The sequence below is a fragment of the Pseudomonas sp. WPR_5_2 genome, from assembly GCF_003634475.1.
Lineage (GTDB): Bacteria > Pseudomonadota > Gammaproteobacteria > Pseudomonadales > Pseudomonadaceae > Aquipseudomonas > Aquipseudomonas izuensis.
The window spans coordinates 452908-565897 of the sequence record NZ_RBLA01000003.1; the positions used below are offsets into that span (position 1 = coordinate 452908).

113 protein-coding genes (2 of these 113 running past the window's edge) are annotated in these 112990 nt (G+C 60.2%); 73 read left to right on the forward strand and 40 right to left on the reverse strand.

Annotated elements, in window-relative coordinates; all coding sequences use genetic code 11:
• From BJ917_RS14720 to BJ917_RS14770, 11 genes are all read left to right on the forward strand, one after another.
• Positions 1-484: the 3' portion of a MotA/TolQ/ExbB proton channel family protein gene (locus BJ917_RS14720; RefSeq protein ID WP_172901686.1), read on the forward strand. Its footprint begins 152 nt before the window's first position; only the last 484 of its 636 coding nucleotides appear in the window; its start codon lies beyond the left edge, outside the window; it ends in the stop codon at positions 482-484.
• The gene (locus tag BJ917_RS14725) at positions 481-909 is read left to right on the forward strand and encodes a biopolymer transporter ExbD (protein WP_096512932.1); all 429 of its coding nucleotides are present in this window, start codon (positions 481-483) and stop codon (positions 907-909) included. Before BJ917_RS14720 ends, BJ917_RS14725 begins: the two co-directional genes overlap by 4 nt.
• Positions 909-1919: a tetraacyldisaccharide 4'-kinase gene (gene lpxK / locus BJ917_RS14730; RefSeq protein ID WP_096512931.1), complete on the forward strand. Its 1011-nt coding sequence runs from the start codon at positions 909-911 to the stop codon at positions 1917-1919. Before BJ917_RS14725 ends, lpxK begins: the two co-directional genes overlap by 1 nt.
• A gap of 25 nt (positions 1920-1944) precedes the next feature.
• Positions 1945-2130, forward strand: a complete 186-nt coding sequence (locus tag BJ917_RS14735; protein ID WP_007945752.1) for a Trm112 family protein — start codon at positions 1945-1947, stop codon at positions 2128-2130.
• Positions 2127-2891 (forward strand): 3-deoxy-manno-octulosonate cytidylyltransferase, encoded by a 765-nt coding sequence (gene kdsB, locus BJ917_RS14740; protein WP_096512930.1) that lies wholly within the window; start codon positions 2127-2129, stop codon positions 2889-2891. The genes BJ917_RS14735 and kdsB overlap by 4 nt, the downstream gene beginning before the upstream one ends.
• A complete protein-coding gene (locus BJ917_RS14745) occupies positions 2891-3355 on the forward strand; it encodes a low molecular weight protein-tyrosine-phosphatase (protein ID WP_121103712.1) in 465 nt (154 codons plus the stop codon). The genes kdsB and BJ917_RS14745 overlap by 1 nt, the downstream gene beginning before the upstream one ends.
• Entirely contained in the window at positions 3352-4371 is a 1020-nt protein-coding gene (gene murB, locus BJ917_RS14750) for a UDP-N-acetylmuramate dehydrogenase (RefSeq protein WP_121103713.1), read from the forward strand. Before BJ917_RS14745 ends, murB begins: the two co-directional genes overlap by 4 nt.
• 243 nt (positions 4372-4614) lie before the next feature.
• Positions 4615-5085 carry a (2Fe-2S)-binding protein gene (locus tag BJ917_RS14755; RefSeq protein WP_121103714.1) on the forward strand — a complete coding sequence of 157 codons (471 nt, stop codon included), beginning with the start codon at positions 4615-4617 and terminating at the stop codon, positions 5083-5085.
• Positions 5082-7403 carry a xanthine dehydrogenase family protein molybdopterin-binding subunit gene (locus BJ917_RS14760; protein WP_121103715.1) on the forward strand — a complete coding sequence of 774 codons (2322 nt, stop codon included), beginning with the start codon at positions 5082-5084 and terminating at the stop codon, positions 7401-7403. The genes BJ917_RS14755 and BJ917_RS14760 overlap by 4 nt, the downstream gene beginning before the upstream one ends.
• Positions 7403-8386: an XdhC family protein gene (locus tag BJ917_RS14765; RefSeq protein ID WP_096512925.1), complete on the forward strand. Its 984-nt coding sequence runs from the start codon at positions 7403-7405 to the stop codon at positions 8384-8386. Before BJ917_RS14760 ends, BJ917_RS14765 begins: the two co-directional genes overlap by 1 nt.
• The gene (locus tag BJ917_RS14770; RefSeq protein ID WP_121103716.1) at positions 8383-8973 is read left to right on the forward strand and encodes an NTP transferase domain-containing protein; all 591 of its coding nucleotides are present in this window, start codon (positions 8383-8385) and stop codon (positions 8971-8973) included. Before BJ917_RS14765 ends, BJ917_RS14770 begins: the two co-directional genes overlap by 4 nt.
• Before the next feature lie 177 nt (positions 8974-9150).
• On the opposite strand, the gene rne is transcribed toward BJ917_RS14770, so the two are convergent.
• Positions 9151-12372 carry a ribonuclease E gene (gene rne, locus BJ917_RS14775; protein WP_121103717.1) on the reverse strand — a complete coding sequence of 1074 codons (3222 nt, stop codon included), beginning with the start codon at positions 12370-12372 and terminating at the stop codon, positions 9151-9153.
• A 701-nt stretch (positions 12373-13073) separates the two neighbouring features.
• Here rne and rluC point away from each other — a divergent pair.
• From rluC to BJ917_RS14795, 3 genes are read left to right on the forward strand one after another with little or no spacing between them, the layout of a single operon-like run.
• The gene (rluC, locus tag BJ917_RS14785; RefSeq protein ID WP_096512922.1) at positions 13074-14036 is read left to right on the forward strand and encodes a 23S rRNA pseudouridine(955/2504/2580) synthase RluC; all 963 of its coding nucleotides are present in this window, start codon (positions 13074-13076) and stop codon (positions 14034-14036) included.
• Positions 14023-14685, forward strand: a complete 663-nt coding sequence (locus BJ917_RS14790) for an HAD-IA family hydrolase (protein WP_096512921.1) — start codon at positions 14023-14025, stop codon at positions 14683-14685. Before rluC ends, BJ917_RS14790 begins: the two co-directional genes overlap by 14 nt.
• Positions 14686-14709: 24 nt before the next feature.
• Complete coding sequence (locus BJ917_RS14795; protein WP_096512920.1) at positions 14710-15699, forward strand: S49 family peptidase; 990 nt, start codon at positions 14710-14712, stop codon at positions 15697-15699.
• A gap of 94 nt (positions 15700-15793) precedes the next feature.
• Here the strand turns inward: BJ917_RS14795 and BJ917_RS14800 are convergent, their stop codons facing one another.
• Positions 15794-16372: a nucleoside triphosphate pyrophosphatase gene (locus BJ917_RS14800; protein ID WP_121103718.1), complete on the reverse strand. Its 579-nt coding sequence runs from the start codon at positions 16370-16372 to the stop codon at positions 15794-15796.
• A 106-nt stretch (positions 16373-16478) separates the two neighbouring features.
• Here BJ917_RS14800 and BJ917_RS14805 point away from each other — a divergent pair, with 106 nt between their 5' ends.
• The 21 genes from BJ917_RS14805 to BJ917_RS14905 all read left to right on the forward strand — a co-directional run bounded on the left by BJ917_RS14805 (position 16479) and on the right by BJ917_RS14905 (position 34691).
• The gene (locus tag BJ917_RS14805; RefSeq protein ID WP_007942001.1) at positions 16479-17006 is read left to right on the forward strand and encodes a YceD family protein; all 528 of its coding nucleotides are present in this window, start codon (positions 16479-16481) and stop codon (positions 17004-17006) included.
• 13 nt (positions 17007-17019) lie between these two features.
• Complete coding sequence (gene rpmF, locus BJ917_RS14810; protein ID WP_003179396.1) at positions 17020-17202, forward strand: 50S ribosomal protein L32; 183 nt, start codon at positions 17020-17022, stop codon at positions 17200-17202.
• Positions 17203-17206: 4 nt separating this feature from the next.
• The gene (gene plsX, locus BJ917_RS14815) at positions 17207-18217 is read left to right on the forward strand and encodes a phosphate acyltransferase PlsX (protein WP_121103719.1); all 1011 of its coding nucleotides are present in this window, start codon (positions 17207-17209) and stop codon (positions 18215-18217) included.
• Positions 18218-18343: 126 nt separating this feature from the next.
• Positions 18344-19282, forward strand: coding sequence for an ACP S-malonyltransferase (gene fabD / locus BJ917_RS14820; RefSeq protein ID WP_096512917.1), 939 nt, complete (start codon positions 18344-18346; stop codon positions 19280-19282).
• 16 nt (positions 19283-19298) lie between these two features.
• Positions 19299-20039, forward strand: a complete 741-nt coding sequence (gene fabG / locus BJ917_RS14825; protein ID WP_096512916.1) for a 3-oxoacyl-ACP reductase FabG — start codon at positions 19299-19301, stop codon at positions 20037-20039.
• A 196-nt stretch (positions 20040-20235) separates the two neighbouring features.
• A complete protein-coding gene (gene acpP / locus BJ917_RS14830; RefSeq protein ID WP_003175607.1) occupies positions 20236-20472 on the forward strand; it encodes an acyl carrier protein in 237 nt (78 codons plus the stop codon).
• A gap of 109 nt (positions 20473-20581) precedes the next feature.
• The gene (gene fabF / locus BJ917_RS14835) at positions 20582-21826 is read left to right on the forward strand and encodes a beta-ketoacyl-ACP synthase II (protein WP_096512915.1); all 1245 of its coding nucleotides are present in this window, start codon (positions 20582-20584) and stop codon (positions 21824-21826) included.
• Positions 21826-22641, forward strand: coding sequence for an aminodeoxychorismate lyase (gene pabC, locus BJ917_RS14840; RefSeq protein ID WP_121103720.1), 816 nt, complete (start codon positions 21826-21828; stop codon positions 22639-22641). Before fabF ends, pabC begins: the two co-directional genes overlap by 1 nt.
• Positions 22642-22644: 3 nt before the next feature.
• Positions 22645-23913, forward strand: coding sequence for an endolytic transglycosylase MltG (gene mltG, locus BJ917_RS14845; RefSeq protein ID WP_121103721.1), 1269 nt, complete (start codon positions 22645-22647; stop codon positions 23911-23913).
• Positions 23914-23932: 19 nt separating this feature from the next.
• On the forward strand, positions 23933-24565 hold the full coding sequence (gene tmk, locus BJ917_RS14850; protein WP_096512912.1) for a dTMP kinase: 633 nt from the start codon (positions 23933-23935) through the stop codon (positions 24563-24565).
• A complete protein-coding gene (locus BJ917_RS14855) occupies positions 24558-25544 on the forward strand; it encodes a DNA polymerase III subunit delta' (RefSeq protein WP_096512911.1) in 987 nt (328 codons plus the stop codon). Before tmk ends, BJ917_RS14855 begins: the two co-directional genes overlap by 8 nt.
• A 42-nt stretch (positions 25545-25586) precedes the next feature.
• On the forward strand, positions 25587-25943 hold the full coding sequence (locus BJ917_RS14860; protein WP_121103722.1) for a PilZ domain-containing protein: 357 nt from the start codon (positions 25587-25589) through the stop codon (positions 25941-25943).
• A gap of 14 nt (positions 25944-25957) precedes the next feature.
• A complete protein-coding gene (locus BJ917_RS14865) occupies positions 25958-26743 on the forward strand; it encodes a TatD family hydrolase (RefSeq protein WP_096512909.1) in 786 nt (261 codons plus the stop codon).
• 342 nt (positions 26744-27085) lie between these two features.
• Entirely contained in the window at positions 27086-27724 is a 639-nt protein-coding gene (locus tag BJ917_RS14870) for a TetR/AcrR family transcriptional regulator (protein ID WP_034149949.1), read from the forward strand.
• A gap of 138 nt (positions 27725-27862) precedes the next feature.
• Positions 27863-28831, forward strand: coding sequence for a GTP 3',8-cyclase MoaA (locus BJ917_RS14875; RefSeq protein WP_096512908.1), 969 nt, complete (start codon positions 27863-27865; stop codon positions 28829-28831).
• A 195-nt stretch (positions 28832-29026) separates the two neighbouring features.
• Complete coding sequence (locus BJ917_RS14880; RefSeq protein ID WP_096512907.1) at positions 29027-29635, forward strand: DUF4823 domain-containing protein; 609 nt, start codon at positions 29027-29029, stop codon at positions 29633-29635.
• A gap of 15 nt (positions 29636-29650) precedes the next feature.
• On the forward strand, positions 29651-30211 hold the full coding sequence (locus BJ917_RS14885; RefSeq protein ID WP_121103723.1) for a DUF1285 domain-containing protein: 561 nt from the start codon (positions 29651-29653) through the stop codon (positions 30209-30211).
• A gap of 177 nt (positions 30212-30388) precedes the next feature.
• Positions 30389-31102 carry a GntR family transcriptional regulator gene (locus tag BJ917_RS14890; RefSeq protein WP_096512905.1) on the forward strand — a complete coding sequence of 238 codons (714 nt, stop codon included), beginning with the start codon at positions 30389-30391 and terminating at the stop codon, positions 31100-31102.
• The gene (locus BJ917_RS14895; RefSeq protein WP_121103724.1) at positions 31099-32097 is read left to right on the forward strand and encodes an ADP-ribosylglycohydrolase family protein; all 999 of its coding nucleotides are present in this window, start codon (positions 31099-31101) and stop codon (positions 32095-32097) included. Before BJ917_RS14890 ends, BJ917_RS14895 begins: the two co-directional genes overlap by 4 nt.
• Before the next feature lie 205 nt (positions 32098-32302).
• A complete protein-coding gene (locus BJ917_RS14900) occupies positions 32303-33769 on the forward strand; it encodes a cytosine permease (protein WP_121103725.1) in 1467 nt (488 codons plus the stop codon).
• Positions 33762-34691, forward strand: coding sequence for a PfkB family carbohydrate kinase (locus BJ917_RS14905; RefSeq protein ID WP_121103794.1), 930 nt, complete (start codon positions 33762-33764; stop codon positions 34689-34691). Before BJ917_RS14900 ends, BJ917_RS14905 begins: the two co-directional genes overlap by 8 nt.
• 116 nt (positions 34692-34807) lie before the next feature.
• Here the strand turns inward: BJ917_RS14905 and BJ917_RS14910 are convergent, their stop codons facing one another.
• The 3 genes from BJ917_RS14910 to BJ917_RS14920 all read right to left on the reverse strand — a co-directional run bounded on the left by BJ917_RS14910 (position 34808) and on the right by BJ917_RS14920 (position 36850).
• Positions 34808-35188 (reverse strand): Rho termination factor N-terminal domain-containing protein, encoded by a 381-nt coding sequence (locus BJ917_RS14910; protein WP_121103726.1) that lies wholly within the window; start codon positions 35186-35188, stop codon positions 34808-34810.
• Between the two features lie 33 nt (positions 35189-35221).
• Entirely contained in the window at positions 35222-35560 is a 339-nt protein-coding gene (locus tag BJ917_RS14915; protein ID WP_121103727.1) for a hypothetical protein, read from the reverse strand.
• 84 nt (positions 35561-35644) lie between these two features.
• Positions 35645-36850: an MFS transporter gene (locus BJ917_RS14920; RefSeq protein WP_121103728.1), complete on the reverse strand. Its 1206-nt coding sequence runs from the start codon at positions 36848-36850 to the stop codon at positions 35645-35647.
• A gap of 287 nt (positions 36851-37137) precedes the next feature.
• Here BJ917_RS14920 and BJ917_RS14925 point away from each other — a divergent pair, with 287 nt between their 5' ends.
• The 4 genes from BJ917_RS14925 to BJ917_RS14940 all read left to right on the forward strand — a co-directional run bounded on the left by BJ917_RS14925 (position 37138) and on the right by BJ917_RS14940 (position 40407).
• Positions 37138-37620, forward strand: coding sequence for a GNAT family N-acetyltransferase (locus BJ917_RS14925; protein ID WP_096512899.1), 483 nt, complete (start codon positions 37138-37140; stop codon positions 37618-37620).
• 193 nt (positions 37621-37813) lie between these two features.
• Positions 37814-38806, forward strand: a complete 993-nt coding sequence (locus BJ917_RS14930) for a 2-dehydro-3-deoxygalactonokinase (RefSeq protein ID WP_121103729.1) — start codon at positions 37814-37816, stop codon at positions 38804-38806.
• 19 nt (positions 38807-38825) lie between these two features.
• The gene (locus BJ917_RS14935; protein WP_121103730.1) at positions 38826-39446 is read left to right on the forward strand and encodes a 2-dehydro-3-deoxy-6-phosphogalactonate aldolase; all 621 of its coding nucleotides are present in this window, start codon (positions 38826-38828) and stop codon (positions 39444-39446) included.
• Positions 39447-39603: 157 nt separating this feature from the next.
• Positions 39604-40407 (forward strand): IclR family transcriptional regulator, encoded by an 804-nt coding sequence (locus tag BJ917_RS14940; protein ID WP_121103731.1) that lies wholly within the window; start codon positions 39604-39606, stop codon positions 40405-40407.
• A 6-nt stretch (positions 40408-40413) separates the two neighbouring features.
• Here the strand turns inward: BJ917_RS14940 and BJ917_RS14945 are convergent, their stop codons facing one another.
• Together BJ917_RS14945 and BJ917_RS14950 are read right to left on the reverse strand one after the other, a co-directional pair.
• Positions 40414-40689 carry a hypothetical protein gene (locus tag BJ917_RS14945; protein WP_096512895.1) on the reverse strand — a complete coding sequence of 92 codons (276 nt, stop codon included), beginning with the start codon at positions 40687-40689 and terminating at the stop codon, positions 40414-40416.
• Between the two features lie 183 nt (positions 40690-40872).
• Positions 40873-41607 (reverse strand): thioredoxin family protein, encoded by a 735-nt coding sequence (locus tag BJ917_RS14950; RefSeq protein WP_121103732.1) that lies wholly within the window; start codon positions 41605-41607, stop codon positions 40873-40875.
• Between the two features lie 178 nt (positions 41608-41785).
• Here BJ917_RS14950 and BJ917_RS14955 point away from each other — a divergent pair, with 178 nt between their 5' ends.
• Positions 41786-42175: a transcriptional regulator gene (locus BJ917_RS14955; RefSeq protein ID WP_096512893.1), complete on the forward strand. Its 390-nt coding sequence runs from the start codon at positions 41786-41788 to the stop codon at positions 42173-42175.
• A gap of 113 nt (positions 42176-42288) precedes the next feature.
• Here the strand turns inward: BJ917_RS14955 and BJ917_RS14960 are convergent, their stop codons facing one another.
• The 3 genes from BJ917_RS14960 to BJ917_RS31790 all read right to left on the reverse strand — a co-directional run bounded on the left by BJ917_RS14960 (position 42289) and on the right by BJ917_RS31790 (position 43932).
• The gene (locus BJ917_RS14960) at positions 42289-43158 is read right to left on the reverse strand and encodes a DUF6279 family lipoprotein (protein WP_096512892.1); all 870 of its coding nucleotides are present in this window, start codon (positions 43156-43158) and stop codon (positions 42289-42291) included.
• Positions 43159-43390: 232 nt separating this feature from the next.
• On the reverse strand, positions 43391-43579 hold the full coding sequence (locus tag BJ917_RS14965) for a hypothetical protein (protein WP_028621608.1): 189 nt from the start codon (positions 43577-43579) through the stop codon (positions 43391-43393).
• Between the two features lie 140 nt (positions 43580-43719).
• Positions 43720-43932: a hypothetical protein gene (locus BJ917_RS31790; protein ID WP_147432573.1), complete on the reverse strand. Its 213-nt coding sequence runs from the start codon at positions 43930-43932 to the stop codon at positions 43720-43722.
• Here BJ917_RS31790 and BJ917_RS14970 point away from each other — a divergent pair.
• From BJ917_RS14970 to BJ917_RS32325, 4 genes are all read left to right on the forward strand, one after another.
• Complete coding sequence (locus BJ917_RS14970) at positions 43931-44767, forward strand: S1 RNA-binding domain-containing protein (RefSeq protein ID WP_096512891.1); 837 nt, start codon at positions 43931-43933, stop codon at positions 44765-44767. The genes BJ917_RS31790 and BJ917_RS14970 overlap by 2 nt on opposite strands.
• A gap of 133 nt (positions 44768-44900) precedes the next feature.
• On the forward strand, positions 44901-45833 hold the full coding sequence (locus BJ917_RS14975) for a DMT family transporter (protein ID WP_121103733.1): 933 nt from the start codon (positions 44901-44903) through the stop codon (positions 45831-45833).
• Between the two features lie 78 nt (positions 45834-45911).
• Positions 45912-46805 (forward strand): LysR family transcriptional regulator, encoded by an 894-nt coding sequence (locus tag BJ917_RS14980; RefSeq protein ID WP_096512889.1) that lies wholly within the window; start codon positions 45912-45914, stop codon positions 46803-46805.
• Positions 46806-46944: 139 nt separating this feature from the next.
• Positions 46945-47073 carry a PA1414 family protein gene (locus BJ917_RS32325; RefSeq protein ID WP_007914492.1) on the forward strand — a complete coding sequence of 43 codons (129 nt, stop codon included), beginning with the start codon at positions 46945-46947 and terminating at the stop codon, positions 47071-47073.
• Positions 47074-47261: 188 nt separating this feature from the next.
• Here BJ917_RS32325 and BJ917_RS14985 read toward each other — a convergent pair whose 3' ends face one another.
• The 6 genes from BJ917_RS14985 to speB form a co-directional block, all read right to left on the reverse strand.
• Complete coding sequence (locus tag BJ917_RS14985) at positions 47262-47513, reverse strand: acyl carrier protein (RefSeq protein ID WP_096512888.1); 252 nt, start codon at positions 47511-47513, stop codon at positions 47262-47264.
• Positions 47514-47569: 56 nt separating this feature from the next.
• Positions 47570-48295 carry an MBL fold metallo-hydrolase gene (locus tag BJ917_RS14990; RefSeq protein WP_121103734.1) on the reverse strand — a complete coding sequence of 242 codons (726 nt, stop codon included), beginning with the start codon at positions 48293-48295 and terminating at the stop codon, positions 47570-47572.
• An 86-nt stretch (positions 48296-48381) separates the two neighbouring features.
• A complete protein-coding gene (locus tag BJ917_RS14995; RefSeq protein ID WP_121103735.1) occupies positions 48382-49761 on the reverse strand; it encodes a sodium:solute symporter in 1380 nt (459 codons plus the stop codon).
• A 189-nt stretch (positions 49762-49950) separates the two neighbouring features.
• Positions 49951-51462, reverse strand: a complete 1512-nt coding sequence (locus BJ917_RS15000; RefSeq protein WP_121103736.1) for a cytosine permease — start codon at positions 51460-51462, stop codon at positions 49951-49953.
• 55 nt (positions 51463-51517) lie between these two features.
• Positions 51518-51940, reverse strand: coding sequence for a nuclear transport factor 2 family protein (locus BJ917_RS15005; protein ID WP_121103737.1), 423 nt, complete (start codon positions 51938-51940; stop codon positions 51518-51520).
• A 9-nt stretch (positions 51941-51949) separates the two neighbouring features.
• Positions 51950-52900, reverse strand: a complete 951-nt coding sequence (speB, locus tag BJ917_RS15010) for an agmatinase (protein ID WP_096512883.1) — start codon at positions 52898-52900, stop codon at positions 51950-51952.
• Between the two features lie 334 nt (positions 52901-53234).
• Here speB and BJ917_RS15015 point away from each other — a divergent pair, with 334 nt between their 5' ends.
• Entirely contained in the window at positions 53235-54131 is an 897-nt protein-coding gene (locus BJ917_RS15015; protein ID WP_096515527.1) for a LysR family transcriptional regulator, read from the forward strand.
• Between the two features lie 13 nt (positions 54132-54144).
• Entirely contained in the window at positions 54145-54741 is a 597-nt protein-coding gene (locus tag BJ917_RS15020) for a tRNA-uridine aminocarboxypropyltransferase (RefSeq protein WP_121103738.1), read from the forward strand.
• A 139-nt stretch (positions 54742-54880) separates the two neighbouring features.
• On the opposite strand, the gene BJ917_RS15025 is transcribed toward BJ917_RS15020, so the two are convergent.
• From BJ917_RS15025 to BJ917_RS15035, 3 genes are all read right to left on the reverse strand, one after another.
• A complete protein-coding gene (locus BJ917_RS15025) occupies positions 54881-56248 on the reverse strand; it encodes an HlyD family type I secretion periplasmic adaptor subunit (protein WP_121103739.1) in 1368 nt (455 codons plus the stop codon).
• Positions 56249-56257: 9 nt separating this feature from the next.
• Complete coding sequence (locus BJ917_RS15030) at positions 56258-58417, reverse strand: type I secretion system permease/ATPase (RefSeq protein ID WP_121103740.1); 2160 nt, start codon at positions 58415-58417, stop codon at positions 56258-56260.
• 151 nt (positions 58418-58568) lie between these two features.
• The gene (locus BJ917_RS15035; protein ID WP_096512879.1) at positions 58569-59927 is read right to left on the reverse strand and encodes a TolC family outer membrane protein; all 1359 of its coding nucleotides are present in this window, start codon (positions 59925-59927) and stop codon (positions 58569-58571) included.
• A gap of 594 nt (positions 59928-60521) precedes the next feature.
• On the opposite strand from BJ917_RS15035, the gene BJ917_RS15040 reads away from it, so the two are divergent.
• Positions 60522-66176: a retention module-containing protein gene (locus BJ917_RS15040; protein WP_121103741.1), complete on the forward strand. Its 5655-nt coding sequence runs from the start codon at positions 60522-60524 to the stop codon at positions 66174-66176.
• 134 nt (positions 66177-66310) lie between these two features.
• Here BJ917_RS15040 and lapD read toward each other — a convergent pair whose 3' ends face one another.
• From lapD to BJ917_RS15060, 4 genes are all read right to left on the reverse strand, one after another.
• A complete protein-coding gene (gene lapD, locus BJ917_RS15045; protein WP_121103742.1) occupies positions 66311-68251 on the reverse strand; it encodes a cyclic di-GMP receptor LapD in 1941 nt (646 codons plus the stop codon).
• Between the two features lie 21 nt (positions 68252-68272).
• Entirely contained in the window at positions 68273-68980 is a 708-nt protein-coding gene (lapG, locus tag BJ917_RS15050) for a cysteine protease LapG (RefSeq protein WP_121103743.1), read from the reverse strand.
• Between the two features lie 249 nt (positions 68981-69229).
• The gene (locus tag BJ917_RS15055) at positions 69230-69625 is read right to left on the reverse strand and encodes a YbaN family protein (protein WP_096512876.1); all 396 of its coding nucleotides are present in this window, start codon (positions 69623-69625) and stop codon (positions 69230-69232) included.
• Between the two features lie 10 nt (positions 69626-69635).
• Positions 69636-70223 (reverse strand): YecA family protein, encoded by a 588-nt coding sequence (locus tag BJ917_RS15060; RefSeq protein WP_007975277.1) that lies wholly within the window; start codon positions 70221-70223, stop codon positions 69636-69638.
• 413 nt (positions 70224-70636) lie between these two features.
• Here BJ917_RS15060 and recQ point away from each other — a divergent pair, with 413 nt between their 5' ends.
• The 4 genes from recQ (at position 70637) to BJ917_RS15080 (ending at position 75497) form a co-directional block, all read left to right on the forward strand.
• A complete protein-coding gene (gene recQ, locus BJ917_RS15065; protein ID WP_121103744.1) occupies positions 70637-72763 on the forward strand; it encodes a DNA helicase RecQ in 2127 nt (708 codons plus the stop codon).
• A 119-nt stretch (positions 72764-72882) separates the two neighbouring features.
• A complete protein-coding gene (locus BJ917_RS15070; protein ID WP_096512873.1) occupies positions 72883-73317 on the forward strand; it encodes a MarR family transcriptional regulator in 435 nt (144 codons plus the stop codon).
• A gap of 127 nt (positions 73318-73444) precedes the next feature.
• Positions 73445-75121: a FimV/HubP family polar landmark protein gene (locus tag BJ917_RS15075; RefSeq protein WP_121103795.1), complete on the forward strand. Its 1677-nt coding sequence runs from the start codon at positions 73445-73447 to the stop codon at positions 75119-75121.
• A gap of 88 nt (positions 75122-75209) precedes the next feature.
• A complete protein-coding gene (locus BJ917_RS15080; RefSeq protein ID WP_096512872.1) occupies positions 75210-75497 on the forward strand; it encodes a SelT/SelW/SelH family protein in 288 nt (95 codons plus the stop codon).
• Here BJ917_RS15080 and BJ917_RS15085 read toward each other — a convergent pair.
• Together BJ917_RS15085 and BJ917_RS15090 are read right to left on the reverse strand one after the other, a co-directional pair.
• Positions 75491-76384, reverse strand: coding sequence for a DMT family transporter (locus tag BJ917_RS15085; protein ID WP_096512871.1), 894 nt, complete (start codon positions 76382-76384; stop codon positions 75491-75493). The genes BJ917_RS15080 and BJ917_RS15085 overlap by 7 nt on opposite strands.
• A gap of 76 nt (positions 76385-76460) precedes the next feature.
• Positions 76461-77219, reverse strand: coding sequence for an AraC family transcriptional regulator (locus BJ917_RS15090; RefSeq protein WP_096512870.1), 759 nt, complete (start codon positions 77217-77219; stop codon positions 76461-76463).
• 146 nt (positions 77220-77365) lie between these two features.
• On the opposite strand from BJ917_RS15090, the gene BJ917_RS15095 reads away from it, so the two are divergent.
• On the forward strand, positions 77366-78181 hold the full coding sequence (locus tag BJ917_RS15095) for a UDP-2,3-diacylglucosamine diphosphatase (RefSeq protein ID WP_096512869.1): 816 nt from the start codon (positions 77366-77368) through the stop codon (positions 78179-78181).
• Positions 78182-78309: 128 nt separating this feature from the next.
• Here the strand turns inward: BJ917_RS15095 and BJ917_RS15100 are convergent, their stop codons facing one another.
• Entirely contained in the window at positions 78310-78900 is a 591-nt protein-coding gene (locus BJ917_RS15100) for an HD domain-containing protein (protein ID WP_121103745.1), read from the reverse strand.
• Positions 78901-78915: 15 nt separating this feature from the next.
• Positions 78916-79227 carry a DUF962 domain-containing protein gene (locus tag BJ917_RS15105; protein WP_096512867.1) on the reverse strand — a complete coding sequence of 104 codons (312 nt, stop codon included), beginning with the start codon at positions 79225-79227 and terminating at the stop codon, positions 78916-78918.
• Positions 79228-79387: 160 nt separating this feature from the next.
• On the opposite strand from BJ917_RS15105, the gene BJ917_RS15110 reads away from it, so the two are divergent.
• Complete coding sequence (locus BJ917_RS15110) at positions 79388-80449, forward strand: AraC family transcriptional regulator (RefSeq protein ID WP_217910642.1); 1062 nt, start codon at positions 79388-79390, stop codon at positions 80447-80449.
• Here BJ917_RS15110 and BJ917_RS15115 read toward each other — a convergent pair.
• Positions 80406-81860: a TrkH family potassium uptake protein gene (locus tag BJ917_RS15115; protein WP_096512865.1), complete on the reverse strand. Its 1455-nt coding sequence runs from the start codon at positions 81858-81860 to the stop codon at positions 80406-80408. The two genes, BJ917_RS15110 and BJ917_RS15115, sit on opposite strands and share 44 nt — an antisense overlap.
• 120 nt (positions 81861-81980) lie before the next feature.
• Between BJ917_RS15115 and BJ917_RS15120 the strand changes: the two genes are divergently transcribed.
• A complete protein-coding gene (locus tag BJ917_RS15120) occupies positions 81981-82547 on the forward strand; it encodes an NAD(P)H nitroreductase (RefSeq protein WP_121103746.1) in 567 nt (188 codons plus the stop codon).
• A 107-nt stretch (positions 82548-82654) separates the two neighbouring features.
• Here BJ917_RS15120 and BJ917_RS15125 read toward each other — a convergent pair whose 3' ends face one another.
• The 6 genes from BJ917_RS15125 to BJ917_RS15150 all read right to left on the reverse strand — a co-directional run bounded on the left by BJ917_RS15125 (position 82655) and on the right by BJ917_RS15150 (position 86965).
• On the reverse strand, positions 82655-83998 hold the full coding sequence (locus BJ917_RS15125; RefSeq protein ID WP_096512863.1) for a HAMP domain-containing sensor histidine kinase: 1344 nt from the start codon (positions 83996-83998) through the stop codon (positions 82655-82657).
• Positions 83999-84174: 176 nt separating this feature from the next.
• Positions 84175-84624 carry a Spy/CpxP family protein refolding chaperone gene (locus tag BJ917_RS15130; RefSeq protein WP_096512862.1) on the reverse strand — a complete coding sequence of 150 codons (450 nt, stop codon included), beginning with the start codon at positions 84622-84624 and terminating at the stop codon, positions 84175-84177.
• 222 nt (positions 84625-84846) lie between these two features.
• Complete coding sequence (locus BJ917_RS15135) at positions 84847-85524, reverse strand: response regulator transcription factor (protein WP_096512861.1); 678 nt, start codon at positions 85522-85524, stop codon at positions 84847-84849.
• A 7-nt stretch (positions 85525-85531) separates the two neighbouring features.
• On the reverse strand, positions 85532-85945 hold the full coding sequence (locus tag BJ917_RS15140) for a translation initiation factor 2 (protein ID WP_096512860.1): 414 nt from the start codon (positions 85943-85945) through the stop codon (positions 85532-85534).
• Between the two features lie 122 nt (positions 85946-86067).
• The gene (locus BJ917_RS15145) at positions 86068-86367 is read right to left on the reverse strand and encodes a YciI family protein (RefSeq protein WP_121103747.1); all 300 of its coding nucleotides are present in this window, start codon (positions 86365-86367) and stop codon (positions 86068-86070) included.
• A gap of 1 nt (position 86368) precedes the next feature.
• Positions 86369-86965: a septation protein A gene (locus tag BJ917_RS15150; RefSeq protein ID WP_121103748.1), complete on the reverse strand. Its 597-nt coding sequence runs from the start codon at positions 86963-86965 to the stop codon at positions 86369-86371.
• 87 nt (positions 86966-87052) lie between these two features.
• On the opposite strand from BJ917_RS15150, the gene BJ917_RS15155 reads away from it, so the two are divergent.
• From BJ917_RS15155 to BJ917_RS15180, 6 genes are all read left to right on the forward strand, one after another.
• A complete protein-coding gene (locus tag BJ917_RS15155; RefSeq protein WP_121103749.1) occupies positions 87053-87916 on the forward strand; it encodes a PHP domain-containing protein in 864 nt (287 codons plus the stop codon).
• 13 nt (positions 87917-87929) lie between these two features.
• Positions 87930-88559 carry an L-threonylcarbamoyladenylate synthase gene (locus BJ917_RS15160; RefSeq protein WP_096512856.1) on the forward strand — a complete coding sequence of 210 codons (630 nt, stop codon included), beginning with the start codon at positions 87930-87932 and terminating at the stop codon, positions 88557-88559.
• A 120-nt stretch (positions 88560-88679) separates the two neighbouring features.
• A complete protein-coding gene (locus BJ917_RS15165; protein ID WP_172901685.1) occupies positions 88680-89378 on the forward strand; it encodes a ScpA family protein in 699 nt (232 codons plus the stop codon).
• Positions 89379-89389: 11 nt separating this feature from the next.
• The gene (scpB, locus tag BJ917_RS15170) at positions 89390-90379 is read left to right on the forward strand and encodes an SMC-Scp complex subunit ScpB (RefSeq protein ID WP_096512855.1); all 990 of its coding nucleotides are present in this window, start codon (positions 89390-89392) and stop codon (positions 90377-90379) included.
• 301 nt (positions 90380-90680) lie between these two features.
• Positions 90681-91913 (forward strand): 23S rRNA pseudouridine(2605) synthase RluB, encoded by a 1233-nt coding sequence (gene rluB, locus BJ917_RS15175; RefSeq protein ID WP_121103750.1) that lies wholly within the window; start codon positions 90681-90683, stop codon positions 91911-91913.
• Between the two features lie 871 nt (positions 91914-92784).
• The gene (locus BJ917_RS15180; RefSeq protein WP_096512853.1) at positions 92785-94203 is read left to right on the forward strand and encodes an amino acid permease; all 1419 of its coding nucleotides are present in this window, start codon (positions 92785-92787) and stop codon (positions 94201-94203) included.
• A gap of 234 nt (positions 94204-94437) precedes the next feature.
• Here BJ917_RS15180 and BJ917_RS15185 read toward each other — a convergent pair whose 3' ends face one another.
• Positions 94438-96102, reverse strand: coding sequence for an electron transfer flavoprotein-ubiquinone oxidoreductase (locus tag BJ917_RS15185; RefSeq protein ID WP_096512852.1), 1665 nt, complete (start codon positions 96100-96102; stop codon positions 94438-94440).
• 546 nt (positions 96103-96648) lie between these two features.
• On the opposite strand from BJ917_RS15185, the gene BJ917_RS15190 reads away from it, so the two are divergent.
• The 10 genes from BJ917_RS15190 to BJ917_RS15235 all read left to right on the forward strand — a co-directional run bounded on the left by BJ917_RS15190 (position 96649) and on the right by BJ917_RS15235 (position 106363).
• Positions 96649-97398, forward strand: a complete 750-nt coding sequence (locus BJ917_RS15190) for an electron transfer flavoprotein subunit beta/FixA family protein (protein WP_007987229.1) — start codon at positions 96649-96651, stop codon at positions 97396-97398.
• Entirely contained in the window at positions 97399-98328 is a 930-nt protein-coding gene (locus BJ917_RS15195) for an electron transfer flavoprotein subunit alpha/FixB family protein (protein WP_096512851.1), read from the forward strand. It abuts the gene before it with no gap.
• Between the two features lie 163 nt (positions 98329-98491).
• Positions 98492-99316 carry an ABC transporter substrate-binding protein gene (locus BJ917_RS15200; RefSeq protein ID WP_121103751.1) on the forward strand — a complete coding sequence of 275 codons (825 nt, stop codon included), beginning with the start codon at positions 98492-98494 and terminating at the stop codon, positions 99314-99316.
• Positions 99317-99325: 9 nt separating this feature from the next.
• Positions 99326-99682, forward strand: a complete 357-nt coding sequence (locus BJ917_RS15205) for a DUF4398 domain-containing protein (RefSeq protein ID WP_096512849.1) — start codon at positions 99326-99328, stop codon at positions 99680-99682.
• Entirely contained in the window at positions 99679-100491 is an 813-nt protein-coding gene (locus BJ917_RS15210) for an OmpA family protein (protein WP_121103752.1), read from the forward strand. The genes BJ917_RS15205 and BJ917_RS15210 overlap by 4 nt, the downstream gene beginning before the upstream one ends.
• A gap of 310 nt (positions 100492-100801) precedes the next feature.
• The gene (locus tag BJ917_RS15215; protein WP_096512847.1) at positions 100802-102241 is read left to right on the forward strand and encodes a PLP-dependent aminotransferase family protein; all 1440 of its coding nucleotides are present in this window, start codon (positions 100802-100804) and stop codon (positions 102239-102241) included.
• 99 nt (positions 102242-102340) lie between these two features.
• On the forward strand, positions 102341-102808 hold the full coding sequence (locus BJ917_RS15220) for a translation initiation factor 2 (RefSeq protein WP_121103753.1): 468 nt from the start codon (positions 102341-102343) through the stop codon (positions 102806-102808).
• 165 nt (positions 102809-102973) lie between these two features.
• Positions 102974-103228: a YkgJ family cysteine cluster protein gene (locus BJ917_RS15225; protein WP_096512846.1), complete on the forward strand. Its 255-nt coding sequence runs from the start codon at positions 102974-102976 to the stop codon at positions 103226-103228.
• A 40-nt stretch (positions 103229-103268) separates the two neighbouring features.
• Entirely contained in the window at positions 103269-103874 is a 606-nt protein-coding gene (locus tag BJ917_RS15230) for an START domain-containing protein (RefSeq protein ID WP_096512845.1), read from the forward strand.
• 389 nt (positions 103875-104263) lie between these two features.
• Positions 104264-106363, forward strand: coding sequence for an LTA synthase family protein (locus tag BJ917_RS15235; RefSeq protein WP_096512844.1), 2100 nt, complete (start codon positions 104264-104266; stop codon positions 106361-106363).
• A gap of 61 nt (positions 106364-106424) precedes the next feature.
• Here BJ917_RS15235 and BJ917_RS15240 read toward each other — a convergent pair whose 3' ends face one another.
• Positions 106425-106583, reverse strand: coding sequence for a DUF3309 family protein (locus BJ917_RS15240; RefSeq protein WP_170948722.1), 159 nt, complete (start codon positions 106581-106583; stop codon positions 106425-106427).
• Between the two features lie 279 nt (positions 106584-106862).
• Between BJ917_RS15240 and BJ917_RS15245 the strand changes: the two genes are divergently transcribed.
• The 3 genes from BJ917_RS15245 to csrA all read left to right on the forward strand — a co-directional run bounded on the left by BJ917_RS15245 (position 106863) and on the right by csrA (position 108420).
• Positions 106863-107678: an SDR family oxidoreductase gene (locus BJ917_RS15245; RefSeq protein WP_096512843.1), complete on the forward strand. Its 816-nt coding sequence runs from the start codon at positions 106863-106865 to the stop codon at positions 107676-107678.
• Positions 107679-107742: 64 nt separating this feature from the next.
• On the forward strand, positions 107743-108075 hold the full coding sequence (locus BJ917_RS15250; protein ID WP_096512842.1) for a YnfA family protein: 333 nt from the start codon (positions 107743-107745) through the stop codon (positions 108073-108075).
• Between the two features lie 153 nt (positions 108076-108228).
• Positions 108229-108420 (forward strand): carbon storage regulator CsrA, encoded by a 192-nt coding sequence (csrA, locus tag BJ917_RS15255; protein WP_096512841.1) that lies wholly within the window; start codon positions 108229-108231, stop codon positions 108418-108420.
• On the opposite strand, the gene BJ917_RS15260 is transcribed toward csrA, so the two are convergent.
• From BJ917_RS15260 to BJ917_RS15275, 4 genes are all read right to left on the reverse strand, one after another.
• On the reverse strand, positions 108409-108636 hold the full coding sequence (locus BJ917_RS15260; RefSeq protein ID WP_003199186.1) for a YheU family protein: 228 nt from the start codon (positions 108634-108636) through the stop codon (positions 108409-108411). The genes csrA and BJ917_RS15260 overlap by 12 nt on opposite strands.
• Positions 108637-108818: 182 nt before the next feature.
• Positions 108819-110009, reverse strand: coding sequence for an osmoprotectant NAGGN system M42 family peptidase (locus tag BJ917_RS15265; protein WP_096512840.1), 1191 nt, complete (start codon positions 110007-110009; stop codon positions 108819-108821).
• Between the two features lie 162 nt (positions 110010-110171).
• Positions 110172-111917, reverse strand: coding sequence for an N-acetylglutaminylglutamine synthetase (ngg, locus tag BJ917_RS15270; RefSeq protein WP_121103754.1), 1746 nt, complete (start codon positions 111915-111917; stop codon positions 110172-110174).
• Between the two features lie 3 nt (positions 111918-111920).
• Positions 111921-112990, reverse strand: partial view of an N-acetylglutaminylglutamine amidotransferase gene (locus tag BJ917_RS15275; protein ID WP_121103755.1) — the 3' portion only. The gene runs 703 nt beyond the window's last position; only the last 1070 of its 1773 coding nucleotides appear in the window; its start codon lies off the right edge, out of view; its stop codon occupies positions 111921-111923.

Genomic DNA, 112990 nt, shown 5'->3' on the forward strand with positions numbered 1-112990 from the left:
CAAGGACAAAAAACTCAATAAAGAAAAACTCAAGGAACTGCGCGCCAACTCCCCGCTGGGCGAGATCCTGGCGGCGGGCCTGGCCAACTCCAGGCATGGTCGCGAGATCATGAAGGAGTGCATCGAAGAGGCCGCCGCCCGGGTGATCCACGAGCTGGAGCGCTATATCAACGCGCTGGGCACCATCGCCGCCATGGCGCCGTTGCTGGGTCTGCTGGGCACCGTGTTGGGCATGATCGATATCTTCAGTTCGTTCATGGGCACGGGCATGACGACCAACGCTGCAGTGTTGGCCGGCGGCATTTCCAAGGCCTTGATTACAACGGCTTCCGGCCTGATCGTTGGTATCCCGTCGGTATTCTTCCACCGGTTTTTGCAACGGCGCATTGATGAACTCGTCGTAGGCATGGAGCAGGAAGCCATCAAGCTGGTTGAAGTGGTTCAGGGCGACCGTGACGTTGATCTGGCCGAGGGCAAAGCGTGAAGTTCCGTCGCAAACAGCGGGAGAACGTGGACATCAACCTCGTGTCGCTGATCGACGTGGTGTTTGTCCTGCTGCTGTTTTTCGTGGTGACCACCACGTTCACCCGTGAAACCCAGTTGCGTGTCGATCTGCCGGAAGCGGTCAGCGGTTCACCTGCCGAGGATCAGACCAAACAACTGGATATCGCCATCAGTGCTGACGGCGTGTTCTCGGTGAATAATCAGATTTTGCCGAAAAGTGATTTGGCGACCCTGATGGACGCGCTGCAGAAAGAGTCCAATGGCGATACCAGTCGACCGCTGTCCATCAGTGCCGACGGTAAATCCCAGCATCAGTCCGTGATCACCGCCATGGACGCTGCGGGCAAGCTCGGTTTCAGCCACTTGCGCATGACCACAGTCGAGGCGGCGCCGCCCGCGCCCTGATGGCCATGTCCGAACGCCTGCTCGCCGCGTGGTACCGGGGGCATCCGGCCCTGAAACTGCTGCAGCCACTGGAGTGGCTGTATCGACGCGTGGTCAACAACAAGCGCAAGCGCTTCCTGGCAGGCGAAGGTGCAATCTATCAGCCGCCGGTGCCGCTGATCGTGGTCGGAAACATCACGGTCGGCGGTACCGGCAAGACACCGCTGATCCTGTGGATGATCCAGCATTGCCAGCGTAGCGGCTTGCGGGTCGGCGTGGTCAGTCGCGGTTATGGTGCTAAACCACCGCAATTGCCGTGGCGGGTCGAAGCGGATCAAAGTGCAGGCGTTGCCGGCGACGAACCGCTGTTGATCGTCCAGCGCACTGGCGTCCCGTTGATGATCGACCCTGACCGCAGCCGCGCCGTCCAAGCCTTGCTGGCAAGCGAGCCGCTGGACCTCATCCTGTCCGATGATGGCATGCAGCATTACCGCCTGGCCCGGGATCTGGAGCTGGTGCTGATCGACGCTGCCCGTGGCCTGGGCAACCAGCGTTGCCTGCCTGCCGGGCCGTTGCGTGAACCGGTCGAGCGCCTGCAAAGTGTCGATGCGGTGCTTTATAACGGCGCCACGGCTGACCGTAGCGACGGTTTTGCCTTCCAGTTGCAACCGACGGCACTCATCAACCTGCGCAGCGGCGAACGACGTTCCCTCGAACACTTTCCCGCAGGCCAGGCGATGCATGCCGTGGCCGGGATCGGCAACCCCCGGCGTTTCTTCAAGACCCTCGAAACGCTACACTGGAAGCCAATCGCGCATCCATTCGCCGACCACGCCGAATACAGCGTGCAGGCCTTGAGTTTCACCCCGTCATTGCCGCTGGTGATGACTGAAAAGGACGCAGTGAAGTGCCGTGCTTTCGCCGCCGCCGATTGGTGGTACCTGGCGGTGGATGCTGTGCCGTCACCGGCTTTCGAGGCCTGGTTCGATACACAGTTGATGCGCCTGTTGCCGGCGCGTCTGTTGCCTTAAATCCGTTTTTATCCAGGGAATGTTCATGGACACCAAATTGCTCGACATCCTCGCTTGCCCGGTCTGCAAAGGCCCGCTCAAGCTCAGCGCCGACAAGACCGAGCTGATCAGCAAGGGCGCCGGCCTGGCGTACCCGATTCGCGACGGTATCCCGGTGATGCTCGAAACCGAAGCCCGCACCCTGACCACCGACGAGCGTCTGGATAAATGACCAAAGCCTTTACCGTTGTCATTCCTGCACGCTACGCCTCCACCCGTTTGCCGGGCAAACCGTTGCTGCTGATCGCCGGCAAGCCGATGATCCAGCACGTCTGGGAGCAGGCGAGCAAAAGCAGCGCCCAGCGCGTAGTGGTTGCGACTGACGATGCGCGCATCCTCGAGGCCTGCATCGGGTTTGGCGCTGAAGTCGTGATGACCCGCGAGGATCACAACTCCGGCACCGATCGCCTGGCGGAAGTCGCGGCGAAACTGGGTCTGGCGCCTGACGCCATCGTCGTTAACGTCCAGGGCGACGAACCGTTGATCCCGCCGAGCGTGATCGATCAGGTCGCCAACAACCTTGCAGCCCACACTGAGGCGCGCATGGCCACCCTGGCCGAGCCGATCGAAGACGTCGAAACCCTGTTCAATCCCAACGTGGTCAAGGTCGTCAGCGACCTCAATGGCCTGGCACTGACGTTCAGTCGCGCTACATTGCCATGGGCACGGGATGCCTTTGCCCAGAGTCGTGACCTGCTGCCGGAGGGCGTGCCGTACCGTCGCCACATCGGTATCTATTCCTACCGCGCCGGTTTCCTGCATGACTTCGTCAGCTGGGGCCCGTGCTGGCTGGAAAACACTGAATGCCTGGAGCAGCTACGGGCTCTCTGGCACGGCGTACGGATTCATGTCGCCGATGCGCTGATCGCGCCGCCGGCCGGTGTCGATACCGTTGAAGACCTTGAGCGCGTTCGTCGCCTGCTGGAGGCCTGATGCGGGTTCTGTTTGTCTGCTTGGGCAATATCTGCCGGTCACCCACCGCCGAGGGCGTGCTGCGACACAAACTTCGTGAGGCGGGCCTGGCCGATCAAGTCGAAGTCGCCTCCGCCGGTACCGGCGACTGGCACGTCGGCAAGGCGCCGGACAAGCGCAGCCAGGCTGCAGCGAAGCTGCGTGGCTACGACCTGTCGACCCAGCGCGCCCAGCAAGTGACTCGTGCCGATTTCGCCACTTATGACCTGATTTTGGCGATGGACAACAGCAACCTGCGCAACCTCAAGGCTTTGCAACCGGACAAAGGCAAGGCCGAGCTGGACCTGTTCCTGCGCCGTTATCAGTCAGATGTCGATGAGGTGCCGGACCCGTACTACGACGGCGACCAGGGTTTCGAGCAGGTGCTGGACCTGATCGAGCGTGCGAGCGATTTGCTGGTGATCGAATTGAAGGGACGGTTATGAGTCTGCAGGTGCGCTCACAGGTTTCGCTCAAGCCGTACAACAGTTTTGGCGTGGACGTTCAGGCTCGCCTGTTTGCCGAGGCCCATAGCGATGCCGACGTGCGTGAGGCCTTGGCCTATGCACAGGCGCATGACGTGCCGCTATTGGTGATTGGCGGTGGCAGCAACTTGCTGTTGACGGCCGATATCCAGTCACTGGTGCTGCGCATGGCCACTCGCGGGATTCGCGTGGTGAGCGACGACGGCAACAAAGTGGTGATAGAAGCCGAGGCGGGCGAGCCATGGCACCCGTTCGTGCAACACACCCTGGTGCACGGGTTTTCAGGCCTGGAAAATCTCAGCCTGATCCCTGGTACCGTCGGTGCGGCGCCGATGCAGAACATCGGCGCCTACGGGGTCGAGATCAAGGACGTGTTCGCCGGCCTGACCGCCCTCGATCGCCAGAGTGGCGAGTTGCGCGAGTTCACCCTGGAAGAATGCAACTTCGCCTACCGTGACAGCCTGTTCAAACAGGAACCGGGACGCTGGTTGATCCTGCGCGTGCGTTTCATCCTCGACCGCACCGCACACCTGCATCTGGAATACGGCCCGGTGCGTCAACGCCTGACCGATCAAGGCATCGAGCATCCGACGGCCAGTGATGTCAGCCAAGCCATTTGCAGCATTCGCAACGAAAAACTTCCGGACCCGGCGGTACTGGGCAACGCCGGCAGTTTCTTCAAGAATCCCTTGGTGCCGGCGGCGCTGGTTGCACAGCTCAAAGGCGAGTACCCGGATCTGGTGGCCTACCCGCAGCCCGACGGACAGATGAAACTGGCTGCCGGATGGCTGATCGAACGGGCAGGGTGGAAAGGTTTCCGCGAAGCCGATGCCGGCGTGCATAAAATGCAGGCGCTGGTATTGGTTAACTACGGCGATGCCACCGGTCTGCAACTGCTGAATCTGGCGCAGCGCATCCAGAAGGACATTTCCGAGCGTTTCCATGTCGACCTGGAAATGGAGCCGAACCGGTATTGAAGCTAAGCTTTCAAGGTTCAATCCAAAGCCCTGCACTGATGAACAGTGCAGGGCTTTTTTGTTAATGCTGCGTTAACTTAGCGAGCTAACGATGCAAGGCATTTCCTCATCAAAGGCCCGGTGCAGACGGTTTCGTCGGCATAAGAGAGCCCCTTTAGCCTGAGCCGATCTGCGTGATGCCAACCGCCGATATTCGGCGGCAGATTGCTCGACCCCATAACCCAATACTATGCGGGCGTGCCCATGATTACCCTGAAGCTCAATGGTCAAGACCATCAACTCGACGTCACCGAGGACATGCCCCTACTTTGGGCGATCCGTGACGTCGCCGGCTACAACGGCACCAAGTTCGGCTGCGGCATGGGCCTGTGCGGTGCCTGCACCATTCATATCGAAGGCGCTCCGGCGCGTAGTTGCATTACGCCGATCGGTTCCGTTGTCGGGCAGAACATCATCACCATCGACAACCTGCACGCCGACCCGGTCGGCAAAGTCGTGCAGCAAGCCTGGCTCGATACCGCCGTAGCCCAATGCGGTTACTGCCAGGGTGGGCAAATCATGTCCGCCACCGCATTGCTCAAGACCAATCCGAACCCAAGCGACGATCAGATCGAGGAGGCAATGGTCGGCAACATCTGCCGTTGCGGTACCTACAACCGCATCAAGATCGCCATCCGCCAGGCCTCCACTCACCTGAAGGAGGCCAAGGCATGAGCCGGTTACCGAATGATTTTGCCCTGAGCAACCTCAGCCGCCGTGGTTTCCTGAAAGGTGTAGGCGCGACCGGTGCCCTGGTAGTCGCCGCGAGCTGGGGCTGGCAAGACGTTTTTGCCGAAGAAAAAGAGAAGAAATTCGGCGCCGACGGCATGCCCAACGGTTGGGTCGATGACCCCAAGGTGTACGTCAGCATCGCCACTGATGGCACGGTGACCGTGGTTTGCAACCGCTCGGAAATGGGCCAGGGGGTACGCACCAGCCTGACCATGGTCGTGGCCGATGAGCTGGAAGCCGACTGGGCCCGGGTCAAAGTGCAGCAGGCGCCGGGCGACGAAGCCCGCTTCGGCAACCAGGACACCGACGGTTCGCGCAGCATGCGCCACTGGTATGAGCCGATGCGCCGTTGTGGTGCCGCCGCGCGGACCATGCTGGAACAGGCCGCTGCCGACCAGTGGCAAGTGCCGGTCGACGAATGCCACGCGCAACTGCATAAAGTCATTCACAAACCTTCCGGCCGTGAACTGGAGTATGGCGCCCTGGCCGCCGCTGCCAGCGCCCTGGCCGTGCCGGCGCGTGACAGTCTGCGGCTCAAGCAGCCAACGGAATTCCGCTACATCGGCAAGGAAGGCACCAAGGCCATCGACGGTGATGACATCGTCAACGGTCGCGCCGTGTATGGGGCCGACGTGCATTTCGACGGCATGCTGTTCGCCACCATTGCCCGGCCAGCGGTGTATGGCGGCAAGGTCAAGAGTTTCGATGCTTCGGCGGCGATGAAAGTCCCCGGTGTGGTCAAGGTTGTGCAGATCGAGAGCCGTCCGCTGCCGTCGGAGTTTCAGCCGCTGGGCGGCGTCGCCGTGGTGGCCGACAATACCTGGGCGGCGATCAAGGGGCGCGAGGCACTGAAAATCGAATGGGATGACGGTGCCAATGCCAGTTACGACTCGATCGCCTACCGCAAGGAGCTGGAAGCGGCGTCCCTCAAACCGGGCAAAGTCGTGCGCAATACCGGCAACATCGACGAAGCCATGAGCAGCGCCGACAGCACGCTGGAAGCGTCCTACTACCTGCCGCATTTGTCTCAGTCGCCGATGGAGCCGATGGTCGCCATCGCCCGGTTCAAGGATGGCACGTGCGAAGCCTGGGGCCCGAGCCAGGCACCGCAAGTCACCCGCGAACGGATCGGCGAGCGCCTGGGCCTGCCATTCGACAACGTCACCTTCAATGTCACCTTGCTCGGCGGCGGTTTCGGTCGCAAGTCCAAGCCTGACTTCATCATCGAAGCGGCCATCCTGGCCAAGGAGTTCCCCGGAAAAGCGGTGCGCGTGCAATGGACCCGTGAAGACGACATCCATTGCTCGTATTTCCACACCGTGTCCGTCGAATACCTCAAAGCCAGCCTGAACAAGGATGGCCTGCCGTCCGGCTGGTTGCACCGTACGGTGGCACCGAGCATCACCGCGTTGTTTGCGCCGGGCATGAACCACGAAGCGGCCTTCGAGCTGGGTATGGGCTTCACCAACATGGCCTACGCCATTCCCAACATCCGCCTGGAAAACCCTGAAGCGGCCATCCATACCCGCGTGGGCTGGTACCGCTCGGTGTCGAACATCCCACATGGCTTCGCGATTCAAAGCTTCATCGACGAGTTGGCGCACAAGGCCAAGGAAGACCCGCTCAAGTACCAGATCAAGTTGCTCGGTCCGGACCGTCAGATCGATCCGCGTACCTTGAGTGAAGAGTGGAACTACGGCGAATCGCCCGAACGTTATCCGATCGACACCGCGCGGTTGCGCACAGTGCTGGAAACCGCCGCCAAAGCCGCCGGTTGGGGGCGTGAGTTGCCGAAGGGGCGAGGCCTTGGCCTGGCGGTGCATTACAGCTTCGTGACCTACGTGGCGGCGGTTATCGAGGTCGAAGTCAAAGACGATGGCACATTGATCGTACACAAGGCCGACATCGCTGTGGATTGCGGGCCGCAGATCAATCCCGAGCGGATCCGCGCACAGTTCGAGGGCGCCTGCGTCATGGGCCTGGGCAACGCGGTGCTGGGCGAGATCAGCTTCAAGGACGGCAAGGTCCAGCAGGACAACTTCCACATGTACGAGGTGGCGCGCATGTCCCTGGCGCCGAAGGAAGTCGCTGTGCATCTGGTCACGCCACCGGGCACGGTGCCCTTGGGGGGTGTCGGCGAGCCGGGTGTGCCACCGATTGCCCCGGCGCTGTGCAATGCGATCTTTGCCGCCACCGGCAAACGCATCCGCAACCTGCCGGTCCGTTACCAGCTGCAGGGCTGGAACAAGGCTGGGGCCTGATGGACAGCGTCGATCTGAATGTCCTGCGCAGCGTGCTGGAGTGGCGTCGCGCCGGTCAGGGGGTGGTGTTGTATAGCGTGGTCCAGACCTGGGGCACTGCGCCCCGGGCCCCTGGCGCCATGCTCGCGCTGCGCGAGGATGGCGTGGTGATTGGTTCGGTATCCGGTGGCTGTGTCGAGGATGACCTGATTGCACGGTTGCACGATGGTCGTATTCCGGCCGACGGCCCGCCGGTGCAACTGATCACCTATGGAGTGAGCCGTGAGGAAGCGGCGCGCTTCGGTTTGCCCTGCGGTGGCACATTGCGGTTGACCGAGGAGCGCGTAGGCGACCCGGCATGGGTTGCCGAGCTGCTGGCGCGCTGTGAGGCTCATGAGATCGTGGCGCGTTCGCTGGATATCGCGACCGGTGAAGTGGTGTTGCAGCCGGCTAGCAAAACGGACGCGCTGGGGTTTGACGGGCAGACCTTGCGCGCAATCTACGGTCCGCGATGGCGTTTGCTGCTGATTGGTGCGGGGCAACTGTCACGTTATGTCGCCGAGATGGCCAGGCTGCTGGATTTTGAAGTGTTGATCTGTGATCCGCGCAGCGAATTCGTCTACGGCTGGGAGGCGCAGCATGGCCGATTTGTCTCCGGCATGCCCGACGAAGCGGTGTTGAACATCCAGACCGACGAACGCACGGCTATCGTCGCCCTGACCCATGACCCGCGCCTGGATGACATGGCGCTACTCACGGCCCTCGACTCCAGGGCTTTTTATGTCGGCGCGCTGGGCTCGCGGGTCAATAGCCAGAAACGCCGGGAAAACCTGGCTCAACTGGGCTTGTCGCCACAGGCCATCGAGCGACTGCACGGTCCGATCGGCTTGCCTATCGGCAGCCATAGCCCGGCGGAAATCGCCTTGTCGCTGATGGCCGAGATTGTGGCGATCAAGAATGGCGTGGAGCTGAAGCAGAAAAAGACGTTGCGGGAGGGGGCATGAGTGAACCTATTGGTGTCATCGTTCTGGCCGCGGGGCAGGGCAGTCGGTTTCGACAGGTCGCGGGCGATGAAAAGGACAAGCTGCTGGCGGACTGTACGGGGCGTGATGGCGCTGTCCGCTCGGTGATCGAGCACGTGTTGGTGAATCTGCCGACTGAGCTGGGCAGGCGTGTGCTGGTAACCACTGCGGATCGCCCGCAAGTCATCCGCATGGCCAAGGCCTATGGTTGCGAGATCGCGCTGGTCGAATCGACCGGAATGGGGGACAGCATTGCGGCCGGGGTAGCAACGTGTGCGCAGCTCAATGGCTGGCTGATGGTGCTGGGTGATATGCCGTTCATCCTGCCATCCAGTATTGAGCAGGTCACAGCGCAGGTAATGGATGACTGCATCAGCGTGCCGGTGCAGGAAGGCGAATACGGGCACCCGGTGGGTTTTGGACGCGACTTCGGCCCGGGATTGATGGCGTTGTCGGGTGATCGTGGGGCCAAGGCGTTGTTTGCCCAAGGGCGGGTCGTTGAAGTGGCGGTAGATGATCCCGGAGTGTTGTGGGATGTGGATGTGCCTGAAAAGCTGGTCTTCAAGTAGGCGCAAATCCAGTGTGGGAGCGAGCCTGCTCGCGAAAGCGGTTTAGCATTCAACATTAATGGAGTCTGATTCACCGCTATCGCGAGCAGGCTCGCTCCCACAAGGGACTGATGTGCTTCAGACATAAAAAAGCCCCGCCTGGCTTTACCAGGCGGGGCTTTTCAGTGGCTGATGGAATCAGGCGAGCGGTTTAGGCTCGTGTTCTTTTTCCTTGGCCTGTTCGTGTTGCTCTACCGCTTCCTGAACGGAGCGCGGGGCTTCGTGGATCACGGTTTCAGCGGGCTCGGCAGCGACTTCGGCAGCCGGGGCAGGTGCTGCCTCGACCACGTCAGCAACAACCGGTGCCGGCTCGGCAGCGACAACTTCTTCCGCCGGAGCAGCAGCGGCAGCCAGTTCGGCTTCCTTCTGCAGACGCTCGGCTTCACGCTTGCGACGACGCACTTCACGTGGATCGTTCGGCGCACGGCCGCTCGGCGTCAGGGCGCTGACAGGGGCGGTTTCGGCCACTGGAGCAGGCGCTTGGGCGACAACCGGCGCTTCGACTGCCGGAGCAGGTTCGGCAGCGGCAACCACTGGCTCGGAGACCATCGCTTCAGCCACTTCGGCTTCAGCGGCAGGTGCCGGTACCTCGGCAACAGCTGGCTCGGCAACCCAGTTGAATGCCGTTTGCTCTTCGCGAACTTCGCGAACGGCTTCAGTCACGGTTTCGATCACAGGTTCTGCAGCCACGGCAGGTGCTTCGACGACGATGGCAGGCTCGGCGGCAGCTTCAACCACAGGCTGTGCCTCAGGCGCTGCTGCCAGTTCGATTTCCGGCGATGCAGTGGCTTCAACCGGCGTTGTCGCTTCGACGACCGGTGTTTCGACCGGAGCCGTTTCCTGGGTAGCGGCAGTGGCGCGTTCGGCTTGCTCGTTGGCTAGTGCTTCGGCCGGAGCGCTGATCACGGAGCTGGCAACGGCTGCGGTAACAGCCAGACCGGCGGCCAGATCGGCTGTGCTTGGTGCTTCGCTGCCTTCGCCGGACTCGGACTCATCCGAACCCTCGATGACGTTGCCATTGGCATCACGCTGACGCTCGCGACGGTTGCTGCGACGACGCTGGCCACGGGAACGACGGCGTGGGCGATCGCCTTCGGCGCCGTCCTGACCCTCTTCCTGCAGTTGCTCTTCGTTGGTCGGCAGCTCTTCTTCGGCAACGGCAGCCGCCGCTTGCTCGGCACGCGGTTGACGCTCTTCACGCGGTGGGCGTGGAGCACGTTCTTCGCGTGGCTGGCGGGCTGGACGTTCTTCGGTAGCAGCAGCGGCAGCCGTAGCAGCGGCTGGAGTGGCATCCAGAGGTTCGCGCAGTTCGCGTACACGCTCTTCACGCTCGCCACGTGGCTTGCGATCTTCACGTGGAGCACGCGGTGCACGTTCTTCACGCGGTGGACGTGGAGCGCGTTCTTCACGAGCGACTGCTGGCGTTTCTTCGCGGACTTCGCGGACTTCGCGAGGCTGGCGCTCTTCGCGTGGTTCCCGTGGTGCGCGCTCTTCGCGCGGTGCACGTTCTTCGCGAGGCTTGCGCTCTTCATCGCGGCGACCATTACGGTTGCGGCTCTGCTGACGACCGGTGCGACGCTCTTCGTTGCGGGCAGGACGCTCGGCAGCCGGTTTTTCAACCACGACCGGAGCGGCAGGCTCTTCCTTGGAGGCGAACAGGCTGACCAGCGATTTCACCAGGCCTTTGAACAGGCTTGGCTCTGGCGCGGCGACCGGTGCGGCAACCGGAGCGACGACTTCGGTCGGAACCGGAGCATTGGCGCGGGCCGGAGCTGTCTTGACCGCGGCTTCCTGGCGAACCAGGGTACGGGTCGCAGCGGCTGGCTGGACTTCTTCCACTTCGGCAGCGGCAGCGGCGATTTCGTAGCTGGACTGGTTGGTGGCGGCTTCCGGGCTGTCATCGCGCAGACGCTGAACTTCGAAATGCGGCGTTTCGAGGTGGTCGTTCGGCAGAATGACGATGCGGGCGCGGGTGCGCAGTTCGATCTTGGTGATCGAGTTGCGTTTTTCGTTGAGCAGGAACGCGGCCACCGGGATCGGCACCTGGGCGCGAACTTCGGCGGTGCGGTCTTTCAGGGCTTCTTCTTCGATCAGGCGCAGGATCGCCAGCGACAGCGATTCGACATCACGGATGATGCCGGTGCCGCTGCAGCGCGGGCAAACGATGCCGCTGCTTTCACCCAGGGATGGGCGCAGGCGCTGACGGGACATTTCCAGCAGGCCGAAGCGCGAGATACGGCCGACTTGCACGCGAGCGCGGTCGGCTTCCAGGCATTCGCGGACTTTCTCTTCCACGGCGCGCTGGTTCTTGGCAGGGGTCATGTCGATGAAGTCGATGACGATCAGGCCGCCGATGTCACGCAGGCGCAACTGACGGGCAATTTCTTCGGCGGCTTCAAGGTTGGTCTGCAGGGCGGTTTCTTCGATGTCGCTGCCTTTGGTGGCACGCGCCGAGTTGATGTCGATGGACACCAGGGCTTCGGTCGGATCGATGACGATGGAGCCGCCGGAAGGCAGTTCGACGACGCGCTGGAAGGCGGTTTCGATCTGGCTTTCGATCTGGAAACGGTTGAACAGCGGAACGCTGTCTTCGTACAGCTTGATCTTGCTGGCGTACTGCGGCATGACCTGGCGGATGAAGGTCAGGGCTTCGTCCTGGGCTTCAACGCTGTCGATCAGCACTTCGCCGATGTCCTGGCGCAGGTAATCGCGGATGGCGCGGATGATCACGTTGCTTTCCTGGTAGATCAGGAATGGCGCGGAACGATCCAGCGACGCTTCTTTGATGGCGGTCCAGAGTTGCAGCAGGTAATCGAGGTCCCACTGCATTTCTTCGCTGCTGCGGCCCAGGCCGGCAGTGCGCACGATCAGACCCATGTCGGCCGGGGCAACCAGGCCGTTCAGGGCTTCGCGCAGTTCATTGCGCTCTTCGCCTTCGATGCGACGGGAGATGCCGCCGGCACGCGGGTTGTTCGGCATCAGTACCAGGTAACGACCGGCCAGGCTGATGAAAGTGGTCAGGGCTGCACCCTTGTTGCCACGTTCTTCTTTTTCGACCTGAACGATGACTTCCTGGCCTTCGCTCAGGACGTCCTTGATGTTGACGCGGCCTTCGGGGGCTTTCTTGAAGTATTCGCGGGAGATTTCTTTGAGGGGCAGGAAGCCGTGGCGCTCAGAGCCGAAATCGACAAAGGCAGCTTCAAGGCTTGGTTCGATGCGAGTGATCCGGCCTTTATAGATGTTGGCCTTCTTCTGCTCGCGTGCACCGGATTCGATGTCCAGGTCGTAGAGGCGCTGGCCATCTACCAGTGCAACACGCAACTCTTCGGGTTGAGTTGCGTTAATCAGCATTCTTTTCATGTAGTACCGTCGGTTTCCGGGCTGCCGGAAACGGCGTTCGGCACACACGACTTCTCACGGTCGGTGTCAGGTGCGTCGGGAGTGGTTGGCCATTCCCGTGTCCAGCGATGTCCGGCCAATGTGGGCCTGCATCGCGACGTACGCGTCCTGCTTGCTGTGGCTACTTAAGCACTCAGTCAGGAGGAGGAATCAACCGGCGGCTGTGGACGAGATGAAGCGTCTTGATAAAGCCTATTGCTACACAGTCCAGCGGTTGTGCATCTCCACCCTACACGTATCCCTGATAATTCGGGTGCTGCCGCGCGCAGAATCCGCAGCGGGTTGGCATTTACCGTGAGCTCCGAAAGGGGAGGTCACGCATCATGGCTAATTTAGGCGTTGTTTCCGAAGTGTTCGCTCGGGGTCATTCGCAGCTGACTGCACTTTGTGAACTGGCCGTGAATATGGGCTCGCGTGGCGAGTGAAAACTCTGCTTTGCGGCGTGATTCAGGCCTCATGTCACCTGCGCTCGTTACAGCTGAAAACTCCACCGTTACGTAGCGAAAGCCCCGTAGGACGGCCTCGCGTCCTGGTGAATTGCGTTGGTCAGGGCCGGTTTTTGACCGTTGGTCCGCTGTCCAGGCCGCTTTTGGCGACGTTCGCGACTATAGCAGTAATGATTAAGTGCTTCAATTCCATAAAAAATTGATATCATCCGCGCCATGACGACTACTGCCCCCCCGACCCCAGGCGTACAACTGCTTGAGGTCTCGCCGGAATATGCCGGCCAACGTATTGATAACTTCCTTCTCGCTCGGCTCAAAGGCGTGCCCAAGACCTTGATTTACCGCATTTTGCGCAAAGGCGAAGTGCGAGTGAACAAGGGCCGGATCAAGCCCGAATACAAGCTGCAGGCGGGCGATATCGTGCGCGTGCCGCCGGTTCGCGTGCCTGAACGTGACGAGCCGGTGCCCCTCGCCCAAGGGCTGCTGCAGCGCCTCGAAGCCTCGATTGTCTATGAAGACAAGGCGCTGATCGTGGTCAACAAGCCGTGCGGAATTGCCGTGCATGGCGGCAGTGGCTTGAATTACGGGGTGATCGAAGCTTTTCGCCAATTGCGCCCGGATTGCAAGGAGCTTGAACTGGTTCACCGTCTCGACCGTGATACCTCAGGCCTGCTGATGATTGCCAAAAAACGCAGCATGCTGCGTCACTTGCATACGGCACTGCGCGGCGATGGCGTCGACAAGCGCTACATGGCGCTGGTTCGCGGTAATTGGGCGTCTTCGATCAAGCAAATCCGTGCGCCGCTGGGCAAGAGCAACCTGCGCTCCGGTGAGCGAATGGTCGAGGTCGACGAGGAGGAGGGCAAGGAGTCTGTGACCGTGTTCAAGGTCCTGCGCCGCTTCGGTGACTTTGCCACCATGATCGAAGCCAAGCCGATTACCGGCCGGACTCACCAGATTCGCGTCCATACCTTGCACGCCGGGCACTGCATCGCCGGCGACACCAAATACGGCGATGACGATTTCAGCAAGGAAATCCGTGAGCTGGGCGGTAAGCGCCTGTTCCTGCACGCCTACATGCTGACCGTGCCGCTGCCTGATGGTGGCGAACTGAAGCTCCAGGCGCCAGTCGATGAAATGTGGGCCAAGACCGTGGAGCGCCTGAGTGCACCCATCTGATTACAAGCTGCTGATTTTCGATTGGGATGGCACGCTGGCCGATTCCATTGGTCGGATTGTCGAGGCGATGCATGTGGCATCCGAGCGATCCGGCTTTGAATTGCGCGATGATTTTGCCGTCAAAGGCATCATCGGCCTGGGGTTGCCCGAGGCGATCCGCACGTTGTATCCCGACATCGGCGATGCCGAACTGGTAGCGTTTCGTCAGCATTATGCGGACCACTACATCGCTTCGGAGGCAGTGCCGTCTCCGTTGTTCGAAGGGGTAGTCGAGTCGATCGAGGCGTTTCGTGCCGAGGGTTATCATCTGGCTGTGGCGACCGGCAAGGCGCGTCGCGGGCTGGATCGGGTGCTGAAGTCTCACGGTTGGGAAAATTACTTCGACATCACTCGTGCAGCCGATGAGACCGCCAGCAAGCCGCATCCGTTGATGCTTGAGCAGATTCTTGCCCATTGCGAGGTTCGCCCGGAGCAGGCGTTGATGGTTGGCGACTCGTCTTTCGATTTGCAGATGGCGCGCAATGCCGGCATGGATTCGGTGGCTGTCAGCTATGGTGCCCAGTCGATCGAGGCGCTGAAGTTGTTCGAGCCGCGGCTGGCCATTGACCGCTTTTCAGAATTGCATGCCTGGCTGAGTCAGCGGGCTTAATAAGTTTTTGCCGGGGTGGATAGTATGGCCGACGAATGGAAAGCGCCTGCCAGGGCGAGCGCAGAGAGCGGTGACGAAAAAAGCTGGAAGCTGCTGGAAAAAACACTGCTGGCTAGTGTGCAGGAGCAGCGCCGGTCCCGTCGTTGGGGCATTTTCTTCAAGCTGCTGACCTTCGTGTATCTGTTTATTGCGCTGGCGCTGTTCTCGCCATTGATGGACATGGAAAAGGCGGCCACTCGCAGCGGTAACTATACGGCGCTGATTGACGTGACCGGCATGATCGCCGACAAGGAGCCGGCCAGTGCTGACAACATCGTGGGCAGCCTGCGTGCCGCCTTCGAGGATGACAAGGTCAAGGGTGTCATCCTGCGTATCAACAGCCCGGGCGGAAGTCCGGTGCAGTCGGGTTATGTCTATGACGAAATCCGCCGTCTACGCGGCCTGCACCCGGATACCAAATTGTATGCGGTGATCTCCGATCTCGGTGCTTCCGGTGCTTACTACATTGCCAGTGCTGCCGACCAGATCTACGCCGACAAGGCGAGCCTGGTGGGCTCCATTGGTGTGACTGCGGCGGGCTATGGCTTTGTCGGTACCATGGAAAAGCTGGGTGTCGAACGTCGCACCTACAATGCCGGCGAGCACAAGTCGTTCCTCGATCCGTTCCAGCCACAGAAGCCTGAAGAAACCGCCTTCTGGCAGGGTGTGCTCGATACGACTCACAAACAGTTCATCAATAGCGTCAAGCAAGGCCGTGGCGACCGTCTGAAGGACAAGGAGCATCCGGAGCTGTTCTCCGGGCTGGTCTGGTCCGGCGAGCAGGCACTGCCACTGGGGCTGATCGATGGCCTGGGCAATGCCAGTTCGGTTGCGCGTGATGTGATCGGCGAGAAAGAGCTGGTGGACTTCACCGTTCAGGAATCGCCGTTCGATCGCTTCTCCAAGAAGCTGGGCGCCAGCGTTGCCGAGCATTTGGCCATGTGGATGGGGTTTAGCGGTCCATCGTTGCACTAACGGTCCGGTTGCACAAAAGATCGCAGCCTTTGGCAGCTCCTGCAGGTGGATGTGAATCCTCGTAGAAGCTGCTGAAGGCTGCGATCTTTTGCTTTCAGGGGATTTGCACGCCTTCGGCCAGCAACATGTCCACGAGTCGGATCAATGGCAAACCGATCAGGCTGGTGGCATCAGGGCCTTCGGTGCTCTCGAACAGGCTGACCCCCAAGCCTTCGGCCTTGAAGCTGCCAGCGCAATCGTAGGGCTGTTCCGCGTGCAGATAGCGTTCGATGCGTGCCGTGTCGAGTGTGCGCATGTGTACGGTGAAGGGCACCCAATCGACCTGGCAGTGGCCGGTTTGGCTATTGAACAGGGCCAGGCCGGTCAGAAAGCTCACGCTGGCGCCGCTGGCGGCCAGCAGTTGTTCGCGGGCTTTTTCGAAGGTGTGGGGTTTGCCGATGATCCTGTCGCCCAGCACGGCAACCTGGTCGGAACCGATAATCAGGTGAGCGCCATGGCTGTCGCTCAGTGCCCGTGCCTTTGCCTCGGCGAGGCGTTTCACCAGATCGACGGCGGACTCGCCAGGGCGATGGCTTTCGTCGATGTCTGGTGAGCTGCAGATGAACGGCAACCGCAAGCGGGCCAGCAAATCCCGGCGATAGACCGAGCTGGAAGCGAGTAATAAAGGCAGCATGGGCATCTCCTGAAGGCAGGTTCGGATTCTAGCGGAGCCTTGCAAGTGACGGACAGGGCTGAATTTCCTTTGACATGGGCGGGTGCATCCCTATAATGCTGCGCCTATGTTGAATGACCCGATTCCACCTCACGTTGACCCGCGCAAATTGGCTGACCGTGGCACCACCCTCCAAGGTGAAATGCTGCTGGCCGATTTGGAGAGACTCTGCGACCCGCTTTCCGACAATGTCGGTACGGTGCAGGCTAAATTCGTTTTTGAACGAGATGAACGTAAATCTGTGGTCATCCACAGCTTTATCGACACTGAAGTCAAAATGGTTTGCCAGCGTTGTCTTGAGCTGGTCACCCTGCCGATCCATAGCGAATGCAGTTATGCTGTGGTGAAGGAGGGTGCGAATACCCAGTCGTTGCCGAAAGGTTATGACGTGCTGGAACTGGGCGAAGATCCATTGGATCTGCAGTCACTGATCGAGGAGGAGCTTCTGCTCGCCTTGCCCATTGTGCCTGCTCATCATCCGGAAGAATGCCAGCAGCCGGCGGGAGCAGATGAGCCCGAACCGAGCGAGGACGAGGTAACGCGGTCCAACCCGTTCAGTGTATTGGCGCAGTTAAAGCGTGACCCAAACGTTTAGGAGTTAATCAATTATGGCTGTTCAGCAGAACAAAAAATCCCGCTCTGCCCGTGACATGCGCCGTTCGCACGACGCTCTCGAGGCTAGCACCCTGTCTGTAGAAAAAACCACCGGTGAAGTTCACCTGCGTCACCACGTATCGCCAGAAGGCGTATACCGTGGCCGTAAAGTGATCGACAAGGGCGCTGACGAGTAATCACTTGTCCGCTCAAGTCATCGCGATTGACGCAATGGGCGGGGACTTCGGTCCCCGCAGCATTGTTCAGGCCAGCATTGCTTGCCTGTCTGCTACGCCCTCGTTGCATCTGACCCTCGTCGGTCAACCCTCCCTCCTTGAAGAATTGATCGCTGGCCAATCGGCTGTGGATCGCGCGCGCTTGTCGATTGCACCGGCGTCCGAAGTCATCACCATGGATGAAAAACCTGCACAGGCCCTGCGCGGAAAGCCCGATTCGTCGATGCGCGTGGCGCTTGAGTTGTTGCGCGACGGCAAGGTCCAGGCCATTGTCAGTGCCGGCAATACCGGGGCGCTGATGGCGCTGTCGCGATTCGTGCTCAAGACCCTGCCGGGGATTGACCGGCCAGCCATGGTTGCAGCGATTCCGACGCAGAAGGGTTATTGCCAGTTGCTCGATCTGGGTGCCAATGTCGATTGCAGCGCCGAGCATCTGCTGCAGTTTGCGGTGATGGGTTCGGTTGCCGCGGTAACCCTGGGCATCGTTCGTCCGCGCGTGGCATTGCTGAACATCGGCACCGAAGACATCAAGGGCAACCAGCAGGTCAAGCTGGCTGCAACCTTGCTGCAACGCGCACGTGGTATCAACTACATCGGATTCGTCGAAGGTGACGGTTTGTACCGTGGCGAGGCGGATGTGGTGGTGTGCGACGGTTTTGTCGGCAACATCCTGCTCAAGTCCAGTGAGGGGCTGGCGACCATGATTGCCGGGCGCATCGAGGCGTTATTCAAGAAGAGCCTGCCGTCGCGCATGGTCGGTGCATTGGCTTTGCCGCTGATGAAGCGCCTGCAGGCCGACCTGGCGCCTGCGCGGCATAACGGTGCCAGCTTCCTCGGGTTGCAGGGTATCGTCGTAAAAAGCCACGGTTCTGCCGGGGTGCAGGGGTTTCAGAGTGCAATTTCCCGTGCCTTGATCGAGATTCAGGAAAACCTGCCGCAGCGTATTCACGGTCGTCTGGAGGATTTGTTGCTTTAGGCGTTTTCGTCGGACAATGCTTAAATGTGACCGCTCAATTCATTTGGCCATCCAACTGTCAGTTTCTTGCGTCCCCCCAAGCGGGACGTCAACTCTCCGACGACAAGATCATTAGGGGCTTGTTACATGTCTGCTTCCCTCGCATTCGTCTTTCCAGGACAGGGTTCGCAGTCCCTCGGCATGCTGGCCGAGTTGGGCGCGCAACATCCGGTTGTCCTCGAAACATTCAAAGAAGCTTCCGATGCTCTGGGTTACGACCTGTGGGCACTGACCCAGCAAGGGCCGGAAGAGCAACTCAATCAAACCGATAAAACCCAGCCGGCCATCCTGACCGCCTCGATCGCCCTGTGGCGCCTGTGGCTGGCCGAAGGTGGCGCGCGCCCGGCTTACGTTGCCGGTCACAGCCTGGGTGAATACAGCGCACTGGTCGCGGCGGGCAGTCTGAGCCTGGGCGATGCGGTGAAGCTGGTCGAACGCCGTGGTCAACTGATGCAGGAAGCCGTACCGGCAGGACAAGGCGGCATGGCTGCCATCCTGGGGCTGGAGGATGCCGACGTCCTGGCGGCCTGCGCCGAAGCGGCGCAAGGTGACGTGGTCAGTGCCGTCAACTTCAACTCCCCGGGCCAAGTGGTTATTGCCGGTGCCAAGGCTGCGGTCGAGCGCGCCATCGAAGGCTGCAAGGCTCGTGGTGCAAAGCGCGCCATGCCGTTGCCCGTCAGCGTGCCATCCCATTGTGAATTGATGCGTCCGGCGGCCGAACGTTTCGCCGAATCCATCGCCGCAATCGACTGGCAAGCGCCGCAAATCCCAGTGGTACAGAACGTCAGTGCCGATGTGCCGGCTGATCTGGAAACCCTCAAGCGCGACCTGCTTGAGCAGCTTTACAAGCCTGTTCGCTGGGTCGAATCGGTCCAGGCGCTGGCAGCCAAGGGCGCGACCAATCTGGTCGAGTGCGGCCCTGGCAAAGTGCTGGCTGGCCTGAACAAACGCTGCGCCGATGGCGTATCGACTTCCAATCTCAATACCCCAGACGCTTTCGCTGCCGCCCGCGCAGCGCTGGCCTGAATCAGGAGAAACTTGCATGAGTCTGCAAGGTAAAGTTGCACTGGTCACCGGTGCGAGCCGCGGTATCGGCCAGGCTATCGCCCTGGAACTGGGTCGTCAGGGTGCCATCGTTGTCGGCACCGCGACCTCTGCCTCGGGTGCCGAGCGCATTGCCGCCACCCTCAAGGAAAACGGCATTCAGGGCACTGGCCTGGAGCTCAATGTCACCAGCGACGAATCCGTGTCGGCTGTGTTGGCGAGCATCCAGGAGCAGTTCGGCGCACCGGCGATCCTGGTGAATAATGCCGGGATCACCCGCGATAACCTGATGATGCGCATGAAAGACGACGAATGGTATGACGTCGTCGATACCAACCTGAACAGTCTGTATCGCCTGTCCAAGGGTGTTTTGCGCGGTATGACCAAGGCCCGTTGGGGACGAATTATCAGTATTGGTTCGGTTGTGGGTGCCATGGGCAACGCAGGCCAAGTAAACTATGCCGCCGCCAAGGCCGGTCTGGAAGGTTTCAGCCGTGCGCTGGCACGTGAAGTCGGTTCGCGTTCGATTACGGTCAACTCGGTGACCCCAGGGTTCATCGACACCGATATGACTCGCGAACTGCCGGAAGCGCAGCGTGAAGCCTTGCAGACGCAGATTCCGCTGGGTCGTCTGGGGCAAGCTCAAGAGATCGCGTCTGTGGTCGCTTTTCTTGCATCCGACGGTGCAGCCTACGTGACCGGGGCTACAATCCCGGTGAACGGCGGGATGTACATGTAAGTTAAATGTGACGGATTGCTTCAAAAAAATGTCATACGAGCTGTCTAAAATCCGTTATAAAGCTGCAATCTATTTATAGGCAGAGGGTCACCGGGTTTGAGGAGTGAAGCTTTCAGTTGAAAAGCTGAAAAGTCTTTCTATACACTTACCCACTGGCCAGCTGCCTGAATTTGTCCATTAGGAGTGAAAACAAGGTATGAGCACCATCGAAGAGCGCGTCAAGAAAATCGTTGCCGAGCAACTGGGCGTTAAAGAAGAAGAAGTGGTCAACACCGCTTCCTTCGTTGAAGACCTGGGTGCTGACTCCCTTGACACCGTTGAGCTGGTGATGGCTCTGGAAGAGGAATTCGAGACCGAAATCCCTGACGAAGAAGCCGAGAAGATCACTACCGTACAAGCTGCAATCGACTACGTTACTAGCCACCAGGCGTAATAGTTTGTAATCGTTGCTCGCTGTCATGGAAAAAACCGCACTGCCACTTGGCGTGCGGTTTTTTCTTTAGGCCTGATGCAAAGTCGTCATTTGAAAAAAGGAGAGTGCTGTGTCGCGTAGACGCGTCGTAGTCACCGGTATGGGTATGTTGTCGCCACTGGGCACGGATGTGCCGAGCAGTTGGCAGGGCATTCTGGCTGGCCGCAGTGGCATTGGTCTGATCGAACACACCGACCTTTCTGCCTATTCCACCCGTTTTGGCGGCTCGGTAAAGGGCTTCAATGTCGAGGAGTACCTGTCGGTCAAGGAAGCTCGCAAACTCGACCTGTTCATTCAGTACGGTCTGGCCGCAGGCTTTCAGGCAGTACGCAATGCCGGCCTGGAGGTCACTGACGCCAACCGTGAGCGCATCGGCGTTGCCATGGGTTCGGGTATCGGCGGCCTGACCAATATCGAAGAAACCAGCCGCACGCTGCACGAGACCGGTCCACGACGGATTTCTCCTTTCTTCGTGCCTGGCTCGATCATCAACATGATTTCCGGCTTCCTGTCGATCCATCTGGGTGCACAGGGGCCCAACTATGCCATCGCCACGGCTTGTACCACCGGTACACACTGCATTGGCATGGCTGCCCGCAACATCATGTACGACGAAGCCGACGTGATGATTGCCGGCGGTGCCGAGATGGCGGCCTGCGGTCTGGGCATGGGCGGCTTCGGTGCCTCCCGAGCACTGTCGACCCGTAACGACGAGCCAACCCGTGCCAGCCGTCCATGGGACAAGGGCCGTGATGGCTTCGTGCTGTCCGATGGCGCCGGTGCGCTGGTTCTGGAAGAGCTGGAACACGCCAAGGCCCGCGGCGCGACCATCTATGCCGAGCTGATCGGCTTCGGTACCAGTGGCGACGCCTACCATATGACTTCGCCGCCAGCCGATGGCGCGGGTGCTGCGCGTTGCATCACCAATGCCTTGCGCGATGCGAAGATCAATGGCGACCAAGTGCAATACATCAATGCCCACGGCACTTCGACTCCCGCAGGCGATCTGGCCGAAGCCAATGCGATCAGGTCGGTGTTTGGCGACCACGCCTACAAACTGGCAGTCAGTTCGACCAAGTCCATGACCGGTCACCTGCTGGGTGCGGCGGGTGCGGTCGAGGCGATCTTCAGCGTGCTGGCGATCAACAGCCAGGTAGCGCCACCGACCATCAACCTTGATGAGCCGGACGAAGGCTGTGATCTCGATTTCGTACCTCACACCGCGCGCAACATGGATATCGATGTGGTTCTGTCCAACTCCTTCGGTTTTGGCGGTACCAATGGCTCGCTGGTGTTCCGCCGGTTCGCAGGCTGATGGACACCTGGGTCGATGGTCAGCCGGCTGACGCTCTGTCGCTGAAAGATCGCGGCCTGGCTTATGGCGATGGTCTGTTCGAGACCATTGCCGTGCATGATGGCTTTCCAGTCTTGCTGGATCGTCATCTGGTGCGGCTGGCCAGGGGCTGCCGGCGGTTGGCTATCAATCTGGATCATGCTGCTGTGGTCGCGGAAGTGTTGACCTATGCCGAGCAACTGAACGAAGGTGTGCTCAAACTGATCGTTACCCGTGGCGACAGCCTGCGCGGTTACGCTTTCGATCCTTCGGCCCACGCCCGTCGTATCCTGTCGGGCAATCCTCCTGCGGTTTACCCGGCCACCCATGCAGAGCAGGGCATTCGCCTGTTCCCGTGCACCACACGACTTTCCTTTCAACCCCTTCTCGCCGGGCTCAAGCACTTGAACCGTCTTGAACAGGTGATGGCGCGCGCCGAATGGCAGGACACCGAACATGCCGAAGGCTTGATGCTCGATCAGGCCGGTCGCGTGATCGAGGGCGTGTTCAGTAACCTGTTCATGGTGCGTGACGGCGTGTTGATCACAGCGGATTTGAGCTGCTGCGGTGTAGAAGGTGTGATGCGTGCCGAGTTATTGTCTCAGGCCGAATCTTTGGGCATCCCCATACAAATCACCGATATCTCGCTTGAGCAGCTGCAAGGCGCTGACGAAGTCTTTGTCTGCAACAGCGTGTATGGCGTTTGGCCGGTGCATGCCTATGCCGCACTGAGCTGGCCGGTTGGGCCGCTCACCCGTAAACTCCAAACCATTGCCCGTGCGCTACTGGATGCTTGATACGTGAGACGTAAATTCTTGCTGCTGCTGGAAACCGGACTGGTTCTGGCGGGGCTGATGTTGGGCGCTTCCGCCTGGAAAATTCATTCGGCGCTGGTCCAGCCACTGAACATAACCCAGGAAAAGCTGCTGGAGGTGCCCAAAGGCACCACGCCCAATCGCACTTTCCTGCGACTCGAAGCCGATGGCGTCATCAAGGACGCTTTCTGGTTGCGGGTGTACTGGCGTTTCAACCTGCCTAAACAGCCACTCCACAGCGGCGAATACCGCATGGTTCCCGGCATGACCGTCGAAGGTCTGATCGAACTGTGGAAGCGTGGGGAAATGGTGCAGTACAGCGTGACCCTGGTCGAGGGCTGGAATTTCCATCAGGTCCGTGCAGCCCTGGCCAAAGAGGAAAAGCTCGAGCATACCCTTGCCGGCTTGAGCGACAGCCAGGTCATGGACAAGCTCGGCCACACCGGGATTTTCCCCGAGGGGCGATTCTTCCCCGACACTTACCGCTTCGTGCGTGGCATGACCGACGCCGAGTTGCTGAAAACAGCTTACGACCGCCTCGACGAAGTGCTTGCCAAGGAATGGGATCAGCGCTCGGCCGATGTGCCGTACACGGAACCCTATCAAGCGCTGATCATGGCCTCGCTGGTGGAGAAGGAAACCGGCGTGCCGCAGGAGCGTGGGCAGATTGCCGGCGTGTTCGTGCGGCGCATGGCGATCGGCATGCTGTTGCAGACCGATCCGACGGTGATCTACGGCCTCGGTGATCGATACAGCGGAAAGTTGACTCGCGCCCATCTCAAGGAGCCGACGCCGTACAACACTTATGTGATTGCCGGTCTGCCGCCGACTCCGATTGCGATGGTCGGTCGCGAGGCAATTCATGCCGCACTGAATCCCGTGGCGGGCAACAGCCTTTATTTCGTTGCACGCGGTGATGGCAGCCACGTGTTCTCCGATGACCTGGACGCCCATAACAACGCCGTGCGAGAGTTCCAGCTCAAGCGTCGCGCCGATTATCGCTCCAGCCCGGCGCCGGTCACCGCACCTGAAACACCGCAAACCCCGGCTGAGGAATCCCGGCTTGGGGAGTCCGAATCCCAGGCGCGGCAAACTCAGGCTGAACAGGATCAGACACCGATCCCGGCCGCTTCGCCCGATACCGCGCCCGAGGCTCTGCCGTCGGTACCGCCGCAAGAACCCGCGCCTGAACCTGCACCTGCGTCCGCCCCCGCCCCCGAGCCGGAAGCAAACGCCCCGAAAAGCCCGCAATGACTCTGACTAAGGACTGCCTGTGACTGGCTTGTTTATTACTCTTGAAGGCCCCGAAGGCGCTGGCAAGAGCACCAATCGCGAATACCTCGCCGAGCGCCTGCGCGCCGCCGGGATCGAGGTTGTGCTGACCCGCGAACCGGGTGGTACGCCCCTGGCCGAGCGCATCCGCGAAGTGCTGTTGGCGCCGGTCGACGAAGTGATGAATCCGGACACTGAATTGCTGTTGGTGTTCGCTGCACGTGCCCAACACCTGGCCGAGGTGATTCGCCCGGCACTGGCCCGCGGTGCCGTGGTCCTGTGTGATCGTTTTACCGATTCTACCTACGCTTACCAGGGCGGCGGCCGCGGCTTGTCACTGGAACGTATTGCCACGCTGGAAACCTTCGTTCAGGGCGATCTGCGTCCCGACCTGACCCTGATCTTCGACCTGCCGGTTGAGGTGGGCCTGGCCCGAGCCAGTGCCCGTGGACGCCTGGATCGCTTCGAATTGGAGGGTCGGGCATTCTTCGATGCCGTGCGCAGTGCCTTCCTCAAGCGTGCTGCTGCGGAGCCGGCACGTTACGTGCTGATCGACGCCGCGCAACCGCTGGCACAGGTTCAGCAATCGCTGGATGGTTTGTTGCCGCGTCTGCTGGAGTTGACCCGTGGCTGAAGCCTATCCCTGGCAGGACGGTTTGTGGCAGCAGTTGGCCGGTCGTGCGCAGCACGCTCACGCCTATTTGCTGCATGGCCCGGCCGGGATCGGCAAACGGGCACTGGCCGAGCGCTTGATGGCCAGTTTGCTGTGCCAGCGCCCAACCGCTCAGGGAGCGTGTGGCGAATGTAAATCCTGCCTGTTGCTCAAGGCCGGCAGCCACCCCGATAACTACATTCTGGAACCTGAAGAGGCCGACAAGGCGATCAAGGTCGATCAGGTTCGCGATCTGGTCAGCTTCGTGGTTCAGACCGCGCAACTGGGCGGGCGCAAGGTGGTGTTGATCGAGCCGGTCGAGTCGATGAACATCAACGCCGCCAACGCCTTGCTCAAAAGCCTGGAAGAGCCGTCAGGCGATACGGTATTGCTCCTGGTCAGCCATCAGCCCAGCCGTCTGTTGCCGACCATCAAGAGCCGCTGTGTGCAACAGGCTTGCCCGCTGCCGAGTGAAGCCATGAGTCTGGCCTGGCTGGCCAAGGCACTGCCGGACTGCTCGGAAGAAGAGCGCATCGAATTGCTGACCCTGGCTGCCGGTTCGCCATTGGCCGCCGTCAACCTGCACGCCCAAGGCGTGCGCGAGCAGCGCGCACAGGTGGTCGATGGGGTGAAGAAGCTGCTCAAGCAGCAGCAATCACCGACGCAACTGGCCGAAGGCTGGAACGCAATTCCGTTGTTGCTGCTGTTCGACTGGTTCTGCGATTGGTCGAGCCTGATCCTTCGCTATCAATTGACCCAGGATGAAGAAGGGCTCGGGTTGACGGACATGCGCAAGGTGATTCAATACCTGGCGCAGAAAACCGGGCAGGATAAGGTCCTGAACATCCAGGACTGGATCCTCGCCCAGCGCCAGAAAGTGCTGAGCAAGGCCAACCTCAATCGGGTGTTGTTGCTGGAGGCGCTGCTGGTGCAATGGGCGTCTTTGCCTACCCAGAGATAACCGTTCACGCCTAGACTCTGAGCATCAGCCGTGGAGGTCAGCATGAATGAACCCGTCAGCTCCGGGCCGCGCAATGGCATTTTGTCCCTGACCATCCAGGACAAGTCAGTGCTGTACGCGGCCTATATGCCGTTCATCAAGAACGGTGGCCTGTTTATCCCGACCAACAAGAGTTACAGGTTGGGCGATGAGGTATTCATGCTGCTGCACTTGTTTGACGAGACGGACAAGATCCCCGTGGCCGGCAAGGTCGCCTGGGTGACCCCGAAAGGCGCCCAGGGTAACCGCGCCGCTGGCGTCGGCGTGCAGTTCAATGAAGGCGACGACACCGCGCGCAGTCGAATCGAAACCCACCTGGCCGGAGCCCTGAAGTCCGACCGTCCCACTCATACGATGTAAGTTGCAGCCCTTTTATGCTCGTAGATTCCCATTGTCACCTTGATCGCCTCGACCTTGCCGCCCATGACGGTTCCCTGGATGCTGCCCTCGATGCGGCCCGCCAGCGCGGGGTAGGGCACTTCCTGTGTATCGGCGTCAGTGCCGACAACGCCGCCGACGTCAAAGCCCTGGCCGAGCGCTATGACGATGTCGATTGCTCGGTTGGTGTGCATCCTCTGGATGTGCAACCCGGTGCGGCGCCTGCGCTGGATTGGCTGTTGCAGGAGCTCAATCATCCGCGCGTGGTCGCCATCGGTGAAACCGGCCTGGACTACCACTACGAGCCGGAAGCGGCAGCGCTGCAGCAAGCGTCCTTCAGATTGCACCTGCAAGCCGCGCAGCAGACCGGAAAACCGGTCATCATCCATACCCGTGGCGCCCGCGCCGATACCTTGAACCTGTTGCGTGAAGCGGCGCTGCCCCAGGCGGGCGTACTGCATTGCTTCACCGAGGACTGGGACATGGCGAAAGCCGCTCTGGACATGGGGTATTACATTTCCCTCTCCGGGATTGTCACATTCCGCAATGCGGACGCGTTGCGTGATGTGGCGAGCAAGGTGCCGGCCGACCGCTTGCTGGTGGAAACCGACTCACCGTACCTGGCACCGATCCCGCACCGTGGCAAGCCGAACCTGCCGCAGTACGTACGCGAAGTAGCGGAATTTCTGGCAATGTTGCGGGGTGAGACCTATGAGCGATTTGCCGAGCAGACGACGGAGAATTTCAAGCGGCTGTTTCCGCTGGCACATGTGAAAGGTTAAATCGCAGGCAAAAAAAACCCGGGTTCTGGGGGGTGAATCCGGGTTAAGACCATTAGGAGTAAAACAATGGTACGCGGTCCGTTGGTACCAATATCGGCGCGACACTTGGGGGAGATGCCCCGCCGACAGTTCAAGTATTGATCAGTATTTCACCCAGTCCAGTTTGTCGGCCCCGGTTTTTAAACAAATTTGGAATACGGGCGCTTCAGAAGAGTTCTCATCCAGTGGCGACCCTGCGGGAAATCATCAAGAAACACAGATATGGTCGGATGATCCGTGCATTTTTGCGCAATTTAGGCATAATACGCGGCTTCGAATTTTGACCCCTACAGACCTTTTCTTATGCATAAAGAACCTCGTAAGGTCCGTGAGTTTCGTCGCCGCGAGCAAGAAATTCTCGATACCGCGCTCAAGCTGTTCCTCGAACAAGGTGAAGATAGCGTCACCGTCGAGATGATCGCTGATGCCGTCGGTATCGGCAAAGGCACGATCTACAAGCACTTCAAATCCAAGGCCGAGATCTACTTGCGCCTGATGCTCGACTACGAGCGCGATTTGAACGAGCTGCTGCACTCCGCCGACGTCGACAAGGACAAAGAAGCCCTGTCCCGCGCCTATTTCGAATTCCGCATGCGCGATCCGCAACGGTATCGCTTGTTCGATCGCCTGGAAGAAAAGGTGGTGAAGGGCAACCAGGTGCCGGAGATGATCGAGGAACTGCACAAGATCCGTGCTTCGAACTTCGAACGCCTGACCTTGCTGATCAAGGGCCGGATCAGCGAAGGCAAGCTCGAAGACGTGCCACCTTACTTCCATTACTGCGCGTCCTGGGCGTTGGTGCATGGTGCCGTGGCGCTGTACCACTCGCCGTTCTGGAGCAATGTGCTGGAAGATCAGGAAGGCTTCTTCCAGTTCCTGATGGACATCGGCGTGCGCATGGGCAACAAGCGCAAGCGCGACACCGACACCCCGAGCAGCTGAGCCATTCAGCAGCCTGATGGCGCCATTATTTCGCTACTTGGCGCCTTACCGCAGGAATATACTCAGGCATGGGACTTGCTAAAACTTGATTTGTCAGTCAAGTTTTAGCGGTCCGAATATTCTTCCGCCGGAGTGATCATGATCGTTGATCGTCAAGGCAGGCGTTTTCGCAATTTGCGAGTCAGCCTGACCTCAGCCTGCAATTACGCCTGTACCTACTGCGTGCCCAACGGGAAGCGGCTGGTAGCTGCGCAGGATGAGCTGTCGGCCGAAGCCATGGCGCGCGGTGTGGCCTATCTGATCGAAGCCGCGGGCATCGAGCGCTTACGCATCACCGGTGGTGAGCCGCTGGTCAGCCCGAAACTCGAAGCCTTTATGACCGCTGTCGGACAGATGGGGCTGGAAGACATCAGCCTGACCACCAACGGTCAATTGCTGGCGAAAAAGCTGCCGTTGCTGGTGGACGCTGGCATTCGGCGCATCAACGTTTCCCTCGATACCCTGGACGCCAGTGCATTCCGCGGCATTGCCCGTGGCGGCGATCTGGCCACTGTGCTCGACGGTATGGTTCAGGCCCGTGCGGCCGGCATCAAGATCAAGGTCAATATGGTGCCGTTACGCGGTCAGAACCTCGATCAGGTGATGCCGCTGCTCGATTACTGCCTGGAGCGTGGCTACGAGTTGCGCTTTATCGAACTGATGCGCATGGGCCACCTGGCCAGCGACTCCAACGCTTTCCTGCAACAGTTCGTCAGCCTTCAACAGTTGCTGAGCCTGATCGGCGAACGCTATGAGTATCTGCAGGCTGATGCGCCGGTGGATGCGACGGCGGTGCGTTATGAAATTCCGGGACTGGGGCATTTCGGCGTGATCGCCAACGAAAGCGTGCCGTTCTGTCGCACCTGTTCCCGTTTACGCCTTTCTTCCACGGGATGGCTGCATGGCTGTTTGTCGTCGAGCAACCGCCACTATATCGGCGACTTGCTGGACAAACCGCGTCATCAGGCATTGCCTGCCCTGCAGAGACTCTTGGTGAAAGCCTTGGGTGACAAGCAGGAAGTGGCGTTTTCCGGTGGTGCCACCGTCATGAAGATTATTGGCGGCTGATCGGGCCTCATCGCGAGCAAGCTTTGCTCCCACAGGATTGGATTAGGTCACAAAAACTGTGGTCGCTCGAAATCCTGTGGGAGCAAGGCTTGCCCGCGATTGCATTTCACCTGCCGCCGAAGATCACGAGCTGGCGCAAAATCTGCATCCAATGGCCATTCGCCGGTTTTCCGTCACCGGCCTCTGGAGGATAGGATGCGTAGCCTGGTTTTGCTGCTGGCCGTTTTGGCGCTCGGTGGCTGCATGAATGTCAGCGATATGGCCGAAGGGACTCGCTACCATATGAGCGACGCAGGTCTGCTGGATCATAGCGACAGCCGTCGCGTGAATAATCTGCGCATTCAGCCGGACTCGTTTGTCTACATTGCCCAAGGCGCCTTTGTGCCGCCGGGCAGCGCGATTTACCCTCGACCTAACGTGATCGCCGAAGTCGCCTTCGACGGTTTTGTCGAATACTTCCCGATGGTCCGCCGCGCGCACACGCCGGAAGGTCTTGACCAGGCCATGAGCGAAGCCCGTGCGGTCGGAGCCCATTACTTGCTCTATACCCGTTTTGCCAAGTCCGATGACCGTATCGGCAACTCGGATGAGTGGCTGGATCAGGAAGCCCTGGATCGCCTCGGCATCGACACCGGTGTGATTCAGATCATGTTGATCGAGACCAGCACCCAGTATTTGATTGATACTGCACGTATCAAGAGTCGTGGCGGTTTGCTGACGTTCCACGATGAAAAACCAGAAGACCTGATGGGCCCGCCGCTTGAGCAATATGCTCGTGGCCTGTTAGGGCTCAGTGACCAGTAATCCAAGGAGATCGCCATGAGTGGCCCGCAAAAAGCCAACGACCTGTTGGGGCAAATCCCCAAAACCAAAGGCTTGCCACCGGTCCACCTGTGGAACCCCGACTTTTGCGGCGACATCGACATGCGCATCGCCCGCGACGGCACCTGGTATTACCTGGGCACGCCGATCGGGCGCAAGCCGATGGTCAAATTGTTCTCCACCATCATTCGCCGCGACGGCGATGATTACTTTCTCATTACCCCGGTCGAGAAAGTCGGCATCAAGGTCGACGACGCACCCTTTGTGGCGATTGCACTGGAGGTGTCAGGCGAGGGCGAGGCGCAAGTCCTGCGTTTCACCACAAACGTCGATGAGACCGCCGAGGCCGGTTCCGAGCACCCGATTCGCGTGATGATCGATCCCGACACTCAAGAGCCGGCGCCTTATGTGCATGTGCGCAGCAACCTTGAAGCGTTGATACATCGCAACGTGTTCTATCAGCTGGTGGAACTGGCAGTGAGTCGTGAGATCGACGGGCAGCGTTGGCTCGGTGTTTGGAGCGGCGGCGAGTTCTTCCGCATCGGTCTTGAGCCCTGACACATAACCCTGTGGGAGCTGCAGATCAGTCAATGCAAATGTCGGCTGATGCACCGCCTTCGCTGGCAAGCCAGCTCCTACAGTCCGCGTTACAGCCACTATTGGCTTCCCCCCTTCCGTCACTTCCCCCCAAATATCCCTTGCCCGCCCCAACCCGATTCGGGTATCAATTTGTACATGATTAGACAGGTACGATTCGACAAGAAACAACGGGTGGTCGACGAACTCATCCGGCGCATTGAAAGCGGTCTACTGGAAGACGGTTTTCATCTGCCGGGCGAGCATCAGTTGGCTCAAGAATTCAAAGTCAGCCGAGGTACTTTGCGTGAAGCCCTGGCCGAATTGAAACGGCGCAACTACATCGCGACGCAAAGCGGGGTGGGCTCCATCGTCACGTTCGACGGTGTGGCGCTCGACCAGCGCAGCGGCTGGGCCCAGGCCCTGGCCGACAGCGGCGCGCTGGTCAATACCGAAGTGCTGCGGCTGGAGGCGGTGACCCGTCCTGACCTGCTGCCACGTTTCGGCACCGACCAATTCATCACCCTCGACCGTCGTCGCCGTTCCAATGACGGCACGCTGGTTTCCCTCGAACGTTCATTGATGCCCGCCACCGGAGGCCTGGAAAGCCTGCCGCGGGTCGGTTTGATCGACAACTCCCTGACCATCACCCTGGCCGCCTACGGCTATATCGGTGAACGCGGCGATCAATGGATCGGCGCCGAACCCTTGAACGCCGAAGACGCCGAATTGCTGGGGCGTCCGGTCGGCACGGTGTTCCTCAAGGCCTTGCGCACCACCTACGACCGGCAAAACCGCTTCATGGAGCAGGTGGAAAGCTTGCTCGATCCTGTGCATTTCCGTCTGCACCTGCAATTTGGAACGATGAGATGACTGCGTTCAATCGTGCCCTGGGCGCGTTCTACGGCCTGGCCCTGGGCGATGCGCTGGGTATGCCGACTCAATCCCTGAGCCGCGACGAGATCAAGGCGCGCTTCGGCGAAATCATTGACCTGCAGGACGCCGGTCCCCATCAGCCGATTGCCGCCAACATGCCCAAGGGCTCGATCACGGACGATACCGAGCAGGCAGTCCTGGTTGGCCAGCTGTTGCTCGACGGCAAGGGCCGGATCGAACCGGCGCTGCTCGCCCGGCGGCTCATCGAGTGGGAAGCCGGGATGCAGGCCAAGGGCTCGCAGGATCTGCTCGGCCCTTCGACCAAACGCGCGATCGAGATGATCCTCGCGGGCCATTCGCCGGAAGAGGCGGGGCGCTATGGCACCACCAACGGCGCGGCAATGCGTATCACACCCGTCGGGATTGCCGCGGACGTGGCCGATCCCGAACGCTTCATCGACGCCGTGGTGCAGGCCTGCCAGGTCACCCATAACACCACACTGGGCATTTCCAGCGCGGCGGCGGTGGCGGCGGTGGTCTCGGCCGGAATCAACGGCCTGGACCTGGGCGAGGCGTTGAACCTCGGCCAGCAAATCGCCTTGCAAGCGCAAAGTCATGGTCACTGGGTTGCCGGTGGACGCATCGCATCGCGCATCAGCTGGGCGCGGACCATCAGCGTCGACAGCGACAAGCGGATGCTCGCCGATTTGCTGTACGACGTGATCGGCACCTCGGTGGCTTCCCAGGAGTCGGTGGTCGTGTCGTTTGCCCTGGCCCAGCAAGTGGCCATCGGTGAAATGAATGCCTTCGAAGCGCTGTGCATGGCGGCGAGCCTGGGGGGAGACACGGATACCATCGCGGCGATTCTGGGGGCGATGCTGGGGGCTTGCCTGGGGCTTGAGTGTTGGCCGGTGGCGATGATCGAGAAGGTCAAAGCCGTTAACGATCTGGAGCTTGAGCCGTTGGTGAAAGGTCTGTTGGCTTTGCGCTGAGAGCACTGACGCCATCGCGGGCAAGCCCGCTCCCTGTAGGAGCGAGCCTGCTCGCGATGGACTTCAGGACGACGCGTTTGATCAGGAAACCCGCGTCATCGTTCACGTCCATCGCGAGCAGGCTCGCTCCTACAGGGGGGGCATTGCCGACTGTAAAAATCTGATTTGCCCACAACCACAAAAAATGGCAACAGGAGCATTTTTCATGAGTTCATCGAACGCCGGGCAAAACGCCGGGCAACTGGAAACCCGTGGCATCGAGCCGGTGCCGGAAGCCGAATGCAAGGGGCATCCGTTGCAGCTGTTCTGGGTCTGGTTCGCGGCCAACATTTCCATCCTTGGCCTACCGTTGGGCGCGACCCTCGTGGCCTTTCGCGGGTTGGCGATCTGGCAGGCGATCATCGTCGCGATCCTTGGCGCTGCGGGTTCTTTCGCCGTGGTCGGGATCATCTCCATCGCCGGTCGTCGTGGCCGCGCTCCAAGCCTGACGCTGTCACGTGCCATCTTCGGCGTGCGCGGAAACATCGGCCCGACCCTGGTGTCACTGATGTCACGCCTGGGCTGGGAAACCGTCAACACCACCACGGCCGCGTTCGTGCTGCTGTCGCTGTGCTCGATCCTGTTCGGCTCGCCGGTGGAAGCGAAAAGTGCGCCACTGCTGACGCTGGTGTTCATCGCGATTTTCGTGCTCCTGACCTTGTCGGTGTCCGGCCTCGGTCACGCCACCTTGCTGGTGATTCAGAAGTGGGCGACATACGTATTCGGCGCGCTGAACATCCTGGTCGGCGGCTTCCTCTGCGCCACCATCGACTGGAGCGCGGTGTTCAACGCCACGCCTGCGCCAATGAGCGCGATGATCATCGGTGTCGGCACCATGGCAGCCGGAACCGGGATTGGTTGGGCCAACGCCGGCGCGGACATGTCGCGCTATCAGCACCGCAGCGTCAAAGCCGTGCGCCTGGTGGCGTCGGCGGCATTCGGCGCGGGCATTCCGCTGGTCCTGTTGATCACCCTCGGCGGACTGCTGTCGGTAGGCAACAACGACCTGGCCCAGGCTACCGACCCGATCATCGCCATCCGTGACATGTTGCCGACCTGGATGGCCGTGCCGTACCTGATCACCGCATTCGGTGGCCTGCTGTTGTCGAATAACCTGTCGGTGTACTCCGCCGGCCTGACCACGCTGACCCTCGGCCTGAAGGTCAAGCGTGTCTACGCGGTGGTGGTGGATATCGTCGCGATCTTCGCCGGCTCCATCTACTTCATGCTGATCGCAGACAGTTTCTACGGTCCATTCATTACCTTCATTTCGTTGCTGGCGGTGCCAATCACAGCGTGGGTCGGGATCTTCGTCGTCGACCTGATTCATCGCCATTATTACAGCCCCGTAGATTTGCTGGACGTCAGCCCGAGCAGCGCCTACTGGTATCGCGGTGGCGTCGAATGGCGCGCGTTCGGTGCCTGGGCGGTGGCAATCGTGCTCGGTTTCAGCTTCACCACCATTGGCACCACGGCGGAAAATGTCTGGTTCAAAGGCTTTCTGTCCGACTCCTGGTTGGGCCATAACGGCCTCGGCTGGATCGTGACCTTTGTGGTCGCCGGCGGGATTTACTTTGTACTTGGCGGGGCGAAGGATCGTCGCGCTGCGCGGGTCGAGAATGCTCATGCCTAAGATGTTGTATACCGGCCAGGTCATCATCGACCTGGTCATGGCTGTGGATCAGCTGCCGCAAGCAGGCGGTGACGCGCTGGCGCAGTCCGCCAGTTTCGAGGCGGGCGGCGGCTTCAACGTGATGGCCGCCGCGCAGCGTAATGGCTTGCCGGTGGTCTACCTCGGTCGCCACGGCACAGGGCGTTTCGGCGACCTGGCCCGCGCAGCGATGCTCGCCGAAGGCATCCACATCGGTATCGCTCATCCCGCCGAGCGCGATACGGGGATATGCGTGGCGATCACCGATGCTTCAGCCGAGCGCAGTTTTGTGTCCTACATCGGTGCCGAAGGCGAAGTGACGGCCCAAGACCTGGCCAGCGTACCGGCCGAGGCGGGGGATTATGTCTGCGTCAGTGGTTATAGCCTGCTGCATGTCGGCAAGGCACAGGCGCTGGTGGACTGGGTGCTGGACCTGCCGAGCGACATCAACGTGGTGTTCGATCCGGGGCCGTTGGTGGATTCGCCGGATGCGCCGTTGATGAACGTCTTGTTGCCGCGCATCAATTTGTGGACCAGCAACAGCGTCGAGGCGTTGCGGTTTACCGGGGCGTCGGACATCGGTGAAGCGCTGGCTCGCCTGGCCGGGCATCTGCCGGCCAAGGTGTTGATGGTGGTGCGCGACGGACCGCAAGGTTGCTGGATCAGTCAGGGTTCCGAGCGTCGACATGTGCCGGGCTTCAAGGTCGAAGCGGTAGACAGCAATGGCGCTGGCGATGCCCATGCCGGGGTGTTTGTGGCGGGGTTGGCGCAAGGGTTGTCGGCGTTCGATGCGGCACGTCGGGCGAATGCGGCGGCCGCGTTGGCAGTGACTCGGTGGGGGCCTGCGACTTCGCCGGGGGCTGCTGAGGTGGACGAATTAATCAGGAAGACCTTCGGCGCCTGACCCATCGCTTTCGCGAGCAGGCTCGCTCCCACAGGGGATCTGTGAACGACACAAATCCCTTGTGGGAGCGAGCCTGCTCGCGAAGGGGCCCAAAAATTCAACACATGAATCTGGCTTTATCCAGCCTTGCGCAACGCCTCAATCAACTCCTGCTTGCGCATCCCGGACCGCCCCGGAATTTCCTTCGCCCGAGCTTCCTTTCTCAAACTGTCCACGGTCTGCGTATCACGCGAAGCCTGGCTATTGCGCGAATGCCCTTTGCGGCTCGCCACCGCGCGTCGTGCCGACTCCTTGCGGTCTTGCGACTTGGCGCTGGCCGGCTTCTTGCGGCCCGAACCACCGGCCCGTTCGCCGCCTCCAGACTGCTTATTGACCGTGGCCCAGGCACGCGCCTCGGCTTCGTCCTTGGACACGCCTTTGCGCTCATAACTGTCTTCGATGTGCTCGGCCTTGCGTTTCTGCTCGGCGGTGTATTTGTCTTTGCTTCCACGAGGCATGGGATTTCTCCTGGCTTATGTTGGCAAACCCGATTACTGGCTCACGCCGCCTTCGGAGTCCGAACCACCGGTAGTGGTTTTCGAACCGATGCCAGAGCCGGCGTTATCGGGTGTTCGAGTATCCGGCAGGTTCAAACCGCCCTGACGGCCCGCGTCATTGCCTTGAGTCCGCGGGTCGGTGCCGGTGGACGGTGGCAGGCTACTATCGACGCCCGTGCCATTGGTGTTCATGCCGGGGGCGCTCTGGATGGCGGGGGCCTTGGGGCTTTCGACCGGGTTGGTCGGGCCGGTACCGGACGTGTAGGTCGTGGCGATGGCGAGCGGGGACAGCAGGACGGCGAGGGTGAGGGCGGTCAGCCGGGACAAGATCATGGAGGTGTCTCCCTTGATTTAGAGTCCTTACCTGATGTTGGTCCGCCCCCGTTTCGAATTGGTGCCTGATGAACGACGAATGGTTCAGGCCTGTTGCAATGCCCTGGCGGTGACGACCCTGCGCCAGATCAGGCGAGCCACTGTGATCAGCCAGTTGATCGAGGCGATCGCCAGCACGGTGAGCAACAACGTCGCCATCCCGTGCTCGACGATGATTTTTCCGGCGAGCAGCGGGAAGCCGAATACACCGATGAAATACGACAAACTGAACAGCAGCAAGGCCTGTGCGGTGGTGCCATTCGGTGCTTCATTGGCGGCCAAGCCGTTGATGACCGAATAAGTCAGCCCGTAACCGACACCGAGCATCACCGCCGCAAGCAAGTAGCTCAAGCCATTGTCGACCACGAAGCCAAACAGCAGGATCGAGCCCATCATCAGCCCCGACAGCACGCACGACGCACGCAACGGATCGCGCTTGACCACGATGCCGGCGATCAGCATGCGGCTGCTGATCGCGGCACTCATGAAGCCCAGGAAGAACAGCGAATAGTCAAGCGAGCGTGCCCCGGCATAGCTGGTCTGGAAGCTCGACAACCCACCGAAAACACAACCGCCCAAGCCAACCATGATGATCGGGAACAGCGCCCGGGACGACAGCACTTGCCCCGCGGCGAGCCAGGAAATCCGTGACACCGTGGTCGATTGCAACGAGGCGTTTTTCAGGTGTCGATCCAACTGCCAAAACAGCAGCACGCCAATCAGGCTCGCCAGCGCGGCGAGATAGAACGCCGCCGTCACCGGATAGCCCAGGGCGCTCGCGGCGCGTCCCAGCAATGGGCCGCTGCCGATCCCGGTCATCATGCTGCCCGACAACAAGGCAAAGTATTTGGCGCGCTGCGAGGGGGTGACCAGGCTTGCAACGATGATCGGCCCGAGGGTGTAGAACACGCCCCAGCCCAAACCCAGCAGCAGGCCGAAAAACAGCAACAGATTGCCGAAGCCCGGCGTCAGTGCGAAACCCAGGCTGGCGGCCACCAGCAGGACGCCGAACAGTGCCACCGAACGTGCCGCGCCAAGCAGGTCTGACAGGTGTCCGGAAGCAATCACCGCAACAAAAGTGCTGAGCATCGCCGCCGAAATCACACTGCCGGCATCGTGCTCGTTACCCCCGCGCGAGCCGATCAGCAGGGACAGCAAGAAGGTCGAACCGTAGGACAGCGAGAGCAGGTAACTGGCCAGGCAAAACAGGCCGAACAACTTGCCGGAGACGGGGGGTGTTGCGGTAGACATGACGCGGTTCCTTGACCTGATAAATGCACAGGTCATCTATCTATCATGCAAGGCGCTTATGTTAGGTCCGAGGTTCACGATTTCAGGATTAGCGCAGGCCGGAGTATTCCCCCTGTAGGAGCGAGCCTGCTCGCGAAAAAACGCAAGGACACCGCGCTTGTTCAGGCTGCAACTGTAATCGTTGACGACCATCGCGAGCGAGCTCGCTCCTACAAATGCGGAGCCATCTCGCCACAGATCCCGCGCCGACTTAGTATGGCGTTTTCAATTTCTGACAAGGCACGTCCATGACGATCGAAATCCGCCCGGCGACCCCCAGTGATGCCCCGCAAATTCTCGCGTTCATCACCGAATTGGCCGACTACGAACGTGCCCGCCATGAAGTCATCGCCAGCGTGGCCGACATCGAACGCAGCCTGTTCAGCGAAGGTGCCACCGCCCATGGCTTGATCTGCCTGCGTGAAGGCGTGGCGATCGGTTTCGCGGTGTTCTTCTTCAGTTATTCCACGTGGCTTGGCAGCAACTGCCTGTACCTCGAAGACCTCTACATCACCCCTGAACAGCGCGGTGGCGGTGCGGGTAAAACCTTGTTGCGGCATCTGGCAAAGATTGCCTGTGCCAATGACTGCGGCCGTTTCGAATGGAGTGTGCTGGAGTGGAACACCCCGGCCATCGAATTCTACAAATCCCTGGGCGCGCAGCCGCAGGAAGAGTGGGTTCGCTATCGCATGGACGGGAAGGTGTTGCGCGAGTTCGCTGAAGGAAACTGATCGGCTTTAAAAGATCGCAGCCTTCGGCAGCTCCTACAGGGGAACGCATTCCAAATATAGGAGCTGCCGTAGGCTGCGATCTTTTTTGTCTTTATCTCAATATATGGGATTGATATTTATATATTGAGATTTTTCTTTTTCGAGGTTTATAGTCCCCTTCACACACTGCCAAAAAAACAGAACAGGTGAAGCGATGCTGGCGCATTTGATCGCGCTCGATTGGGGGACAACCTCACTACGCGCTTACAAACTTGCCGCAGATGGCCAGGTGCTCGAACAGCGTTCGCTGTCGTCGGGGATCATGCAGTTGCCCAAGGCGCCGCGATTCATCGCCGGTCGTGAATGCATCGACGGTTTTGAATTGGCCTTCGATGAGGCCTGCGGTGACTGGCTCGACGCCCAACCCGATTTGCCGGTGATCGCCTGCGGCATGGTCGGCAGCGCCCAGGGCTGGCGCGAAGCGGCCTACCGCGATACACCGGCGAACGTCGCCAATCTCGGAACCTCCCTACAAATTGTTCGTAGCCTTCGCGGTGTCGATGTGCACATCGTGCCGGGGGTGATACAGCGTTCACACCTGCCCAATGTGATGCGCGGCGAAGAAACCCAGGTGCTCGGTGTGCTGCAAACCCTGTCGAGAGAGGCGGGTACCGATCTGTTGATCGGCCTGCCGGGCAGTCATTCGAAATGGGTGGAAGTGAGCGACGGCTGCATCGTGCACTTCGACACCTTCATGACCGGCGAAGTCTTCGCCGTCCTCAGTGAACATAGCATCCTGGGGCGCACCCAGCAGCGCGGCGGGTCGTTCGATGGCGAAGCTTTCGATCGTGGCGTGCAGGTCGCCTTGTCGGCGGACGGCGAAATCGGCGTGCTGTCGACCCTGTTCAGCGCCCGCAGTCTGGGCTTGACCGGTGAACTGAGCGCTACGGCGCAAGCGGATTATCTGTCCGGTCTGCTGCTCGGCCATGAGCTCTCGGCCCTGGCCAGCGTTCAACGCCGCCGACGCAACAGCATGCACCTGCCTTCAATCATCCTGATCGGCAATGCCCAACTGTGCAGCCGCTACAGCCGTGCCCTGGGCGCCTGCGGTTTTGCCCGGGTAACCTTGGCCGAGCAGGCCACCGAACGCGGGCTATGGCAACTGGCGGTCGCCGCCGGACTGGTCGCCGCAACGCCATCCCGTTAACCCTGACTGGAGCCCTGACATGCTCAAACAAGCACTGGCGCAAAACGGTCTGATCGCGATCCTGCGCGGCCTGCATCCGCAAGAAGCCGTGGCCATCGGAGAAGTCCTGTACGCGGGCGGATTTCGCGTCATCGAAGTACCGCTCAATTCCCCCGAGCCGTACGAAAGTATCCGCATCCTGCGCAGTACCTTGCCTGCCGATTGCCTGATCGGCGCGGGCACGGTGCTGACGCCGGAGCAGGTCGAGCAGGTGAAGGCGGCGGGTGGCCAGGTGATCGTCATGCCCCACAGCGATCCCAAGGTGCTGCGCGCGGCGAAAGCGGCCGGTCTGTACCTGTCGCCGGGTGTCGCCACGCCGACCGAAGCCTTCGCGGCTCTGGCCGAGGGCGCGGACGTGCTGAAGATGTTCCCGGCCGAGCAAATGGGGCCGGCGGTCGTCAAGGCCTGGCTCGCGGTGCTGCCGGCGGGAACGATCCTGGCGCCGGTCGGTGGCATCACCCCGGACAACATGCAGGCGTTTATCGACGCTGGCGTCAAAGGTTTCGGCCTCGGTTCCGGTCTGTTCAAGCCGGGCATGACACCGGAGCAAGTGGCGGCCAATGCCAAGGCCTACGTGGCTGCCTGGAAAGCCCTTCGCTAAGACTTTTCCGGCGATTACCTATGTCTCGGTTCTGGCATTGATCGGTGCGCTTTCCTACATCTTGTTGGTGGGCAAGGTCGAGCGTATCAAGTTGTAGTGGCAGCGGTAGGCCGACCATAATGCCGCCCGTTCATTCGCTCAACGGTAAAGGCTGGATATGCAGGAAGACGCCCCAAAAATCGCCAAGGAGACCGCGCCGACCGGCACCCAGACCCTGCTTCGCGGCCTGGGTGTGGTTCAGGCCGTGGCCAGCGGCGCCCGCGATCTCAAGGAAATCGCCCGGCTGATCGGCACTACGCGCAGCACCACCCATCGCCTGGCCAGTTGCCTGGTGGATGAGCGTTACCTGCGGGTGGTGCCGCAAGTTGGCTATTTGTTGGGACCGAAGCTGATCGAACTGGGGTTTCAGGCGCGGGAGGAGTTGCCGCTGGTGACCCTGGCCGGGCCGTACCTGGATGAGTTGTCGGCGTTGACCGGCGACACCATTCACCTGGCGATCCGCGAAGGCGATGAGGTGTTGTACCTGCACAAGAATCCGGGGCGCAACGGTCCGGAAATGCGTTCGCGGGTCGGCCATCGCATGCCGTTGGCGCGCACCGGGATCGGCAAGGCGCTGATGCTCGACGACACGCCGCAAGAGTGGCAGCGGTTGTACGAAATCAGTCTGCCTGCAGGTGGGAAAAATCAGTTCTGGCCACAGCACCTGGAGCAGTCCTGGGAGCAGTTTCAGCAGCGCATGCTCGAGTACGTGGCAGGTGGCTACGCTTTCGACCTGGAAGATAACGAACCCTCGATCCGCTGTGTGGCGGCGCCGATCCGCGACGCCAGCAAACGCATCGTCGCGGGCATCAGCATCGCCAGCACCGTGCCGTATATGCCGCTGGAAAAAATGGCCGAGCTGATTCCCTTGATCAAAGAGGTCACGGCCCGGCTGTCGGCGGAGCTTGGTTTGAAGGTGTAATCCTGGTCAGCTTTCGGTTTTCTTCTCTGCCGCTCCCAGCTCTTTCAGGCGCTGATCGATCAGCTGGCACTTGTCCGGCAGATCCTTGGAGGCAGTTTTCAGGTCCATCTTCTGTAACTCATCGTTGATCTCCTTGGCTTTAGCCGGGTTCTGTTCGGTGAGCTTGCTGACTTCCTGGGCCAGCTGTTCGCGCTTGGCGGTGGCTTCGTCTGGGGTACAGGCCCAAGCGGGCAGGGCACAGGCAAGGGTGGCGACGAGAGTGAGTTTCAGCAGGTTTTTCATTCTTCAGGCCTCAGTTCCGGTTAAGGCGGGTTAACCGGTTGAGGGTTCAAGGACTGAAAAAGTTCAGCGATCCTTGTAGGCGTGAGCCTGCTCGCGATAGCGGTGCATCAGTCGCAAACAATGTGCAGACACTCCGTTATCGCGAGCAGGCTCACTCCTGCAAAGGCCCGGCAGTGCGAAATATTATCCGCTATGGCAGCAACTGGATTTCACTGCTTCCTCATACTTATCGTGATGCCTCACCCACTCCATGATTTCCTCTTCATTCCTGCCCTTTGGCGTCAGATCAAGGTAGTTATAGGCGCCAACCAGGAGGTCCAGGCCACGGGCGTAGGTCGAGTAAGTGTGGAAAATCTCGCCGGCCTCGTTGCGATAAAACACGCTGAGGCCTGGGAGTTCTTCTTCGGATCCGTCGGTTTTTTCGTAGTTGTAGGTAGCCTTGCCGGCAGCGACGTCCTCGGCGCGGGCGGTGACGCCAAAGTCGTAGTTGAAATCGCTGCCCGCCGATGACACCCAGTCGAATGTCCAGCCCATGCGCCGTTTGAAGGCCTGGAATTCGGCAAACGGTGCGTGGGAAACCGCCACCACGGCTACGTCGTGGTGGGCCAGATGCTGGTTGGCGCCGTCGATGTGATCGCTGAGGAACGAGCAACCAGGGCAACCCTCATCCCAGCCTTTTGCGAACATGAAGTGGTAAATGACCAGTTGGCTGCGGCCGCCGAACAAGTCAGCGAGTTTCAGTTCGCCCTGTGGGCCCTGGAAGCGGTAGTCCTTGTCGATTTTCACCCAGGGCAAGGCGCGGCGTTCGGCGCTCAGTCGATCTCGCTCCTTGGTGAACGCCTTTTCGACGGCCAGGTGCTGTTTGCGGGCGGCGAGCCATTCTTCCCGGGACACGACGGGATGATTCTGAATGTTCATGATGATTTCTCCTGCGTGGGGCTGGGAGGTGATTTACACAGCCTAGTCGTTTGGTCACTGCGTAATTCGACATGCCGCCGGTCGGTAGCCGTAAAAACCTGAGCTGAACGGCTGCCGGGTGCGCCGGTCACAATCTATGAAGGCCCTATCAATCACGGGCACCGGAGGTTGAATCAGGATGACGACTTATAACTGGGATTTGATTGAACGCTTGCTGCACGAAGTGCAGAACGGCGAAGCCAGCTTCACGCCACGACCTTATGCCGAACGATACGCGGCTGAAAAAGCTGCGCAGGGCGAGGTACCTGAAAACCTCGACCACTTGAAAGCGGTGGCCGGTGAGTACGAAAAATTACTGTTGGCACGAGGCTATATCGAACCCCGGCCCGAGGAGCAGGGCGGCACTGGCTCCAACTACATTCTGACCCTGCGTGGCTCGAGGCTGTTGAGCCTGATCGACAGCAGCATTCCCGGTAATGACCACCCGCGTCAGGTGCTCGATGAGCAGCAGGATGCGCTGGATGAAGTGACGTTTGATGAGGTGGCTTCGAAGGCGCAGATTGCCTGACTTTACGCAAATCCAATGTAGGAGCTGGCTTGCCAGCGAAGTCGGTGTCACTGACACACCGAGGTGTCTGGATTCGCTGGCAAGCCAGCTCCCACAAGTCATGTGTATTGCCATCAACCCTTTTTTGCCGCCTTCAGGCATTTCAAATCGCTGAAATCCTTCCTCACACCCTCGATTTTTATCAGCAATCGCTGACGCTGCTCCGGCGTGCTTTCGGCCATCAAATCCACAAACAGCGAACGCGCCTGCGCTTCAGTCTTGGCGAAAGCCTGGCGGTATTCCGGTGTCCACAAGCGCTCACGATTCACCAGAAGTGTCTCGATTCGCTGTGGGAATTCAGGGCCGTGACGTTGCGCCACCGCCGCACTGAACTGTTTCTGCCAGTGGACACGGTTGGCGATCCATTGCGTATTCTGGTCACCCAGGGCATTGGACCACGCGACGACACGCTGTTGTTGCGTGGGGCTGAGTGGCCCGAGCCAATCACCCAGGCGTTTCTCCATGCGCTCGCCACGGTCTTTGATCTGCTGCTCGAGGGGCGGCTTGAGGTATTGCGCCTGGCGTTTGCGCTGGTCCTTGGCGAAGGCCTCGTTCATTTCAGCGACCTGCCTGTCATCCAGTCCTTGCAGCAACTCGATGGCCGATGGGGTGATTTCCCGGGCGGTCTCGGCGATGGCCTGTTCGGCCTCTTCGGTGCGCGCTTGCAGGGCGGCATCGGTGACCTGGTTGGTTGCGACCATGGTCTGCAAGCGGTCCAGCCAATCCAGATAACCCGGCAATTGCGTGGTGCAGTGCCAGGTCAGGTGTTCCTTGAGACGTTCATTCAACCAGCTTTTTTGTTCGCCGTTCATGTCCAGGTAGTCGCTGAGCGTCCAGGGAATGATGACGTCGAGGTTGCGGTAAGCCAGGCCCATTCGACTGCATGCGCCGAGGGCGAGGATGAGTGTGAGCACGAAGGCAATGTGCCTTAACCAGCGAGACATGGGCGAATCCTTGCGAAAGCCTGGCTTCTGGATCTGATTCTCATGTGAACGCAGGATGAGCCCGGCAGTTCAGCCGATCAAGGGAAGGCGAGCAAGAAGAGCACGTGGCCTGATGGCTGAGCAGGTTTTTATGAGCGTTGGGGTATGGGGAGGGGGTATTGCGGGGAGGGTTCCAGTCCAAGCGCTTCGAAGCTCAAAGCGCTTGTGGACCAGGTGATGCCGAGGGTTGCTCTTATTTCTTGCCCAGGGTGATCTGCTTGGACGGGCCGAATGTCTGACCGCTGACGCCTTTGGCAATTTGCTGGATTTCACCGCCGGACTTGAGGAACGCAGCAATCTGGTTATTGATCGATTCGCTGGTTTCGACGGCTGGAGCTGGCTTTGCTTTGCTGGTGGATGCTTTTACGCGCATGGCGGCCATTAACCTGTAGAAAATTAACTTGGCCAGGCATCGTACAGGAATTACCTGCAATTTGCTTGGCAAATATCCCGTGGAGGTTTCACAGCGGGTGCAGGATAAATGGCGGATTATTATTGGAAAATATCCCCTAAGTCGCTGTTTTAAATAAAAACATGGATCGACAAAATAACGATTTTGACCGGGCCGAGAGCGTCGAAAATTGTCGGGGTGGTCAGACGAGCGGCCACTCGGGTGCGGCGAAATCCAGGAAAATTAAGGCCTTCGGAGGATTTTCTCGCGCCACCGGCCCGGCCGCCGAACGCGGCCGGCAAAAACGGGTAGAATGCCGCCCACGCAATGAGGGTATTGGACATGGCTTTAGTCGGGCGTTACAACAGTTTGCAAGTGGTTAAACACACTAACTTCGGTTTATATCTGGACGGTGGCGCGGATGGCGAAATACTTTTGCCTAATCGTTATATTCCAAAAGATATTCCCAGCGAAGATGAAGACTGGCTCAATGTTTTTGTTTATCTGGACAGTGATGACAAACTTATCGCGACGACAGAAAAACCGAAAGTTCAAGTCGGTGAATTCGCCAGCTTGAAAGTTGTTGAAGTCAACAGCATCGGTGTGTTCCTCGATTGGGGCCTGCCGAAGGATCTGTTGCTGCCGTTTTCGGAAGAAAAGCGCCAGATGACGGCCGGCGAATACGCCGTGGTGCATGTCTATCTCGACAAGCACACCCGCCGCATCACCGCGACGGCTCGCCTGGACCGCTATCTGGACAAGACCCCGGCCAACTACACCCCGGGCCAGGAAGTCGACCTGCTGGTTGCCGAAGCCACCGACATGGGGTTCAAGGCGATCATCAACAACAAGCACTGGGGCCTGATCCACAAGAACGAAATCTTCAAGTTCATGCGCGCGGGCAAGGAAGAGAAGGGCTTCATCAAGGAAGTTCGTGCCGACGGCAAGATCAGCCTGAGCCTGCAGCCGGTCGGCCAGGAAGCGGCCACCAGCCTGAACTCGAAGATCCTCGCCAAGTTGCGTGAGAACAATGGCACCCTGGCGGTCAGCGACAAGAGCGACCCAACGGTGATCAGCAGTATGTTCGGTGTCAGCAAAGGCAACTTCAAAAAGGCCATTGGTGCGTTGTACAAGAATGGCCAGATTGTCATTCATGCCGATCGCATTGAACTGAGCTGATAAGCTCGCTCCTACCGTGGGTAATTTCTGTACATCTGGTTAATAATCGATATTTTCGCCCCGACCTTGTGTCGGGGTTTTGCTTTTACTGCCGAGTCACTGCCATGGATCGTGTTGTTGTCGAGGTTTTCCGGTGAGCGCCACCCGGCGTAGCGCCGATGGATTCGCCTTGCAGGTGATGTTGGGGTTGTGCCTGGTCTGGGGCGTTCAGCAGGTCATGATCAAGTGGGCGGCGCCCGACATCGCGCCGGTCATGCAGGCGGCCGGGCGCTCGGGCATGTCTGCATTGCTGGTGGGATTGTTGATCTGCTGGAAGGGCGGTTGGAGTCAGGTTGGCAACACCTGGCGCGGCGGGTTGTTGGCCGGTGCGTTGTTCGGGCTGGAGTTCTTCTTCATTTCCGAAGGCCTGCAATTGACCACGGCCGCGCATATGTCGGTGTTCCTCTACACTGCGCCGATTTTCACCGCACTGGGTGTGCACTGGCTGCTGCCGAGCGAGCGTTTGCGGCCTGTGCAGTGGCTGGGGATTTTCCTCGCATTCGTCGGGATTGCCATCGCATTTGCCGGTGGCGTGTCCTGGGACAATCTCGATTACCGCATGTTGATGGGCGATGCGCTGGGCGTGCTGGCCGGGGCGGCCTGGGGCGCGACCACCGTCGTGGTGCGGGCTTCGCGGTTGTCGGAGGCGCCGGTGACGTTGACATTGTTTTACCAACTGATCGTCGGCTTCTTCGGTTTGCTGTTGATCGCGCTGCTCAGTGGTCAGATCACCCACGTCAGCCTGACCCGCGTGGCGGTAGCCAGCGTGCTGTTCCAAGGCGTGGTGGTGTCGTTCTTCAGCTATCTGATCTGGTTCTGGTTGTTGCGCCGCTATCTGGCGGCGAACCTGGCGGTGTTTTCGTTCATGACGCCGTTATTCGGCGTCACGTTCGGGGTGGTGTTGTTGGGCGAAAAACTGAGCCTGAACTTCGTCATTGGCGCGATTCTGGTGCTTTTGGGCATCACGTTTGTCAGCGCCGAGCAGTGGGTGCGTCGTCGTTTGCGCAGAGCGCTTGGGCAGTCCTGAGCACCGTCCAGCCTGGGTCGATTGACATTCTCTAGAAAAGAATAATAGTGGGTAACTTGTTCTTTTTTGGAGAATGCCATGGAATTCAGCCAATTGCGGATTTTCCAGGCGGTGGCGCAGGAAGAGTCCATCACCCGTGCCGCCGAGCGGCTACACCGGGTGCCGTCCAATCTGTCGACCCGGCTCAAGCAGCTTGAAGAACAATTGGGCGTTGAACTGTTCGTTCGCGAGCGTCAGCGTTTGCAATTGTCGCCCGCGGGAAAAGTCCTGCTGGACTACACCGCCAGGCTGTTTGCCTTGCACGACGAAGCCCATGCCGCGGTCCAGGGTGGACAACCGGCCGGCGACTTCGTACTGGGCACCATGTACAGCACCGCCGCCATTCACCTCCCGGCGTTGCTGGCGCGCTATCACAAGCGTTACCCGGCGGTGAACCTGCAAGTGCAGTCCGGGCCCAGTGGTGAGTTGCTGGAAGGCTTGCTCACCGGCCGGCTCGATGCGGCGCTGGTGGACGGACCACCGGAACTGGCCGTGCTCGATGGCGTGTTGTTGTGCGAGGAGCGGTTGGTGCTGATCAGCGAGTCTGATCATCCTCCCGTGCTCAGTGCAAGGGATGTGGAAGGGCGTTCGGTGTTCACCTTTCGTCAGGGCTGTTCCTATCGCATGCGCCTGGAGTCCTGGTTTTCTCATGATCATGCGGCGATGGGCCGGGCGATTGAAATCGAATCCTATCCGGGAATGCTCGCCTGTGTGATTGCCGGCTCGGGCGTGGCGTTGATGTCGGAGTCGATGCTCGCCAGCCTGCCGGGGCGCGAAAGCGTGGCGGTCCATCCGTTGCCTGAACCGTTTGCCAGCGCGACCACCTGGCTGATGTGGCGCAAGGGCATGGTCGGCGCCAACCTGAACGCGTGGATCGAGGAGCAACAGGCGCTCTTTCCGTCGGCGCAAAGCCTGGTCCGCGCGATTGCATGATTTAATGCCATCGGATTGTGATCGATTCAGTAACAGATCATTGCCACTTTGGGCGAGCATTGCTCAGGACTTCGGACTATTATCAGTTCCAAGCGGCTACAGAATTCCGGTCGCTCGGCACTACCCTGAAGGGGGCATCATGAAAGAGAAAATCCAAAACTGGCTGCATGACCTGGGTGTCGCGCTCGGTTTGATCGAACCGCCTCTGCAACCTGTGCCCATTCGCACCGACGACGAGCAACGCCGACGCCAGCAGCGTCGCCGGTAAGCGAACAAACCGTTGAGAGGGTGCTTTTTTGTGGCGAGGGAGCTTGCTCCCGCTGGGCTGCGAAGCAGCCCCTCTTGATACCAAGGTTTCAGTCGTGGCGCTTTGAGAGGTTTTGCGAGGACTCCGCCCTCGAGCGGGAGCAAGCTCCCTCGCCACAAAGGGTATACCTGCTCTGGTGGCGTAAGTTTTCAATGCCGCCCAATCTTCATCAAAAACCGACTCAAGTCGTTCGCCGTCCTGGCTGTCTTGAGCATCCGGTCTTCCTCGGCGGTGAACGCCGTCAAGCCGAGTTCGTCTTCCAGATGGAAGATCAGCTCTTCGATATCCGATTTGTCCAATCCCAACTGCACCAGACTGGTGTTGTCGTCGAAGTCATCCTGACCTTCCAGCAGGCGGCTGATGTAGCGATGCACGGCGGCACGAACGGCAGCTTTTTTCATGGCGATCTTCGAGGGCGTTATTGTTTTGGTCGCCCCGGGCTTGAGTACAGCAGGCTTCAGCCGTGTGAGCGCTGCCACTCGTCAATCATGTGGCGCAGATGTTCCCCGGAAAAGCTGCCGAAATGCCCGCCATGCACCGTGCGGATCGGCAGGGTGCGCAAGCGTTGCAGGCTGCGTGCATAGTCGTCGAGGTTGGAGTGATAAGCGTCTTCGATCAGCGGCCCGTCGTAAATGATGTCGCCGCTGAACAGGGTCTCGGTGGCCGCTTCATACAGGCTGATGCCGCCCGGTGAGTGTCCCGGCGTGTGCAGCACTTGCAGCACCCGGTTGCCCAGGTCCAGTACATCACCTTCTTCGATCGTACCCGTGGCCGGCGCGGCCTTGACCCGATATTCGGCGTAGCACAACGGGCAATCGGGGTGCGCCTCGAACATGTCGTCGCCGACAAACATCCGGCTCAAATCGTTTTCACCGTCCGGTGCGGCCAGGATTTGCGCTTCGGCCGGGTGTACCAGGCGTTCGGAAAACTCGTGATGCCCGGCAATGTGGTCGAAATGGCAGTGACTGGCCACCGCCACCAGGGGGCGCTCGGTGATCCACGGCAATTGCTCGCGCAGGCTGACCAGCCCGGAACCGCTGTCCAGCAGCAGGTCCTTGTCGCGACCTTGCACATGCCAGAGATTGCAGCGGTAGAAAGGGCGAATGTAAGGCTCGTGAATCAAACGAATGCCGTCGCTGAGTTGTTTGACCTCGAACCACTGATCGCGGGAAACAATTTTCATCAAAGGTTTTCTCCAGACGAAAAAAAACGGGTGTGGCAACCGACGCCACACCCGTCGAAGAAAAGCATCAAGTCGTTATGTTCAGCTTAGGCGGCGCTGGTCACCAGTGCCGGACGACGGGACATCAGGCTGACCAGCACGAAGCTCACCAGACCTGCTACCAGGCTGTAGTAGATCGGGGTATTGGCGTCCAGACCGTCCTTGACCATGAACAGCAGGGCAGTGGCGAAGCCCACGCTCATGCTGGCGATGGCGCCGGCGGTGGTGGCGCGTTTCCAGAAAATCGCACCCATCAGCGGGATCAGCATGCCGCCAACCAACAGGTTGTAGGCCAGGGTCAGGGCGCTGATCACGTCGTTCACTACCAGAGCGATGCCCAGTACGACAAGACCGGTCAACAGGGTCACCAGGCGGTTCAGGCCCAGGCTCGATGCTTTACCGCCGCGCAGTTTCGGCAGCAGGTCTTCGCTCAGGGTGGTGGCGGCAGCCAACAGGCCGGCGCTGGCGGTGGACATCATGGCGGCCAGTGCGGCAGCGATGACCAGGCCACGGATACCGTCCGGCAGGGACAGTTTCACGATGGCGGCGAATGCGTTGTTGACGTTGTCCAGATCCGGGATCAGTACGTGAGCGGCCATGCCGATCAGGGCGCACGCCAGACCGTAGATAATGCAGTAGATACCGGCAGCGGTACCGGCAACCTGAGCCACTTTAGCGGTCTTCACGGTGAACACCCGTTGCCAGATGTCCTGACCGATCAGGATGCCGAAGAAGTAGATCACGAAGTAGGTGATGATGGTGTCCCAGCCAATGGTGGTGAAGCTGAAGCTCGCTGCCGGCAGTTTGGCCACCAATTGATCCCAGCCGCCAACGCGGTACATGCAGATTGGCAGCAGGATGAACATCAGGCCAACGGTCTTGATCACGAACTGGACGATGTCGGTCAGGGTCAGCGACCACATGCCGCCGATGGCCGAGTAGATCACCACGACGCCACCGCCGAGCAGTACCGAAATCCAGAACGGCAGGCCGAACAGCACTTGCAGCACGGTACCGATCGCCAGGATCGAAACGACGCCGATCATCAAGGCATAGGCCAGCATGATGACCGCGCTCGCGGAGCGGGCCATCGGGTTGTAGCGTTTTTCCAGCACCTGGGTAACGGTGTAGATCTTCAGTTTCAACAGCGGTTTGGCGAGGAACAGGTTCAGCGCCACGATTCCGCAACCCAGTGCGGCGCAGAGCCAGAAACCGGAGATGCCATGCACGTAGCCCAGGCGCACGGTGCCCACGGTGGACGCGCCGCCGAGGACGGTGGCAGCCATGGTGCCCATGTACAGGGTCGGGCCGAGGTTACGACCGGCGACCAAAAAGTCTTCGTTGGTCTTGGCCTTGCGCATGCCGTAGTAGCCGAGTATCAGCATCGCGGCGGCGTAGATGAGTACGACGAATAAATCCAAAGCCATTATGGCGTGTCTCCGATTGTCTTTTTTATGTGGAACTAAAAATCAATTCCTGAGCAAACATCGATCCCTGTGGGAGCGTGGCTTGCCCGCGAAGGGCGCGCCGCGGTCCGTCAGGCAAACCGCTTCATCGTTCATCGCGGGCAAGCCTCGCTCCCACAGGTCATGCGTTGACCACAGGTAATGCGTTTATCAGGCGACTTGTCGCATCGCCGGTTTAACGAGCGAATCCTTGCTCATGCTGCGTGGATCGTTCGGGCCGAACACCGCAGTCGGTTCCGGGAACAGACTCAGCAAGACCAGGTAAACCACCGAGGCCAGGCCCAGGGTCACCGGCAGACTGATATCGATACCGCCGGCCATTTCGCCCAGTGGTCCGACGAATTGCCCCGGCAGGTTCACGAAGCACAGGCCGACGGCCGCGCTCGGGATCCAGGCACCCAGGCCACGCCAGTTCCAGCCATGGGTGAACCAGTAACGGCCACCTTTCTCGCCACGGGTGAACACTTGCAGGTCATCCGGGCAGTAGAAACCGCGACGTACCAACAGGCCGATGATCATGATCACCATCCACGGAGTGGTGCAGGTGATGATCAGTACGGCGAAGGTCGACACGCTCTGCACCAGGTTCGCCGCGAAGCGTCCGATGAAAATGAAGGCAATCGACATCACCCCGATCAGCAGCGTGGCCTTGACCCGCGACAGCACCCGTGGGAACACGCTGGACATGTCCAGCCCGGTGCCATACAGCGAGGTGGTGCCGGTGGACATGCCGCCGATCACCGCAATCAGACACACCGGCAGGAAGAACCAGCTCGGCGATACCGCCAACAGGCCGCCCACATAGTTGTTGGCCGCGATGTAGTCCGGCGCCTTGACCGCGACGATGGTGGCAGTGACCAGGCCGAACAGGAACGGGATGAAGGTTGCGATCTGCGAAATCACCACAGCGGCCATGATGCGGCGCTTGGAGGTATCACGCGGAATGTAGCGCGACCAGTCGCCCAGGAACGCCCCGAAGGAAATCGGGTTGCTCATGGCCACCAGCGCAGCGCCGATGAACGCCGCCCAGAACCCCGGTTGCCCCATGTTCACGGTGCCGGCGTAGTTCACATCGAAGGGACCGGCAAAAGCGAAAGCCCCCAGCAGGAACAACAGGCTGGCGCTCCATACTGCGATCTTGTTGACCCACAGCAGGAAACGGAAGCCATAGATGCACACGGTCAGCACCAGAACCGCGAACAGACCGTAGGCCAGGCCCAGGGTCAGGTCGGTTTCCGGCAGGCCGATCAGGCGTTTGGCACCACCGATCAACGCATCGCCCGAACTCCACACCGAGAGGGAGAAGAAGGCGATAGCGGTCAACAGCGACAGGAACGAACCTACGATCCGCCCGTGCACGCCGAAGTGCGCACCGGAAGATACGGCGTTGTTGGTGCCGTTGATCGGGCCGAACAGGCCCATCGGCGCGAGGATTAGCGAACCGAGCAACACGCCCAGCACAATCGCCCAGGCGCCAGCCTGGAAAGACAGGCCGAACAGCACCGGGAAACTGCCGAGAACGGCGGTGGCAAAGGTGTTCGAACCACCGAAGATCATCCGGAACAAGTCCGTCGGGCCTGCGGTGCGTTCGTTGTCCGGGATCTGCTCGACCCCGTGAGTTTCAATTTGCGTAAGGCTTTGGTCTTTGTTGTTGTTATTCATGATCAGCTCCGATCATAAAGGCGCGCTCATCGTGCGTGAGCGTCACCCGTGTTGGCTAAGGGGTTGGCAGCCCTTCCGGCATCGCGGACAAATGTTCGTGGCAGGCCAGCCATAGGCCTTGTTGTTCTTGGCCAGACGCTTGTTTCTTGAAAACAATCGTCTCGCGCTCCTGGCTGAAGTGTTGCTCCCCTTGCATGCGCAGCTCGGTGGCGACGTCATGGATAAAAATCGCTACATCACCCTGCAGGCTGACGAAGGCGTTGTTCGAGGTGCATGACAGCACTTCGAAGCCGTCCTCGGCACGCCAGCTGTCCCACAAGGCCTGGTAGGCATCGCGTGACAGCAGTGGCTGTTCGAGGGTGTAGAAAACGAAGCTGGCATCGGCGCTGAACGCGCCGAAGTAGGCTTCGCGATCGTTGCGGGCGAAGGCGGACACCAGATCGGCGGCCGCTTTCAAGACCTGATCGCGTTCGGTCATGACCAATCCTCAGCGGTGGACTACGCCAGGCAGTACGCAGAGCATTTCGTACAGCAGGTTGGCGGCCAGCAGCGAGGTGTTGCCGGTGGTGTCATAAGCGGGCGAGACTTCTACCAGATCGCAACCGATCAGGTCGAGGCCTTGGCAGCCACGAACGATCTCGATGGCCTGAATGGTGGTCAAACCGCCGATTTCCGGGGTGCCGGTGCCAGGCGCCCAGGCCGGATCGATGCCGTCGATGTCGAAGCTCAGGTACACCGGACCGCCGCCGACTTTCTCGCGAACTTCGGCCATCAGCGGTTCCAGGGACTTGTGCCAGCACTCTTCGGCCTGGACCACACGGAAGCCCTGGTTGCGGCTCCAGTTGAAGTCGTCAGCGGTGTAGCCCTGGGCACGCAGACCGATCTGAACAACGCGGTCCGGATCGATCAGGCCTTCTTCGACGGCGCGACGGAAAGTGGTGCCGTGGGCGATTTTCTCGCCGAACATGTGATCGTTCACATCGGCGTGGGCATCGATGTGCACCAGGCCGACCTTGCCGTGCTTTTTATGGATGGCACGCAGGATCGGCAGGGTGATGGTGTGGTCGCCGCCCAGGGTCAGCGGGATCACATCGTGTTCGAGGATGTTGTCGTAGGACTCTTCGATGATCCGTACGGCATCCAGCAGGTTGAAGGTGTTGATCGCCACGTCGCCGATGTCGGCAACCGACAGCGAGTCGAACGGAGCAGCACCGGTGGCCATGTTGTACGGGCGGATCATCACCGATTCGGCGCGGATATCACGCGGCCCGAAACGGGTGCCAGGGCGCAGGGAAGTACCGATGTCCAGGGGCACGCCTACGAAGGCAGCGTCCAGGCCGGCAGCGGTAGGAACATGGGGGAGTCGCAGCATGGTGGCGATGCCGCCGAAACGCGGCATTTCGTTGCCGCCCAGTGGTTGGTGAAGAATCTTTTCCACGGGTAAGGCCTCATCGTCGTTGTTTTATTTATGCAGGCACGCCGTTCACAGAAGGTACGGGCGCCGCTTTGAGCCGATTCTGCGAAATGTAGTGGCCGGGAAGAATCGCTACGGGCAAATACTTAGTTCAGATTTTTCTAAACTAATGGTCCGGGGAGGATTAGACTTCACTCCGCAGCTGATGTGGTGTGTCGAATGGCCTTTTCGCTGGCAAGCCAGCTCCTACAGGTTTCGGGTCGTGCACAGCATCATCTGTAGGAGCTGGCTTGCCAGCGAAGGCGGCCGAATGGTTGCCACCAGACTGACCTTGCATCGAGCGGAGTTCGCAGATCCCATGGCCAACGCTTTACCCGACCTGAAACTATTGCGCATCTTCGTCAGCGTGGTGCGTCATCAGGGATTCGCCAACGCCCAACAAGAGCTCAACCTCTCGACGTCAGCCATCAGCACCTACATGAGCCAGCTCGAGTCGGCGCTGGGCCTGGTGCTGTGCCATCGCGGCCGTGGTGGTTTCAGCCTGACCAGCAAGGGCGAGTTGTTCCATCAGGAAACCCTGCGTCTGCTGGGCGAGTTGGAAGGGTTCGAACAATACGCCGCCGCGCTCAAGGGCGAATTGCGCGGCACGTTGAACCTGGGGGTGATCGACTCCACCGTCAGTGACAAGGCCTTGCCGTTCGCCGAAGCCATCGGCGCCTACAGCCAGGAACACCCGGCGGTGCATTTGCATTTGTCGGTGATGAGCCCCTATGAACTGCAACTGGGCGTGCAGGACAACCGTCTCGACTTGGCCATCGGCGCGTTTTCCACGCGCATGAGCGGCCTGGTGTACATGCCGCTGTACCGTGAACAGCACTGGTTGTATTGCAGCACGCGGCATCCGCTGTTCAACGAGCGGCGCATTCCCGAGCAGGTCATCACCCAGCAGCGCATGGTTGGTCGCGGCTACTGGAGCCAGGCCGAACTGGCTCGCCATGGCTTCAAGCACAGCGCCGCGACGGTGGAGAGTATGGAGGCGCAGCTGATCCTGGTGCTGTCCGGCGCCTACATCGGCTACTTGCCGGAGCACTATGCCCAGGCCTGGGCCGACAAGGGCGACTTGCGTGTGCTGTTGCCGGCGACTTTCGGGTATCAGGCTCCATTCTCGATGATCGTGCGTCGGGGCCGCAGCCGCGAGCCGTTGATCCAGACTTTCCGCGATCTGCTCAAGGCGCAACTGAATCAGGCTGCCTGAGGGAATAAAATCGATGTCCAGAATTCAATGCCCGCGCTGCCTGCGTCCGCAAAGCCATTGCCTGTGCCCACTGATCCCCAGCCTCGACAGCCGCACCCGGGTGTTGCTGTTGCAACATCCGAGCGAGGTGAACCATGCGCTGAACACCGCGCGGCTGGCGGCGCTGGGCTTGAAAAATGCCGAGTTGATCGTCGGCGAGGTGTTCGAGGACTTGCCGAGGCTGTTGAATCAACCGGGTTATCAGGCGCGGTTGTTGTTTCCCGCCGACGATGCGCAGCCGATGCAGGCTTACAGCGCATCCGATGATCCGTTGCTGCTGGTGGTGCCGGACGGCACCTGGCGCAAGGCGCGCAAGATGCTGCACTTGAACCCGCTGCTGGCGGCATTGCCCCGAGTGGCCCTGGCCGAGGGCGGCGTGTCCCGTTATCGGCTGCGCAAGGCACCGGGGCCGGGAGCGCTGTCGACGGTGGAGGCGATTGTGCAGGCGTTGCAGGTGCTTGAAGCGCCGGCTTCATTCGAGCCGTTGTTGAAGCCGTTCGAGGCGTTGATCGAGGGGCAGATTGCGGCGATGGGGGAGGAGGTTTTTCAGCGTAATCATGGGCCGAAATAGTCGTTGTCTGCGCTGGCCTCTTCGCGAGCAGGCTCGCTCCCACAGTTGGCCGGGTTCTTCCAGTAGAAATGCGGTCCCTTGTGGGAGCGAGCCTGCTCGCGAAAGCGGCAGAACACTCACCAAAAATCCCTGAAAGAAACTACCTTTCCCGCATCGCCTCAGTCCGCGCCTTGAGCACCGGTTTAAGCAGGTAATCCAGCACCGTCTTCTCCCCGGTAATGATGTCCACCGTCGCCACCATCCCCGGGATGATCAGCAAGGGTTTCACATCCCCGCCCAAATGGTTTTTATCAGTGCGCACCTGGATCAGGTAGAAGCTGTTGCCCTTCTCATCGGTGATGGTGTCGGCACCGATCAGTTCAAGCTTGGCACTCAGGCCGCCATAGATCGTGTAGTCGTAGGCACTGAACTTGACCATGGCTTTCTGCCCCGGATGCAGGAAGGCGACGTCCTGTGGCCTCACCTTGGCCTCGATCAGCAGGTTGTCTTCCAGGGGCACGATTTCCACCATGTCGCTGCCCGGCTGGACTACGCCGCCAATGGTGTTGACCTTCAGTACCTTGATGATGCCCTTGACCGGCGATATCACCGTGGTACGGGTCACGCGGTCGTCGATGGCGATGCTCGATGCGGTGATTTTCGACAGGTCGGTGCGTTTCTCATTCAGCTCCTTGGCCGCCTCCGAGCGGAAGGTCTGTTCCGACTCGTCGATCTTGCTCCTGATCTCGGCAATTGCCGATTCCGCCCGGGGAATCGCCAGGGTGGTGGCGTTCAGCGAGCCGCGGATTTCCACGGCGCTGCGTCTGAGGCGCAGGATCTCCACCGGTGACACGGCACCGGTCTTGACCAGTGGCTCGGACATGGCCATCTCCTGGTTGACCAGGGCCAGGCTTGAACCGTATTGCCCCGCCTTGGAGCGGAACTCCGCCAGCTCCTGGGTTTTTTGCCGCAGTTGTTCGGTCAGTGTGCGTTGTTCGCTGGCCAGTCGACGTTGCCGTTGTTCGTACAGCGAGCGTTCGTCCTCGGCCACTTGCGGGGCCTTGGCGATCACTTCTTCCGACAGTTTGAAGGGGCGGCCTTCGGCTTCCGCCGACAACCGTTCGACCTGCGCGGTCAGTGCATAACGATCGGCCTCGCTTTCGCCCTTGTTCGACAGGTAGCGCGTGTCATCCAGGCGCAACAGGGTGTCGCCCTTGTTCACCATTTGCCCTTCGCGCACGAAGATCTCGGTGACGATGCCGCCCTCGAGGTTCTGGATCACCTGCACCTTGCTCGATGGAATGGCCTTGCCTTCGCCCATGGTGACTTCCTGCAACACGGCGAACCTGGCCCAGACCAGCGCGCTGATCAGCAGCGCCGCCGCCAGCCACACCGTGATCCGCGACCAGCGTGGCGAGTCTTGCAATGAAGCGCCGGCGGTTTCCGGCATGAATTCGACTTCAGCGCTTTTTGAAAAGCTGTTGAAGTAGCCACGCTCTTTCGACGTTACAGGCAGATCCGCAGACATGGGCAACTCCTAGACCGCCGCCGAGCCGACACGGCCCTTGCGCAGTGCATCGATGACCGCTTCTTTCGGTCCGTCGGCGACGATCCGCCCGTTGTCCAGCACCACCAACCGATCCACCAGGCTGAGCATCGAGGTACGGTGGGTCACCAGCAGCACGGTTTTGCCCTGGACCCAGCCGTGGAGCTTTTGCCGCAGAACGTCTTCGCTGCTGTTGTCCATGGCGCTGGTGGGTTCGTCCAGCAGCATGATCGGCGGGTCCAGCAACAGCGCCCGGGCCAGCAGCACGGCCTGGCGTTGACCGCCGGACAGCAATTGCCCGCGTTCGCCGACGGGCCGGTCGAAGCCTTGCGGGTGTTGTCGGGCCAGTTCGGTGACGCCGGTCAGTTCCGCCACTTCGAGCATGCGCGCATCGCTGATGTAGCGCGCACCGAGGGTCAGGTTGTCGCGCAGGCTGCCGGCCAGCAGTGGCAGGTCGTGGGCGACATAACCGATCTGATGGCGCAGGTCGGCGACGTCCAGTTGTCGCAGATCCAGGCCATCGAGCAGCAACTGCCCTTCGGCAGGTTCGTAGAAGCCCATCATCAGTCGCGCGAGGGTACTTTTGCCCGAGCCGCTACGACCGATGATGCCGATCCGTTCGCCGGGTTTCACGCTGAAGCCGACATTGGCCAGCGCCGGTGCACTCTGGCCGTTGTAGTGGAACGTCACGCCGACCACATCCAGCGCGCCTTGCAGTTGCGTACGTTCCAGTGGCCGTTGCCGGGCATCCCTTTCCTGGGGCAGCGACATCAGCGCATCGGTGCTTTTCATGGTCAGTTGCGCTTGCTGGTAACGGGTGATCAACCCGGCGATTTGCCCCAGCGGCGCCAGTACCCGGCTGCCGAGCATGTAGGTCGCGACCAGTGCGCCGACGCTCAGGTTGCCGGCGATGATGCTGTAGACCCCGGCGACGATGGTTGCCATCCCGGAAAATTGCTGGATGAACAGCGTGCCGTTGGTGGCCAGCGCCGCCAGGTTGCGCGCGTGGCTATCGAGGCGGGAAAGGGCGCCGTGGGTGCTTTCCCATTTGTGCTGGCGTTCGCTTTCGGCGCTGCAGGCCTTGAGGGTTTCCAGGCCGCCGAGGGTTTCGATCAGCAGGGCCTGGCGTTCAGCCCCCAGGGTCAGGCTTTTTTGCACGGTGTCGCGCAGGCGTGCCTGGATCACCATGGCGAAAATGATCGTGATCGGGAACGCCAGGACCGGTATCACCACCAGCCAGCCGCCGAGCAGGCCGATCACCAGCAGCATCAGCAAGGCGAAGGGCAGGTCGATCAGGCTGGTGAGGGTCACAGCGGTGAGAAATTCGCGCAGGCCCTGGAAGTCATGAATGCTCTGGGCAAAACCGCCGATGGTCGCCGGACGAGCTTTCATCGCCATGCCGGTGATGCGTTCGAACAAGGTCGCCGACAGGATCACGTCGGTTTTCTTCCCGGCGGTGTCCAGCAAATGCGCGCGCACCACGCGCAGTACCAATTCGAAAACGGTGCCGATCAGCAAGCCGATGGACAACACCCACAGGGTCGATGTGGCCTGGTTCGGCACCACGCGGTCGTAGGTCTGCATCACGAACAGCGGCACCATCAGGCCCAGCAGGTTGATCAGGAAACTGGCGAGGATCGCGTCGCTGTACAGCCATTTCGACAGCTTCAGGGTGTCGCGAAACCAGGCCTGCACCCGCGGCACCAAGGGTGAGCGCAGGTCTTCGAGTTCATGCCGTGGCCGGGCGAACAGGGTCTGGCCAGAGTAATGCTCTGCAAGTTCTTCAGGGCTGATCCACTGTTCGCCGCCGTCGGCTTCGCTGGGCAGGATCAGCACCTTGCCGTCATCGCCGATGCGGCGTAGCACCGCTGTACGGCCGTTGTTCAGCAACAGCAGCACCGGCAGGTTGAGCGGGGAGATGTCCTTGAGGTCGCGGCGCAACAGGCGCGCCTGCAAACCGGCCCGGGCCGCTGCGCGGGGCAGCAGGTCCAGGCTCAGGCGTTGGTGTGCCATTGGCAGCCCGGCACTGAGGCTGGCACGACTGACCGTCGCGCCATGGAGTTTGCAGAGGATCAACAGACCGTCCAGCAGCGGGTCATCGAAGCTCAGGCGCGGATCGACACCAGTGTTGCCGGGTTCCATGCTGGTCACATTGATCGCTCCCGTATTTGCACAACTGACTGTAGGAGCGAGCTTGCTCCGGGCGGCGTTCCGACGATGAACCTGAGAGCGCCGCGGGGTGTCAGGCTTCCCGCGTCATCATTAACGATCATCGCGAGCAGGCTCGCTCCTACAGAGGGCCCTATTTGAGTTCCGGCAGACGAGCTTCACTTTTGACTTCGGCCTGGGCAATCGCATCGGCAGGCAATACAACCCGCTGTTTGCTCAACAGCTGGCCCATGTTGGCCAGGACCCGGTACATCGAAAACTCCTCGGTGTAGCGCACTTCGGTGTAGCGGCGGTTGGCGTTGTAGAGTTCGTTTTCACTGTCCAGCAAGTCGAGCAGGGTGCGTTGGCCGAGGCCGAATTGATCCTGATAGGCCATGCGCACACGTTTACTGGTATCGGCGTATTCACGGGCGGTCGGGGTCTGCTTCTTGGCGTTGACCATGGCGTTCCAGGCCAGGTGGATGTTTTCGTTGAGCTGGCGCAGGGCATTGTTGCGGATGTCCATTGCCTGATTGATCTTGTGCGCGTCGGATTGCAGGCGAGCCTTGTCGCTGCCGCCACGGAACAGGTTGTAGTTCATCACCACGCCGACTCGCCATTCGTTGTCATGGCCCTTGTCGCCCTGAATATTGTTGTTGGCGCCTACGGCGGCTTCGGCGTCGAAGCGTGGGTAGAACGGCGACTTGGCGACCTCGTACTGGCTCTCGGCCGATTGCACGTCGGCCTGCGCGGACTTCAGGTAGGGGTTGTTTTCCACCATGCTTTGCTGGGCTTCCAGCAGGGTGGCCGGCAGTTCGCCTCGCGTCGAAGGCGGGGCTTCCAGTTCATCGGGCAGGCGACCTACGACAGCGGCAAAATTGGCTTCCGCATCCGCCAGGTCCACTTCGGCGGTGTCGAGGTTGTTCTCCGCCAGTGCCCGGCGAGCGGTGGACTGGTCGGCGTCGGCATTACTGCCGATACCGCGTTGGGTGCGCAGGCCGATCTGGTCGTTGACTCGCAAGTGGGCTTGCAGGTTGTTCTTGGCCAGTGTCACCAGTTCACGGCGCTTGAGCACTTCGAGGTAGACCTCGATGGTGCGCAGGGCCAGATCCTGGGCGGTGCCCTGGGCGTAATAGGCCCGGGAGTTGACCACGCCTTTGGTGCGCTCGACTTCATTGGCAGTATTGAAGCCATCGAAGAGCATCTGGCGCAGGCGCAGTTCCGACTGGGTGTAGTTGAGGATCGACGTGTGGTGATCGCCGAACGCCCGGGTATTGGTGTTATCGCTGTACCCGCGCCCGTAGGCGGCATTCAGGTCAACCGATGGATAAAAGCCCCCCTTGGCGACCTTCACGTCCTCATCAGCCGACAGACGGCTGTCCACCCGCGACGCCAGTTCAGGGTGGGTCGCAATAGTGCTCTGGATCGCTTCGGTCAATGACATGGAATGAGCCTGAGAGGTCCAGGCCATGGCCAGTAAAACGGCAGTGCAGAGGGGGCTTAATCGGCGCATGGATGTATCTCCCTGATTCCTGATGGTGCTTTATCAGTCGCCAATTATTTGACGACTTTTATAGGTAAACCGTTTCATGCTTTTAACATCAGAGCTAAGAACATTCTGGGGACAAGCTAAGAAGAATTTTTCATAGCGGTTATGCCGAAAAAAACTTATGCGCTCTGCAAAATCCAGCACATTGTTCACTGGCGAAGCCCTTGATTTATGAGCTTTAGGGCGCTCATTCGGGCTCGTGAAAAGTTTCGATTCACTTATCGACATAGGGCGGAGAAGTGCTGGAGGGGAGGGATGTGTAGCGGAATTGAGTGACGGTTTTTTGTCACACTGGTGGTTCAGGACCGTTACGCTTCGCTTGCAGGGCACCTGTTTGTGATTTGGATTCCAATGCCATTGATTGCAAAGGGATTACTTCAAACCGCTACGTGACCTGCGGGCAACACGCCGGGCGAGATCGTCGCCAGGGCAGCGGCTTACTCAAGTAACCCCGCTGACCGGTAGACGATCCGCCGGGCAACCCGTTTGAGCCATCCATGAGCATGTTCTTCGCAACAAAAAAGTGCCGACAGCATGTTGGCAGCGGAGGAGATGCACATGGCTACGCTCATCGGTATCGTCAGTAAGGTCATCGGTCAGGTGTTCGCAGTGGCGGGCGACGGGACTCGTCGCGTTCTGATCGAGGGCGACCGATTGTTCGCCGGTGAACAACTCAATACCGGGGCCGAAGGTGCCGTGGCGGTGCATCTGGAAAATGGCCAGGAACTGACCCTCGGACGGGGCAGCAGCCTGCAAATGAACGCTCAGTTGCTCGCCCATGAATCGCCCCACGTCAACACGGCCGAAGCGGTGACGCCGAGCCAGACGCAACTGAGCGATGTCGAGCAACTGCAAAAAGCCATTGCTGCCGGTGATGACCCGACGCAGACCGCCGAAGCCACGGCGGCCGGGCCGGGTTCGACCGGGCCTGGCGGTGGCGCACTGGGCGGCGGCCACAGTTTTGTATTGCTTGAGGAAGTGGGCGGGCGGGTCGATCCGATCATCGGCTTCCCTACAGCCGGTTTCAATGGCATTCCCGAATTTCCCGAAGAGCGGCACGATGCCGCTATCAACACTGGGGATGACACCCCGGCGCCAGTGATCACGCCTGCCGTGAACAACCCGGTGACCCTCAACGGGCTGTCGGTGGCGGGGGGCGAACTGACCGTCAACGAAGCCAATCTCGCCGGTGGCTCGGCCAGCAATCCCGCGGCATTGACCCAGAACGGCACGTTCACCATCACGGCGCTCGACGGGCTGAACAACCTGAGCATCGGCGGGATCAGCGTCATCAGCGGCGGTATCGCCGCAGGCTTCCCGCAGTCAATCACCACGCCGCTGGGTAGTACCCTGACCATCACCGGTTACAACCCGGCCACGGGCGTGGTGAGTTACAGCTACACCCTCAACGGCAACGAGCCCCATACATCCGGTGACGGCACCACCCTCAGCGAACACTTCACCGTGGTGGCTGGCGACAGCAATGGCGACACCGCCACCGGTTCACTGGACGTCAACATCACCGATGATGTGCCCAAAGCGTACGACGACCACAATGGCACGGCATCGGAAACTCACCTTGTCCTCAATGGCAACGTGCTGACCAACGATGTGCAAGGCGCGGACCGCGTGCCGGTCGGCCCGAGCAGCGGCCCGATCACCCCCGGCACGTTCGTCGGTACCTACGGCACCCTGGTGCTCAATGCCAACGGCACCTACACCTACACCCTGAACACCAGCGATGCCGATTTCAAAGCGCTGCATGGCGGCGGCAGCGGCACCGAAAATTTCACCTACACCCTCACCGATGCCGACGGCGACACCAGCACCGCCCACCTGATACTGAACATTCACAACAACGACGATGGCGTGACCCTCAATGGCCTCGATGCGCAGGGCGGCGAACTGACGGTCTATGAAAAGAACCTCAGCGACGGCACCAGCCCCAATGCCCCGGCCCTGACCCAGAGCGGTACCTTCACCGTCAGCGCGCTGGATGGCCTGCAAACCCTGACCGTGGGTGGCATCACCGTGGTCAGCGGTGGCGTGGCCGCAGGTTTTCCGCAAACCATCACCACCCCCTTGGGCAGCACCTTTACCATCACCGGCTATAATCCGGCGACCGGCGTGGTCAGCTACAGCTACACCCTGGTGGATAACGAAGCGCATCCGAACGCCAATGGCGCCAACAGCCTCACCGAGCACTTCAATGTCGTTGCCACCGACACCGATGGCAGCACCGCCACCGGGCAAATCAACGTCAACATCGTCGACGATTTGCCGACCGCCAAACCCGACGCCGACTCCGTGCAGGAGGGCGGTACGGTCAGCGGCAACGTGCTGGACAACGACATCGGCGGCGCCGACGGCCCGGCGGCCAGTGGCGCGGTGGTGGGCGTGCGCGCCGGTTCGGACACCTCGACCTCGGCCATCGGCGGCTTGAACAGCCAGATCAATGGCACCTACGGCTACCTGACCCTCGATGCCCACGGCAATGCGGTCTATCACAGCAACCCGAACAGCGTGAGCGGCCCCGGCGCGACCGACGTTTTCACCTACACCGTGCGCGATGCCGATGGCGACGAGAGCACCACGACCATTACGATCGACGTGTACAACAGCGGCCTGAAAGCCGTCAGCGACAGCGACGTCACCGTGTACGAAAAAGCCCTGGACCTGAACAAGGACGGCCAGGACCTGGCCGCCGGCAGCGTCATCGGCAGCCAGCCGGGCAGCACCGGTGAAACCGCCAGTGGCACGCTGGTCGGCTCGGTGACCGGGGCTGTCGGGGCGATCACCTACACCCTGGTCGGCAGCGCCACCGGAACGTACGGGCAAATTCACCTCAACCCGAACGGCACCTACACCTACACCCTGACGTCACCACCGAGCACGACGCCCCACGCCAATGACGGCGCCAACGTCACCCATGAAAGTTTCACCTATCAGGCCACCGATTCCCTGGGCAACACCGTCACCAGCACCATCGTGGTGAACATCGTCGATGACGTACCGACCGCCAAGGCGGATCACGATTCCGTGGTAGAAGGCGGCACCGTCAGCGGCAACGTGCTGGACAACGACATCGGCGGCGCCGACGGCCCGGCGGCCAGTGGCGCGGTGGTGGGCGTGCGCGCCGGTTCGGACACCTCGACCTCGGCCATCGGCGGCTTGAACAGCCAGATCAATGGCACCTACGGCTACCTGACCCTCGATGCCCACGGCAATGCGGTCTATCACAGCAACCAGAACTCGGTCGGCGCGCCGGGCGCTACCGATACCTTCACTTACACCGTGCGCGATGCCGATAGCGACGAGAGCACCACGACCATCACCATCGACGTGTACAACAGCTGCCTGAAAGCGGTCAGCGACAGCGACGTCACCGTGTACGAAAAAGCCCTCGACCTGAGCAAGGACGGCCAGGACCTGGCTGCCGGCAACGTCATTGGCAGCGAACCGGGCAATACCGGCGAAACCGCCAGCGGCACGCTGGTCGGCTCGGTCACCGGGGCTGTCGGGGTGATCACCTACACCCTGGTCGGCAGCGCCACCGGAACGTATGGGCAGATCCTGCTCAACCCCGACGGCACCTACACCTACACCCTGACGTCACCACCGAGCACGACGCCCCACGCCAATGACGGCGCCAATGTCACCCATGAAAGTTTCACCTATCAGGCCACCGATTCCCTGGGCAACACCGTCACCAGCACCATCGTGGTGAACATCGTCGATGACGTGCCCAAAGCCGTGGCCTCGGAGCGGTCGGTGTCAGCGGTCGAGATCGACTCCAACCTGCTGCTGATCATTGACGTGTCCGGCAGCATGGCCGACTCATCGGGTGTACCGGGTCTCTCGCGGCTGGAGCTGGCCAAGCAGGCGATCAGTGCATTGCTCGACAAGTACGACGACCTTGGCGATGTCAAAGTGCAGATCGTGACGTTCAGCAGCAACGCCACTGACAAAACCTCGGTGTGGGTGGATGTGGCCACGGCCAAGTCGATCATCTCCGGCCTGTCGGCGGGCGGCGGTACCAACTACGACGCGGCGGTGGCTGTGGCGCAAGACGCGTTCAACACCAACGGCAAACTGACAGGGGCACAGAACGTCGGCTATTTCTTCTCCGACGGCAAACCCAACGAAGGCTCCATTGGCGGAGGGGACGAGGCGAACTGGAAAGATTTCCTCACCGAGAATCAGATCAAGAGCTACGCGATCGGCCTGGGTAAAGGCGTCGACAACGATGCCCTCGATCCGCTGGCCTATGACGGTACCGGCGCAGGCACCAATACCAACGCGGTGATCGTCACCGACCTCGGGCAGCTCAACTCGGTGCTCTCGGGCACCGTTATCGGTGTGCCTGTCACCGGTTCGTTGCTGGGCGAGGGTGGTTCGTTCGGGGCCGATGGCGGCTTCGTCAAAACCATCACCGTCGATGGCACCACTTACACCTATGACCCGAAAGGCAACAGCAACCAGGGTTCACTGAATTTCAGCGGCGGCGCCAACCATGGCACCTTCAACACCATCAACAACACCTTGAGCATCGCCACCGACAACAAAGGCACCCTGGTGGTGAACCTCGATACGGGCGAATACAGCTACGTGTCGCAGAAAACCACCTCGGTGGTGTTCACCGAAAACATCGGCTTCACCGTCAGCGACAACGATGGCGATCTCGCCAGTTCGAGCCTGGTAGTCAAAGTCATTCCGAATGCGCCACCGGTGGCCACCGATGATCACATCATCACCAACGTGCTCTCGGGCAACATAACGGTGCCGGGCGAGTTGCTGCTGGCCAATGACACCGATCCTGATGGCGATTCGCTTAACGCATCGCCAACCACCTTCACTACGGGCTGGTTGGCCAAAGGCGCGGACTTCACCGGTGCCGGTGCGATCAACTTCTCCGGCAGCGGTGTCAAACCGAGCAACCAGAACCTGGCCGATGTGCGCGGTGCATTCGCGGCCAATACCGCCACGATGACGGCATTGCTGGTGATCAGTGGTTATCTGGGGCCGGTCACCGCGGCCAATACCAACGATGAGGACCGTATCACCGTCAACCTCAAACAGGGCGAAACCCTCAATCTGGACCACAACCTGGCCGCCGGCCATATCACCATGGAGTACTCCATCAACGGCGGCGCCTGGATTGCGCTCGCCGATGGCCAGACCATCACGGCGGCGTCGGACGGCGTGTACCAGATCCACGTCACCAACATCACCAACACCAGTGGCAGCGGCGTCAACAACTCGGAAAGCTACCAGCTGACGATGAAGCTCGACTATTCCGGTGCGCATGACATCACCCCGGACTACCACGGCACCTACATCACCAGCGACAGCCATGGCGGCAGCGACAGCGCCAACGTGACGATCAGCTACCAGGATGGGCACACCCTCACCGGGACCGCCGGCAACGACACGCTGGTGGCGGGCAGCGGCGACAACATCCTCAATGCCGGTGACGGCAACGATATCCTCATCGCAGGTACCGGCAACAACGAGTTGCACGGCGGTGCCGGCAATGACTTGCTGTTCAGCGGGCCGGGCAATGACCTGCTCGACGGCGGCCCAGGCAACGATACCGCCAGCTACGCTCATGCCACGGCTGGCGTCACGGTCAATCTGGGGCTGACCGGGGCGCAGAATACCTTCGGTGCCGGCACCGACACCCTGACGGGCATCGAGAATCTCGTGGGTTCGAACTACAACGACAACCTGACCGGTGACAACAACAGCAACATCATCACCGGCGGCCTGGGCAACGACGTGCTCAATGGCGGCGGCGGGGACGACTTGCTGATCGGTGGCCTGGGCAACAACACCCTGACCGGCGGCAGCGGCGCCGACACCTTCCAGTGGCTCAAGGGCAACAGCGGCCATGACGTGATCACCGACTTCACGCCGGGCACCGACAAACTCGACCTGTCGCAACTGCTGCAAGGGGAGAACGGCACGGCGGCCTCGCTGGATGACTACCTGCACTTCACCGTCAGTGGCAGCGGTGCATCACTGGTGACCAGCATCGACGTCAGCGCCATGGCCGGCGCGGCACCGAACCAGACCATCGACCTGGCCGGCGTCAACCTGGCCAGCCATTACGGCGTCACGCCAGGGGCGGGCGGGGTGATCTCCGGTGCAGACTCGGCAACCATCATCAACGGCATGCTCAATGATCATTCGTTGAAGGTGGATACCGTGTGATCTGAAGGCCTGGTTCACACAAATCCCCTGTGGGAGCGACCTGCTCGCGAATGCGGACTCACATTCAACAGTGATGTTGACTGAGCCACCGCTTTCGCGAGCAGGCTCGCTCCCAAAGGGTTACATGGAGTTATTCACATCGGCTCCGGCGGCCCGATCAATCTGCCCATCACCCCGAATACCCCCAACGCCTTGATCGTCTCCAGCTCTCCCTGGGTCTCGACCATTTCTGCAATCAATGGCAAATCAATGTTGTTGGTGGCCCTGAAGATCGCCTCGATAAACAGCCGTTTATCCTGTTGTTCATCGATATGCCGGATGTAGGCACCATCGATTTTCAGATACGCCAGGCCCAATTGGGTGAGGTTACCGATCTGGCTGAAGCTGCCTCCGAAATGCTGCAGGCCGATGCGGTAGCCGGTGTCGAGCAGGCTATGGCTCAATCGCTGCAGCTCCTCGGGAGGCGGCAGTTGGCGTTCATCGATTTCCAGGGTCAGCAACGGTGCCAGTTCCGGCAGAGATTCGAGCATGTCGAGGATCAGTTGCAGCTGCGGCTGATCGCGCAAGGTGCTGCCGGACAGGCTCAGTGCCAACGGCCAGCGATTGACGGCAAGGTATTCGAGGGTCGCTTCGAGCATGGCCAGGTCGAAACGCGCGGACCAGCCGAGACGCTCGATCCACGGCAGAAAATGTCCGGCGGCAATCGCCTGGCCCTGCGGATCGAGCAGGCGTGCCAGGACTTTGTGGTGCAGCACTTCACTGGTGTCGGCACATTGCACTACCGGTTGGAAATACAGCACTAACTGACCTTGGGTCAGGGCGTCGTCGATCCAGCTGCGCCAATCGTATTGGGACAGGTTCGGTGCGGTCTCGACGTGGCTCAGTTGTACCCAGGGGCGCTCGGGGTGTTGTCGAGCCTGGGTCAGCGCCTGATCAAGTCGCATGAGCACCTCGCTGGCCGGTTCACCGGGGTGGTAGGCGACGATACCCAGATGCGCAACTGGCATGCAGTCACTCGCACCGGTCTGACGCAGGTTTTCCAGGGTGGCACTGATTTCGGCGGCGAGGCGTGCGGCGTCCTCGGTACTCAGACCCTGCGTCAGCAGACTGAATTCACCTCCGCGGTTGCGCGCCGCCAGCCAGGTGCGTCGTTCAGGCAGTTGGGTCAGACGCTTGAGCAGTTCGCCGACTGTGCCGATCAATGCATCGGTGCGTTGTCCGCCCAGGCGTTGATTGAGACCGGTCAAGTCATTGATCCGCAACATCAGCAAATGACCGTCGCAATGTTGCTCGGCGACCAGCAAGTGGTCTGCCAGTTGTTCATCCAGCAAGCGTCGGTTGGCCAGCCCGGTCAGGCTGTCCTGATAGGATTCGCTGCGCAGCTTTTCACTGCGCGCCGCCTCTTCAGTGAACAACGCCTTGAGCTTCTCGACCATCTGGTTCATTGCCAGCACGACGCGTTTCAATTCCGGTGTGCGGGGTAGTTTCGGCAGGCTCAGGAACTCGCGTTTACTGATGGCTTCGGCCTGCTTGACCAAACTTTCGAGTGGACGGAGTTGCCGACGTAACAGCCAACCCCCGAACACGGCGCTGAGTAATCCGCACACGACCAGCCAGATCAGGCTGCCGAGGGTACTGTCCCAGAGTTTGGTCAGGGCAAATTGCGGATTACTGAGCACTTCGACCCGTGCCGCCTGTTCCCAGCCGCGCATGATCAACGCGTCACCGCCCTGATGATGCAGATTGACCAGACTGACAAACCAGCCTGGCACGCCCTCGATCCGTGCCGGTGCGTTGCGCTCCACCAGCACCTGTTCACCCTCGACGTCGATGATGCGAATGCTGCTGAAGTAGCCACTGTCAAAAATTGAACTGACCATCAGTTCCATCATCGCCGGATCATCGATCTGCGCGGTCAGCGACAGACCCAGTGCCGTGGCTGCGTCCTGGGCGTGGGAGCGCAACTGACCGAGCATCTGTTCGCGTGAGCTTTCCAGACTGACAAAAAAGCTGCCGCTGAAGGCCACCAGCAGGAACAGGCATATGGCGAGAAACAATTGGTTGCGCAGTTTCATGGAGCGCTCCTTGCGGCAGCTTCAACCATCACCTACGGCGAAGCCTTCAGTCTGCATCTTTTGCAATACATCTTGCCAGCGCGACAACTTTTTCGAGTCGCTGCTGCGTTTGCCGCCATTGCTCCCCGGCAGGTACAGGCCCTCGGCATTGAAGGCGTACACCGGCAGCAGGTCTTTGCGTTGCGAAGCCGGGCGGATGTCGCCGATCAGGTTGTCGAGCACCAGCGGGTCGGCGCTGGGACTGCTATAGAACGTTAGCACCATATGCGCCTGGTTCTGGGTCAGCGCCTTGACGTAGGTGATGCGCAGCTTTTCGCTGGGAATCCCGAGATGGCGCAAGCTGAAATATTTCGCCAGGGCGTAGTCCTCGCAGTCGGCGGCCCCCTTGCTCAGGGACTCGACGGGCGTGGCCCAGTAATCGGTTTGATGCCAGATGCGCGTGTCGTCCTGAAAACTCAGTTGCTGATTGAAGAAGCGATTGACCGCATCCAGCTGTTCGCGCTCGGGTGCATTGCGTTCGTCATGCAGCATTCGACCCCAGGCCTCGATTCGTCCCCGCGCCGGGTCGAGGGTGCCGTAGTGATGTTCGGCGGCCAGCAGGATCTGCGCAAAATCCCAGTCGGCCCAGGCACTGCCAAGCATGCTCAGCAGAAAACCGCTCAGCAGCAGCCAGCCGCCGAACCGAAGCCGGGGCGTTGGCCATCCTGGACTACGCGGACTGCGGGGCATGGCGGGCGGCTCGGATGCAGAGTTGTGAAGTCTAGGTGGTGTTTGGTGTGGGGGAGGGCTGGTCGTCGGCGAACAAGTATGCGTCCCCCTGTAGGAGCCGGCTTGCTGGCGAAAGCGGCAGTCCACTCAACAATGCAGTACCTGATACAACGCATTCGCCAGCAAGCCGGCTCCTACAGGTTCGCGTGTTCCCAATACCTTGAGTAGGGGTCGTAGAAATGGATATGCCCCCCTTTCAAAGGTCGGCAATCAGGGTGTGCGCAGGGTCTTCTGCCGAAGGATGTAAACCGTCACCAACACCGCACTGGTCAGCATGAACCCGCGTGCCCAGGGCATTGGCACCAGATAGCAGGAAAACAGAATGCTCGCCCACATCAAGCCGATGGCGTAGACCTTGCCCTTGAGCGGAATGCCGTTGCCGTCGAGGTAGTCGCGAATCCATGGGCCGAGCCGTGGATGATCGACCAGCCATTGATAGAAGCGTGGCGAGCTGCGGGCGAAACAGGCGGCCGCCAGCAACAGGAAAGGCGTGGTGGGCAACACCGGCAGGAAAATCCCGATCACCCCCAGCGCTACGCTCAGCCAGCCGATGGCCAGCAGCATGTAGCGCAACATCAGGGGGCGGTTGCCTATGGGGTTGTCCATAGGCCGGACCTTAGTGGTGGCGAGGCTTGAGGATCGCCGGCTTTTCGTCTGGTGCGTTGCACAGCAGGTACAGCGCAGTCAGGGCTTCCGGGATCTGCACGATCATGTCGTCCATCAGGTTGGCGTCGGCGGCAATGTCGGAGAACTCCGGTTGCTCGTCGAACAGGCCCGAACCAACCATGATCGGCAGCAGCATTTCGCTGACTTCGTCTTCGGCGGTTTCGAACCAGGCTTCTTCGCGCAGGAACACGCCTTCCATGAAACCGATGCACCAGCCGCGCAGTTCGGAGTCATCGGGGTCGTCGCCCAGATCCAGGTCGCATGGCAGCTCGAACTCTTCATCCGAAGCCAGTTGACGGGCGATGTGGGCCTTGAGGCCGATCAGCGTGGCTTCGATCTCTTCGCGCTGGGCTTCGCCGCTGTAATGTGGCTCTTCGGCGAACAAAGCGTCGATCCACTCACGATCGGGTACGACTTCGGAACAGATCGACAGGGCGGTGAGGTAGCCGTGGGCGGCCACGTAGTCCAGCGCCTCGTCATGCAGTTCATCGGCGTCGAGGAAGACTTGCAGGCGGGTTAGTTGCTCAGCGAAGGACATTAAAGGGCTACCTTGGGGAATATTCGATGCGGGAATTCTAGGCCTTCTTGAGCGCTTGGGCCAGCCGCGCGGCATATTTGCACCCTTGTGGCCTTGCACAACACCGTAATCCTTGTGGGAGTGAGCCTGCTCGCGAAGGCGGCATTACATTCAATATCAATGTTTACTGACCCACCGCTTTCGCGAGCAGGCTCGCTCCCACAGGTTTTGCATGGTAATGGCATTCAGGTGTCTTCTCAGCGGCGCCCTTTGCCGGACGGGGCTCGGGTATACTCGCGCGTTTTGTGATGCCCTGCTGGCGTCATGGCTGAAATGTGAAGCGTCATGCAATGCGCACTTACGATTTGTCGGTGCAGCATTGCGCGTTCTGCACCAGCCTTGGCAGGGATGTTTCGGTGATTTTTGGAGTTTTTATGCTCGAACAGGCTCAACGCGTCCTCAAGGACATCTTCGGCTACGACAGTTTCCGTGGCCGTCAGGGTGCAATCATTGAGCGCGTGGCCAGTGGCGGCGATGCCCTGGTTCTGATGCCTACCGGTGGCGGCAAATCCCTGTGCTTCCAGGTGCCTGCGCTGTTGCGCGAAGGCCTGGCGGTGGTGGTGTCGCCGCTGATCGCCTTGATGGACGATCAGGTCGCCACCCTCGAAGAGCTCGGCGTGGCCGCCGCTGCATTGAACTCCACCCTCAGCGCCGAGCAACAACGCGATCTGGCGGCCCGCATTCGGCGCGGTGAGGTGAAAATGCTTTACCTTGCGCCGGAACGCCTGGTCCAGCCGCGCATGCTGGCCTTTCTGCAAGGGCTGAACATCGCCCTGTTCGCCATCGACGAAGCACACTGCGTGTCACAGTGGGGCCACGACTTCCGTCCGGAATACCTGCAACTGGGCCAGTTGGCGGAAATGTTTCCCGACGTGCCGCGTATCGCCCTGACCGCAACCGCGGACAAACGCACCCGCGAGGAAATCGTCACTCGACTGCACCTGCAAAACGCCGAGCGTTTTCTGTCGAGCTTTGATCGGCCGAACATTTTTTACCGCATCGTGCCCAAGGAACAGCCGCGCAAACAACTGCTGGCGTTCCTCGCCGAGCGGCGCAGCGATGCCGGCATCGTCTATTGCCTGTCGCGCAAGAAAGTCGAGGAAGTCGCTGCGTTCCTCACCGAACAGGGCTTCCCGGCGCTGCCGTACCACGCCGGCCTGCCCAACGATTTGCGCGCCTACCATCAGAAGCGCTTCCTCAACGAGGAAGGCCTGATCATGGTCGCCACCGTAGCCTTCGGCATGGGCATCGACAAACCCAACGTGCGTTTCGTCGCACACCTGGATTTGCCGAAGTCCCTTGAGGCCTATTACCAGGAAACCGGGCGCGGCGGCCGTGACGGTCTGCCGGCGGATGCCTGGATGGCTTACGGCCTGCAAGATGTGGTGATGCTCAAGCAGATGCTGCAGAACTCCGAGGGTGACGAACGTCACAAGCGCCTGGAACAGCACAAGCTCGACGCGATGCTTTCGTTGTGCGAAGAGACCCGCTGCCGCCGCCAGACCCTGCTGGCCTATTTCGACGAAGACATGCCGCAGCCCTGTGGCCACTGCGACAACTGCATTGATGGCGTGCAGACCTGGGATGCCACCGAGCCAGCACGTCAGGCGTTATCGGCGATCTTCCGCACCGGTCAGCGCTACGGAGTGGGCCATCTCGTGGATGTGCTGCTGGGCAAGGATAACGAAAAGGTACGCAGCTTCGGACATCAGCACCTGTCGGTATACGGTGTTGGCAAGGCGCTTGGCGAAAGCGAATGGCGCTCGCTGTTCCGCCAGTTGGTGGCCCGTGGCCTGGCCGACGTTGATCATGAGGGCTACGGCGGCCTGCGCCTGAGCGACACGTGCCGGCCGCTGCTCAAGGGGGAAGTGACCCTGGAGCTGCGCCGCGACCTCAAGGCGCAAGCCACGGTGAAAACCAGCAAGAGCCAGGCCAGCCAACTGGTCCGTGGCGAAGAGCGCGAACAATGGGAAGCCTTGCGCGCCCTGCGTCGCAAACTCGCCGAAGAGCATGGCGTGCCGCCGTACGTCATCTTCCCTGACTCGACCTTGCTGGAAATGCTGCGCAGCCAACCGACCTCGCTGGCGGAAATGGCCAGGGTCAGCGGTGTCGGCGCCCGCAAGCTGGAACGTTATGGCGAGGCCTTCCTCGAAGTCCTCGGCGGTCAGGTCGAGGCACCGAAGCCGGTGGCCGATGTGCGCCACGAGCTGATCACCCTGGCGCGAGCCGGCATGACACCGATGCAGATCGCCGGCCAGCTGCAATGCTCGGAAAAGAACGTCTATACCATGCTCGCCGAAGCCATTGGCAAGCAGCAGTTGTCCCTGGAACAGGCGCTGGATCTGCCCGAGGACTTGATGGGCGAAGTTCAGGATGCGTTTCTCGATGGAGAGGGTGAGCTACCGCCCGTGTCGGAGATTTCCGCCCTGTTTGCGGGTCGAGTGCCGGAGGGTGTTTTGTACTGTGTCCGGGCGGCACTACAGTCCGAATTCGAGATTTAAGTGACTGGATTCACTGATGTAACGATTCAGTACAGAACAAGCCTTGCCTCAAATCGAGGCTCATGCTTAGCTGACTAATAATTAGTTTTTCTCTATTTCAGTCTAACCATGAGTGTTTTATGCCGTTAACCGAACAACACCGCTTTGGCATGCAACTGGCCCAGATGTCGCGTGGCTGGCGTGCCGAACTGGACCGCCGTCTGGCTGGCCTTGGACTGTCCCAGGCACGCTGGCTGGTGCTGTTGCACCTGGCGCGTTTCGACGAAGCCCCGACCCAACGAGAGCTGGCGCAAAGCGTCGGCGTCGAGGGACCTACCCTGGCCCGGCTGCTAGACAGTCTGGAGAGCCAGGGGCTGGTGCAACGTCAATCGGTTCTGGAAGACCGTCGTGCGAAGAAAATTGTCCTGTGCGCTCCGGCGCGGCCTCTGATCGAACAAATTGAAACCATCGCCAACCAACTGCGGCACGAATTGTTCGAAGGCGTCGATGAGGAGGATTTGAAGGTCTGCATGCGGGTTCACGGGCACATTCTGGCGAACCTGGAAAAATCTTGAGGCATAACCCCGGGCCAGACTTTTGAGATAGCGCTTTTAGCCGACTATAAGAACTACTGCGCAATATCGTGTTCGTACCGGATGTGCGAACACGTGCAAGGTGGTTCTGGTTATCTAAGGGATGCTCATGCTTGAGAGTCGGCTATTCGTTGTACGTTGTTGCGCCAGAGGGTTGCTGGCCGGTGCTGCTGTCACCTGGTCGGCGCTGGCGTCGGCGTTGGGCCTGGGTGAAATCACCCTGCATTCGGCGCTCAATCAGCCGCTACGCGCCGACATTGCCCTGGTGGATGCCGCCGGTCTGGAGGAGGGCGAACTTTCGGTCAGTCTGGCAACGGCGGACGAATTCAACCGCGCGGGTGTCGAGCGGGTATTTTTCCTCAATGACCTGAAATTCACACCGAACCTGCGGGGCAACCGCAGCTTGATCCAGGTGACTTCCAACAAGCCGGTCAATGAACCCTTTCTGAATTTCCTGGTGCAGCTCAACCAGCCCAATGGCCGTGTGCTGCGAGAATACACAGTCTTGATCGATCCACCGGGTACGCCGGGGATTGTGCCCGCCGGTGATGAACCGCTGTCCAGTCGCCCGGCTTCGGCATTTCCGAGCGTCCAGCCCGCCGTTGCGCCCACGCCTGCGCCCAGGGAATCGCTGCCAGAACCTGCTGCCGTACCCACATCGGACCCTCTTGCCGAACAACTGGCTGCCAGCGCTCTGCAGAACCAGCAGTTGCAGGCCACCATTGATGAACTCAATGCGAAGCTTCAGGCTCAGGAAGAGCGGATCGCTGTCGAGAAACAGCAGGTGGCTTCGCTGCAAACCCAATTGGCCGAGATCAGGCAAACGCCTGCGGAACCTGTCGCCCCGGTCGCTGTGGCGCCAACACCAGTCATTGTTGAAACGTCCAGTCCTGACTGGCTGTTGATCGGCGGATTGTTGGTATTGGTGGCGTTGGTATTGCTGGCTGTTTTGGTTCGCCGTCAACGGCAGCAGAGGCAGGCAACGTTCGGAGTGGAAGAGGGGCAGCCGTCCCGGCATGAACCACCGCTCAATCGCGCAGTAGAACCCGTGGCGCACACTAGTGTGCTGCGACCGGCACACGCTCATCCTGAAGAGACGCCTGCAAACGATGTGATGGAAGTGGTCGCGATCTATCTGACTTACGGCCGTTATGGCGAAGCCGTCAGTCTTTTGCGAGAGGCGATGGTCAAGGAGCCGCAACGCACCGAAGTGGGCGTGCAACTGTTGGAGGTGCTGGGCAAGCAAGGTGACGTCGCGGCCTATGAGGCACAAGAAACCAGCCTGCGAAACGCCGGGTTTGATACGCATAAGCTTCAGGGCATACGGGCGCACCATCCGAAGCTGGATCTGGTCGCACCGATCGCCCTCGCCACGACTATCGCACCGCCCATCGTCGCGGCACCTCAAGCCATCCCTGGAGACGAGTTCCATTTGAACCTCGATGAGCTGTCGATGGATACGAGCTGGGACCTGACCGGCCCGTACGAAGACTCGCCAACCCGACCATCGAGTGAGCCGGTGCTGAGCGAACCCGGGATTGATTGGGAAGTCGAGTCGGTCTCTCAGTCCCTGGGTGACAGCTTTCTTGACGAATTCAGTGAGCCGGATCCATCGCTGGAGCTTGAACCGGTCGAACCGAGTCATGCAGGCAAACTGGCGCGAGCCCAGACCTGCATCGATGACGGCGACCTGGACAGCGCCATTGAGCTGCTCAACGAGTTGCTCAAGGAAGGCGATGAGCCGCTGAAGCAGACGGCCCAGAGTCTATTGGCCGGTATTCGATAGAATAGCGACAACGACCCAATGCGGGGCTTGCCCGCTCCCGCATTGGTTATCATTGTGGCGCCTACTGCCCTCAGGAATTCCACCCCCCATGACTACTCTCAAACCCGAAATCGTCATCACCTATTGCACCCAGTGCCAGTGGCTGCTGCGAGCAGCCTGGCTGGCCCAGGAGTTGCTCAGTACGTTTGGCGACGACCTTGGCAAAGTGTCCCTGGTGCCGGGAACCGGTGGGGTTTTTCACATTTTCTGCGACGAGGTGCAGATCTGGGAGCGCAAGGCCGACGGCGGTTTTCCGGAAGCGAAGGTGCTCAAGCAGCGGGTTCGCGACCGGATCGATCCGGACCGCGACCTGGGGCACAACGACCGCACTCAGTGAGATGCCGCTTCAGCGGCAACGGCTTTCTTGCTCGAGCTACTTGAGAGCCTGCTGGATACCACGATCGCGACGATGATCAGCGCGCCGCCGAGCAGCATGCGCAGGGTCGGGTTTTCATCGAACAACACCCAGGCCACGGTGATGCCATAAACCGGCTCCAGGGCGAAGACCACGGCGGCGGTCCGGGCCTTGATCACCGCCAGACTGGCAACGAACAGGCTATGGGCAACGCCGGTGCAAAATACCCCCAGCAGGCCGATCCACAGCCAGTCGATGGGACGCACTTCGCTCAATTGCGGTGCCGCCACCGGCAGCAGGCACAAAGCGACCACCACGTTCTGACACAGCGCCGCCTGCACCGGCGGGATGCGTGCAGAACTGGCGCGGTTGGTCAGCGACAGCAGGGCGAACAGCAAGCCGGACGCCACCGCCCAGAGCAGGCCGGTGGTGGCACCGCTGGCCAGGTCGAAATCAGGCGTCACCAACACCAGCCCGGCACTGACCAGCGCCACCAGCAGAATTTCATTGGTCCGAATCCGCTCGCGGAAAACCAGCCCTTCGAGGATCACGGTAAAGGCCGGGAAACTGGCAAAGCCCAGGGTCGCGATGGCCACGCCGGCAACCTTGACCGCAATGAAGAAACTGACCCAGTGCCCTGCCAGCAACAAGCCGCTGAGCAGCAGGCGGCGCCAATCCACGGCTTCGAGTTTTTGCCAGCGGGTGTTGCTGGCCAATCGCGCAAAGAACGCCAGCGCCAACACCGCGAATGCCGCTCGGCCAAAGACGATGATGGCCGGTGAAGCGGCTGCGAGTTTGCCGAACACGCCGGTGAGGCCGAACATCAGTGCGCCGATATGCAGGGCGCCAAGGGCGGTACGGGGAGTCATGGCAATCCTTGGTAAACGTAATGAACCCGGCCATTTAACCGCGCCCGTTGCCGTTGTGTCTGTCGCCAGACTCGCGTTATTTGTCGCCAGCCTCGCGCCGCAACTTGCCGGGCGATGCACCGAACTCACGCAGCACCGCGGCGGCAAAGGCACTCTGGGAGCTGTAACCGACGCGAGAGGCGATCTCGCCGATGGGCAGAGCAGAATCGCGCAGCAAGGCCACGGCCTTGTGCAGGCGTCGGCTGCGGATGTAATCCATTGGCGTCTGCCCGCATTCGGCCACGAACCGCGCATGCAAGCGAGCGCTGGAGAGACCGGCGACGCGGGCCAGATCGGCGACTTGCAGCGGGTAGGCGGCGTATTGGTCGATGTGTGCATTCAGCGCAGCATAGGGCAGGCGCCGACCACCCACACTGTCGGGCCTGGCGTTGTTGAGGCTGGCCAGCAACAGCACCGCGCCTTGTTGCGCAATCACCGGGTCATCGACCGGGCTGTTGGCCAGCCAATTGACCAATTGGCTTTGCCCGGCATCCAGTGATAATCGGCCGGCGTTATCGAGCAGGCGGCGACTGGCCTCGGCATGATCGCCCAGGGACCGGCAAAGCCATTGATCATCGGGCACATCCAGCACCAGGCAACGACTGCCATTGGTGCTGCCGCACGCATGATGAAAACCCGAAGGAACCACCACGAAACTCTGTTGAACCACCTGGCTGCCACGTCCGTCGACTTCGAAATCCAGCGCACCCGACAGCCCGAACACCAGTTGGGCGTGCTCGTGGCTGTGGACGATCAGGTCTTCGGTGTACTGGCGAAGTGTGAGGATCGGTCTCATCGCGGGTCTCATGGCAGGTTTGATGAGTCAGGAGGCAGTCTACACCGACCCGGCGGGCTCGCGTTGTCACAGGACTGACTTGTCGCTGTCATGGGCAATTAACCCGGCTGGCGCAAGCTTGCCAAAACCAGTCTTGAGGGTTATCCATGACCAGCGCCGAGCTCGCCAAACCCAGTCGTAAGCAACGTGTGCGGACCTTGTGGATATCCGACGTGCATTTGGGCACGCGCGATTGCCAGGCGGAGCACTTGTCGCAATTTCTTAAGGGTTATCACGCGGATAAAATCTATCTGGTCGGCGACATCATCGACGGCTGGAAACTGCGCGGCGGCATGTACTGGCCGCAGGCTCACACCAATGTGATCCGGCGCCTGTTGACCATGAGCAAGCGCGGCACCGAGGTGATTTACGTCACGGGTAACCACGACGAATTCCTGCGCCGCTATTCGAAGCTGATCCTGGGCAACATCCAGTTGGTGGACGAAGCAGTGCACGTCACCGCCGATGGCCGGCATCTGCTGGTGATCCACGGCGATCAGTTCGACGTGATTACCCGTTACCACCGCTGGCTGGCATTTCTCGGTGATTCAGCCTACGAATTCACCCTGACCCTCAATCGCTGGCTCAACCATTGGCGCGCCCGTTATGGCTACGGCTACTGGTCGCTGTCGGCGTACCTCAAGCACAAGGTGAAAACCGCGGTCAGCTTCATCAGCGACTTTGAAGAGGCCATTGCCCATGAATGCGTCAAGCGCGAACTGCATGGCGTGGTGTGCGGGCACATTCACCATGCAGAGATTCGCAAGGTGGGTGGGGTCGATTACCTCAATTGCGGCGATTGGGTGGAATCGTGCACGGCGCTGATCGAGCATTGGGATGGCACGATCGAGCTGTATCGATTGGCCGATGCTCAGGCGCGCGAGGCGCAGTTGAAGGCGGCGAAGGTCGCAGAGTTGGCTTGAAAGTCGCGGTGTATGGACGGGCCTCTTCGCGAGCAGGCTCGCTCCCACAATGATTTGCGATGCACCGCAGATCCCCTGTGGGAGCGAGCCTGCTCGCGATGGACCGCGAAGCGGTCCCACTGGATCTATCAGGCTGGCGCGCGCTCTTCCATCGCCGCCTTGTAGATCGAATTCTTCGGCTGGGCAAACAACCGTTCCATCATCGGTTCAAAAAAGCTCAGCGGCAGCGTGTCATACGCCGGATCGAACGCCGCCGCATCGTATTTCGCGCAGAACTCGATGGTCGCCTGATACTGCGGATGACCTTTGAATTGCTCGCGCAAGTGCCGGTCCATGCCCAGGTGATGGAAAAAATAGTAGCCCTGGAAGATCCCGTGCTTTTCCACCATCCACAAATTCTCGGCGCTGACGAACGGCTTGAGAATCGCCGCCGCGATGTCCGGGTGATTGTAGGAGCCCAGGGTGTCGCCGATATCATGGAGCAGGGCGCAGATGACATATTCTTCATCGCGGCCATCACGACAGGCGCGGGTGGCGGTTTGCAGGGAGTGGGTCAGGCGATCCACCGGAAATCCACCGAAATCACCTTCCAGCAGCTTCAGGTGCGCCACGATCCGGGTCGGCAATTGCCGGGCATAGGCACTGAAATCCGCGGCGATGATCGCCCAGTCTTCCTGTGTGCCATCTTTCATGTGGGTGAAACGGGCGTTGGCATTCATCGGCAATCCTCTTGTCTAGAACGATACGCGTCCCAGGATCATGTCCCGATACATGACGAAATCGCCAAGCAGGCTGTAGAAGGGATGCTGGAAGGTCGCAGGACGGTTCTTTTCAAAGAAGAAATGCCCGACCCAGGCGAAGCTGTAACCCGCCAGCGGCAAGGCCCACAACAGCATCCAGGCGCCTCGGCCGATGGTCAGCGCCAAAATGAAAATGACCAGTGTGGTGCCGATGAAGTGTAATCGGCGGCAGGTACTGTTGCTGTGTTCGCTGAGGTAATACGGGTAGAACTCGGCGAAGCTGTTGAACCGTCTGATGTTTTCCACGACTGCGATCTCTGTGGTTATTGTTCTGACTGCAAGTTGTTCGGCGGGTAGCTTATTTAAGTCTAGAGTGATCATTGGCGGCAGCCAGTGACAATCGGCGCCACTTTAGTATCCTTCGGAAATTGGCCGTGATTGGCGGCTCATCATGTAAGAACCCGACATGAGCGAACGAACGACTTCTGCAAGCTGGGCGATGGGGATTGTCAAGGCACTGGAAATGGACGGCCTGGATTGCCGGGTTCTGTTCAAACAACTGGGGCTCGACTACGCGGCACTGGATGATCCGGATGCACGCTTCCCGCAAGACTCCATGACACGACTGTGGCAACGTGCGGTCGAGCTGTCCGGCAACCCGGCGATTGGCCTGAACATGGGCAAGGTGGTGCGACCGGCGCAGTTTCATGTGGCGGGTTACGCATTGATGTCCAGCCAGACCCTGGCCGAGGGCTTTCAGCGCCTGGTGCGTTATCAGCGGATCATTGCCGAAAGCGCCGACCTGAGTTTCCGGCTGCTGGATGAGGGCTACGGGCTGATTCTGACGGTGCACGGCGATCATCTGCCGCCGACCCGGCAAAGCGCCGAAGCTTCACTGGCCTGCGCCCTGGCGCTGTGCGGCTGGCTGACCGGACGCACGCTGCAACCGCGCAAGGTGTTGGTGCAGGGCGACCAACCCGTCAATCTCGAACCCTACAAACAAGCCTTCCATGCGCCGTTGGTGTTCAACGCGCCTTACGATGCGTTGATTTTCGAACGCGCCGACATGGAAGCACCGCTACCGACCGCCAACGAGGCCATGGCGCTGCTGCATGACCGGTTCGCCGGCGAGTACCTGGCGCGGTTTTCCGAGAGTCGTGTGACCCACAAGGCACGCCAGGTGCTGTGCCGTTTGTTGCCCCAGGGCGAACCCAAGCGCGATGCCGTGGCGCAGACGCTGCACCTGTCCCAACGCACGTTGCAGCGACGCTTGCAGGAAGAGGGCACGAGTTTCCAGACGTTACTCGACGACACCCGGCGAGAGCTGGCCGAGCAGTACCTGGCGCAACCGACCATGACGCTGCTGGAGATTGCTTACCTGCTGGGGTTTGCCGATCCGAGCAACTTCTTCCGCGCCTTCCGTCGCTGGTTCGACACCACGCCCGGTGAGTACCGTTCGCGGCTGGTGCAAGTGCCTGTACCGGTCAGTGACGCCAGAACGCCGGTATACACAGCACAAACACCGTAATGATCTCCAGTCGGCCCAGCAGCATGCCGAACGAGAGAATCCACTTGGCGGCGTCCGGCAGCGAGGCGAAGTTGCCGGCCGGGCCAATGGTTTCACCCAGGCCGGGGCCGACACCGGATACGGTGCTGGCCGCGCCGGTAAGGGCGGTCATCCAGTCCACGCCGAGCAGCGACAACAGCAGCGCGATCACACAGATGGTGATGGCGAAGAAGAACGAAAAAGTCAGGATCGAACGCACAATCTCTTCATCGAGGCGATGACCGTTGTACTTCTGCTTGATCACCGCACGGGGGTGAATCAACTGGTTGAGGTTGGCCTTGAGCAGGATATAGGCCACCTGGAAGCGAAAGATCTTGATCCCGCCCGCGGTCGAGCCTGAACAGCCGCCTACGAAGCCCAGATAGAAGAACAGCATCAGCGAGAAATTGCCCCACAGGCTGTAGTCCCCCAGGGCAAAACCGGTCGTGGTCACCACCGATGTCACGTTCAGCGCCACATGCCGCAGCGCGTCCAGCCAATGCAGTTGGGTGGTCCACCAGTACCAGGTGCCGAGGACCAGCCAGGTCACCAGCAACATGCCGAGCAGGCCTTGAACCTGCTCATCCTTGATCAGCGCCCGGCGGTTGCCGCGCAGGGTCGCCACGTACAGGGTGAACGGCAGGCTGCCGAGAATCATGATGACAACGGCCACCCAGTGCACGGCCGGTTGCGTCCACTTGGCCAGGGACTGGTCCGAGGTGGAAAACCCACCGGTTGAAATCGCTGACATCGCATGGTTGATCGCATCGAACGGACTCATCCCTGCCCACCAGAACGCCAGGCTGCCGAGGATGGTGATGCCGACGTAGGCCGCCACGATCAGCCGCGCCACCATGTGCGAACGGGGCATGACTTTTTCGGAACGGTCCGACGACTCGGTCTGAAACAGCCGCATGCCACCAATGCGCAGCAGCGGCAGGATCGCCACCGCCATGCCGATGAAGCCGATGCCGCCGATCCAGTGCAGCAACGAGCGCCACATCAGGATGCCGGGAGACATGTCATCGAGGTGGTTCAGCACGGTCGAACCCGTGGCGGTGATGCCGGACATGCTTTCGAAGAACGAGTCGGTGTAGCTGATGTGCTGGGTCAACAAAAATGGCAGCGCGGCGAAGATGCACACCACCAGCCAGCTGCTGACGGTCAGCAGGTACATGTCCCGTGGCCGCAAATGGATATGCTCGGGGCGTCCCGGAATGATCAGGGCCAGGCCGGCGACAAAGGTGATCATACTGGCCCAGAGAAACGACGGCAGATCGCCGGTGCGATCGAAGATCACCAGCGTGGCCATGGGCACGACCATGGCGATGGCCAGGGTTATCAGGAAGATGCCGATGATGAAACCAATGAGACGCAGGGTCGGCAACGCCATGAAATCCGCTCGGCTGAAATAAGAAAGGCGCCATTCTACCTGCGGGGCAGGGCATGTAAACCGGCACTCCGGTAGTACTTGCAGCTAGAATAGCCGCACATTTTTTTCAGGAGGTGGCCGATGCAGGCTCTCGACGTTTTGCTCAACCGTGTTTCCGTTCCGCGCCTGGTCGAGCCGGCACCTACCCAAGAACAGCGCGAAGTGCTGTTTGGCGCTGCCATGCGTGCACCGGATCACGGTCATTTACAGCCGTGGCGTTTTTTGACGGTCGAAGGCGCGGCGCGCGAGCAAATGGGCGAGTTGTTGGCCGAAGCGGCGAAGCTGCAGGACGGCGAAGTCACTGAAGCGGCCATCGACAAGGCGCGCAACGGCCCACTGCGCGCGCCTTTGGTGATCGTGGTGATTGCCCGGTTGCAGGATCACGTCAAATATCCGAAATCCGAGCAGTTGCTGGCGGCTGGATGTGCGGCACACGGCATCTTGCTGGCGGCCTATGCACAAGGCATTGGCGCAGTGTGGCGTACCGGTGACCTGGCCTATTCGCCGCATGTGGCCAAAGGGTTGGGACTGGCCGAGGGGGAAGAGGTGATTGCGTTTCTGTACCTTGGCACACCGCTGAAGGAGCCGCGCGTGGCAGAGAAGGTGGATCTGGCTGAGTTCGTCAGCGCCTGGCCGGGCAAGGCCTGACCCCACCGATTCCTGTGGGAGCGAGCCTGCTCGCGAAGGCGGAGTGTCAGTCAATCTTTCTTCTTCTGACACACTGCTTTCGCGAGCAAGCTCGCTCCTACAAGGTTTCAGGGTTGGACGACTGCCCCTGGTACCAACGGCAATTCCAGGCTGGCAATGAATCCGCCCTCCGGATGATTGGCCAGCACCAGACTCCCGCCATGCCGCTCCGCCGCGCGGCGGGCAATGGCCAGCCCCAGGCCGTGTCCAGCCGCGGTCTGCCCTGGGGCCCGGTAGAACGGCTCGCCGAGCTGATTCAAATGTTCAGTATCAACGCCCGGACCATGGTCGCGTACGGTCACTACAATCCGCTCGCCTTGGCGCAGCGCCTGCATTTCAATCGGTTGCCCGCCCACCGGATTGAAGCGCTGGGCATTGCGCAGCAGATTATCCACGGCGCGCTCGATCATGGTCGGCCACCCCCTGAGGTTCAGTTGCGGCTCGGCCTCAAGTCGAACGTTCTGCTCCGGTGATCCCAGCTGTGCATCCCGTTGCAGCGTCGTGAGCAACGCGTTCAGGTCTACCTCTTCGGCGCTGGCATTGTCGGCATCGACCCGCGCCAGTACCAGGATTTCACTGATCAGTGCTTCAAGCCGGTCACACTCCCGGGTAAGGCGCGGCCAGAGTTTTTGCCGTTCTTCCGGCGTGGCCCGTTCCGCCAGGGCCAGCGCAATACGCAGGCGGGCAAGGGGCGAGCGCAGTTCGTGGGAGACGTCCCGCAACAATTGCCGCTGGCTGCCGATCAGGCTCTGCAGACGCGCGCCCATGCGGTTGAAATCGTTGGCCAGCACGCCGAATTCGTCTCGACGATTGGCCAGTTTGACCAGGCTGTTCTGTTGGTAAGTGGTTTGCCCCAGATCATGCACTGCACCGCGCAAGCGGCTGAGAGGGCGGGTGATGGAAAAGGTCACCAGCAAGCTGAACAGGGTCAGCACCACCAGTGCGATGCCCAGTGCACTCAGTGGCCAGAGCAGGCTTTCGCGGTGCCAGGCATCGAGTTCCGGGTGGGGGATGCGATAGATCAGCAGGTAGGTGTCGCCGGTCTTTTCACTGGTGTATTCAACGGTCAGGCGACGCCATGGCAGGCGCCGGTCATCATTGTTCTGGCGCGCTTCGAAAGCCGCCGCGCGTCGCGGAAAGGTGCCGTGTACCACCGGGTCGCCACTCTCGTTGAGTACCTGAACGTCGATGTGATATTGGCGTTTGCGCTGCTCCAGAATGTCCTGGGCTGCTTCTTCACCTTCGGATTCGTAGGTTTGCGTCCATTGTTCGGCCAATGTGTTAAGGCCGGGGTGACGACTGAGAATCCACGCATCCTGGTTGAGCATGTGGCCGAGCAAAATGGACAGGCCTGCAACCAGAGCGATGGCCAGCCAGAAACTGGCCAGGATACGCCAGAACAATGAGCGCACAGAAAATCCTCAAGCAAACACAAATCCATGTGGGAGCGAGCCTGCTCGCGAAGAGGGCGTGACAGACGACATCACTGCTGCCTGACATACCGCCTTCGCGAGCAGGCTCGCTCCCACATTAGATAAAAAGTTTCAGACCCAACGGTGTTCAGCCGCTGGGCTGGGGGGTTATCGCATTATTGCGCTTTTTGCGCCTGTTGCGCTTTCCAAGCCTTGAACTCCGCCCATTCAGCGCGACGCTCAGCCTGTTTTTTCTGGATCTCGTCGAATTTCTTCTGTTGATCCGGTTTCAGCAGGGCACGCACGTCGGCTTCGGCTTTTTTATGGTTGGCGGCCATTTCGTCTTTCATCGCTTTCTGGTCGGCTGGCGAGAGTTTCTCCAGGTATTTTTCGACCACTTGCTTACGCTCATGCATCTGCTCGCCCATGATTTTACGGATCTGCTCGCGTTGTTCGCGGCTCAGGTCCAGCTGGCTGTACGGGCCTTTGCCGTGCATGCCGTGCATCTGACCGCCGTGGTGCGAGCCGTCCATCGGGCCACCCATGGGGCCAGAGCCTTCAGGCATGGCCATGGCAACGGTCGGCAGGGCGGCGGCGAACATCAGAGCGATAAGAGTCTTGCGCATGGTGAATCTCCTTGTCTCATTCCCGGTACGTTCCGGATGAGTACAGATTACGGAGATCAAGGTCAGCGGCGGTCAGCGGAGCGTAAAGCTTGGGTAAAGATGAATTTGTGCCTTCCTGACAAACCCCTGGTCAGGCCTTGCAGGAGCCGGCTTGCTGGCGAAAATGGCGACGCGGTATGTCTGTCGCACCGCTTTCGCTGGCAAGTCAGCGCCTACAGGAGGTTAGAGGCTGTAGTAGTAGCCGCGGCTGCGCAGGGCCACGATACGCGGACGGCCATCGGGATGCGGGCCGATTTTCTTGCGCAGGTTGCTCACGTGCATGTCGAGGCTGCGGTCGTACAGCGTCAGCTTGCGGCCGAGCGCTATTTGCGCCAGTTCCTGTTTGTCCAGTGGCTCGCCAGGTTGCTTGAGCAGGGCTTCCAGCAACCGGCTTTCGGAAACGGTGAGGGAGAATTCCTGTTCATCGATGCTGACCACGCCGCGTACCGGGCTGAAGCACAGGTCGCCCAGCTCCATCTGGCTGGATGTCGCCGCCGGATGACTGCGGCGCAACACGGCGCGCAGGCGGGCTGTCAGTTCCCGGGGGTCGCAGGGCTTGGCCAGGTAATCGTCGGCACCCAGTTCCAGGCCGAGGATGCGGTCCAGTGGTTCGCCGCGCGCCGAAAGCATCAGCACCGGCAGGTCCGGATGATCACTGCGCAACTGCTTGAGCAGTTCCAGGCCGCTGCCGTCCGGCAACATCACATCCAGCACCACGGCTGCCGGGGAGGACTCAGCCAGCGCACGACGGGCACTCTGGCCATCGTGACAGGCACGCACCTGAAAGCCCTCCTGGCTCAGCCAACTGCTCAGAAGCTCACACAGCTCCTGGTCATCATCAATCAGTAACAACTCGCTCATGACTCACTCAATTTAGCCATTGTCGACGTTTTCGACTTGCGCCACTGGCGAAGATACCGCAGAGCAGGGCCAATAGCGCAACTCCGGCGCCGATGACGAACCACTGTTGCTGATCGGTCAGCAAGCGTGGAGTCGAACTGCCGGCCTGGGTTTCCCTGAGTTGCAGCTTCAAACGCTGGTTCTCCTGGCGCAGCCGGGCCAATTGGGCGCTCTCGCGTTCACCATCGGTATTTTGCAATTGTTTGCTCAACTCTTCCCGTTGCCGCTCGCTTTCTTTCAAGCGCTGCTGCAACTCGTTGATCTGGCTACCGGCGCTCAAGGACAGCGGCGTAGAGTTTGCGCCCTGAGCATTTTCTTCACCGTGGGCGGGGGCCACGATCGACAACGTGACCAACATCAGACACAACGGACCTATGCGCATCGCGACTCCTGGTTCCAATACGAGTATTGGGCAGGTTGTCGGCCGGCAAACGAGAATAATGAGCGATTGAGAGCGCGATGAACCGACAAGGTTCACCGCGTGGGGGCATTGCGAGAAGAAAATTACGGCAGGACTTGCTTGAACGGCTTGACCACAACGTTGGCGTAGACGCCGGCAGCGATGTACGGGTCGGCATCGGCCCAGGCCTGGGCGGCGCTCAGGGAGTCGAACTCGGCGACAATCAGGCTGCCGGTGAAGCCCGCTGCGCCCGGATCATTGCTGTCGACCGCCGGGTGCGGACCGGCCAGTACAATGCGACCTTCGCCCTTGAGCACCTTCAGGCGCTCAAGGTGTGCAGGCCGTGCGGCCAGGCGGGCTTCCAGGGAGTTGGCGACGTCTGTGGCAATGATTGCGTAAAGCATGTCAGTCCTCGGTTTTAGGCGATGTGGTATCGGCGTCATGCAGGTGGCGGGACAGGTAGATGCCCTGGCCGACCAGGAACAGCAACGTCATGCCCAGGCTGCCGAAGACCTTGAAGTCGACCCAGTAGCTCTGGAAGGTGAACGCGACGAACAGGTTGGCGGCCCCGCAAAACAGGAAAAAGACGATCCAGGCGATGTTCAGGCGGGTCCAGATCGCATCCGGCAGTGTCAGCGCGTGGCCCATGATGCGTTTGATCAGCAACTGGTCCCCGATGAAGTGGCTGCCGATGAAGGCAAGGGCAAACAGCCAGTTGACCACCGGGGCTTTCCATTTCAGGAAGGTCTCGCTGTGGAAGGCCAGGGTCAGGCTACCGAAGACCAGGCAGGCGATGAGCGTCAGCCACTGGCTCTTCTCCAGCTTGCGCTGTTTGATGAACAGCGTGCCGTAGACCACCAGCGAACTGATGATCAGCATCGCGGTGGCGCTGTAAATACCACCTACAGTTACCTCGTGGCCGGCGATGTCGACGACCCGTGGATCGATCTTGAAGACGATGAAAAACAGCAGGAGCGGGATGAAATCGATGAATTGTTTCACAGTGGCAGCCAGAAGCAGGATGTGGCGGCATAATAACAAACATATGGGCGCGCGATAGCGCCAGCTGATTTGAGGTTACAAAGCCCTGTGAATGTTGATTTGCACTGCCATAGCACGGCCTCCGATGGCGCCCTGGCGCCTAAGGTTCTGGTTGCGCGTGCGTTCGAGAAAGGCGTGCGAGTCCTGGCCTTGACCGATCACGACACCCTGGAGGGCCTCGACGAGGCGCGCCACGCGGCGGATGCGCTGGGGATGCAACTGGTCAATGGCGTCGAATTGTCCTGTACCTGGGGCGGCGCGACCATACATGTGCTCGGCTACGGTTTCGACGTCAATGCCGCGCCATTGGTCGAGGCCATTGCCAAATTGCACGACGGCCGCTGGCTACGGTCCGAAGAAATAAGTCGCAAGCTGGCGCTCAAGGGCATGCCCGGCGCACTGGACGGTGCCCGGGAAATCCAGCAGGAGCTGGGGGATAGCGGCAATGCGCCGGCCCGGCCGCACTTTGCCGACTGGATGGTGCGCGAGGGTTTCGTCAAGGATCGCGCCGAAGCGTTTCGCAAATGGTTGGGTGCCGGCAAGCTGGGGGACGTCAAGCAACACTGGCCGACCCTGGAAGAAACGGTCGAAACCCTGCGCGCGGCCAAGGCCTGGGTCAGTCTGGCGCATCCCTGGCACTATGATTTCACCCGCAGCAAGCGTCGCCGCCTGATTGCCGACTATATTCAAGCAGGGGGCCACGCGATCGAGGTGGTCAATGGCCATCAGCCTGCCGAGCAAGTGGGCAGCCTGGCCATTCTGGCCCGCGAATTCGGTCTGCTGGTCAGCGCCGGCAGTGACTTTCATGGCCCTGGAGGCTGGTCCGAGATCGGTGAATACCGCCCGCTCCCGGAGGATCTGCCACCACTGTGGTGTCGGTTCAAACATGACCCAACTATTGCCGTCGTCTGAACAGGTAGAGAATGTGAGTCAATTTTTCCAGATTCATCCGGAAAACCCGCAAGCGCGCCTGATCAAACAGGCTGTCGAGATCATCCGCAACGGCGGGGTGGTGATTTATCCCACAGACTCCTCCTACGCAATCGGTTGCCAGATCGGCGACAAGGTCGCCGTGGAGCGCGTTCGGCGCCTGCGTCAGCTGGATGAAAAGCACAACTTCGCGCTGATCTGCAGCGATCTGTCGCAACTGGGCCTGTTTGCCAAGATCGACACCGGGACCTTTCGCATTCTCAAGGCCCATTTGCCGGGGCCTTACACCTTCATTCTCAACGCCACACGCGAAGTCCCGCGGCTGCTGCTGCACCCGAAAAAGCGCACCATCGGCCTGCGGGTGCCGAGCCATCCGATCGCGTTGGCGCTGCTCGCCGAGCTGGGTGAGCCGCTGATGAGCGTGACCCTGATCATGCCCGGTGAAACCGACCCCATGACCGATCCTTACGAAATGCGCCAGTTGCTCGAGCATCAGGTCGACCTGATCATCGATGGCGGTTTTGGCGGCATCAAGGCCTCCACCGTGATCAGCCTCGCCGACGGCGAGCCGGAAGTGATCCGCGTCGGTTGCGGCGACCCTGCGCCGTTCATGGCCGAGGCCTAGATGTCCGCAGTAGAACCCGTCGACAGTCAGGCCGGAGCCCAGCAAGAGCTGCCCTTCGCCATGGTCTATGGCCAGGCGGTCATGGAAATGCCGCTGGACCTGTACATTCCGCCGGATGCGCTGGAAGTCTTTCTCGAAGCCTTCGAAGGCCCGCTCGACCTGCTGCTGTACCTGATCCGCAAGCAGAACATCAACATTCTCGACATCCCGGTGGCGGAAATCACCCGCCAATACATGGGCTATGTCGAGTTGATGCAGTCGGTGCGCCTGGAGCTGGCCGCCGAGTACCTGGTGATGGCCGCGATGCTGGCCGAAATCAAGTCGCGGATGCTGCTGCCCCGGGCGGAAACCGTCGAGGACGAGGAAGAAGACCCGCGCGCCGAACTGATCCGCCGCTTGCAGGAGTACGAGCGTTTCAAGGCTGCCGCCGAAGGCATCGATGGCTTGAGCCGCGTCGGTCGTGATGTGGTGGTGCCCAAGCTCGACGCACCGGAAGCCCGGGCGCGCAAGCTGTTGCCGGACGTGCGTCTGTCAGAGCTGTTGCTGTCCATGGCCGAGGTGTTGCGCCGTGGCGACATGTTCGAAAGCCACCAGGTCAGCCGCGAGGCGCTGTCCACCCGCGAACGCATGAGCGACGTGCTGGAACGGCTCAAGGGCGGCGGTTTTGTGCCGTTTGTCGAGCTGTTCACCGCTGAAGAAGGGCGGCTGGGCGTGGTAGTGACCTTTATGGCAATCCTCGAGCTGGTCAAGGAATCCTTGGTCGAGCTGGTGCAGAATGAGCCGTTCGCAGCGATCCACGTGCGAGCCCGAGCCGAATAACGAGTTGAATCATGAACCTGAGTGAACCCCGCGAGCTGGCGCCACTGCTTGAAGCCTTTCTGTTGGCCTCGGGAAAACCGCAATCCCTGGAGCGCCTGTTCGAACTCTTCGAAGAAGCCGAGCGGCCTGAGCCGGCGGTTTTCAAGAAAGCCCTGACCATTTTGGGCAAGTCCTGCGAGGGGCGCGCATTCGAGTTGAAGGAAGTCGCCTCGGGCTATCGGCTGCAAATCCGCGAAAAGTTTTCGCCATGGGTCGGTCGTTTGTGGGAAGAGCGTCCGCAGCGTTACTCCCGGGCGATGCTCGAAACCATTGCCCTGATTGCCTATCGTCAGCCAATCACCCGGGGGGAGATCGAAGACGTGCGGGGCGTGGCGGTCAACAGCCAGATCGTCAAGACGCTGATGGAGCGCGAGTGGATTCGCATCGTCGGTTACCGCGACGTACCGGGAAAACCGGCGATGTTCGCCACGACCAAGGCGTTTCTCGATCACTTCAACCTGAAAAACCTCGACGACTTGCCGCCATTGGCGGAATTACGCGAGCTGGAACCTGATCCGGTGCTCGACTTCGACGATGCACCCGTACCTGCTTCGTTGCAGGAACTGGCCGATGCCAGCGCCGAACCGGAAGAGCCCAAGGAGGAAACCAGTTTCCACACGCTGTTGTTGGAGCTGGATAGCATGGAGGAGGGGATCAAGACGGATTTCGATGATTTGTTGCGTGATGGTGAGGTGAAAGAGGCTGATCCTGAATTCGCTGACATACCGCCGGAAACCGATGGCGTCCAGGTCGGATTAGTGCCTGAACCTGAAGACGAGCCCGAACCAGAAAGCGAGCCTGAGCAGGAAGAGGACATTCTGGGCGTTGCCGCCGCTCGCGAAAAACTGCTGGCCGCTGTTGCTGCCCTTGAGCAGCCGAAGCCTGAGCTTAGTGATGAAGAAGCGGAAGCATTGGCCTTGGCCGAAGCCATCGAGGCCGAACGCCGCCAATTTGACGATTGACCCATCTTATGTGGGAGTGAGCCTGCTCGCGATAGCGGACCGTCAGTCACTTAGAAGTTGAATGTGCTGCCGTCATCGCGAGCAGGCTCGCTCCCACAGGGTTTTGTTTTGCTCAGGTTGATTCATATGCGCACCACCGGTCGGCGGAAAAGCCAGTAACCTTGCATTGATCAGCTAGTCTCTGATGCGCAAACGCTGTCATGAGCGTATGATTCGCGACCCTTCGACGATCCCCTCGTCAAAGTTACAGATTTCAATGTTTCAGGCGCCGCCTGAACAGACCACACCGGGAGGTGCCCAGATGAGTATCAACGACCAGAAAGACGACCAGCCAATTGGCCCAGCAGGCGAGAAACTGCAGAAAGTCCTCGCCCGTATCGGCGTCGGCTCGCGCCGTGACGTGGAAGCCTGGATCAGCCACGGCCGTATCAAGGTCAACGGCAAAGACGCCACCCTCGGGCAGCGCGTCGATATGCACGACGCCATCACCATCGATGGCAAGGTGATCAAGCGCGAAGAAGCCGCCGAGTCGGTACGCCGCGTGATCATGTACAACAAGCCCGATGGCGAAATCTGCACCCGTGTCGACCCGGAAGGTCGTCCAACCGTGTTCGACAAGATGCCGCGCCCGAAAGAAGGTCGCTGGATCAACATCGGTCGCCTGGACATCAACACCACCGGTCTGCTGATGTTCACCACCGACGGTGAGTTGGCCAACCGCCTGATGCACCCATCCTACGAAATGGACCGTGAATACGCGGTGCGTGTGCGTGGTGAAGTGGACGACGAGATGATCGAGCGCCTGAAAGCGGGCGTCGTGCTCGAAGACGGCCCGGCCAAGTTCACCGACATCAAGCAGGCACCCGGCGGCGAAGGTTTCAACCACTGGTATCACTGCGTGGTGATGGAAGGCCGTAACCGTGAGGTTCGTCGCCTGTGGGAATCCCAGGGCCTGGTGGTCAGCCGTCTGAAGCGCGTGCGTTTCGGTCCGGTGTTCCTCAACTCCGACCTGCCGATGGGCCGCTGGCGTGAAATGAGCCAGTACGAAGTCGACATCCTGAGTGCTGAAGTAGGCCTGACCCCGGTGGCCATGCCGCAAATGACCGCCAAGAGCAAAGACAAGCTTGAGCGTATGCAGCGCAAATCGTCGCGGCCAATGGCCAAGACCGACCGCGTGCGCACTCTGCGTCCAGCCACCGGCGAGCCGGCCACCAGCCCGCGAGTCAATCGTGAGCCGCAGATCGAAGGCGAGCGTCCAGGTCGCAAGCCTGCTGCACGCCAGGACGGTGAGCGCGGTCCACGCACTCCGCGTCCGGCCAACGGTCGCACCGAGCGTGGCGAAGGTCGTGGTGCTCCGGCAGGTCGCGGTACACCAGTGGCGGATCGTCCGGCCGAGAGCAAGCGCCCGGCCAAGCCGGCGCCGAAGCGTCCGGGGATCAAGCTGGTCGACGGTGACAAGCCGTCGGGCAAGCGTCGCGGTGCGCCGGCCGGTTCCGGTCAGCGTCCGGGTTTTGGTCGTCGCAAGCCGGAGTGAAGCAGCGGTAAGCTTTGAGCTGCAAGTGAGAAACGCCAGCCTTCGGGTTGGCGTTTTTTTTCGTCTGGCTTAATTGATGTTGTGTCTGTCAGTTCGCTTTCGCGGGCAAGCCCGCTCCCACAGTGATTGGGCCGAGCCCAAAATCTGTGTACGCCCCAATACCTGTGGGAGCGGGCTTGCCCGCGAAAGCATCGGCAGGATCACTGCATTGCTCAGGATGGAAAGACAGTTTTACGATCCGTAAAGAAAACCTGACGAATTCTGCCGATTGGCCCCGTGAAATCTTCATCGCGCAGAAGCTGTAAGAAATTTCTTCCGCTCCATAACCCTTTCGATCTCTATTCACCGCTCTATCCCGCTTGTTTCCCCACCCCAGGCAAGGTGTTATGCGCCCCATGCCTGTCGTGCAGGTGAAGAACAAAAAGGAGGCGCAATGAACGCCGCAATCCGTTTTCAGCTCTCAGCGTGGGCCGGTCTTTCAACCGTCCCCTTCAAAGGTCCGCAAAGGCCAGCCCCCCTTTTGGCAGCCGCCCGAGCCTCTCGGGGTGGACACAGGCAATCCCGGCAACCAACACACTGATCCAGTGGTGTCTGGCAGCAGGGGGTTAGCGGTGTACAATGCGCCGCGTTTTACCTGTGACCTCCTGCGCATCTGCGCAAACCTCAAGGCTATCCGCCTTGTTCACTCCGCCGCGTCACGAGCGTGTCGGGTTCGATTTCGTCACAGATAAAAACAAACAGGTGACGCATGACCGTTGTAAATACGCTGAACTCCTGGTGCCTGCGCTGGGGTTTGATCGGTGCCGCTTAACGCCTTTCCCAAGCAGCAACGTCTACTGAACATCATCAAACCTTGCGTGAGACCCTTTTCATGAGTGGACAAAACTCGCATTCGGGCGAGCTGAAACGCGGCCTGAAAAATCGCCACATTCAATTGATCGCCCTCGGTGGCGCGATTGGTACCGGTCTGTTCCTCGGCTCGGCCGGGGTACTGAAATCCGCCGGCCCGTCGATGATCCTCGGCTACGCCATCTGCGGCTTCATCGCCTTCATGATCATGCGCCAACTGGGCGAAATGATCGTCGAAGATCCGGTGGCCGGTTCCTTCAGCCATTTCGCGCACAAGTACTGGGGCGGTTTTGCCGGCTTCCTGTCGGGCTGGAACTGCTGGATCCTGTACATTCTGGTAGGCATGTCGGAGCTGACGGCGGTCGGCAAATATATCCACTACTGGGCACCGGACATCCCGACCTGGGTCTCCGCGGCTGCGTTCTTTGTGCTGATCAACGCTATCAACCTGGCCAACGTCAAAGTCTTTGGCGAGGCCGAGTTCTGGTTCGCGATCATCAAGGTCGTGGCGATCGTCGGCATGATTGCCCTGGGCAGCTACCTGCTGGTCAGCGGCAATGGCGGCCCGCAAGCGGCGGTCAGTAACCTGTGGTCCCACGGGGGCTTCTTCCCGAACGGTATCAGCGGCCTGGTGATGGCCATGGCGTTCATCATGTTTTCCTTCGGTGGCCTGGAAATGCTGGGTTTCACTGCTGCCGAAGCCGACAAGCCGAAAACTGTGATCCCGAAAGCGATCAACCAGGTGATCTACCGGATCCTGATTTTCTACATCGGCGCGCTGGTCATCCTGCTGTCGCTGACACCTTGGGATAGCCTGCTGACCACGTTGAACGCGTCCGGTGACTCCTACAGCGGTAGCCCATTCGTGCAAGTGTTCTCTATGCTGGGCAGCAACACCGCCGCGCACATCCTCAACTTCGTGGTCCTGACCGCGGCGCTGTCGGTGTACAACAGCGGCACCTACTGCAACAGCCGCATGCTACTGGGCATGGCCGAGCAGGGCGATGCACCGAAGGCTTTGGCGAAGATCGACAAGCGCGGCGTGCCGGTGCGTTCGATCCTGGCTTCGGCTGCCGTGACGCTGATTGCGGTGCTGCTGAACTACCTGATCCCGCAGAACGCGCTGGAACTGTTGATGTCGCTGGTGGTGGCCACCCTGGTGATCAACTGGGCGATGATCAGCTACTCGCACTTCAAGTTCCGTCAGCACATGAACAAGACCAAACAAACGCCGCTGTTCAAGGCCTTGTGGTATCCGTACGGCAACTACATCTGCCTGGCGTTCGTGTTGTTCATTCTCGGTGTGATGTTGTTGATTCCGGGGATCCAGACATCGGTGTACGCGATTCCGGTGTGGGTCGTATTCATGTGGGTCTGCTACGGCATCAAGAACAAGCGCCGTGATGCCGGTGCTGCTGTGGTGGGTTCCGTCACCCGATAGGAATATCGGCTGGCCGGCTAAAGAAAATGCCCGTGTCGCGAGATACGGGCATTTTTTATGATCTTTGGTGCGCACATCTGATCTGTAGGCGCCGGCTTGCTGGCGAAGGCGGTGTGTCCGGCGAGGTCGATGTTGGATGTGCAGGCCTCTTCGCAGGAAAGCCGGCTCCTACAGGTTCACGTTGGCAAAAAAATGCCCCGACAAGTCGGGGCATTCTTTGTTGTGGCGTTCGGCTTACATGTTCGGGTAAGTCGGGCCGCCGGCACCTTCCGGGGTGACCCAGGTGATGTTCTGCGCAGGATCCTTGATGTCGCAGGTCTTGCAGTGAACACAGTTCTGGGCGTTGATCTGGAAGCGTTTCTCGCCGTCTTCCTTGGTCACCACTTCATACACGCCGGCCGGGCAGTAGCGCTGGGCAGGTTCGTCGTACAGCGGCAGGTTCTTGGTGATCGGGATGCTCGCATCAGCCAGCTTCAGGTGGCACGGCTGCTCTTCTTCGTGGTTGGTACCGGAGATAAACACCGAGCTCAATTTGTCGAAGCTGATCTTGCCGTCCGGTTTCGGGTAGTCGATCTTCTTGCAGTCGGCCGCCAGTTTCAGGCAAGCGTAATCTGGCTTGGTGTCGTGCAGGGTGAACGGCAGTTTGCCGCCGAAGATGTTCTGGTCCAGCCAGTTGAAACCACCGCCGATGATGGCGCCGAACTTGTGGATCGCCGGGCCGAAGTTACGGCTGGCGAACAGTTCGTCGTAGAGCCAGCTCTTCTTGAACGCGTCCACGTAGGTGGTCAGTTCTGCAGTGCCGTCCAGGTCGGCGAACAGCGCGTCAGCCACGGACTCGGCAGCGAGCATGCCGGACTTCATCGCGGTATGGCTGCCTTTGATCTTGGCGAAGTTCAGGGTGCCGAGGTCGCAGCCGATCAGCGCGCCGCCCTTGAACACCATTTTTGGCAGCGAGTTCAGGCCGCCCTTGCAGATGGCGCGGGCGCCGTAGCTGATGCGCTTGCCGCCTTCGAGGTACTGCTTGAGCACCGGGTGGTGCTTGAGGCGCTGGAACTCGTCGAACGGCGACAGGAAGGTGTTGCTGTAGGACAGGTCGACGATCAGGCCGACGACGACCTGGTTGTTTTCCAGGTGATAGAGGAACGAGCCGCCGGTGTTCTCGGTGCCCATGATGTCCATCGGCCAGCCGGCGGTATGTACCACCAGGCCTGGCTGGTGTTTGGCCGGGTCAACTTCCCAGATTTCTTTCAGGCCGATGCCGTAATGCTGGGCGTCGGCATCGCTGTCGAGGTTGAAGCGCTTGATCAGTTGCTTGCCGATGTGGCCACGGCAACCTTCGGCGAACAGCGTGTACTTGCCACGCAGTTCCATACCCGGGGTGTACAGGCCTTCCTTCGGATGACCTTCGCGATCAACGCCCAGATCACCGGTGATGATTCCGCGGACCACACCATTTTCGTCGAACAGCGCTTCCTGGGCGGCGAAGCCCGGGTAGATTTCCACGCCCAGGTTCTCGGCCTGCTGGGCCAACCAGCGGCACAGGTTGCCCAGGGAGATGATGTAGTTGCCTTCGTTGTGCATGGTCTTGGGCACAAAGAAGTCTGGAACTTTCTGCGCGCTTTCGGCGTTTTTCAGCACGAAAATGTCATCGCGGGTGACCGGCGTGTTCAGCGGTGCGCCGAGTTCTTTCCAGTTCGGGAACAATTCGTTCAGGGCCCGAGGCTCGAACACCGCACCGGACAGGATGTGAGCACCGACTTCGGAGCCTTTTTCAACCACGCAGACGCTGATTTCCTTACCGGCTTCGGCGGCCTTCTGCTTCAATCGGCAGGCGGCGGAAAGACCAGCGGGGCCGGCACCGACGATGACCACGTCGAATTCCATGTATTCGCGTTCCACAGGTTATCTCCTACTCAAGGCTCAACAGTTTTTTTTCTAATTGGAAGTTTGGTGTCGCATCCATGAATCCCTGCACAATGCGGGAAGAGGACAATCGATGAACCACCTTTCTCTCTGGGTGGCGCATTATATCTACACCACTCCTAGCGTCCAATACAAACGTTTGTTTGAATTGCCGCAAAGCCAGAGAAATCAAAGTCACGCGGGTTATGAACGGCTATTTTGCCGTATTGACCGGAATAGGTGTTCCGGTCAAGATACGGGCGGTTTTGCGCTCGCCGTAGGCTGACTGTTGGTTTCAAGAGCACCTCTAAAGACAGGGCGATGGCAGTACAAGGTGACGCGCCATTTGGGTTTGCGCGCAGTTTACACGCCGCGATATTGAATGACTCGTCGGTCACCACTGACGAACGGTCATGAACATCGTGAGCGATGGTCACTTGACACGAATGCCGGCGTTTTTAGAGGTGCCCTTGCGCCCCATGAGCATCAACCGCCAGGTTCGCCTAGGCGACTTTCTTTTCACCGGAGAGTAACGAGGAATCCATGAAGGTTCTTGTAGCTGTCAAACGCGTTGTGGATTACAACGTCAAGGTCCGCGTCAAGGCGGACAATTCCGGCGTCGATCTTGCCAACGTCAAGATGTCGATGAACCCGTTCTGCGAAATCGCAGTGGAAGAAGCCGTACGTCTGAAAGAGAAAGGCGTTGCGACTGAAATCGTCGTCGTCTCCGTCGGCCCGTCCACCGCTCAAGAGCAACTGCGCACCGCGCTGGCTCTGGGTGCCGACCGCGCCATCCTCGTCGAGTCCGCCGAAGATCTGACTTCCCTGGCCGTTGCCAAACTGTTGAAAGCTGTTGTCGACAAGGAACAGCCTCAGCTGGTGATCCTTGGCAAACAAGCCATCGACAGCGACAACAACCAGACTGGCCAGATGCTCGCTGCATTGAGCGGCTATGGTCAGGGCACATTCGCCTCCAAAGTCGAAATCAGCGGCGACAGCGTGGCTGTCACCCGTGAAATCGACGGCGGCGCGCAGACCGTTTCCCTGAAACTGCCGGCCATCGTCACCACCGACCTGCGTTTGAACGAGCCGCGCTACGCGTCCCTGCCAAACATCATGAAAGCCAAGAAGAAGCCTCTCGAAGTGCTGACTCCGGACGCTTTGGGCGTTTCCACCGCCTCCACCAACAAGACCGTGAAAGTCGAAGCGCCTGCTGCACGCAGCGCGGGTATCAAGGTCAAGTCGGTGGCTGAACTGGTCGAGAAACTGAAAAACGAAGCGAAGGTAATCTAAATGACTATCTTGGTTATTGCTGAACACGACAACAAAGTGCTGGCCCCGGCCACGCTGAACACCGTTGCTGCCGCTGCCAAAATCGGCGGCGACATCCACGTGCTGGTTGCAGGTCAGGGCGCTGGCGCCGTGGCTGAAGCGGCAGCGAAAATCGCGGGCGTGAGCAAAGTCCTGAACGCTGACAATGCTGCTTACGCGCATCAGCTGCCGGAAAACGTTGCGCCATTGGTTGCCGAGCTGGGCAAGGGTTACAGCCACATCCTGGCTGCCGCCACTTCCAACGGCAAAAACATCCTGCCGCGCGTTGCCGCTGCACTGGACGTTGACCAGATCTCCGAGATCATCTCGGTCGAAAGCGCTGACACTTTCAAGCGTCCGATCTACGCCGGTAACGCCATCGCTACCGTTCAGTCGAACGCTGCGGTCAAGGTGATCACCGTGCGTGCCACCGGTTTCGACCCGGTAGCCGCTGAAGGTGGTTCGGCTTCGGTTGAATCCGTTGCTGCTGCTCACGATGCTGCAATCTCCAGCTTCGTCGGCGAAGAGCTGGCCAAGTCCGATCGTCCGGAACTGACCGCTGCCAAGATCGTCGTTTCCGGCGGCCGCGGCATGCAGAACGGCGACAACTTCAAACACCTGTACGCCCTGGCCGACAAGCTGGGCGCTGCCGTCGGTGCTTCCCGCGCCGCGGTCGACGCAGGTTTCGTACCCAACGACATGCAGGTCGGTCAGACCGGCAAGATCGTTGCTCCTCAGCTGTACATCGCGGTCGGTATCTCCGGCGCGATCCAGCACCTGGCCGGCATGAAAGACTCCAAAGTGATCGTAGCGATCAACAAGGACGAAGAAGCGCCGATCTTCCAGGTGGCCGATTACGGCCTGGTGGCGGACCTGTTCGAAGCCATCCCTGAGCTGGAGAAGCTGGTCTAATCCGGCTGCTTCACTTATAAAGAGCCCGACCTTTTGGTCGGGCTTTTTTTTGCCCTTTCTGTAGGAGCCGGCTTGCTGGCGATGGCGATCTCAAGGACGCCATCGCCGGCAAGCCGGCTCCTACAGGGGGAGATCTAACCAGGTTTGAGTGGAGCGTAATGCCATGGATCCGCGTCGAATGTGTGGCTGGTCATTGCTGCTGAGTTTGACAATGTTGCCGGTATTGTCGAATGCGGCCGGCAAATGCGATCGCCTGGTGGTCACCGGCAGCCCGGATGCGCCACCCTACCTGTGGCAAGACCCGCAGAACCCCAGGCACCTGATTGGCGCCAGTGCCGATCTGTTGCAGCAAGTGGCGCAAGAGTTGGGCATCAAGGTTGAACTGCTTTACGCCGGCAAACGCTCCCAGGCTCTGGATGAAGTGCGCAGTGGTCGCATGGACATGTTGGCCGATGCACCGTTGACGGTCGGCGAGCTGGAGTCTCTGGACTATATCCATCCACCCTTGCTGGAAAACGATTATCTGGTCTGGACCCGCAGGGATTCGCCGCTGGCCTACAACGACGTGCAGGACCTACACGGTCATACCGGCGCGTTGTCGGAAAAATCTCGATTGACCTCTGCATTTGGTACTTACGCCGAGCAGCACCTGAACCTTGTCCGTACACCCAACTTGACTGAGGCCTTTCAGAAGTTGCTGCTCAGTGAGGTGGAATTCGTCCTGGCCGGGCGCTATTCCGGCATGGCAATGGCGCAGACACTTGGCATGGCCAACGACCTGATCGCCCGCGCGCAACCGGTCGACAAACCGGGACTGTATCTGGCGGTTTCCCATAACTCGGCCTGCAACGATCCGTGGTTGCGCGGACAGTTGGCCAAAAAGATGACAGAATTGCCCGCGTCCGGACTGACCGAGGCCGTGCTGCAGCGCAATATCGAGCGTTGGAACGCGCAGCAGAAACAATCTGTCAGTACCCCAAAACAGTAGGGATTTTTAGTGAGTATTCGACCTCTTTTCGCTGCCCTGGCCGTTCTGGCTCTGGCGGGTTGTGCAGCCGATCCGGCGCCGAATGAACAAATGCGCCTGACCGCACAGGCACTCGAACAGGCCAAGGCCGTTGGCGCCACGGCCGATGAAGTGCCGGAAATGAAACTGGCCGAAGACAAGTACAATCGCGCCAAGGGCAGCATGGCCGATCAATCCTACAAAAATGCGCGCATGCGCTCCGAGCAGGCCGAGCTTGACGCGCGCCTGGCTGAGGCTCGGGTCCTGACCCTCAAGAGCGAGGAGCAGTTGAACGTACTCAATACCCGCATCACCCGCCTGCGCAAGCAATTGGGGGATACCCAATGAGCCTCGGGTCCAAGATGTTCGGCGGTTTTATCCTGGCAGGTTGCGCGAGTCTTTACGGCTGCGCCGGTCAGCACAGCGAGGCGGTGTTGCAGCAGGCTGGTGCTGACTTCCAGAAGGTCAAGGAAGATGCCAACGTATTGCGAATCGCGCCCAAGGATGTGATTCGCGCCGGTGAGTCCCTGGCGCGCGCCGACCGGTTATCCAGCTATTGGGGCAGCGGTTCGGATGTCGCGCATTACGCCTACCTGAGTCAACGCTACAGCGAAATCGCCCGCGAGCACACCAATCAGGTGCTCAACGAAGAGCGCGCAGCGAAGCTGGAACTGGAGCGTCAACGCCTGCAACTGGCCTTGCGCGAATCCAAGCTGCTCAACGTACAGCAGCAGGGAAAATGGCTCGAAGAACAGATTGTGGCGCTGGCCACCACCCAGACCGATCGGGGCCTGGTGATGACCCTGGGTGATGTGCTGTTCGACACCGGAGAGGCGGAGCTGAATAACTCGGCCAACCGTGTGGTGTTGAAGATCGTGCAGTTCCTGCAGCTCAACCCCAAGCGTGTGGTGCGCATCGAAGGTTATGCCGACAGTACTGGCGGCAAGCAGGAAAACCTCAAGCTGTCCCGTGACCGTGCGCAATCGGTGGCGGATGTGCTGATGGACCTGGGTATCGAAGACAAGCGTATTCAGGTCGAAGGTTATGGCGATGAGTACCCGGTGGACGCCAACGCTTCCGAGCGGGGGCGTGCACAGAACCGTCGGGTGGAAATTGTGTTCTCCGACGAAAAAGGCCAGCTCGGCGCCGCCCGCTGATAACGGCTTCCCATTGAAACCTCAATCTCTGTAGGAGCCGGCTTGCTGGCGATCACATCACCGCGGTGTTTCAGAGGAGCCGAAGTGATGCCATCGCCAGCAAGCCGGCTCCTACAAGCCCGGCCTGCCAGTCAGTGCCGGGTTTTTTTGTGCCTGCCAAACAGTCGAGCTTTCCGATAAAAGCAGTACAGATTTTGCTGACACTGCACTGTACGGTCGACTATTGTGGCAACTGTCCCCGTACACTTCTAAACTGTTCCGGTATCGTTTCCTACAAGAATAAAATGCCTGTGAAATCGAGTGCTGCGTCATGACCAATCTCTTGCTCTACCAACGTATTGCTCAGCAACTGGCTGAAGACATCCGCCGCGGTGTGTATCAACCTGGAGAGCGCGTGCCTTCGGTACGCAAGATGAGCTCGCAGCTCAATGTCAGCCATGCCACCGTGTTACAGGCCTATGCCAACCTCGAAGACCAGGGGTTGATCCGTGCCCGGCCGCAGTCGGGTTATTACGTGCACCAGACGCCGGCCCTGACCGCACCGACGCCGGACATTGCCCGGGTCGAGCGTCCAGGACTGGTCACCCGCAGCAGCATCATCCAGCAGGTACTGGTCGAATCCCGCCGCGAAGGTGTGTTCCCGTTGGGCGCCGCGGTGCCGAGCGTCGACTATCTGCCGGTACGGGCGCTGCATCAGCAACTGGCCAAGGTCACCCGTTTCCATAGTCCCCGTGCATTCAGCTACATGTTCAGCCCCGGTTTCGAGCCGCTGCGCCGACAAGTGGCCATTCGCATGCGCGATGCCGGGGTGGTGGTCGACCCGTCGGAAGTGGTGATCACCCACGGCTGCGTCGATGCCTTGCAAATGTCCTTGCGAGTGCTGACCCGGCCGGGCGATCTCATCGCTGCCGAATCGCCGACCTACTACGGTTTGCTGCAACTGGCGGATCTGCTGGGGCTCAAGGTCATCGAGATCCCCAGCGATCCCTCCACCGGCATGAGCCTCGAAGCCCTGCAACTGGCCGCCAACCAATGGTCGATCAAGGCGCTGGTGTTGACCACGCGCCTGAGCAATCCGTTGGGCGGCACCATGCCCGAAGAGCGGCAGAAACAATTGCTGCGCCTGGCATCGGATTTCGACATTCAGGTGGTCGAGGACGACATCTACGGCGAACTGATGTTCGAGCAGGGGCGCACCAAGGCGCTCAAGGCCTACGACCGGCTGGATCGGGTGATCTATTGCTCGAGCTTCTCCAAAACCCTGTCGCCCGGTGTGCGGATTGGCTGGATGATTGCCGGCAAGTATCAACAGGAAATTCAGCGCTTGCAGACCTTCAGCACCCATTCGGCCTGCAGCGTCACGCAGATGGGCATTGCCGCTTATCTGGAGAATGGCGGTTACGACCGGCATTTGCGTTATATCCGTCAGGAATACCGCAAGAACCTCAGTGCCTTCCAATTGGCAGTGCAGCAGTATTTCCCGGAAGGCACGCAAATGACGCGGCCGACCGGCGGTTTCATTTTGTGGGTGAGCCTGCCGGGGCGAGTCAATACCCAGGAGCTGCACGTGCGTGCGTTGCAGCAGGGCATCAGTATTGCGCCGGGGCTGATTTTCAGTAACACCGAGCAGTTCAATCACTGTATTCGACTGAACTGTGGCATTCCCTGGAATCGGGAAGCCGAACGCGCATTGATGACCTTGGGCATGCTGGCCACTCAACTCTGCCAGGAGATGGCCGGCGGCTTTTGATCGGGCGGGCGGGTTATTGCTGCCCGTGCTTGTCATGGCGTCTGCAACAGGCGAGCATATGGCCCCTCTGTCGTTTGCGCGATGTGCGCCGTTGGATCCATGAAACCGATTTTTACTGCCGCCTGGTTGTTGATCTGTCTGTTAGTCAGCGCTCAGCCGGTATCCGTTATGGCCGCTTCCGATCAAGAGAAACCGGCGGCAAACACACCTTCAAAGAAAAATACGCCCATCCAGAAAACTGCACCGGTCAAAAAGAAAGCGGCTGCGGAAAAAAAACGCCCACCGATCGTCTCCAAGTCGAAACCGGCCAGTGAAGTGGTGAAGACCCAACTTCCTCCGGCCGACCTTGATTTGAGCTTGCCCAAGGACATGGTCGATGAGTTGAAACCGATCGGCACCGTGCCATTACCCAAGCGCGAACCGGTGTTGCCGCAAATGTTCGGTGACAAGAGCAGTCAGTTCCAGCTCAACGGTCGCTTGATCAGCAACGAAATGCAGTTGCAAATGCGCAACGAAGAGCGCCGTGAAGTCGAAGGCGCAGCGTTGGAATTCGAATTCAAGCGGTAAATCCAGACAGTTCGTAACCCGCCGGGTAGACGCTTTGTCGGAGACTGCCCGGTCACACCCCTTTGCGTGGAAAAACCCGTGGCCCGGTAATTTAAAACAACTGTTTTAGCGGTTACTCTGTGCCCCGTCCGTTTACACATTGCCCGTCGCGAGGAGCTCGTCGTCATGAAATGCCGTGAAGGCTGTGGCGCCTGTTGTATTGCCCCATCCATCAGTTCACCCATTCCCGGTATGCCCAACGGCAAAGCCGCCGGGGAACGTTGCCTGCAACTGTCTGCCGAGAATCTGTGCAATATTTTCGGTCAACCGGAGCGTCCGGCGGTGTGCTCGGCCTTTGAAGCTGATCCCGAGGTGTGCGGGAGCAGTAGTGAAGAAGCGATCCGGCTGCTGGGCTGGTGGGAGCAGATGACCGCCGCGTGATGTGTCAACGAACGGAACTTCAACAATAAGGAATAAGACTATGGGTTCGCTGCATCGTATGGCTGTTCTGTGTGGGTTGTCGGCTGTATTGGCCACCTCGTTCGCCCAGGCCGAAGACTGGAAAGTCGCTAAAAACGAAGACGGCATCAAGGTGTCCCTGAGTGAAGTGGCCGGTTCCGATTACAAGGCTTATCAGGGTGTCACCCTGATGAAAACCACCGTGGCCAAACTGCGCGCATTGCAGGAAGACGCGGCTGGTGCCTGTGCCTGGATTCACGAGTGCAAAACCCAGAAGTTGCTCAAGCACGAAGGCGATCAGAGCTGGACCTACACCCAATTCAATACACCATGGCCGGTCACCCCGCGCGATTCGGTGCTGCATGTCACCACCATCGAAGGCGCCGACGGCAGCCTGACCCGCAAGCTCGAAGGCGTGCCCAAGTACCTCCCTGAAGAAAAAGGCTTTGTGCGGGTTGCCAAGGTCGACGGCTTTTGGAAGTTCGTTCCCAAGGGCGATCAGGTTGAAGTGACCTATCAGGTACACACCGAGCCGGGCGGCAGCGTGCCGTCGATGGTTGCCAATAAATTCGTGGTCGATGCGCCGTTCGATACCTTGAAAAACCTCAAGGCTCGCGCTGAGAAATAAGTGCGATATCGATTTGCCCTCTGTAGGAGCGAGCCTGCTCGCGATGGACGTCAACGATAACGCGCGCGGTCTGAATGATCGCGTTGTTCGGGCGTTTTTCGCGAGCAGGCTCGCTCCCACAGGTATGAAGTGGCCGCACGCCCCCCTGTAATCCAACACCCCATCAAAGCCTTTATTGTGTTTCCAGATATGCGTTGCACAAAATTTTCACAAAGGCTCCAAGACAATTCGCGCGCGCCGGCATGACCTGTCAGTAATCAATGGCAATGCCGCGATCGATCGTGCACCATTTGCGCACCGCGCAAACCCCGGGGCCAAGTAGTGGCCAACAGAGGGCAGGGCGCAGCTGAATTTTTGAAACTTCAACTTCCAATGGGTCCTAAAACGACATGGCAATTCCGGACGCCCTGAATCAGCAGCGAGCTTCTAGTCGCCTGCTGCAACCGACCGTCAAATCGCATCTGGCCTACACGTTGTTGTGCGCGCTGGTCATGATGGTGATGTTTTCCGCGCTGCGCCTCGCGCTGTTGGTCTACAACCGCGAAATGATCCTCAATACACCGGCCTCGACCTTTGTCGAAGCGTTTGCCAACGGCCTGCGTTTCGACCTGCGTCTGGTGGTGTACCTGAGCGTTCCATTACTGCTGGCGCTGTTCAGCGCGCGGGCCATGGCGGCGCGCGGGTTCTTCCGTTTTTGGCTGACGGTGGCCTCCAGCATCGCGCTGTTCCTGGGCCTGATGGAGATGGACTTCTACCGTGAATTCCACCAGCGCCTGAACGGCCTGGTCTTCCAGTATGTGAAGGAAGACCCGAAAACCGTGATGAGCATGCTCTGGTACGGTTTCCCTGTGGTCCGCTACCTGCTGGCCTGGGCCGTCGGCACCTGGATCCTCAGCCTGGCATTCAAGGGCGCCGACCGTGCCACCCGTCCCCGTGGCCCCTTCAGTGGCGGCAGCATCAGCACACGCCAGGTCGCTCCCTGGTATGTACGCATCATGGTGTTCGCGGTTTGCCTGCTGATCTGCGTGGTCGCGGCCCGTGGCACCCTGCGTCAAGGCCCGCCAATGCGTTGGGGTGACGCCTACACCACCGATTCCAACTTTGCCAACCAGCTGGGCCTCAATGGCACGCTTTCCCTGGCGGCGGCGGCGAAGGACCGGATGTCCCAGGATCGCGACAACATCTGGAAAGCCACGTTGCCACAACCGATGGCGCAGCAGACCGTGCGTGACATGCTGCTGATGAAAGACGACAAACTGGTGGATGGCGAGACCGCCGCGGTGCGTCGCGACTACACGCCACCGGCCGACAAAACCCTGCCGATCAAGAACGTCGTTGTGATCCTGATGGAAAGCATGGCCGGTCACTCGGTGGGCGCACTGGGCGCACCGGGTAATATCACGCCATACATGGACAAACTGGCGAAGGAAGGCCTGCTGTTCGACCGCTTCTTCTCCAACGGTACCCATACCCATCAGGGCATGTTCGCCACCATGGCGTGCTTCCCGAACCTGCCGGGTTTTGAATACCTGATGCAGACCCCGGAAGGCAGCCACAAACTGTCCGGCCTGCCGCAGTTGCTCAGCGCCCGCAAATACGACGACGTATACGTCTACAACGGTGACTTCGCCTGGGACAATCAGTCGGGTTTCTTCAGCAACCAGGGCATGACCAACTTCATCGGGCGTAACGATTTCGTCAACCCGGTGTTCTCGGATCCGACCTGGGGCGTGTCCGACCAGGACATGTTCAACCGTGGCCTGGAAGAGCTGAAAGCCCGCGACGGCAAGGATAAGAAACCGTTCTATGCCTTGCTGCAAACCCTGTCCAACCACACTCCGTACGCCTTGCCGACGCCATTGCCGGTCGAGCGCGTGACCGATCGCGGCAGCCTGAACGAACATTTGACCGCCATGCGATACGCCGACTGGGCGCTGGGTCAGTTCTTCGAACAGGCTCGCAAGGAGCCGTACTTCAAGGAAACCCTGTTTGTCGTTGTCGGCGACCACGGTTTTGGCAACGAGCGTCAAATCACCGAAATGGACCTGGGTCGTTTCAATGTGCCGATGCTGATGATCGCACCGGGCATCCAGGAAAAATTTGGCAAGCTGGATCACACCGTCGGTACTCAAGTCGACATCGTGCCGACCATCATGGGCCGGATCGGCGGGGAAGTGCGGCATCAGTGCTGGGGCCGCGACCTGCTGAACCTGCCTGAAGGCGATACCGGTTTTGGCGTGATCAAGCCATCGGGGAGCGAGCAGACCACGGCCATCGTGACGGCTGACCAGATTCTGGTGCTGCCGAAGGACAAGGACATGGCGCCGAAGATGTACCAGTACGAACTGGGCGCCAACCCGCACGCCGAAGTGATACCGGATGCACCGCGTACCGCCGAGATGAAAACCAAGCTGGAAGCGTTCCTGCAAACGGCGACCAAGAGCCTGCTGGATAACACCGCCGGTGTTGTCGATGGCAAGCCGGATTAAGTAGCAACGCAATAAAAAGAGGCCCCTTCAAAAGGGCCTCTTTTTTTTGCCGGTCAGTTCTTCATATCTTGCCGAGTAACAACAGGATCAGTATCACCACCAACACCACACCGATGATACCGGACGGGCCATAACCCCAACTTCTGGAGTGCGGGAAGACCGGCAAACCACCGATCAGTAACAGGATCAGAATGATGAGTAGAATTGTGCCCATGTCTATTTCCTTGCTGTAAGAGTTCAGGAATGACCTAGTCGTTAATGGTCAGCGGGAATGCAATTAATTCGAGCTGCTTAAAAAATCCGACTGTTGCGCATCGAAGAAAATTCCAAGTTTTTTTATGTTTTTCGAGCAATGGATTATTTCGTCTCCACTGGCGTTAGTTGTGGGCGACGCGTCCAGGGTTTGCTCGGGCCATTCAGCAATCTGATGGAGCGTGGGTCGGCCGGTATCCTTCGCTACACTCGACGCATCATCCCCGGAACAACAAGGCTGTTTGCTATGCAAAATCGCATGATGATCACTGGTGCGGGCTCTGGCCTGGGTCGCGAAATCGCGCTGCGCTGGGCGCGCGAAGGCTGGCAGCTGGCCTTGTCCGACGTCAGCGAGCCCGGCCTGCAGGAAACCCTGAAGCAGGTGCGCGAAGCTGGCGGTGACGGTTTCATCCAGCGTTGCGACGTGCGCGATTACAGCCAGCTGACCGCCTTCGCACAGGCTTGCGAAGTGAAACTCGGCGGCATCGATGTGATCGTCAACAATGCGGGCGTGGCCTCCGGCGGGTTCTTCAATGAACTGTCCCTGGAAGACTGGGACTGGCAGATCGCGATCAACCTGATGGGGGTGGTCAAGGGTTGCAAGGCCTTCCTGCCGCTCCTGGAAAAGAGCAAAGGCAAGATCATCAACATCGCGTCGATGGCTGCGTTGATGCAAGGCCCGGCCATGAGCAACTACAACGTGGCCAAGGCCGGCGTGGTGGCGTTGTCCGAAAGCCTGCTGATCGAACTGGCGCACCAGGAAGTCGGCGTGCATGTGGTTTGCCCGTCATTCTTCCAGACTAACCTGCTGGATTCATTCCGTGGCCCGACCCCGGCCATGAAGGCCCAGGTCGGCAAGTTGCTGGAAAGTTCGCCCATCAGTGCTGCCGACATCGCCGACTACATCTACCGTCAGGTCGCCGCTGGCGAGTTCATGATCCTGCCTCACGAACAGGGCCGCATGGCCTGGGCGCTCAAGCAGAAGAACCCGCAACTGCTGTACAACGAAATGACCCTGATGGCCGACAAAATGCGCGCCAAGGCCAAACAAACCACAGGCTGAACTTGCCCGCAGGCCGCAGCCTCGTCAGGATGGCCGCCATCGGTCATCCTCGCGAGACAGTTACATGCTCAATTACCTGTGGTTTTTTCTTGCCGCGCTGTTTGAAATCGCCGGTTGCTTCGCGTTCTGGATGTGGCTGCGCCAGGGTAAAAGTTTCTGGTGGGTACTCCCGGCGTTGCTCAGCCTGACCCTGTTCGCCCTGTTGTTGACCCGCATCGAAGCCACCTACGCCGGTCGCGCCTATGCCGCTTACGGCGGTATCTACATCATTGCTTCGATTGGCTGGCTGGCGGTGGTCGAGCGGATCCGTCCGCTGGGCTCGGACTGGATCGGTGTGGCGCTGTGTGTGATCGGAGCGAGCGTCATCCTGTTCGGCCCGCGCTTTTCCGCCTCCTGACGTATCACGCCTTCAACCCAACGACCTGTCAGACGTTTCCGTCAGGGGAGTGGGCCAGCGGCTGTCAGTTCGGTCTGGATTACTGCCGCTGCCTTGTAGGCCAGTCCTGCGCCGGGCATCTTCAAGGTCCGGTAACCCTGAAGGACGAAGGCCATGCTTGTACTCAGTCGCGTTGTAGGCGAATTGATTTCCATCGGTGACACCATTTCCATACGTGTCGTGGCCGTCAACGGGAACACCGTACGTTTCGGCGTCGAGGCGCCGCGCAGTGTCAATGTGCACCGGTCCGAGATCCACGAGCGGATCCAGCGCAAGGAGCCCCGAAAGAAAAAATCAGTCGAATAGATGCTTGGGCACATCGTGCTTGAGCATCAACTGGCATTGCTCGCTTTCCGGGTCGAAGACGATCAATGCCTGGCCCTTGGTCAAAGCCTGGCGCACACGCAGGACACGGGTTTCCAGCGGCGTGTCATCGCCGTTGTCAGTGCCGTCGCGCGTGACGAAATCTTCGATCAGGCGGGTCAGGGTGTCGACTTCAAGTTGGTCGTGGGGAATCAGCATAGGCACCTCGGGTAAACAATGACGGGATGCTACGGCGAATGGGAGGACGCCGCTAGCCTCCAGGCTTTGTGTCGTTTGATCCGGCCCCTTCGCGAGCAGGCTCGCTCCCACAGTGAACCGCGTGCTCCTGTGGGAGCGAGCCTGCTCGCGAAGGCGTCAGACCAGGCGCTAAAAATCCCGGATCAGCTATCGGATCGCTGCCCCACCAGACTGTCCACCGAAGGCACCCGCGTATCGCTCTCCATCTGCGTGTCATGTTCGAGCTGATGACTGAACCGGTCCAGCGAGCCCTTGGCCGGTTGCGCATCGCTGGCGAACACCGGCGGGCTGAGGATGTAGGCACCGAGCAGGCGGCTGAGGGCGGCCAGGCTGTCGATATGGGTACGCTCATAGCCATGAGTGGCATCGCAGCCGAAGGCGAGGAGGGCGGTGCGGATGTCGTGGCCGGCCGTCACCGCCGAATGGGCGTCGCTGAAGTAGTAGCGGAACAGGTCGCGGCGTACCGGCAACTCGTTATCGCTGGCCAGGCGCAGCAGGTGTCGTGACAGGTGATAGTCATAGGGGCCACCGGAGTCCTGCATTGCGATACTCACGGCGTGTTCGCTGGAGTGCTGACCGGGTGCGACGGGTGCGATGTCGATGCCGACGAATTCGCTGACATCCCATGGCAACGCCGCCGCAGCGCCGCTGCCGGTTTCCTCGGTGATGGTGAACAGCGGGTGACAGTCGATCAGCAGTTCTTCGCCGCTGTCGACGATGGCTTTCAGCGCCGCCAGCAGCGCCGCGACACCGGCCTTGTCGTCGAGGTGACGGGCGCTGATGTGGCCGCTTTCGGTGAACTCCGGCAAGGGATCGAAGGCCACGAAGTCACCGACGCTGATTCCCAGGGAATCGCAATCGGCACGCGTCGCGCAGTAAGCGTCCAGGCGCAATTCGACGTGGTCCCAACTGATCGGCATTTCATCCACGGCAGTGTTGAACGCGTGCCCGGACGCCATCAGCGGCAACACGCTGCCACGGATCACGCCATTGTCGGTGAACAGGCTCACCCGGCTGCCCTCGGCAAAACGGCTGGACCAGCAGCCGACCGGTGCGAGGGTCAGGCGGCCGTTGTCCTTGATCGCACGCACGGCCGCGCCGATGGTATCCAGGTGTGCCGACACGGCGCGGTCGGGGCTGTTTTTCTTGCCCTTGAGGGTGGCGCGGATGGTGCCGCGACGGGTCATCTCGAACGCAATGTCCAACTCTTCAAGGCGTTCGGCGACATAGCGCACGATGGTATCGGTGAACCCGGTGGGGCTGGGAATGGCGAGCATTTCCAGCAGGACTTTTTGCAGGTAGGCCAGGTCCGGTTCGGGAATTTTGCGGGTCATGGAAACTCCTGATGAGTTGAGGCCATCGATGGTTTCGATGAAGTGAGATCTCTGTTGCCCGTCAAGCCGTCTTCGCGAGCAGGCTCGCTCCCACAGGGGGGCGCGGTTAACTGTGTGAGCGAGCCTGCTCGCGAAGGCAATGGCATGGGCAATACATCAATGTCAGGAAACCGACTGACTGTGCGGAAACAACAAATCCACAAACCGCTCTGCCGTCGGTTGCGGCTCATGGTTGGCCAGTCCGGCGCGTTCGTTGGCTTCGATAAACACGTACTGCGGTTGATCGGCGGCGCAGACCAACAAGTCGAGGCCGACCATGGGAATATCCAGCGCCCGCGCCGCTCGCACGGCGGCATCAAGCAAGGTCGGGTGGAGGATCGCGGTGACATCCTCCAGCACCCCGCCGGTATGCAGATTCGCCGTACGCCGGACGAACAGATGCTCGCCGGCCGGCAGAATACTGCTGTAGTCGTAGCCGGCTGCATGCAAGGTGCGTTGGGTTTCCGGGTCCAGCGGGATTTTGCTTTCGCCGCCTGTGGCCGCCTGTCGTCGACGACTCTGGGCTTCGATCAGCGCGCCGATGGAGTGTTGACCATCACCCACCACTTCAGCCGGTCGGCGAATTGCAGCGGCCACCACTTCAAAACCAATCACCAGAATCCGCAGGTCGAGGCCCTCGTGGAAACTTTCCAGCAGCACGCGACTGTCGAATCGGCGGGCAGCGTCAATGGCTTGCTGGACGTCTTCGATGGTCTGTAAATCCACCGCCACGCCGTCTCCCTGTTCACCGTCCAGCGGCTTGACCACCACCCTGTGGTGCTCGTCGAGAAACGCCAGGTTGTCATCGGCGTTGCCTGCCAATTGCTGCGCGGGCAGGTTCAGGCCCGCACCCTTGAGCACTTTGTGGGTCAGGCTCTTGTCCTGGCACAGCGTCATGCTGATAGCGCTGGTCAGGTCGCTGAGGGACTCGCGGCAGCGCACCCGGCGTCCACCATGGCTGAGGGTGAACATCCCGGCATCGGCGTCATCCACTTGCACATCGATGCCGCGCCGGTGTGCTTCCTCGACGATGATCCGTGCATACGGGTTGAAGGCGGCTTCGGGGCCGGGGCCGAGAAACAGGGGTTGATTGATGCCGTTCTTGCGCTTGATGGCGAAGGTCGAGAGGTTGCGAAAACCGAGCTTGGCGTACAGGTTCTTCGCCTGACGGTTGTCATGCAGCACGGACAGGTCGAGGTAACTCAGCCCGCGGCTCATGAAGTGTTCGATCAAATGCCGCACCAGCACTTCACCGACCCCTGGCCGCGAACAGTGTGGATCGACCGCCAGGCACCACAGGCTGCTGCCGTTTTCCGGATCGTTGAAGGCCTTGTGATGATTGAGGCCCATGACACTGCCGATCACCGCGCCGCTGTCCTCGTCTTCGGCCAGCCAGTACACCGGACCACCCAAGTGGCGCGACGTAAGCAAAGTGGTGTCGATCGGCAGCATGCCGCGTGCGTGGTATAGCTGATTGATCGCGCTCCAGTCGGCGTCGCTCTGGGCACGACGGATACGAAACCCGCGAAACACCCGGGTGGCCTGGCGGTAATCGCTGAACCACAGGCGCAAGGTATCGGACGGGTCGAGGAACAGCTGGGTCGGCTCCAGCCCCAGCACCTGTTGGGGGGCGGCGACGTACAACGCAATGTCGCGTTCACCGGGCTGCTCGTTGAGCAGCTCCCGGGCGAGGCTGGCTGCATCGGCAAAGGTGTGACCGATCAACAACCGGCCCCAGCCGCAATGCACCGCGATGGGGGCCGCGCCCAGTTCGCTGCCGTCTTCGGCCAGGCGCGCCTGCAAACGTTCGTAAGAGGGCGCCTGACCGCGCAACAGGCGTTGGTTGATTGCAGTGGAGTGGGGTTTCATCGCTCAGATTCCTTGTTCGCTGAGCCACAGGTTCAGCGCCGCCAGTTGCCACAGTTTGGAACCGCGCAACGGGGTCAATTGGCCTTGCGGGTCGGTCAGCAGGCGGTCGAGCATCGCCGGGTTGAACAGGCCGCGATCCTGACTCGGATCGAGCAGCAGTTCACGCACCCAGTTCAGCGTATCGCCCTGCAAATGCTTGAGACCCGGCACCGGGAAGTAGCCTTTTTTGCGGTCGATCACCTCGCTCGGAATCACCAGCCGTGCCGCTTCCTTGAGCACCTGCTTGCCACCGTCCGGCAGCTTGTACTTGCCCGGTACCCGGGCCGACAGCTCCACCAGGCGGTAGTCGAGAAACGGTGTGCGCGCTTCCAGGCCCCAGGCCATGGTCATGTTGTCGACGCGTTTGACGGGGTCGTCCACCAGCATCACCGTGCTGTCCAGGCGCAGGGCTTTGTCTACCGCGGCGTCGGCCCCCGGTTGTGCGAAATGTTCTTTGACGAAGTCACCGGCGGCGTCGTTCGCTGTCAGCCATTTCGGTTGCACGGTGGCGGCGTAGTCCTCGTAGCTGCGGTCGAAAAACGCCTCGCGATAAGCCGCGTATGGATCGTCGGCGCCGTCGACCTGCGGATACCAGTGGTAGCCGGCAAACAATTCGTCGGCACCCTGGCCGCTCTGCACCACTTTGCAGTGCCTGGCCACTTCCCGCGACAGCAGGTAGAAGGCGATGCAGTCATGGCTGACCATCGGCTCGCTCATCGCGCGGAACGCGGCGGGCAGTTGTTCGATGATCTCTTTTTCGTCGATGCGCAGTTGGTGATGCTGCGTACCGTAGTGTCGGGCGATCAGGTCCGAGTATTGAAACTCGTCGCCGCGTTCGCCGCCGGCATCCTGAAACCCAATGGAAAAGGTCGAGAGATTGTCCACGCCGACTTCGCGCAACAGGCCGACGAGCATGCTCGAGTCGACACCGCCGGACAGCAGCACGCCGACGTCTACCGCCGCCCGCTGACGAATCGCCACCGCGTCACGGGTACTGTCGAGCACCCGGTCGCGCCAGTCTTCGAGGGTCAGGT

What these genes read in the sequence shown, in the direction of transcription:
- lpxK (WP_096512931.1), top strand. Translation starts at nt 909, where the DNA reads ATGGCCATGTCCGAACGCCTGCTCGCCGCGTGGTACCGGGGGCATCCG.
- BJ917_RS14735 (WP_007945752.1), top strand. Translation starts at nt 1,945, where the DNA reads ATGGACACCAAATTGCTCGACATCCTCGCTTGCCCGGTCTGCAAAGGC.
- kdsB (WP_096512930.1), top strand. Translation starts at nt 2,127, where the DNA reads ATGACCAAAGCCTTTACCGTTGTCATTCCTGCACGCTACGCCTCCACC.
- BJ917_RS14745 (WP_121103712.1), top strand. Translation starts at nt 2,891, where the DNA reads ATGCGGGTTCTGTTTGTCTGCTTGGGCAATATCTGCCGGTCACCCACC.
- murB (WP_121103713.1), top strand. Translation starts at nt 3,352, where the DNA reads ATGAGTCTGCAGGTGCGCTCACAGGTTTCGCTCAAGCCGTACAACAGT.
- BJ917_RS14755 (WP_121103714.1), top strand. Translation starts at nt 4,615, where the DNA reads ATGATTACCCTGAAGCTCAATGGTCAAGACCATCAACTCGACGTCACC.
- BJ917_RS14760 (WP_121103715.1), top strand. Translation starts at nt 5,082, where the DNA reads ATGAGCCGGTTACCGAATGATTTTGCCCTGAGCAACCTCAGCCGCCGT.
- BJ917_RS14765 (WP_096512925.1), top strand. Translation starts at nt 7,403, where the DNA reads ATGGACAGCGTCGATCTGAATGTCCTGCGCAGCGTGCTGGAGTGGCGT.
- BJ917_RS14770 (WP_121103716.1), top strand. Translation starts at nt 8,383, where the DNA reads ATGAGTGAACCTATTGGTGTCATCGTTCTGGCCGCGGGGCAGGGCAGT.
- rne (WP_121103717.1), bottom strand. Translation starts at nt 12,372, where the DNA reads ATGAAAAGAATGCTGATTAACGCAACTCAACCCGAAGAGTTGCGTGTT.
- rluC (WP_096512922.1), top strand. Translation starts at nt 13,074, where the DNA reads ATGACGACTACTGCCCCCCCGACCCCAGGCGTACAACTGCTTGAGGTC.
- BJ917_RS14795 (WP_096512920.1), top strand. Translation starts at nt 14,710, where the DNA reads ATGGCCGACGAATGGAAAGCGCCTGCCAGGGCGAGCGCAGAGAGCGGT.
- BJ917_RS14800 (WP_121103718.1), bottom strand. Translation starts at nt 16,372, where the DNA reads ATGCTGCCTTTATTACTCGCTTCCAGCTCGGTCTATCGCCGGGATTTG.
- BJ917_RS14805 (WP_007942001.1), top strand. Translation starts at nt 16,479, where the DNA reads ATGTTGAATGACCCGATTCCACCTCACGTTGACCCGCGCAAATTGGCT.
- rpmF (WP_003179396.1), top strand. Translation starts at nt 17,020, where the DNA reads ATGGCTGTTCAGCAGAACAAAAAATCCCGCTCTGCCCGTGACATGCGC.
- fabD (WP_096512917.1), top strand. Translation starts at nt 18,344, where the DNA reads ATGTCTGCTTCCCTCGCATTCGTCTTTCCAGGACAGGGTTCGCAGTCC.
- fabG (WP_096512916.1), top strand. Translation starts at nt 19,299, where the DNA reads ATGAGTCTGCAAGGTAAAGTTGCACTGGTCACCGGTGCGAGCCGCGGT.
- acpP (WP_003175607.1), top strand. Translation starts at nt 20,236, where the DNA reads ATGAGCACCATCGAAGAGCGCGTCAAGAAAATCGTTGCCGAGCAACTG.
- pabC (WP_121103720.1), top strand. Translation starts at nt 21,826, where the DNA reads ATGGACACCTGGGTCGATGGTCAGCCGGCTGACGCTCTGTCGCTGAAA.
- BJ917_RS14860 (WP_121103722.1), top strand. Translation starts at nt 25,587, where the DNA reads ATGAATGAACCCGTCAGCTCCGGGCCGCGCAATGGCATTTTGTCCCTG.
- BJ917_RS14865 (WP_096512909.1), top strand. Translation starts at nt 25,958, where the DNA reads ATGCTCGTAGATTCCCATTGTCACCTTGATCGCCTCGACCTTGCCGCC.
- BJ917_RS14870 (WP_034149949.1), top strand. Translation starts at nt 27,086, where the DNA reads ATGCATAAAGAACCTCGTAAGGTCCGTGAGTTTCGTCGCCGCGAGCAA.
- BJ917_RS14875 (WP_096512908.1), top strand. Translation starts at nt 27,863, where the DNA reads ATGATCGTTGATCGTCAAGGCAGGCGTTTTCGCAATTTGCGAGTCAGC.
- BJ917_RS14880 (WP_096512907.1), top strand. Translation starts at nt 29,027, where the DNA reads ATGCGTAGCCTGGTTTTGCTGCTGGCCGTTTTGGCGCTCGGTGGCTGC.
- BJ917_RS14885 (WP_121103723.1), top strand. Translation starts at nt 29,651, where the DNA reads ATGAGTGGCCCGCAAAAAGCCAACGACCTGTTGGGGCAAATCCCCAAA.
- BJ917_RS14890 (WP_096512905.1), top strand. Translation starts at nt 30,389, where the DNA reads ATGATTAGACAGGTACGATTCGACAAGAAACAACGGGTGGTCGACGAA.
- BJ917_RS14895 (WP_121103724.1), top strand. Translation starts at nt 31,099, where the DNA reads ATGACTGCGTTCAATCGTGCCCTGGGCGCGTTCTACGGCCTGGCCCTG.
- BJ917_RS14900 (WP_121103725.1), top strand. Translation starts at nt 32,303, where the DNA reads ATGAGTTCATCGAACGCCGGGCAAAACGCCGGGCAACTGGAAACCCGT.
- BJ917_RS14905 (WP_121103794.1), top strand. Translation starts at nt 33,762, where the DNA reads ATGCCTAAGATGTTGTATACCGGCCAGGTCATCATCGACCTGGTCATG.
- BJ917_RS14910 (WP_121103726.1), bottom strand. Translation starts at nt 35,188, where the DNA reads ATGCCTCGTGGAAGCAAAGACAAATACACCGCCGAGCAGAAACGCAAG.
- BJ917_RS14915 (WP_121103727.1), bottom strand. Translation starts at nt 35,560, where the DNA reads ATGATCTTGTCCCGGCTGACCGCCCTCACCCTCGCCGTCCTGCTGTCC.
- BJ917_RS14920 (WP_121103728.1), bottom strand. Translation starts at nt 36,850, where the DNA reads ATGTCTACCGCAACACCCCCCGTCTCCGGCAAGTTGTTCGGCCTGTTT.
- BJ917_RS14925 (WP_096512899.1), top strand. Translation starts at nt 37,138, where the DNA reads ATGACGATCGAAATCCGCCCGGCGACCCCCAGTGATGCCCCGCAAATT.
- BJ917_RS14930 (WP_121103729.1), top strand. Translation starts at nt 37,814, where the DNA reads ATGCTGGCGCATTTGATCGCGCTCGATTGGGGGACAACCTCACTACGC.
- BJ917_RS14935 (WP_121103730.1), top strand. Translation starts at nt 38,826, where the DNA reads ATGCTCAAACAAGCACTGGCGCAAAACGGTCTGATCGCGATCCTGCGC.
- BJ917_RS14940 (WP_121103731.1), top strand. Translation starts at nt 39,604, where the DNA reads ATGCAGGAAGACGCCCCAAAAATCGCCAAGGAGACCGCGCCGACCGGC.
- BJ917_RS14945 (WP_096512895.1), bottom strand. Translation starts at nt 40,689, where the DNA reads ATGAAAAACCTGCTGAAACTCACTCTCGTCGCCACCCTTGCCTGTGCC.
- BJ917_RS14950 (WP_121103732.1), bottom strand. Translation starts at nt 41,607, where the DNA reads ATGAACATTCAGAATCATCCCGTCGTGTCCCGGGAAGAATGGCTCGCC.
- BJ917_RS14955 (WP_096512893.1), top strand. Translation starts at nt 41,786, where the DNA reads ATGACGACTTATAACTGGGATTTGATTGAACGCTTGCTGCACGAAGTG.
- BJ917_RS14960 (WP_096512892.1), bottom strand. Translation starts at nt 43,158, where the DNA reads ATGTCTCGCTGGTTAAGGCACATTGCCTTCGTGCTCACACTCATCCTC.
- BJ917_RS14965 (WP_028621608.1), bottom strand. Translation starts at nt 43,579, where the DNA reads ATGGCCGCCATGCGCGTAAAAGCATCCACCAGCAAAGCAAAGCCAGCT.
- BJ917_RS14970 (WP_096512891.1), top strand. Translation starts at nt 43,931, where the DNA reads ATGGCTTTAGTCGGGCGTTACAACAGTTTGCAAGTGGTTAAACACACT.
- BJ917_RS31790 (WP_147432573.1), bottom strand. Translation starts at nt 43,932, where the DNA reads ATGTCCAATACCCTCATTGCGTGGGCGGCATTCTACCCGTTTTTGCCG.
- BJ917_RS14980 (WP_096512889.1), top strand. Translation starts at nt 45,912, where the DNA reads ATGGAATTCAGCCAATTGCGGATTTTCCAGGCGGTGGCGCAGGAAGAG.
- BJ917_RS32325 (WP_007914492.1), top strand. Translation starts at nt 46,945, where the DNA reads ATGAAAGAGAAAATCCAAAACTGGCTGCATGACCTGGGTGTCGCGCTC.
- BJ917_RS14985 (WP_096512888.1), bottom strand. Translation starts at nt 47,513, where the DNA reads ATGAAAAAAGCTGCCGTTCGTGCCGCCGTGCATCGCTACATCAGCCGC.
- BJ917_RS14990 (WP_121103734.1), bottom strand. Translation starts at nt 48,295, where the DNA reads ATGAAAATTGTTTCCCGCGATCAGTGGTTCGAGGTCAAACAACTCAGC.
- BJ917_RS14995 (WP_121103735.1), bottom strand. Translation starts at nt 49,761, where the DNA reads ATGGCTTTGGATTTATTCGTCGTACTCATCTACGCCGCCGCGATGCTG.
- BJ917_RS15000 (WP_121103736.1), bottom strand. Translation starts at nt 51,462, where the DNA reads ATGAATAACAACAACAAAGACCAAAGCCTTACGCAAATTGAAACTCAC.
- BJ917_RS15005 (WP_121103737.1), bottom strand. Translation starts at nt 51,940, where the DNA reads ATGACCGAACGCGATCAGGTCTTGAAAGCGGCCGCCGATCTGGTGTCC.
- BJ917_RS15015 (WP_096515527.1), top strand. Translation starts at nt 53,235, where the DNA reads ATGGCCAACGCTTTACCCGACCTGAAACTATTGCGCATCTTCGTCAGC.
- BJ917_RS15020 (WP_121103738.1), top strand. Translation starts at nt 54,145, where the DNA reads ATGTCCAGAATTCAATGCCCGCGCTGCCTGCGTCCGCAAAGCCATTGC.
- BJ917_RS15025 (WP_121103739.1), bottom strand. Translation starts at nt 56,248, where the DNA reads ATGTCTGCGGATCTGCCTGTAACGTCGAAAGAGCGTGGCTACTTCAAC.
- BJ917_RS15035 (WP_096512879.1), bottom strand. Translation starts at nt 59,927, where the DNA reads ATGCGCCGATTAAGCCCCCTCTGCACTGCCGTTTTACTGGCCATGGCC.
- BJ917_RS15040 (WP_121103741.1), top strand. Translation starts at nt 60,522, where the DNA reads ATGGCTACGCTCATCGGTATCGTCAGTAAGGTCATCGGTCAGGTGTTC.
- lapD (WP_121103742.1), bottom strand. Translation starts at nt 68,251, where the DNA reads ATGAAACTGCGCAACCAATTGTTTCTCGCCATATGCCTGTTCCTGCTG.
- lapG (WP_121103743.1), bottom strand. Translation starts at nt 68,980, where the DNA reads ATGCCCCGCAGTCCGCGTAGTCCAGGATGGCCAACGCCCCGGCTTCGG.
- BJ917_RS15055 (WP_096512876.1), bottom strand. Translation starts at nt 69,625, where the DNA reads ATGGACAACCCCATAGGCAACCGCCCCCTGATGTTGCGCTACATGCTG.
- BJ917_RS15060 (WP_007975277.1), bottom strand. Translation starts at nt 70,223, where the DNA reads ATGTCCTTCGCTGAGCAACTAACCCGCCTGCAAGTCTTCCTCGACGCC.
- recQ (WP_121103744.1), top strand. Translation starts at nt 70,637, where the DNA reads ATGCTCGAACAGGCTCAACGCGTCCTCAAGGACATCTTCGGCTACGAC.
- BJ917_RS15070 (WP_096512873.1), top strand. Translation starts at nt 72,883, where the DNA reads ATGCCGTTAACCGAACAACACCGCTTTGGCATGCAACTGGCCCAGATG.
- BJ917_RS15075 (WP_121103795.1), top strand. Translation starts at nt 73,445, where the DNA reads ATGCTTGAGAGTCGGCTATTCGTTGTACGTTGTTGCGCCAGAGGGTTG.
- BJ917_RS15080 (WP_096512872.1), top strand. Translation starts at nt 75,210, where the DNA reads ATGACTACTCTCAAACCCGAAATCGTCATCACCTATTGCACCCAGTGC.
- BJ917_RS15085 (WP_096512871.1), bottom strand. Translation starts at nt 76,384, where the DNA reads ATGACTCCCCGTACCGCCCTTGGCGCCCTGCATATCGGCGCACTGATG.
- BJ917_RS15090 (WP_096512870.1), bottom strand. Translation starts at nt 77,219, where the DNA reads ATGAGACCGATCCTCACACTTCGCCAGTACACCGAAGACCTGATCGTC.
- BJ917_RS15095 (WP_096512869.1), top strand. Translation starts at nt 77,366, where the DNA reads ATGACCAGCGCCGAGCTCGCCAAACCCAGTCGTAAGCAACGTGTGCGG.
- BJ917_RS15100 (WP_121103745.1), bottom strand. Translation starts at nt 78,900, where the DNA reads ATGAATGCCAACGCCCGTTTCACCCACATGAAAGATGGCACACAGGAA.
- BJ917_RS15110 (WP_217910642.1), top strand. Translation starts at nt 79,388, where the DNA reads ATGAGCGAACGAACGACTTCTGCAAGCTGGGCGATGGGGATTGTCAAG.
- BJ917_RS15115 (WP_096512865.1), bottom strand. Translation starts at nt 81,860, where the DNA reads ATGGCGTTGCCGACCCTGCGTCTCATTGGTTTCATCATCGGCATCTTC.
- BJ917_RS15120 (WP_121103746.1), top strand. Translation starts at nt 81,981, where the DNA reads ATGCAGGCTCTCGACGTTTTGCTCAACCGTGTTTCCGTTCCGCGCCTG.
- BJ917_RS15130 (WP_096512862.1), bottom strand. Translation starts at nt 84,624, where the DNA reads ATGCGCAAGACTCTTATCGCTCTGATGTTCGCCGCCGCCCTGCCGACC.
- BJ917_RS15135 (WP_096512861.1), bottom strand. Translation starts at nt 85,524, where the DNA reads ATGAGCGAGTTGTTACTGATTGATGATGACCAGGAGCTGTGTGAGCTT.
- BJ917_RS15140 (WP_096512860.1), bottom strand. Translation starts at nt 85,945, where the DNA reads ATGCGCATAGGTCCGTTGTGTCTGATGTTGGTCACGTTGTCGATCGTG.
- BJ917_RS15145 (WP_121103747.1), bottom strand. Translation starts at nt 86,367, where the DNA reads ATGCTTTACGCAATCATTGCCACAGACGTCGCCAACTCCCTGGAAGCC.
- scpB (WP_096512855.1), top strand. Translation starts at nt 89,390, where the DNA reads ATGAACCTGAGTGAACCCCGCGAGCTGGCGCCACTGCTTGAAGCCTTT.
- rluB (WP_121103750.1), top strand. Translation starts at nt 90,681, where the DNA reads ATGAGTATCAACGACCAGAAAGACGACCAGCCAATTGGCCCAGCAGGC.
- BJ917_RS15180 (WP_096512853.1), top strand. Translation starts at nt 92,785, where the DNA reads ATGAGTGGACAAAACTCGCATTCGGGCGAGCTGAAACGCGGCCTGAAA.
- BJ917_RS15190 (WP_007987229.1), top strand. Translation starts at nt 96,649, where the DNA reads ATGAAGGTTCTTGTAGCTGTCAAACGCGTTGTGGATTACAACGTCAAG.
- BJ917_RS15195 (WP_096512851.1), top strand. Translation starts at nt 97,399, where the DNA reads ATGACTATCTTGGTTATTGCTGAACACGACAACAAAGTGCTGGCCCCG.
- BJ917_RS15200 (WP_121103751.1), top strand. Translation starts at nt 98,492, where the DNA reads ATGGATCCGCGTCGAATGTGTGGCTGGTCATTGCTGCTGAGTTTGACA.
- BJ917_RS15210 (WP_121103752.1), top strand. Translation starts at nt 99,679, where the DNA reads ATGAGCCTCGGGTCCAAGATGTTCGGCGGTTTTATCCTGGCAGGTTGC.
- BJ917_RS15215 (WP_096512847.1), top strand. Translation starts at nt 100,802, where the DNA reads ATGACCAATCTCTTGCTCTACCAACGTATTGCTCAGCAACTGGCTGAA.
- BJ917_RS15220 (WP_121103753.1), top strand. Translation starts at nt 102,341, where the DNA reads ATGAAACCGATTTTTACTGCCGCCTGGTTGTTGATCTGTCTGTTAGTC.
- BJ917_RS15225 (WP_096512846.1), top strand. Translation starts at nt 102,974, where the DNA reads ATGAAATGCCGTGAAGGCTGTGGCGCCTGTTGTATTGCCCCATCCATC.
- BJ917_RS15230 (WP_096512845.1), top strand. Translation starts at nt 103,269, where the DNA reads ATGGGTTCGCTGCATCGTATGGCTGTTCTGTGTGGGTTGTCGGCTGTA.
- BJ917_RS15235 (WP_096512844.1), top strand. Translation starts at nt 104,264, where the DNA reads ATGGCAATTCCGGACGCCCTGAATCAGCAGCGAGCTTCTAGTCGCCTG.
- BJ917_RS15245 (WP_096512843.1), top strand. Translation starts at nt 106,863, where the DNA reads ATGCAAAATCGCATGATGATCACTGGTGCGGGCTCTGGCCTGGGTCGC.
- BJ917_RS15250 (WP_096512842.1), top strand. Translation starts at nt 107,743, where the DNA reads ATGCTCAATTACCTGTGGTTTTTTCTTGCCGCGCTGTTTGAAATCGCC.
- csrA (WP_096512841.1), top strand. Translation starts at nt 108,229, where the DNA reads ATGCTTGTACTCAGTCGCGTTGTAGGCGAATTGATTTCCATCGGTGAC.
- BJ917_RS15260 (WP_003199186.1), bottom strand. Translation starts at nt 108,636, where the DNA reads ATGCTGATTCCCCACGACCAACTTGAAGTCGACACCCTGACCCGCCTG.
- BJ917_RS15265 (WP_096512840.1), bottom strand. Translation starts at nt 110,009, where the DNA reads ATGACCCGCAAAATTCCCGAACCGGACCTGGCCTACCTGCAAAAAGTC.
- ngg (WP_121103754.1), bottom strand. Translation starts at nt 111,917, where the DNA reads ATGAAACCCCACTCCACTGCAATCAACCAACGCCTGTTGCGCGGTCAG.